Raw genomic sequence first — 115343 nt, 5'->3', positions numbered from 1 at the left:
CCTCACAAAGGGACCAAGCCGTGTGAATCCTCTGATGGTTCCGCTGATGATCTCCAACATGGCGGCAGGTAATATTTCCATTCAGCTCGGACTGAAAGGAAAATGTACCAATGTTGTTACTGCATGCGCATCCGGTACAAACTGTATCGGTGATGCACTGCGCGCCATCCAGTATGGTGACGCGGATGTGATGGTGGCAGGAGGAACAGAGGCTTCTGTATGTGCTACGGGAATCGCAGGATTTACCGGACTTACGGCACTGTCCACCACAAACGATCCGCTGCATGCATCCCGTCCGTTTGACAAAGACAGAGACGGATTCGTCCTGGGCGAGGGCGCGGGAGTTGTAGTCCTGGAGGAACTGGAGCACGCCAGAGCGCGCGGCGCAGAAATCTATGCCGAGCTTGTGGGATACGGTGCGACAGGCGATGCTTACCACATCACTTCTCCGGAAGAGAGCGGAGAGGGTGCAGGTATGGCGATGAAGCTTGCTATGGAGGAAGCCGGGGTTACACCGGACCAGATCGACTATATCAATGCCCACGGAACGAGCACACACCACAACGACCTCTTTGAGACAAGGGCGATCAAATTTGCTCTCGGGGATGCGGCGAAAGACGTGGTGGTTAACTCCACAAAGTCCATGATCGGACATCTGCTCGGGGCAGCAGGCGGCGTTGAATTCGTTGTCTGTGTCAAGAGTATTCTGGATGGATTCATCCACCAGACGGTGGGAACTGAGAATGTGGACCCGGAGTGTGACCTGAATTATGCGGTGGGCGCGCCGGTTGAGAAGGAAGTAAACTACGTGCTGACCAACTCTCTCGGATTCGGGGGACACAATGCGACACTGCTGTTGAAGAAATACGAAGGGTAGGGTGCATTTGAGATGAAGGTAGAACAGGTATTACAGCTGATCGAAGCTGTGTCGGCGTCAGAGCTGACTGAATTCAAATATGAGGAGGACGGCGTAAAGCTGTCCCTGAAAAAGACATGCGACAGGATCGTTCCGGTTCAGGCGGCTGTTGCTCCGGCGGTTATGGCTGCCCCGGCAGCTGTTGCTGCCCAGGCGGTTCCGGTCAATGCGGGAATCCCGGCAAATGCGGCAGGCGCGGCAGTTCCGGCAGGCAACGGAAATGGCACGGTTCCGGGCACAACTGCAGGGGAGGCGGAAAACGCTTCGGACGCAGGTGAGATTGCCGGAAACGTGGTAAAATCTCCGCTCGTGGGAACTTTCTATGCGGCTCCGTCCGAGGATGCAGAGCCTTTTGTGAAGGTGGGAGACAGCGTGAAGGAAGGACAGGTTCTGGCAATCGTTGAGGCCATGAAGCTGATGAATGAGATTGAGAGTGATTTTACCGGAACGGTAAAAGAGATCCTTGTGGAAAACGGCGAGGCAGTAGAGTACGGACAGCCGCTTTTCGTGATCGGCTGATTAAGAAAGGTGCATGATTATGAACAGTTTAAACGTAGAGCAGATTCAGGAAATTATACCCCACAGACATCCGTTTCTCCTGATCGATAAGATCGAGGATTATGAGCCGGGACAGTATGCCGTGGGATATAAGGCAGTGACATACAGAGAGGACTTTTTCCGCGGACATTTTCCCCAGAAGGCAGTGATGCCGGGGGTTCTTATCCTTGAGGCTCTGGCGCAGACCGGAGCGGTGGCGATCTTAAGCGTGCCGGAAAACAAAGGGAAGATCGCGTTTTTCGGCGGCGTACAGAAATGCCGTTTCAAGGGAATGGTATTCCCGGGAGACACCCTGAAGCTTGAGACAAAGATCATCAAGAGCAAAGGTCCGGTGGGCGTCGGACAGGCGACAGCTTATGTGGACGGAAAGGTAGTAGTTACAGCAGAACTGACATTTATGGTAGGGGAGTAAGGACAGAGATGATTGAAAAGGTATTAATCGCAAACCGGGGAGAGATCGCGGTCCGCATTATTCGGGCATGCCGTGAGATGGGCATCGAGACGGTGGCGGTCTACTCGGAGGCGGACCGGGAGGCACTGCATACGCAGCTTGCCGACGAGGCCATCTGTATCGGGCCGGCGCCTTCTTCCGAGAGCTATCTGAATATGCAGAACATTATCAGCGCGACTCTGGTATCCGGGGCGGACGCCATCCATCCGGGATTCGGTTTCCTCTCGGAAAACAGCCGTTTCGCCGAGCTTTGTGAGCAGTGCAATATTACATTTATCGGACCGGATTCCGAAGTGATCCGGAAGCTGGGCAACAAGTCCGAGGCAAGAAATACCATGATGGCGGCAGGCGTTCCGGTTATTCCGGGAAGTAAAGATCCCATCTACGATGCCGAGGAGGGCGCGAAGGTCGCTGCGGAGATCGGATATCCCGTTATTGTCAAGGCTGCTCTTGGCGGCGGCGGCAAGGGTATGAGAGTGGCGGAGACGCCGGAGGAGTTCGAGAACAGTTTCCAGACAGCCCAGAAGGAAGCCCAGATGGCATTCGGGGACAATACCATGTACATTGAGCATTTCGTACAGCATCCCCGCCACATCGAGTTCCAGATCCTTGCAGACAAACACGGCAACGTGATCCATCTGGGAGAGCGGGACTGCTCCATCCAGAGAAACCACCAGAAGATGATCGAGGAATCCCCGTCCATCGCACTGACTCCCGAACTTCGGGCAAAGATGGGAGAGGCGGCGGTAAAGGCGGCGAAGGCAGCCCATTATACAAATGCGGGAACCATCGAGTTCCTTCTGGAGAAAAACGGCAGCTTCTATTTTATGGAGATGAACACCAGGATCCAGGTGGAACATCCGGTCACCGAGTGGGTGACGGGCATCGATCTGGTCAAGGAGCAGATCCGGATTGCCGACGGGAGAAAACTCAGTTACCGCCAGGAGGACGTGCATATCACAGGGCATGCCATCGAGTGCAGGATCAATGCGGAGAATCCGGCGAAGAACTTCCGGCCATCACCGGGAACCATCACGGATATGTATCTTCCGGGAGGCAAGGGCGTGCGGATTGATTCCGCGATCTACAGCGGATATACGGTTCCGCCCTACTATGACTCCATGCTTGCCAAGCTGATCGTCCATGCAAAGAACCGGGACGAGGCGATCCGCAAGATGAGGAGTGCCCTGGGCGAGGTAATCATTGAGGGAATTGACACAAATGTGGATTATCAGTATGAGATCCTGAATCATCCGGATTTTGTGTCGGGAAATATCGACATTGAATTTATCAATTCTCTGTGAGAGTGACAGCGGTATTCTTTACATCGGGAGGTAATCTCAAATGAAACTACAGAACATGTTTAAAAAAACAAGCAAAAGGGCGCATTATATTTCGCTGACAGGCAGCCGTCCGGAAGTGCCGGAAGGACTCCTGAGAAAGTGTAATAAATGCGGCGCTGCGATCATCGCCGAGGATGTGAAGAACGGATACTATATCTGTCCCAAGTGCCACGGCTATTTCCGGGTCCATGCGTACCGCAGGATTGAGATGCTTGCAGATGAAGGTTCCTTCGAAGAGTGGGACAAAGAGATGGATTTCGTCAATCCTCTGGACTTCAAGGGGTACGAGGAGAAAGTGCGCGTCTTAAAGGAGCGGACGAACTTAAACGAGGCGGTAGTCACGGGAAAGATCATGATAGACGGAAATCCGGCTGTCATCGGCGTCTGCGACGGCAGATTCATGATGGCGAGCATGGGCTGGATCGTCGGCGAGAAGATTACCCGGGCGGTGGAGCGCGCCACGCAGGAGAAGCTTCCGGTGATTATCTTTACCTGTTCCGGAGGAGCAAGGATGCAGGAGGGAATTGTCTCCCTGATGCAGATGGCGAAGACTTCCGCAGCCTTAAAACGTCACAGTGACGCCGGCGGACTCTATATCTCCGTACTCACGGATCCCACGACAGGCGGGGTGACGGCAAGTTTTGCCATGCTGGGAGATATTATTCTGGCGGAGCCGAAAGCATTGATCGGTTTTGCGGGGCCCAGGGTGATCGAGCAGACCATCGGGCAGAAGCTGCCGAAAGGATTTCAGCGTTCCGAGTTCCTTCTTGACCACGGTTTCGTGGACCGCATTGTGGAGCGCGAGGAGATGAAAGATGTTTTGGCACAGATCCTCTCCATGCACCGGGAAAGCGGCCGGAAGGCTCAGGATGTATGGTCGGAGCACGGCGCTTCCAATACAGCAGAACAGGGGCAGGATGAAAACGTCGATAACAGCAGAAATACGGCAGAGAGACAGAGCAAAACCCTAAGCGCCTGGGAGAGAGTCCAGCTTTCCAGGAAGAAAGACCGCCCGGTGGGAACCGATTATATTGACGCTTTGTTTACGGATTTTATGGAGTTCCACGGGGACCGTTATTTCAAGGATGACCATGCGATTGTCGGAGGAATTGCCCGCTTCCATGGAATGCCTGTCACGGTGATCGCACAGGCCAAAGGAAAGACTACGAAAGAAAATCTGGACCGCAATTTCTCCATGCCTTCCCCGGACGGCTACAGGAAAGCCCTGCGGCTGATGAAACAGGCGGAAAAATTCAGCCGTCCGGTGATCTGTTTTGTAGACACACCGGGAGCATTCTGCGGGCTGGAAGCAGAAGAGAGAGGACAGGGCGAGGCGATAGCCAGAAATCTGTACGAGCTCTCCGGGCTGAAAGTTCCGGTTCTTTCCGTTGTGATCGGAGAGGGCGGAAGCGGCGGCGCCCTGGCGATGGCTGTGGCGGACGAAGTCTGGATGCTGGAGAACGCCATCTATTCCGTGCTTTCCCCGGAAGGATTCGCAAGTATCCTCTGGAAGGACAGCAAGCGGGCAGACGAGGCGGCAGAGGTGATGAAACTGACGGCAGCCGATCTGAAACATCTTGGAATTGTGGAACAGGTGATTCCGGAACCGGCAGAGTTCACGGGAGAGACCATGGCGCCGGTCTGTACGGAACTGGATGGGCGGATCGCGGACTTCCTGGACCGGTATACAAAGCTTGACCGGAAAGAACTGACAGACAGGAGATATGACAGATTCCGGCGGATGTAATTTGAAAAGAAATTTCCGCAGAGGCAGAGGATGAGTATGAAAAATCTGAAAATCGGTGATAAAATCACCAGAATCCCCCTGATTCAGGGAGGAATGGGCGTGGGAATCAGCCTGGGAAGACTGGCGGGAACGGTGGCGAAAGAAGGCGGCGTCGGGGTTATCTCCAGCGCACAGATCGGCTACCGGGAGCCGGACTTTGACAGAAACCCGGCAGAGGCGAACCTGAGGGCCATTGAGAGTGAGATGAAGAAAGCGAGGGAGATAGCTCCGGACGGTATCATCGGCTTTAATGTGATGACTGCACTTAAGGAACATGCGGCACATATCCGTGCGGCGGTGAAGGCGGGAGCGGACATTATCATTTCCGGGGCAGGACTTCCTACAGAGCTTCCCGCGCTTACAGAAGGAAGCAGCACCCGGATTGCGCCTATCGTCTCCACAGACAAGTCCGCCAATGTGATCCTGAAATACTGGGACAGAAAATATAAGCGGACGGCAGATCTGGTCGTGATCGAAGGACCGGAGGCCGGAGGGCATCTGGGGTTTAAAAAAGAGGAACTGGAACAGTATACGCCCCAGTCCTACGGGGAAGAGATCAGAAAGATCATTGCTACAGTGAAAAAATACGGAGAGAAGTACGGAGTGGAAATCCCCGTTGTGGTGGCGGGCGGCATCTATGACCACAGCGATGTAAAGCGCGTCATGGATCTGGGCGCAGACGGCGTCCAGGTGGCGACCCGCTTTGTGACCACAGAAGAGTGCGATGCAGATATCCGTTACAAGGAAGCCTATATCCGCGCTTCAAAAGAGGATATCCGGATTGTCAAAAGCCCGGTGGGAATGCCGGGAAGAGCGATCATGAATCCGTTTATGAAAAAGGTGATGGACGGCGGGAAAATCAGTCATTCACCCTGTCACGGATGTCTGACAAAATGTTCTCCCGCGGAGATCCCCTATTGTATTACGGACGGACTGATCAGCGCAGTAAAAGGAGACGTGGACAACGCCCTTTTGTTCTGCGGGGCGAAGGCGTACAAAGCGGATAAGATCGAGACGGTAAGTGCGGTAATTCAGGCGCTGTTTGCCTGAAAGATGCCCGTTTTCTCCGGGATTATTCCGCACAGGGCAGATGACGCGGAAACAAGAGCTTTACGGAAAGGAGGAAATGCCGGATGGATGCATATGATACGATCAACGATGTCCTGGTCAATCTTTTCAATGTGATCTGGAAACAGGAAGAAGAGGCGATTATAACAGAGGAATTTAAAGATATTACAAATAACGATATGCATATCATTGAGGCAATCGGACTTTCCGGAAAGAGTACCATGTCCATGGTGGCGAAGAAGCTCGGCATCACGGCGGGTTCCCTGACAACTGCGGTGAACAGCCTTGTGAACAAGAAATACGTGGTGAGAAAAAGAAGCGAGGAGGACAGAAGAGTAGTCTTTCTCGGACTTACGGAAAAAGGTGTGAGAGCATACGATCATCACAGAGAGTATCACAGACAGATGACAAATGCGGTGATTGAAAAACTGGACGAGGATGAGATACCGATTTTGCTGAAAACACTCGATAGTTTATCGGAATTTTTCAGAGGATATAAGAAAAATGAAACGAATTGAACAAAAAATTTGACGTTTTCGAAAAAATGCGGTACAATCTCGTTGGAACTTTGAGGAGTAAATTTTAATGCCAAAATACTTGGGTGTATTATTTTAGGAGGGAACAAGTATGGTAGCAAAGAAGACAGCAGCGGCGAAGACAGCAGCTGAAAAGAAAACAGCTGAGAAAGCAGTTGAAAAAGTGACAAAGGAAACAGCAGTGAAAGCCGCAGATGAAAAAGAGACAAAAGCAGCAAAGAAGACAGTAAAAGCAGAGCCTGAAAAAGCGAAGGCAATCGAGACAAAGAAAGACACAACGAAGGCAATCGAGACAAAAGCAGGCGTTTTAGTGGATACACCAGAGGAAAAGACAGCAGAGACAAAGGCGGCACCGGAGAAAAAGACAGCTGCAAAGAAAACAGCAGCGAAAAAAGCACCGGCGAAAAAGGCAGAGGTAAAGACAGAACTCTTCCTGCAGTTCTACGGAAAAGAGTATTCTGAGAAAGAGATCCTTCAGAAAGTGAAAGAGATCTGGACAAAAGTTCTCAAGAAAAAAGTCGGCGATATGAAAGATGTTAAGATCTATCTGAAACCGGAAGATTCCAAAGCATACTATGTTATCAACGGAGATACAACCGGGGAAGTTGATCTGTAAGACAGAGAAGTACATGCAGGCACTCCATGCATGCGGTTATACCGCGCGCAGGGGGTGCTTTTTCTTCAGTTACAGACACGGTTCTGTCCGGAATTGCGGGCGCGGAGGCGGAAATTATGCGGTATGAAGAAGACTATGTTATGCGCATGCTCAAAGAGGCAATAGAAGTTGTCATGCGTATTGCTCTGAATAAAAAGGGGCCTTTCTATGAACTGGAAGAAGAAAACAGGTACGGCAGTGAGGACGGACTGTATTCGCGTATCCTGAAAATGGCGGATGCGGGGCAGATCAACGAGGCGGAAAATCTGCTCTGGGAGGCTCTGGAAGAGAAAAGCGCGGATCATCTGGAGACCGGGCTTGCATTTTATTACCATATCAATGAATTTGAGGATGAGTTTCTTCTGGCTAATCATTATTCCCGGGATGAAATCAGAGACGGACTGAGAAACATGCTCCGTGAATATGAGATTGACGACAGCCTATTCATGAGTGAACTGGAGTAGAAATACAGATACAGGCCGTCGGCACGGGAAGCCCGGGAACAGGTGAAAGAACGTGGTGATGGCGGGATGGAGGAGAACAGATTGGAAGAAAATAAAATGGAACAGAAAGAACGTCTGGAACAGCAGATACGTTTTATCGTGGAAACAGACAAGGTGAAAAATATCTTCCGGCAGACCTATCTGGCAGACGGCAAACGGAAAGAAAACGATGCAGAGCATTCCTGGCACCTTGCTCTTATGGCGGTGCTTCTGAAAGAGCATATGGACGAGGAGGTGGATGTGGCGCGGGTGATGACCATGGTGCTCATCCATGATCTGGTGGAGATCGATGCCGGGGATACCTATGCTTACGACGAAGCAGGAGCCGCCACAAAACGGGAGAGGGAAGTGAAAGCAGCAGACCGGATCTTCGGCATGCTCCCGGAGGATCAGGGGAAATATTTCCGGATGCTCTGGGAGGAGTTTGAAGCCTATGAAAGCGCAGATGCAAAATATGCTCATCTTCTGGACAACTTCCAACCGATCCTGCTGAATGACGCCTCCGGCGGAAAAAGCTGGGCGGAGCACGGCGTATACCGGTCACAGCCCTGCAAGAGAAACGAGCGTATCCCGGATACGTCAAAGATTGTCTGGGAGAAGATGAATGAGATCTTTGACCGGAATGTTCAGGCAGGAAATCTGAAGGCAGATCAGGAAGCGTAATGACACAGCAGAAAACAGCTGTGGAAGATGGAAAGAAGCAGAATGTCAGACCGGATATAAAGGAATTGCGCAGAAAGGAGTAAGAGAAATGTACGAAAAGGAAACAGAGCAGTTACAGGAGATTATAGATGACAGCAGCAGAATTGTTTTTTTCGGAGGAGCAGGAGTCTCTACAGAGAGCGGCATCCCGGATTTCCGCAGTGCAGACGGAATCTATCATCAGAAGTACAGATATTCGCCGGAACAGGTGGTAAGCCACAGTTTTTTCATGCAGTATCCGGACGCGTTTTATGAATTCTACAAGGATAAAATGATGGTTCTCGATGCGAAGCCTAATCCGGCGCATCTGAAGCTGGCGGAGCTTGAGAAGGCAGGGAAGCTTTCCGCCATTGTGACCCAGAATATCGACGGGCTCCATCAGGCGGCAGGCAGCCGGAATGTCTATGAACTGCACGGAAGCATTCACAGAAATTACTGTATGCGCTGCGGAAAGTTCTATGACGCGGAATATGTGAAAAATTCAGAAGGGGTGCCAAAATGTTCCTGCGGCGGCACGATCAAGCCGGATGTTGTCCTGTATGAAGAAGGACTGGACCAGAAGACAATCCAGGGCGCCGTCCGCGCGATCTCCCGGGCAGATACACTGATTATCGGAGGCACGTCCCTTGTCGTCTATCCGGCGGCCGGGTTCATTGACTATTTCAGCGGAAAGCATCTGGTTGTCATCAATAAGTCCGAGACCGCGAAAACCGTCCGCGCAGAACTGACCATCGCGGCACCCATAGGAGAGATCCTGGAAAGAATAGAAGTCAGGTAAATTTATATCCGCAAATACACTAGTTTCCCCTTACGCCTGGTTCAGGATCTCTCCTTTGATGGATATCGTTACAACCTGATGGAAGATGGATTTTCCGCTCTCCCGGATGGCCTTGCCGACAGCGTATTCAAGGCCGCCGCAGCAGGGAACTTCCATGCGGACGGTAGTGATATCCCGGATGTCATTCTGGCGGATGATTTCGGCAAGTTTTTCCGAGTAGTCTACAGCGTCCAGTTTGGGACATCCGACCAGAGTAATCTTTCCCCGCATGAAATCTTCATGGAACCGGGCATAGGCATATGCGGTGCAGTCCGCTGCAATTAAGAGGGAGGCACCGGCAAAATATGGCGCTGCCAGAGGCGCAAGTTTGATCTGTACCGGCCACTGCCCGAGACGGGATGTGCAGTCCGTTTCGGCAGAGGCGTCAGAAGCGGACTGTGCGAATGATGCATGACCGGACGCGGCGGATTTTTTTGCCTCCATGTTCTTTTTGACAGCTTCGGCATCGTAAGCGGCGGCTTCACGTTCCACAAACGAGATCGCGTTTTCCGGACATGCGGGCAGGCAGTCGCCAAGTCCGTCGCAGTAGTCGTCCCGGAGGAGTTTTGCCTTTCCGTTTACCATGCCGATAGCGCCTTCGTGGCAAGCGGAAGCGCAGAGCCCGCATCCGCTGCATTTTTCTTCGTCAATTTGAATGATTTTTCTTATCATGGTGTATGTCATCCTTTCTTTTTGCAGGGTATCTTTTCCCACACTGTTCCCAGGTATTATACATTGAAAAAAGAAAGCAGGATGTTGTTATAACAACAAATAGAAAGAAAATTTTACAGGTCGATAAAACTGTTTCCGCCGGCACAGACAAAATATGCGCGCTGATCTTCCGGTTTTACATAAATCCTGAGATCGGAGGAATCCATTCCCTCTGCTGCACATTTTTCGCGTACCTGTGAAATAATATTTTCCGCAGTATACTCGTGATTCTGATACTGGATAAAGAGCGGGCAGTCTGCAGCGGCAGAAACGGCTTCTGCGCCAGTTCTTTCGACGGCAGCGGCAGTGTTTTCGCCGGCAGTATCTGCTGTGGTCTGCGAGGAAGTCTCCGCAGCTGCGGTTTCTGCCGTATTCTGTGCGGGCTGTGCCTGAAGCATTCTCTTGAATTTTTTCTTGTCTGTTCGTCTGCTCATGATGATAAAACCCCTTTTCTGTTTTTTGTATCTGACCGCATCAGAAAAATTGCGGACAATCTTTATTATATAATGTCCTGTTCCGGAAGTCAAAAAAAGAAGAGACAAAAGGTTTAAAAATAAATAAAAATAAATTCAAAAAAATGCTTGCTTTTTTTTCAGGCATATGATATTATACTGCTTGTGTCAGAGATGACGCGGGTGTAGTTCAATGGTAGAACACCAGCCTTCCAAGCTGGATACGTGAGTTCGATTCTCATCACCCGCTCTATTTTTTTACCTGAATTTCTCAGGTGTATATTCGCATTATAAAAGTGGAGGCAGAAGTGTCTTCCTTTTTTTATCTTCGCATTGTAACCCGCCCCGTACCTGTGTTATACTGTATAAAAATCAAAAGAAAAAGAGAGATGTGAACTATGAATTTTAACTGGACTGACAATGTTGTAACACGAGCGCTTTCGAAAATCTGCGATATGGTGTGTCTCAATGTTCTGTGGCTGATCTGCTCCATACCGATTTTTACCATCGGAGCATCAACAGCGGCACTTTACACTGTAATGCTCAAGCTTGTAAAAAATGAGGAGGGCTACATCTTCCGGGGATTTTTCAAAGCTTTTAAGGAGAATTTCAAGCAGAGTACAATCATGTGGCTTATTATTCTGGCCCTTGCCATTGTGTGGTGGGTGGACTTTAATTTTGCCGGTTCGCTGGGCGGCAATGCGGGATTTGTCCTGACGGTTATTTTTATTCTGCTCGGAATCCTGCTGCTGTCGGTAATGATTTACGTTTTCCCGCTGACAGCCCGCTATGAAAATACGATTCGAAGCACGTTCCGGAATGCCCTGATTCTTACGATTGCAAAGCTGCCGTACACGCTTTTGATGATCCTTATCCTTGTTGCGGCGGTGGTACTCTCTTTCTGGACCGTTCAGACCCTGATGATGGCCATACCGCTCTGGATGCTGATCGGCGTTTCGCTGCTTGCCTGGATCTATTCCTGGCTGCTGCGGAGAGTGTTTACCATATTTGAGGCAGCCGGAGAAGAAAGCGACAAACAATAACAGATACAAAGGAAGAGGTTGAGGGATGAATTTTTTAGAAGAACGGATTGTAAAAGACGGTATCGTAAAAGAAGGAAATGTTCTGAAAGTTGACAGTTTTCTGAATCATCAGATGGATATCAAACTGCTGGATCAGATGGGTGCGGAGTTCAAGAGAAGATTTGCCGGCAAACCGATCAACAAGATTCTCACAATTGAGGCTTCGGGGATCGGGATCGCCTGTATAGCAGCGCAGCATTTTGATGTCCCGGTCGTATTTGCAAAAAAATCCCAGAGCATTAACCTGGACGGAGAGATGTACGTGGCGGAGGTTGAATCATTTACCCATAAGTGTATCAATCATGTGATTGTATCGCAGAAATTTCTTTCACCGGCTGACCATGTTCTGATTATTGATGACTTTCTTGCCAACGGCTGTGCGCTGCAGGGACTGATCCAGATTGTGCAGTCGGCAGGCGCTACGGTGGAAGGAATCGGGATTGCCATTGAGAAGGGCTTCCAGTCCGGTGGCAGAATTATCCGGAATCTTGGCTTCCAGCTGGAATCGCTGGCTATAGTAGACGCTATGGATGCCGCAACCGGCCATATCGAGTTCCGCCCCCAGAAATCATGAGGGGAAAAACCAGTTTCTTTCCGGTATAGATAACGAAAGTCTGCGGGAGGACTGTCATGTAAGCAGGACTTCAAGTGAGAGCGTTCCGAAAAGCATTTGTTCTAACATCCATTCAAATCTTTGAGGTAAAGCGGAACGGTCCTGCGTCATGGCAGCCCTCCCGCAGACGGATGTGAGTCTATACACGAAAGACAGATTTTTTTCACATTTCTTAAGAAAATCTTTGGAATCTTCTATCAGCCTCCTTTAGAAATAGGCGCTATTCTATATACAGCTAAAGGAGGGGACATATCCATGAGTATCCAGGAATTAACATCTTATTTTATACAGTATGGAGCCTTTTTCATTTATCTGATTGTTCTGCTTGAGTATCTGAATCTGCCGGGATTCCCGGCGGGGGTGATTATGCCGCTTGCGGGGATCTGGGCGGCCAGAGGGGACATCAGTTTCCCGCTGGTCATGGTACTCACCGTGGCGGCAGGGCTTACGGGGAGCTGGGCGCTGTATCTTCTTGGCAGGCTGGGCGGTCCGAAAGTGATGGGCTTCTATTTCAAAAAATTTCCAAAACATCAGGCAGTAATTGAAGAAAAGATGGAATTTCTACGGGAAAAAGGCTGTATCGGCGTATTTGTGAGCAAGCTGCTTCCCATGGTCCGGACGATTATTTCGATTCCGGCAGGAATGGTAAAGATGAATTTTGCAAAATATACGATCAGCTCGCTTTGCGGAATTTTTCTGTGGAACCTGGCACTTGTCGGGGCAGGATACTTTTTCGGTGATGCGGCGATTGATTTTCTGTCGTAAGGGGGAGTTGTCATGAAGATTGCAATGCTTACCAATAATTACAGACCATTTCTTGGCGGAGTGCCGATCTCAGTGGAACGGCAGGCGCATGAGCTGATTGCGCTGGGACACGAGGTCACGGTGTTTGCCCCGGAATACGGAGATACCGGGGAGGATGACAGCAGGGCGCCGGAGCGGATCATCCGCTACCACTCCCAGAAGAGAAAGATGGAAAACGGTATGGTATATCCGGGGCTGTTCCCGGGAGAAATTCTGCGGGTGTTTGAGGAGGAAAGTTTCGACTGTATCCATGTGCATCATCCGATGTTTGTGGGACCGCTGGCACTGTATCTGGGAAGAAAATACGGGATTCCGGTGATCTATACCTACCACACGAGATATGAGGACTATGTGCATTACATCCCCTGCTTCCGGATCCGGGAAAACAGTTTTGCCGGAAAGAAGAAGATGGTGGGCTGGCTCCGGGAAACGGTGATACCGCGGTATATGAAGTGGTTTGCAAATCAGTGTGACCTGGTGCTCGCACCTTCCGCGGGAATGCAGCAGATCCTGAGAAAATACGGGGTGACTTCCCGGACAGCGGTATTTCCCACAGGTCTTGCAGATGAATTCTTTGACAGAAAAGCGGAACACGCCCGGGAAATCCGGGAAAAGTACGGGAAAGGAAAGAAATACCTCTTTGTCACGGTGTCCAGACTGGAGAAGGAGAAAAACTACGGCTTCCTGCTCAGGGGGATTGCAGATATTAAGCATAAAATCGGAAGTTGTTTCCATGTGATGATTCTGGGAGACGGAAGGCAGAAGTCTGAATTAAAGGTGCGTGCTTCCATTCTGGGAATTCAGGATGTGGTCACATTTGTGGGGAGCGTGCCCAATGAGGAGGTAAAAGATTATTTGAGCGCGTCGGACGTATTCCTCTTTGCCTCTAAATCAGAGACTCAGGGAATCGTTCTGGCAGAGGCGATGGCGGCAGGATGCCCGGTGGTTGCGGTCCATGCGGTGGGTGCGGACGATATCGTAAGAACCGGGGTAAACGGATATCTGACAGAGGAAAAGGAAGATCTCTGGGCTGAGGCGGTGATAAACGCCGCGGGAGCAGAAAGTCTGGCAAAGGCAGCACTTCGGACTGCCGAAAATTACCGCTCATCAGTACTTGCCAGATACGAAGAGATGCTCTACAATCAATGTATCTGCGAAAAACGGAGCAGCCGGCAGACACAGCAGATCCGGATCGGGGATGGAAAGGAAGAAGGCATATATGAAGATCAGGAAAATCGGGGAAAGGGCCCTGCAATGCTTATTCGTTAATTACCTGAAGCTGTTGGAGAACACGGTCAGGATAGAGTGGCATGAGGAGAACCGTTATGGCGACAGCCAGATCTTCGGATTCTGGCATGAGGACAGCTTCTTTATGAATCTGGTGCTTGAAAAACTGGCGCACAAGACAACGCCGGTGGACGTCGTGGTGACAGCGGACACGAGAGGAAACTATATCGAGCATATGATTAAACGCTGCGGAGGCAATGCCCTGAGAGTTCCGGACGGTTACCGGGCGTTTGCTGCGCTTAAAAATATTGCCCGGGATTCCTGTGAGAAAACCCATTCCATCGCTGTGGCGCTGGACGGTCCGCTGGGACCGAGACACGAACCGAAAAAGCTGGCATTTTATCTGTCCGAGCATGCACAGGAGGAGTTTGTGGGGATCAGCATTTCCTACACCTCCTGTATCAGGCTGAACCGCAGATGGGATAAGTACGCGATCCCTCTGCCGTTTTCAAAGGTGACAGTTGCCGTGCACAATTACGGCGTGACAGACAGGAAGCATATTCCGGAGCTCCCGGTGAACGCGGATGCTGTCTGCTGTGAATCGATACAATTAGCTGGAGGATGAGAAACATGGAGACAAATAATATACTGATTGTGGAGGATGACAAGGAGATCCGGGAGGGCGTTCAGATCTATCTGAAAAGCCAGGGATACAACGTATTCCAGGCGGCTGACGGGATTGAAGGCCTGGAAGTGATCGAAAAGGAAGATATCCATCTTGCCATTGTAGATATTATGATGCCGCGCATGGATGGAATCCGCATGACCATGAAGCTGCGGGAAAAACATGATTTCCCGGTGATTATGCTCTCCGCAAAATCCGAGGAAGTGGATAAAATTACGGGACTCAATATCGGTGCGGACGATTATGTGACCAAACCTTTTACGCCCATGGAACTGATGGCGCGGGTCAACTCCCAGCTCCGCAGGTACCGGAAATTCCTGGAAAAACTGACCCCCAGGGAGAATGTTCATGTGATCGGCGGTCTGGAGATCAATGAGGATACGGTGGAGGTGTCGGTGGACGGCGTCCCGGTGAAGATGACGCCCATCGAGTACAAGATCCTGCTGCTTCTGGCGAAGAACCCGGGAAGAGTGTTTTCTTCGGAGGAGATCTACGAGCGTGTATGGCAGGAAAAGGCAATCAATACAGATACGATCATGGTACATGTCAGGAACATAAGAGAAAAGATCGAGATTGATCCGAAGAATCCGAAATATCTGAAGGTGGTGTGGGGCGTTGGATACAAAATCGAAAAACAGCCGTAAGACGGCGGCCCTCGTCGCGGGGATTGTTCTGGTCATCGCCTCTGTGGGGATGATGATAACCTATCAGACCTATCCCGGGCAGATGAACCGTTTTACCGAGAGCGGAAGCGTGGAAGTTGAGACCGTATATGATATGGGATACGGGCTTGCTGTGGGCAATTATATTCTCTACAACGAAGTGACGGAAGAGACTCCGCCATCACAGGTCCGGGATGAGTTCGGGAAAACGTCCTTTGACCTGATGCGAAAGTTCATGGACTGCGGAGTGTTCCGCATAGAAGGCGCGGAAGAGGACAATGGTTTCGGCAGTTCCGGCAGCATGGAGAGCACGGAAAGCAGCGGTACAGATGAAGGCGCAGATACGGCCGTGGATACGGGGGCGGACAACGGCGCGGATGCGGGGGAAGCTTCCGGCGGGCTGACGCCGTTGGGATCACTTGACAGTGAAACGGCAGAACATCTTCTGGAAGAAGACGAGGAGGCGTCAGGGTATGCATTCCGGGCGGTATTTACTTTTGCCGCTAACGGAGATGTCTCGAATGCGGAGGTTTCCGGAGTGATGCTCACCCCGGAGGAGGAATACTATGCGGAGAGCAATTTTCTGAACAATGTGGACAGCATGGATGATCACGGGATCGCCGAACCGTCCGGCGTCTGCATTATATACGGGATGACGCCGGAAGATCTGAGCGAATACACATCTACTGTGGTATGGGACGAATACGCATCGTCAGTTTACACGCTGACGGATTACACCAATTATCCGGCAAATGTGCTGATGCTCTCCACAGCGGTAGCGGTTCTGGCACTGCTTCTGCCGTGCATCAGGCGGGTGGGAAAACTGGAGGGCAGGATCTTCCGGGTGTCCTGTGAGATCGTCCTGTTCGTTCTGTGCTGTATGCCGCTGTTCGGTTTCCTGGCGGGCAGTGTTGCCTATGCGACACTGGAAGGAAATCTCTGGAACGAGTATTTCGGCGGATTTCCGACGATGGTGATTAACTTCTGTGTTTGGGTTGCGTTTTTTGGCGTTGTTTACTGGGCGTTTACATGCCTGCGGGAGATGTTTACGATGAAGGGAGCTTATTTCAGGGAACGTACCCTCACTGCACGGGTACTGCGTGGTATCAGAAACGGAGGCGGTCATATCGGAAGCAAAATGAAGAGAAAAGCAGGCGGGATTTTCCGGGGAATCCGGGACTTTTGCGCAAGGCAGTATGACGCTCTGCTGCATCTGGATTTCCGGGATAAGACGAACCGGACGATTCTGAGGATTGTCCTGATCAATTTCGGCATCCTCTTTATTGTATGTATGTTCTGGTTCTATGGAATATTTGCCCTGATTGTATATTCGGTGATCCTGTTCCTGTTTCTGAAAAAATATACAGAGGATCTGCAGGAGAAATACAAGCTTCTTCTCAAGTCTACGAACCAGCTGGCAGAAGGGCATCTGGATGTTCCCATAGAGGGCGATATCGGATTGTTCAACCCGATTCAGGATGAGCTGAAAAAGATCCAGAAAGGATTCAAGAAAGCGGTGGAGGAAGAGGTCAAAAATGAGCGGATGAAGACAGAGCTTGTGACCAATGTATCCCATGACCTGAGGACGCCGCTGACAGCGATCATCACCTATACGGATCTGCTGAAAAATGAGACGGACGAGACCAGAAGAAAAGAGTACATCAATGTCCTTGAGAAAAAGTCGCTGCGGCTGAAGGTACTGATCGAAGATCTCTTTGAGATCAGCAAGGCAGCCAGCAAGAGTGTGGTCATGCACTATATGAAGGTGGATATCGTGGATCTGCTCAAACAGGTGGGACTGGAGAATGATGAAAAGATCCGCGCGGCAAATCTGGAATTCCGCTGGAAACTGCCGGAACATAAACTGGTTATGTGGCTGGACAGCCAGAAGACATACCGGATTTTTGAAAATCTGATTGTAAATATTACAAAGTACGCCATGCCCCATACACGGGTTTACATCGAGATGACAGAGAGTGAGGAAAACGTTCATATTTCCATGAAGAATGTTTCCGCCACAGAACTGGACTTTGATGCGGATGAAATCACCGACCGTTTCGTGCGGGGGGATTCTTCCAGAAACACGGAGGGATCCGGACTGGGACTGGCGATTGCAAAAAGTTTTGTGGAACTGCAGCACGGGACGCTGAAGATATCCACGGAGGCGGATCTGTTCAAGGCAGATATTGTGATGCCGAAACTGGAGATTCCGCCGGAGGAAGAACAGGCGCAGGAAGCGCAGAACTTATGAGGAGGATGAAGAATGAGATACGAGATTAAAGGCGAGACTCTTCCGGTAGTGATCTGCTACCTGGAAGGCGGAGAGACGATGATCACAGAGCGCGGCTCCATGAGCTGGATGTCACCCAACATGAAGATGGAGACCACCTCTAACGGCGGGATTGGCAAGGCACTCGGGAGAATGTTCGCGGGAGAGGCACTCTTCCAGAACCGGTATACTGCCATGGGCGGAAACGGGATGATTGCATTTGCATCCAGTTTTCCGGGACAGATCCGGGAATACCAGATCGCTCCGGGCAGGGAGCTGATCGTACAGAAATCCGGATTCCTGGCGGCAGAGTCCGGAGTGGAACTCTCCGTGTTTTTCCAGAAAAGACTGGGTGCGGGCTTCTTCGGGGGAGAGGGATTCATCATGCAGAGACTTTCCGGACAGGGGATGGCATTTCTTGAGTTTGACGGTCACGTAGTGGAGTATGAACTGCAGCCGGGACAGCAGATTGTGGTGGACACAGGTTATCTTGCTGCTATGGATGCCACCTGCACCATGGATGTCAAAGCGGTGCCGGGACTTAAGAATATGGTCTTCGGCGGCGAGGGAATCTTCAATACCATCGTGACAGGACCGGGACATGTATGGCTTCAGACAATGCCGATCTCGAATGTGGCGAATCTGCTTCTGCAGATGATGCCGGCGAAATAGTTAATTGGGGACGTAGTAAAATTGAATTTTACTACGTCCCCAATTAAGTTTTACTGTGTCCCAAAGCGGAAAAAGATCAACCTCTTAAAAACGGAAATCTCTCCTGTTATCTTCTTCAATCAGCCGCAGATTCTCGATTACGACGTTCCTTGCCTTCTCGTTTGGCACATTCAGCACCTCTTTTTCGATCAGGCGGTCGCCGATGGCTTTTGTCTCCGGGGACGCGTAGTCCATCAGGTACTCTTTGAGTGTCATCAGGGCGTTAGGATGGCAGCAGTTCTGGATCTGGCCGCTCTTGCACAGGGACATGAAGCGGTCACCGGTACGGCCTTCCCGGTAGCAGGCGGTACAGAAGCTGGGAATATAGCCCAGTTCCATAAGCCAGCGCACGACTTCGTCGAGGGTGCGGTTATCGCTGACGTCAAACTGTTCGGACTTGGCATCCTCCGGCTCCGGTTCGTAGTATCCGCCCACACTTGTGCGGGAGCCGCCGCTGATCTGGGAGATGCCCAGGTGGAGGACACGCTCCCGGGTCTTCTGGCTCTCACGGGTGGAGATGATCATGCCGGTATACGGGACGGCGATACGGATGCATGCCACGATCTTGGCAAAGGTGTCGTCGTCGATGCCGTTGTCAAATTTGCTGGGATCAATGTCGTCGGCGTGTTTCAGCCGGGGAACACTGATCGTATGCGGTCCGACTCCGAATGCTGCCTCGAGATGTTCTGCGTGCATCAGAAGCCCGGCAAATTCATAGCGGTACTTGTCCAGACCGAAGAGCACGCCAAGCCCTACGTCATCGATGCCGCCCTCCATGGCGCGGTCCATGGCCTCAGTGTGGTAGTTGTAGTCGTGTTTCGGTCCGGTCGGGTGAAGCTGCAGATAGCTTTCCTTATGATAGGTCTCCTGGAAGAGAATATATGTGCCGATCCCCGCCTCTTTGAGCAGCCGGTAGTTGTCCACGGTGGTTGCGGCGATATTGATGTTCACCCGGCGGATGGCGCCGTTTTTATGTTTGATGCTGTATATGGTCCGGATGGATTCCAGGTAGTATTCCATGGTGTTGCGCACCGGATCCTCTCCGGCTTCCAGCGCCAGGCGCTTGTGCCCCATATCCTGCAGGGCGATGACCTCCCGGCGGATATCCTCCTGGGAGAGCTGCTTTCTGGGAATGTGTTTGTTTACAGCGTGGTAGGGGCAGTAGGTGCAGCCGTTGATACAGTAGTTGGAGAGATACAGCGGCGCGAACATAACGATCCGGTTTCCGTAGAAATCTTTCTTGATCTGTTCTGCCAGTTTGTAAATCTCCTGATTTTTCTCCTCAATCGGACAGGCAAGGAGAACGGAAGCTTCCCGGTGGGACAGTCCTTTTCTCTTTTTGGCTTTCTCAATGATGGAGTCGATCAGTTCGATGTTTTCTTTGTTTTCGTCGGCATATGCCAGCGTCTCGAGAATTTCCTCATGATTAATGAAATCATCGGCGCATTTTGAATTTACATCATACATGGAATGTGTTCCTCCTTAAAATGAGTATTTTGCAAAGGATATTTTTGCAATGAATAGTTTGTAACAGGTTTTTCGCTGTGGAAGATTATCCGGAAAGAGAGCATCTTCACTCCACGTTTAGCGAATCTCCCCGGTTCACGGCGAGATGATACCCGATCTTCTGCATCCGTGCGTCCAGGTCTTTCAGGCTCTCCGCCGCCTCATCCCCGGTGCAGAGCTTGTTGTCATAGAGCAGATAATTCTGGCGCACCTGCGGGGGCGACAGGTTGGGCATTACTACATTTGCACCGGCGAGAATCCCCTTTTCCCGTCCATCCGGCGCGATCGTTCCGAGTGCGGTAGTAGCTGGCAGCAGGACCTTCGGCAGCATGAGACGGATGAGCCCCAGCATGAAAAGAGTCAGCTCCAGTGTGCCGGAAGGCATCTGTGCAAAGGGGGTATCGTGGTGGGAGATAAAAGGACCGATCCCCACCATCTGGGGATTGAGTCTTTTCAGGAAAATCATGTCATCCGCCAGATTCTCCGGCGTCTGGTACGGCGAGCCCACCATGAATCCGGTTCCAACCTGATAGCCCAGTTCTTTTAAGTTCCAGAGACATCTCTGCCGGTTGGCAGCAGTCAGACCGGCGGGGTGGAGCCTGGCGTAATGTTCCGGGTCGTATGTCTCATGGCGGAGCAGATAGCGGTCTGCACCGGCCTCTTTCCAGAGCCGGTAGGTATCACGGGAAAGCTCTCCCACGGAAAGGGTGATGGCGCAGTCTTTCCATGATGTACGGATCTCCGAGATGATCTCTGCCATCCGTTTCGGCGTATACCAGCCGTCCTCGCCTCCCTGCAGCACGAAAGTGCGGAACCCGAGGCGGTAGCCCGTCTCGCAGCAGGAGAGGATCTCCTCCCGGCTGAGGCGGTATCTCACTGCGTTTGCATTGCTTTTGCGGATACCGCAGTAATAGCAGTCGTTCCGGCAGTAGTTGGTAAATTCGATCAGCCCCCGGATATAAATGTCGTGTCCATAGTGCCGGATGCGGATTTCGCGGGCTCGTTCAAAGAGGCAGGCAGCACTCTCGTCATCCCGGTTACGGATGAGTTCTGCCCACTCTTCCCGGGTAAGCCCGCGGTTCTGTTCCAGGCGGCGGATCAGTGGAATTCCTTCCCCGTTCATATGGTTTTCCCGTAGATTGTCTTTGTGCTCACGCCGGGCAGCATCCCCAGTTTCCCGGAGAGTGCGCTGATCACATTGTTGGGCGCATCCATCGCCACGCTGATGACGTGGATTCCTTTCTCGCGGTAGGGAATTCCCATGCGTCCGATTACATACTCGCCGTATTCGCTCAGCAGATGGTTGAGCTCTTCCACAGATTCACGGGTCTCGAGTATAATTCCGATCAGTGCGATTCTTGTGTCCATGTCGGGCCTCCTTTCAGTGTAAAACAGATTCAGATATTCAGATCCTGACAGTCGGATGAGCGGGAATATACGGTCCTGAGGCGGACGGAGCCGAAAAGAAGAGCAGGAAATAAAGAGGCTGCACCGGAAGGCGCAGCCGTACCAAAAAGAAAGAGGAACTTCCCCTCTTTTTTATAAATCTTTTTTTACGGCGCCTTATACTCAGGAAATCCCTTCGTAGTCAGAACGTGTGCAGTCTTTGCAGACATACCCGGGAGATTGCCGGAAACTGTCTGTGCGGAACTGTTTCTTTAGTTTAACATATCAGGGGAAAATATACAAGAATTATTGCGTTTCCGGCGCAGGGGCATATTGCATTTCCCGTACCCGGGCTGTACAATAGTGATATGGTCTGTGCCGGGACTGTGCTGCAGGACCGACGCGCAGCCGGAAAATGTGAGAAACGGAGGTAGATGTGATGGCCGATGTGAGAAAGCATATTACGTTCTACGGGCGCGTGCAGGGCGTTGGTTTCCGTTACACGGCAAAATATCTCGCCCAGTCCATGGATCTGACCGGATGGGTGAGAAATGAGTGGGACGGCACCGTGACGATGGAGATACAGGGAAGTGAAATACTGATCAACAAGGTGCTTGTGGGACTGAACAACAACCGGTTTATCACAATCGACTGGGTTGATACGAAGGAAATTCCCCTGGAGGAAGAACGATCATTTGTTGTGAAATAGGAGGTTACGGAAATTATGAAACTTGGATTTATCGGAACAGGAAACATGGCGGGAGCCATCATGGGAGGTATTATTAAGAAAGGGCTGGTCCGCCCGGAGGAGATCATCGGCTCGGACATCCTGGAGGCAGGACGTGAGCGGGTGAAAAAGGAGTACGGGATTCATGTGACCGCCGACAACAGGGAAGCGGCGTCTGCATCCGATGTGCTGTTTCTGTCGGTGAAGCCCCAGTTCTATGCGCAGACGATTGAGGAGATCAAAGACTGCATCCGCGATGACCAGATGATCATCACGATCGCCCCGGGCAAGACACTTGCCTGGCTGGAAGAGCAGTTCGGCAGACCGGTGAAGATCGTCAGGACCATGCCAAATACCCCTGCCCTGGTGGGCGAAGGAATGACGGCAGCCTGCCCGAACCGGTATGTGACAGAGGAGGAAAAACAGTACGCCCTGGAGATCCTCGGCGCATTCGGCAAAGTGGAAGTGGTACCGGAGCATCTCATCGATGCGGTGGTAGCAGTAAGCGGAAGCTCTCCGGCCTATGTATTCCTCTTTATCGAGGCAATGGCGGACGCGGCAGTTGCGGAGGGAATGCCCAGAGCGCAGGCTTATCAGTTCGCCGCACAGGCGGTGTACGGCAGCGCGAAAATGGTTCTGGAGACCGGGAAACATCCGGGTGAGCTGAAAGATATGGTGTGCTCGCCGGCAGGCACCACCATTGAAGCTGTGCGTGTCCTGGAGAAGGAGGGATTCCGCAGCGCTGTGATCGAAGCCATGAAGGCCTGCGCGGACGTCTCCCGGAACCTGTAGGAGGGACAGCCGCCCGCCATACCGGATGTGCGGTCCGGGAAGGCTGGAGAAAACTGTGGAAAGACACCAATATCTAGTTTTGCAAAAGAAGAAATATACTAGATCTTGGTGTCTTTTCATTGACATGGCTGACAGGAAAATGATAGAATGGACTCAGTTATACCGAAAGGAGAGTATTTATATGTATGATATAGGGATTATCGGCGGAGGAACCGCCGGAATGACTGCTGCCATCTACGGTCAGCGGGCAGGAAAGAGGACAGTGATTATCGAGGGAGGAAACTTTGGAGGACAGATCACCTCCTCCCCGAATGTGGAGAATTATCCGGGAATCGCAAGCGTCAGCGGAAGCGAGTTCTCCATGAATCTGCTGGACCAGGCCATGAAGCTGGGGGCAGAGACCGAGGTGGAGAGAGTCACCGGCATCCGGGATGAAGGAGCCATAAAAGTAATTGAGACTACGGGAAAAGAGTATCCCTGCAGAAGTGTGATTATTGCCACCGGAGTTACACACCGGCATCTGGGTGTGCCGGGGGAGGAGAGGCTGACCGGGGCAGGAGTCTCCTACTGTGCAACCTGCGACGGCGCTTTCTTCCGCGGCAAGGATGTGGCAGTGATCGGAGGCGGCAGTACGGCTCTGCAGGATGCGGAGTTCCTCTCAAATTACTGCAGAAAAGTGTACCTGGTACACCGCAGGGATGAGTTCCGCGGGGAGGAGAGCATTGTAAAGAGGCTCCGCCAGAAAGAAAACATCGAGTTCGTCTTAAGCGCTACGGTGAAGGAAATCACAGGGGATTCGGTTGTGGAAGGCGTGGTGCTGAACAATAAAAAGACCGGGGAAGAGTTCCGCCTGGATGTGGCGGGAGTATTTATCGCCGTTGGACAGATTCCTCAGAACGAGATCTTTGCCGAAGTGGTGAAACTGGACGGAAACGGATTTATCCTGGCGGCAGAGGACTGCATTACTTCCCATCCCGGGATCTTCGCCGCCGGAGACTGCAGGACGAAAGAAGTGCGGCAGCTCACTACCGCAGCGGCGGACGGCGCGGTTGCAGCGCTGGCTGCATGCAAATATGTGGCGGCGCAGGAGTGATCTGTGAAGAAAAACCGGAACATCACGGCAGGTCCTCCCGTACAGGGCGTATCGCCCTGTGCGGGACTGCGGATGTTCCGGTTTGTTTTTTTCTGTACAGATTATAGGATTCTGATCCGGCTATATTGCCTCAATCCAGATACAGTTTCATTCCCATCCACTGTTTCATGTGGTCGAGCATTTTTTCGTCCGGCTCAAAGTAGATGCAGACATTCTTCTGTTCCAGAGAGATCATGATTCCGTATGCCTTTGCAGAAGGATCTTCTGACGTAAAATCATACACCTTTTCCGGCTTATAGGAATCAAGCCTGTGTGAAGATTTGGGCGCGATGATCTCCGCGTTCTGGATATCAAAGCTCAGTTTGTGTTTTCTCTTTTCCTTGCTGTAGATCACGTCGATCTGCATGTCGTGATTCAGGAGAATATACTCATATTCGATACTCAGTTTCGGAAAGATCAGGTAATATGCGAGCAGTCCGAGGATGATGGCAATAACAAAAGCAAAGAAACCGATAAACGGTGTTCCGAGTATAACCACTGCAACGATGAGGAGTATGATAAGAATCCTCACCGGGATGTCATAAGGCTTAGGCCTGCGGGCCACAAGCTGTTCATATAATGCGTCATTCATAGTCTACTGATTCCTTTCTGTGTGTAAATAATTCATCACCATAGTGGCGATCTTAAAGGTCATGGCATCCTCGAAAAGGCGAAGATCCAGACCGGTGCGCTTTTGAATCTGTTCGAGACGGTAGATCAGGGTATTCCGGTGCATGTGGAGCTGCCGGGAAGTCTCGGCAATGTTGAGGTTGTTCTGCAGGAAACGGTTGATCGTAGCCGTGGTCTCCTCGTCGAACCTGTCAGGAATACTGTCGCCGAAGATTTCCCTGAGAAAGTTTTCACACAAAGAGACCGGAAGCTGGTAGATCAGCCTGCCGATTCCCAGTTCATTATAGGGAAATATGGTCTGCTCGGAGTAAAAAAGTTTTCCGACTTTGAGCGCCAGGCTTGTCTCCCGGAAGGCTCCGGAGAGATCGGCAAGATTCTCGATCACAGAACTGTAGGAAACCTGCACATGGGCCAGCGCCTCCGTGTTCAGAGTGTCAACGATGGTGTTGGCAATCTTCCGCATGGATTCCGGCTTCTCATCCGCTTTCAGAGGACGGAGGATGGCGAGATTCGTCTCTCCCACAGGGACGAGATAAGTCTTTGTCTGGGCAGGAAACAGATTTTTCAGAATCTCTGTTACAGCCTCGTCCAGGCTTTTGGCATCGAGAAGAAAGAGTACCCTCCTTTCATCCGGTGCAATATGCAGGCGGGCAGCCCTCTCGTTGATATCGTAGGAGGGAATCCCGTTTACCATCAGGCTCTGCAGAAAATCAGCCTTGTTGTACTTCTCCTTGTAGGCTGTGCAAAGGCAGCGGATCTGCTGCAGAATCTGTCCTTCTTCCATCGGTGTGTCTGCCGAGATATCCATCGAAAGTCCTGTGATCCGCTTCAGTTCATTCAGTGCTTTTTCAAGCTCCGGTGTATGTCCCATAAATAATCCTCAAATAGCTCCAACTTTATTTTTGCTGACCGGAGACTGCGCGCATTACCCAAAGAAAAGGGCTGCACTCTCAAAAGTGCAGCCCCTCAGTTTTCCTCAAAGCGGTAAGCTGTCGGCAGTGCCGGATCAGCGGCGAATAGCATCTTCACAACCGCCAAGCTGCTATTCCAATTTTAAATCATTAGTTCGTAATCGTCAACTCTGTTTCTTTGTCGAATACGTGAATCTTCTCCATATCGAGAGCGAATACAGCTTTGTCGCCGGTTCTCAGCGTTGTACGCGGATTTACACGTGCTGTCATCTGTGTTCCCTCTACATCGAAGTACAGGAATACTTCTGCACCAAGCAGCTCGTAAACCTTGATCTGGGACTCGATGATGCTGTCAGGTGAGTTGCTGATGAATGCTTCAGAGTCATGTACATCCTCAGGACGGATACCGAGAACAACTGTCTTTCCGTTGTATCCTCCCTCGATGAGCGGTTTCTTCTTGGAAGCCGGTACTTTCAGTACGTGGGCTCCTACTGTCAGAGTAACGTCGTCACCCTTAACGGTACATTTTGCATCCATGAAGTTCATCTGCGGGGATCCGATGAATCCTGCAACGAACAGGTTGCACGGAGTTGTATAAAGATTCTGAGGTGTATCTACCTGCTGTACAACACCGTCTTTCATAACGACGATTCTTGTACCAAGTGTCATAGCCTCTGTCTGGTCATGTGTTACGTAGATGATTGTAGCGCCCAGTCTCTCATGAAGTTTGGAGATCTCGATACGCATCTGAACTCTCAGTTTTGCATCCAGGTTGGAGAGAGGCTCGTCCATCAGGAATACCTTCGGGTTACGAACGATAGCACGTCCCATAGCAACACGCTGTCTCTGTCCACCGGAAAGAGCCTTCGGCTTACGGTCAAGCAGTTTGTCAAGGTCAAGGATTCTTGCAGCCTCTTTTACTTTCTGATCGATCTCTGCCTTCGGAACTTTACGAAGTTTCAGACCGAATGCCATGTTATCATAAACTGTCATATGCGGATACAGAGCGTAGTTCTGGAATACCATTGCGATATCACGATCCTTCGGCTCAACATCGTTCATAACTTTTCCGTCGATCTTCAGTGTACCGCCGGAGATATCCTCCAGACCTGCGATCATACGAAGTGTTGTTGATTTTCCACATCCTGACGGTCCTACGAAGATGATGAACTCTTTGTCTTCGATTTCAAGGTTGAAATCCTTAACCGCGTGGAACCCGTTCGGGTAAATTTTCTGAATGCCTTCAAGAGATAAACTTGCCATTTTTATGTAGCCTCCTTAAAAATATGTTTCGTTTGTTTCTGGAGTTAGTATACCTCTGCGGGAAAAAATGAACAATGTCACGAGTAACCAAAAAAAGGAGAGAAAAATGTACATTTCGACCATAGGGGATTTAAAAGTGTACAATATGGCAGGTTGAGGATATAATAATACAGTCAGAGGATAACTGCAGAATACCGGAAAGTCCGGTTTTATCTGTATTTATATGGAAAAGAGATGTTGTATATGAAGAGAAACATACTGCCCTATTTCAGCATTGACGGGGCTGTGGGCGGAAATCAGGAATGGTTCAGAAATGTGGTAATGTATATCGGAGGCTGTGCGGCTGCCACCGCCTGCGACTGCTGTATCTTCCTGGCGCTGCACCGGGGAATCCCTGAGCTGTATCCCTTCGATGTACACCGACTGACGAAGGAGGATTATATCAGCTTCTCCATGAAAATGAAGCCTTACCTGAAGCCGAGAGTCAACGGCGTGAATAAGCTCTATATGTTCACCGATGGTTTCGGGGCATATCTGCGGGACCGGGGGCGGGAGGACATTTCCATGGAAGAGTTCCCCGGTACCGGTGAGTATGAGGCGGCAGCAGCGTTTATCCGGAGGCACATTGACGGCGGCTGTCCGGTTCCCTATCTGATGCTGAGACACAGGAAAGCATGCTACAAAGACTTTGTCTGGCACTGGTTTCTCTGTTATGGCTATGAGGAACGGGAGGACGGCATGTGGATTACCGTGGCCACCTACGGGGAGGCGTACACCTTTTCCCTGCGGGATCTGTGGGATACAGGCTATGAAGAAAAAGGAGGACTGATCGGTGTAAGTCTGCCGCGTGGGAATTGACGGGCAGACGGAAATCCGATACAATATCAGAGAAATCGGAAAATTTCAAAATTACAATAGGAAAGAAGAGGATTATGATTATGGCAAATCCAGTTGTTACATTTGAGATGGAAAACGGAGACATCATGAAGGCGGAACTCTATCCGGAGATCGCGCCGAATACAGTAAAGAATTTTATCTCCCTGGTCAGCAAAGGGTTTTATGACGGCCTGATCTTCCACCGCGTGATCCGCGGGTTCATGATCCAGGGCGGATGTCCGGACGGAACCGGCATGGGCGGTCCGGGATATTCGATCAAAGGCGAGTTTGCGCAGAACGGTTTCGCAAACGATCTGGCACACGATCCGGGCGTGCTTTCCATGGCGCGCGCCATGCATCCGGATTCCGCAGGAAGCCAGTTCTTTATCATGCATGAAAAGGCACCCCACCTGGACGGAGCCTATGCAGCATTCGGAAAGATCATCGAAGGTATGGATGTGGTAAATAAAATTGCAGAGACAGCTACAGATTACAGCGACCGCCCGCTTTCCCCGCAGGTGATGAGGAAGGTTACTGTGGAGACGTTCGGCGAGGACTACGGCGAGCCGGAGACCGTTTAGACATGGCCTTAAAGATACAGAAGCCGGCCATTGTATGCGCGCTTTCCCTGCTGTGCTGTGCACTCTGGGGGAGCGCTTTTCCGTGCATCAAGCTCGGGTATGCATGGCTGGATATCGAAGGGACGGGAAGCCAGATTTTGTTCGCAGGGTACCGGTTTTTCCTGTCCGGATTATTTACATTTGCCATTGGCTGTATTGTGGAACGGCGTTTCCTTACGATGAAGCGCTCCTCAGTATGGCACATTTTCCGTCAGGGGCTGCTGCAGACTACGATCCAGTATGTCTGTTTTTACATCGGGCTGGCGTATGCCACAGGGGCAAAGAGTTCGATTATCAACGCCTCCCAGGGATTTGTGGCGATCATCGCCGCACACTTTATGATCCGGTCCGAGAAAATGACGTGGCAGAAGGGGATCGGCTGTATTTTCGGCTTTGCCGGCGTGATTGCTGTCAACCTCTCGCCCGGAGCGTGGGGGGAAGGCTTTACGCTCCAGGGGGAGGGAATGATCCTTCTGTGTACCGTTGTATACGGAATCAGCATGGTGTTCTTAAAGCTGATTTCCGATGAAGAGAGTCCCATGACGATCACCGCCTATCAGACGCTGATGGGAGGGGCACTGCTTATCGTGATCGGCCTGGCGCTCGGCGGCCATGTGGAGGGATTTACGGTGAAGAGCATCCTTCTGCTGATCTACATGGCTCTCCTGTCCACGGCTGCGTTCAGTATATGGACGATTCTGATGAAATACAATCCTGTAGGAAATGTGGCGATCTATACGTTTACAATTCCTGTATTCGGCGTCGCGCTTTCCGGGCTGATCCTCGGGGAGGAAGTGCTGTCGCTTAAGAACCTTGCCGCGCTGCTCCTGGTGAGCATCGGTATTATTATCGTAAACCGTCCGGAGAAGCGGAAGGGACAGCCGGCGTGAGTGCCGTGAACTGCCTCTGGCACGGGTGACGGGGCTTACAGCTGGCGCATCACTTCAAAGGTGTTGTACAGGTTGAGCTGCCCGTATCCCCATTCCCGGTTGGGATATTCCATGATCCGGGGGCGCACGGCTCCCAGGATCAGAAGGCTTTTTAACTGAAAGGAATCAATGCCGGGAACATTTTCGTGGTAGATCAGCCATTCCAGCATCAGGGCGGCGGCCCCGGCTGTGATGGCGGCGGCGGCGCAGGAGCCAGAGCGGGCGGCAAACCGCCCTCCCGGAAGGGCTCCGGTGATCTGGATGCCCGGGGCGGCAATGTCCGGTTTGATCCGCTCTGTGCGGGTATATCCGCGTCCGGAACTCTGGGCGATACCGTCCGAACCGCCGTCATAGTAGGCCACCGTGATGGGAGTGGAAGCACTTGACGGATTGGTGAGAGTATAATACGGATTTGATTCCAGAAAATAGACTTCACCGGAGAGAAATGCGCTCTGAGGAAGCCACATGTGGAAACGTCCGTCGATGACAGTCAGGGGCTCGACCACAATTCTCCAGATACCGGGGGCAGGAGCGTCGAAGCGGAACAGAATCAGTTCCGAGGAGGTGCGCTCCACCAGTAGCCGGTAATCCACGGAAACCCTGGTGCGCTCGAAGAGAAAATCAATCTCTGCTTCCGCGCCGACCCGGAAGGGAATCCGCGAGGTGTTCTCCCCGGAGGGAGATATGATGGAGATGGAGAAGATATTGGGAATCTCGGTCCAAAGTTCAAGGGAGAAGCCGCTTACATTTTCGCCGACCCGCAGTTCCACAGTCTTTGTGTCATCTGTATTTTGAATTTCATTATAATAGTGATGACGCTGATCGGCTTCATTGCCTGCGCCGATAACGGTGATATGATTCGCTTTTGTACTGTATCCTTCCAGAAGCAGGGGAAAGGGGAGGGTGGCGATGTGTCCGCCCATGTTGGACCCGACTGAGACGCAGAGCACAAAGGGGAGTCCCAGACGGTCAGCCAGATCGTTTAAATAGCGGAGCCCCAGCATCAGATCTGTCTCCTGGTAGCACACAGCATTCTGGGGAATGAAGTAGAAATCCCTCAGGTATTTCTTCGCCGGTTTCAGCTTGACGACAGCCAGGGTGGCTTCCGGCGCGGCGCCGAGGAACTGTTCGGCAGGATTAGCGCTGCCTGCGGCCAGACTGGCTGTGTATGTGCCGTGCCCTGTTTCATCGATAGAGGGAACGGCGGTCAGAGGATCGTCCAGAGAAAGGGCGGCGTCGATTTCTTCCCGGGTAAACTCCGTGCCGTATGCAAAGCCTTCCGGCGGCTGTCCGCTCTGCACCGTCTGGTCCCAGATCGCCGCGATCCGCGTGCTTCCATCAAGATTGCGGAAAATCTCACTGGTGTAATCTATCCCGCTGTCGAGAAAACCGATGAGCACTCCGCTGCCTTTGAGCTGAAGCGTGGGATAGTTCTGCATGGGAAGAATTCCTGTCCGGTTCAGCGTCTCCATGCTGATGGGGGAATAGCACTTGGGTACAGAGTTGTAGGAGAATTTCGAGAGCGTGACAGGATCGGCGCTCTCTCTGGGAAGGTAGACGCAGCGGAAGTCAAAACCGGCCTCCTGGCGGCAGTAATCCCCGCGGGTGATGCTGTCAAAAAAAGGAGTGCGCACATGATTGGCGATAAAATCCCTGCAGTCCTCCGATAAAATATGTTCACGGCATGTTTCAAGATCCATTTTTACTTAATCCTTGGCGTTTTTTACAGAAAGTATATGAAGAAACAGAGGCGGGTATGCCGCGGGAAGGCGGGGACTCCTGCGGATGAGGAAAACCGGCATGATGTAAAAAAAGTATAAATTCCCGGGGATTTTGTTGAAGTTGCCGGAGATTAGGGTATAATGTACTTAAGTCAGAAATACGGGGAAATCCCGGGTTTGGCATCGTTGCCCGTGCGGAAAAAGCATGGGAAGAAGGGAGATTGAAAAGATGAAAGACTTTTTTGAAGACCTTGGAAAACGTCTGGGTGAGACGGCGGAAACAGTGACAAGCAAGGCAGGCGACGCGCTGGAGATTCAGAAACTCAGAAGTCAGATCCGCAGCATGGCAAGGGGAAATGCAGTAGATCTCATGGAACTCGGAAAGATGATTTATGACCGCTATAAAGCGGGCGAGCCGGTGGAGGACGCTGCCCTCGGACTCTGCGATGCGATCAAAGACCGCGAGGTGGGTATAGAAAGCTGCGAGAAGAAGATCGCCAGGATCAAAGGGGCTTCCGAGTGCGCCAACTGCGGCAGAATGGTGGCGAAGGAGATGACCTTCTGTCCGTACTGCGGAGAGAAGATCGATCATTCTGTCTATGAAGAGACAGAAGAGGCGGAAGCGGAGACGGACTACGCCGAAGTGGTGAAAGAGACGGCTGCCGATGTGGCGGAGACCGTAGCAGAGAAGGTTGGAGAAGCCGCGGAAAAGGCGGCGGACAAAGCCGGAGATGTGGCGGATAAAGTAGCGGAGAAAGCAAAAGACGCCGCGGAGAAAATGAAGTCGGAGTAATCCGCGAAGTTTTAGCAGACCGGCAGAAAGCAAAAACAGGCAGCAGGAGGCTTGCATGAAAAAAGGATGGTTCCTGGGCGGCAGCGCGGTTCTCTTTTCTGCCGACCAGGTATTAAAACGCTATGCAGAACAGAACATAGACAAAGGAAAAGAACGGAAGCTGACAGATCATATAGTAATGCGCCGGGTTCACAACAAAGGAATGTGCCTGAATCTTCTGGACAGCCATCCCGAGGTGGTAAGGGCTCTGTCCCTGGGAGCAGCTTCGGTACTGTCCCTGATCCAGATCTTTTACCGGTTCCGCGGGGGAAGTTTCCTGAAGAACAAGGCGATTTCCCTGGCGGCAGCCGGCGCCTGGAGCAATACATTCGACCGCTGTGCCAGAGGTTACGTGGTGGATTACATCGGTATAAAGTGCGGGAACGAGAAAGTTTCGGCAGTCACATACAATCTGGGCGATTTCTTTATAGCGGGCGGGGGACTCCTTTTTTTACTGGCATCTTTGTTCCCGGGCAGAAAAAAGCAGAGGACAGCCGGAAAGGTGCACCAGACAGAAAAATAAGCACAGCATATAAAATATACAGAAGACAGGAGCAGACACAATGATTCAGGATATTTGGCCGCACCGGTATAATAATCAGTACAGAAATTCGGCGCCGGATGCAGAGTGTTACGCGCTTTATTACGAAGAACATACGGCGCTTCTCAGAAGGACTTCGGAGGGAATTGAATTTCCGAGATTCCGCGATCTGGAGAGACTGAATGAAGAGATCTATGAAGACAGCATCTATCTTTTCTCGATTGATGACAGCAGATATTATCTTGTTCGGGAGATCAGCCGGGAACCTCACTCCGGTTTCACGATGGAGAACACAGAAATTTTCCGGGAGGCGAAGCCGCAGTACCGGTCCTTTGCGGGAATTACCGGATACCAGCTCTGGAACTGGTACAGGAGTCACAAGTTCTGCGGGCGGTGCGGGCATATGATGCAGAGAGATGAGAAGGAGAGAATGCTCTTCTGTCCGGAATGCCGCAATATGGAGTTCCCGAAGATCTGTCCTGCCGTTATTATCGGAGTGACAGACGGAAACCGGATCCTGATGTCAAAATATGCAGGAAGGGCATACAAGAAATATGCACTTCTCGCCGGATTCACAGAGATCGGGGAGACTGTGGAAGAGACAGTAGCCCGGGAAGTGATGGAAGAAGTAGGACTCAAAGTGAAGAATATCCGGTACTACAAGAGCCAGCCATGGTCTTTCAGCGATACACTGCTGATGGGCTTTTACTGCGATCTGGACGGAGAGGACAAAATCACTCTGGACAGAGAAGAACTGGCGCTTGCCGAATGGTTTGAAAGAGAGGAGATCCCGGATCAGATGTCCGGGGAAAGCCTGACAAATGAAATGATACAGCATTTTAAGCATGGTGAAGTATAGGAGGTTACACATATGAGAGCAGAATTTGATGACAGCCTGGTAACAGGCAATGAGATGATTGACGGACAGCACAGGGAGCTGATTGACAAGATCAATAAACTTCTTGACAGCTGCGAGACAAGCAAGGATAAACTGGTGGCAGTAAAGACGCTGGATTATCTTGCCGATTATACAGAATTCCACTTCGGCGAGGAGGAAAAACTCCAGGAATCCATAAACTATCCCGGAATCAATGAACATAAAAAAGAACATGACAAACTGCGCCAGGTGGTAAAAGATCTCTATAATATGCTGGAAGAGGAAGAAGGACCCTCAGACGCATTCGTAGAGCAGGTAAACAAAAACGTGATCGAGTGGCTCTACCGCCATATCAAGGGATTCGACCGCTCCGTGGCAGAATACAAATTCATGAACGAAAGCAGCGAAAGACTGTAGAAAGACGGAAAAAATCTGTCTTTCGGGTATAGACTAACGTTGCCTATACACCGGAAAGAGACTGGTTTTTTCCGGGGGAAAAGGTGTATTTGCTGATATTAGAACAGTTGGCTGGAAAAAGAAAAGTGCCGTTCGGAAACCTGAGCTGTGATGACAGGTGTTGCGAACAGCGAATGCAAGCGGAGCGCAGCCCTGAGCAGTGAGCAATATCCTGTCGTCACAGCTCAGGACCTCCCTTCGTCGATTTATTCTTTTTCCAGCCAGCTGTTTATCGGGCAAAGCCAGTCTTTTTACCTGATTTTATATTCCATGATGTAGTCGTCCATGATGAAGCCGCCGCCGATGTCGGCTTCCTGGGTGTCGATGGTACGGAAACCGAGATGGTTGTAGACTGCCAGGCTGCCGTCGTTATACTTGTTGCAGGTGAGCCAGATTGCGGAATATCCGCGCTCCAGACAGATGTTTTTCAGAAATTCAAAAGCTCTGGTCGCCAGATGGCGTCCCCGGGCTTCTTTTTTTATGTAGAGCTTGCTTAAGAAGAGGCGGCCGTCCTCACCGGGATGGATGCCGGTATAACCGCAGAATTCTTCTCCGTCAAAGATTTTATAATACTCATAGCCTTCTGATATCTGCTCTTTCAGGGCGTGGAAGGACTGAAATTTGTCTACCATGTAATCGACCTGTTTTTTCCCGATAATCGGGGTAAAGTGTTCATTCCAGATGATTTCCGCCAGAGCGGCAATGTCCCGGAGTTTTTCGTCAGTGTCTGCCATTTCGGCTCTGAAGCCGGTGGTCTCTGCTGTATTTGTCTTGTTTGCTGTGTTTTCTGTCATAGCCATTATGTCGCATCCTTTCCTGTTTGTTTTCCTGTTTATTATATCACCGCGCTAAACCGATGAAAAGAGGGATACATTGCTGCGGATTTTATAAAAAATTTATTGTTTTAACAAAGTTATTAGCACTCGCTTTGAAAGAGTGCTAAAAATCTATTGACTTTTAAAATTTCATGTACTAGAATATTCACTGGATGAAAAAAGCTGTCGGCGAAAGCTGGCACAGGCACCTGAATCCTGCGGAAAATGTGCGGACAGCAGAAGGAGCAGGAAAGAAGATGAATATTTATATGAGGAGTGTTGAAAAATGGAAGTAAAGAAAGGTAACTTATCCATTGACAGTGAGAATATATTTCCGATTATAAAGAAATGGGTATATTCTGATCATGATATTTTTGTACGTGAGATGATATCGAACGGCTGTGACGCCATCACAAAGCTGAAGAAACTGGATATGATGGGAGAGTACGAGCTTCCGGAAGGATATAAGCCGAAGATCGAGGTTATCGTCAACCCCGAGGAGAAGACGATGAAGTTTATCGATAACGGTCTTGGAATGACGGCGGATGAGGTGGAAGAGTACATTACTCAGATCGCTTTTTCCGGTGCGACACAGTTCCTTGAGAAATATAAAGACAAGACGACGGAAGATGATATGATCGGACATTTCGGTCTGGGATTCTATTCTGCGTTCATGGTGGCAGACGAGGTGCAGATCGATACGCTTTCCTATAAGGAAGGGGCAACGCCGGTACACTGGGCAAGCCAGGGCGGCACAGAGTACGAGATGCAGGATGGAAACAAGACGACCGTGGGTTCTGAGATCACCCTGTATCTGAATGAGGACAGCCTTGAGTTCGCCAATGAATACCGTGCAAGAGAGGTTATCGAGAAGTACTGCTCCTTCATGCCGGTGGAGATCTTCCTGTCAAAGGCGAATGCAGAGCCGGAGTACGAGACGATTGACGAGGATGAACTGCTTGATACGGATCAGGTGGTAGAGCATATTGAGGAAGAGAAAAAAGAAGGCGAAGAGGGCGAGCCGAAGAAACGTGTGAAGATCGTAAAACGTCCGGTTTCACTGAGCGATACACATCCGCTTTGGACGAAGAATCCGAGCGAGTGTACGAAGGACGATTATATTGCCTTCTACCGTAAGGTGTTTATGGATTACAAGGAGCCGCTGTTCTGGATCCATCTGAACATGGATTATCCGTTTAACCTGAAAGGCATCCTGTACTTCCCGAAGATCAATATGGAGTATGATTCTATCGAAGGTAAGATCAAGCTGTACAACAATCAGGTATTTATCGCGGATAATATCAAGGAGGTTATTCCGGAGTTCCTGATGGTGCTCAAGGGAGTGATCGACTGTCCGGACCTGCCGCTGAACGTTTCCAGAAGTGCTCTGCAGAATGACGGATTTGTAAATAAGGTGGCAGACTACATTTCAAAGAAGGTCGCGGACAAGCTGACCGGAATGTTCAAGACAGACCGTGAGAACTATGAGAAATACTGGGATGACATCAGCCCGTTTATCAAGTTCGGCTGCCTGAAGGATGAGAAATTCGGCGAGAAGATGAAAGATTCCATGATCTACAAGAATCTGGATCACAAGTATCTGACACTCGAGGAGGTCATCAACGAGAGCAAGCCGGCAAAAGAGGAAGAAAAGGCAGAAGCAGGCAGCGAGAATGCTGAGCAGAATGCTTCTGAGCCGGAGGCTTCCGAGTCAGAGGAAAAGACAGAGGACGCTGCAGAGAATGCGGAAAAATCTGAAGAAGAGAACAAAGAGCCGGAGAAGACGAGAATTTACTATGTGACAGATGAGGTTCAGCAGAGCCAGTACATCAATATGTTCAAGGCTCAGGGACAGGATGCCATCATCCTTACCCACAACATTGACTCCGCATTTGTTACCTATCTGGAGCAGAAACACCAGGATATCGAGTTCCTGAGAATCGATGCCGATGTCCATGATTCTCTGAAAGATGAAGTGGCAGAAAGCGAAAAAGAAGACTTCCAGAAGATGTCTGACAGTCTGGTGGAGATCTTCCGCAAAGAGCTGAACAACGACAAACTGGATGTCAAAGTAGAGAAACTCAAAGACGATAAAGTGGCTTCCATGGCTGTCCTGTCCGAACAGAGCAGACGTATGGAAGAGATGATGAAGATGTACGGCATGTCAGGCATGGATCCGTCCATGTTCGGAAGCCAGGCGACGCTTGTCCTGAATGCAAACCATCCGCTCGTGAAGTTCCTTGTGGAACACAAGCGCAGCAAGAATGTTTCCATCATCTGTAAACAGCTCTATGATCTGGCCATGCTTGCACATAAACCGTTAAGCCCGGAAGAGATGACGGCATTCGTGCAGAGAAGCAATGAGATCATGATGCTCCTTACAAAATAAACATGGAAGAAAATCCATCTTTGACGGATAGATAAACATCTGTCCGTCAAATACACTATTTTCCCCTGAGACGGTCTTTTCGGGAAAATTCAGTTTCTTTCCGGTATTGATAACATGAGTCTGCGGGAGGGGTGTCATGTAAGCAGGACTTCAAGTGAGAGCGTTCCGAAAAGCATTTGTTCTGGATGTTAGAAAAAAGCAAATGAAGTGCCATTGCACGTACATTTGCTTTTTTCGTTACATCCATTCAAATCTTTGAGGTAGAGCGGAACGGTCCTGCGTCATGACACCCCTCCCGCAGACGGACGTTAGTCTATACGCGAAAGATGGATTTTTCCCGCTACTCTTCTTCGAATTCAATCTTTTTCTGTTTCAGGAATTTCTTCACCATATCATCCCATGCGTGTTCCAGGGATTTATCCAGGCTGAATGTTTTAAATGATGTGCCTGTCACACAGGCAAGGTGGCTCCCGTCATAGCGGATGTTGAGATAGAGACCCTGCACGTCATCCGGGTTGAGGGAGGGGGTGGACTTTCTGACAGTGCGCTCCATGTTCTCCCGGGAGAGACTGAACACGAGGCGGAAGCTTAAGGGGGTGCGCTTTCCCCGGATCAGGGAAAAGCAGTATTCCCGCAGGTTTTTCCAGTAAGAATACTCGGTCAGTTCCGCGTCTGAATCAAAAAAATCTTTCTGTATGTACCCGTCGATTGTGAAGGTATTGAACGTTACAATTTCGCCCTCGATAAAGTAAAAATTGTCGAACGTCTCCGAGAGCAGAAGATGGGACATAAAATCTTTGACATTGGTTAAATTAAGTGAAATCATCCGGAAGCAACCTCCAAAGTAGACTGATAACAGTATCATAACACACATTGACTTTTACGTGCAAAAAAAGTATTATTAAATAGTATATAAATAAGTACGGCTCCCTTGGGCTTACAGCCGTATTTCTGAAGTCAGTCAATCTATTGTTTCAAAGAAAGTCAGTGGCGCAGTTGCAGGAAAGCTATCGCCGCATAAGTACGCAGGAATTTTTTTATGAAAAATAAACAGAAGAAAAAGATAAGAATATTGATGATCTGTGTCGGGGCAGCGGCAGTTATTTTCGTGCTCTTTCTGATCATACAGGGGGTGCGGCATCTGGCCTCCCCCCAGGTGGATACCGCTGAGGGACTGGCGTATATCCGGGCAGCGGAGGAGACGGACATCTCTTCTGTTGAGGCAAAAATCACCCAGCTCGAGAGCCAGTCGGGGGAGGCGGACGGGAACAGGAACATAAAGGAGATGTTCTCCACCTCCGTGGTGATGGGAGATTCGATTGCCGCGGGCCTGGAGGCCTACAATGTGCTCGGACAGGCAAGCGTGATTGCGGACAACAGTGTGATCCTGTCGGATACGGACGGGGAAGTGGAGCGGGTGGAGGCACTCAAGCCGCAGATGATCTTTCTGACATATGGCCTTAATGATGTGACCAGGAGCGGGGAGGATGCGGAGACGTTCGCATCGGAATATGAGACGCTGATCGGAAAGGTCAGGGAGGCTGTGCCCAATGCCCACATATTTGTAAATTCCATTTTCCCGGTGCAGGAGCAGGCACTTGCGGAGCAGCCGCAGTATGAGAATATCGCGGCGTTTAATGCAGCCCTGGAGGAACTCTGCGGCAGGCTGCAGGTCGGTTATATTGACAACACATCCATTGTCCAGGCGGAACATTATGAGGATGACGGGATTCATTTCCGGGCAGAGTTCTATCCGGTCTGGGTACAGAGAATGGCGGAGGTGGCTGCATTATGAGAGACGGCAGACCGGGAATCGCACAGATTCTGAAATATATACTGGCGCTGCTCGCGGCGGCCTATATCGTATTCCTTCTGATTTTTGCCGGAGGAAGCACCAGAGCCTTCGAGGATGTGAAGGCGGATATGAGTCCGGTGCTGGAGGCTTCGGACATGGTGGAGAGGGACGGGCAGGCGTTGAAGCGCAGTTTCGGGCTGAACAGCAGAGATTATTCCGGAGTGATGTACTATTCGGCATCCTCTGCCCTGTCGGCTGAAGAGGTGCTTGTCATACGGGTGAACAGCACAGATCAGATCGACCGGGTACTGGAGGCAGTAAAAGCCCGGATCCTGCAGAGAACCGGCGAGTACGGGGATTATCTGCCGGAACAGACAGAACTTCTTGAACATGCGGTGCAGAGTGTGCGGGGAAAGTATATTTTCTTTGCAGTCTCGGCGGACGCAGCCCGGTACAGGACGGCGTTCGATGAAAGCCTGTAAAAACAATACCTGGAGAGGAAGACGGGGATGTTATTTAACAGTATCAGCTTTTTATTTTTATTTCTGCCTGTTGCAGTGATTGTTTATTATATCGCGCCGGACAGGGCGAAGAACGGTGTCATGCTTGCCGCCAGCATCCTTTTTTACGCGTGGGGGGAGCCTGTTTATGTTGTCCTACTGGTGCTGTCGGTGCTTCTGAATTATTTCGCCGGGAGGGATATCGGCGCAAAGCTTGAGGATCCCCGGCGTGCGCGCCTTGCCGTGGCTTTCGGCGTGGCGGCGAACGTGGCGATCCTGGCGTTTTTCAAGTATTATGGTTTCCTGATTTCACAGATCAACCTGCTCCTTCCGGAGGAGATCCCTTACCGGGAACTGTCTGTCCCGTTGGGGCTCTCCATCTTTACGCTTCAGGAGATTTCCTATCTGGTTGATGTGTACCGGGGAAAAGCGCAGGTGCAGAAGAATCCTGTGAACTTCGCTCTTTATGCGGCGATGTTTCCGCAGATACTTGCCGGACCGGTGGTCCGGTATTCGGATATGGAACGCCAGCTGGAGAAGCGGAGCGTTACCGCGAGAAAAGCCGGACAGGGCGCCATGCTTTTTATTACGGGACTGGCAAAGAAGGCGATTCTTGCCAACTCCCTGGGAAAGGTTTTCGAGCAGGTGGCTGCCATGCCGACAGGCAGTATTTCCGCGCTGACGGCATGGATCGGATGTTTTTCCTTTGCCCTGCAGATTTATTTTGAATTCAGCGGATGGTCGGATATGGCCCGGGGACTGGCGAGAATGTTTGGCTTTGAGTTCCGGAAGAATTTCGAGCATCCCTATATCTCCCGGAGTATTACCGAATTCTGGCGCAGATGGAACATATCGCTGGTCACATGGTTTCGGGAGTATGTCTATCTCCCTATGGGAGGAAACCGGGGGACGGTTTCACGGAATATATTCAACATGATGGTTGTGTGGATACTGACCGGCATGTGGCACGGCGCATCCTGGAACTTTATCGTATGGGGCGTGTACTGCGGAATCATCCTGGTGATGGAAAAATATGTGTGGGGCGAGTCTCTGGACCATCTGCCGGGACCGGTCAGACGGATTTACTTTATCGTGCTGACGCTTGTGGGCTGGGTGTTCTTCTTCAGCCCGAGTCTGGGGTACTCTCTGCGGTATCTAACGGCGATGATCGGCGCGGGTGCAGGCTTCGTGGACGGGGAGGGAGGATTCCTTCTGCTCACCCACTGGCTTCTGTATCTGGCGGCGGCAGCTGCGGCCACCCCTCTTGCAAAGGCGTTTGCCGGACAGATTATGGGAATTTCAGGGAACCTCCGTGTCAGGACTGCTGTGACAGTGACGCTTTACATTGGGATTTTTCTTGTCTCGGCGGCGTTTCTTGTGACGGATACATATAACCCGTTTCTATTCAGGTTTTAGGTGGGAATATGGATAACAGAAAGAAAAAAAGAGGAAAAACAGAAGGTGTGACAGGTATTGTTTTCATACTCTGTCTGGTCGTGGTGCTGGTGATCAACCTGATTGTACCGGACCGGGAGAAGTCGGGAAAGGAGGACAGGAATCTCGCCTCATTCCCGGCGTTTAGTGTGGAGAGCCTGCTGACCGGAGATTTTGCGGAAGGTGTTGAAACCTATCTGAAAGATCAGTTCGCCGGGCGGGATCTGCTCAGGAGTCTCCGTGTGTCCCTCGGGAAAATCGGAGGAAACCGACTGGAAAACGGAGTCTATCTGGGAAAAAACGGTCAGCTTCTGGAGGATATCCAGGTGCCGGATTCCGCAAATCTTGCGGCAAATCTGGAGGCGATCCGGAGTTTTGCGCAGTCCGGTCAGGACATCCGGGTAACAATGATGCTTGTGCCTGACGCAGCCTGCATTTTGAGCGACAGCCTGCCGGCTTTCGCGTCGGTGGAGGATCAGACGCAGCTGTTCGGGATGGTGCAAAGACAGATGGGAGATTCTGTCACGTGGATTGATACGGTATCCATTCTGAATAAGTATAAAAACGAAAAGATATACTATAAGACGGATGACCGCTGGACGACGCTGGGAGCGTTCTATGCTTTTCAGGAATCAGCGCAGGCGCTGGGAATCACGGATTCGGTGGCTGAACAGTTCGCTTCCTATGCGGTTTCCGGCAGCTTCAACGGCGATCTCGCCGCGCAATGCGGAGCAGAGCTCGGGGACTCTGAAGAAATTGACATTTATGTTCCCACTTTGGTGGATGACGATGTGGTGGTGACTTACGTGGACGAGGCACAGAGAACCACGTCTCTGTATGATTCGGCAGCTCTGGGTACGAGAGACCAGTACGATGTGTTCCTTGGCGGGGACCGGGCGCTGACGGATATCAGAACCGTTTCCACAGGAACGGGAAGGCTTCTGGTGGTGAAAGATTCTTTCGCCAACTGCTTTATTCCCTTTTTAACTCCGTATTTCCGGGAGATCGTAGTGGTGGATCCGGTGTACTACAGCGGGACGATCCAGGATATTATGGATACTTACCGGATCACGGACGTGCTGTTTTTATACAGCGGCAATTCATTTTTTACAGACAATAATATCAGTGGAGTATTTACAGGTGGGCAATCGGATCAGTGAAGAATTTTTACAGAAAAAAGAGCCGGTAAGGCTGAATAAGTATTTGAGCGAGGCGGGGGTATGCTCCAGAAGAGAAGCTGACCGCCTTATTGAAAGCGGACGGGTAACAGTGGACGGGGTGCGCGCGCAGACAGGGATGAAAATTGAGCCCGGGCAGGTTGTCCGGGTCGGCAGCAAAGTAGTGTCCAGACAGGATGAGATGATCGTCCTGGCAGTCAATAAGCCGCGGGGAATCGTGTGTACAGAGGACCGCCGTGAGAGGGACAGTATTGTGCGTTTCCTGAATTATCCCGTGCGGGTGACCTATGCCGGCCGTCTGGATAAGGATTCCCGGGGGCTTCTTCTTATGACCAACAACGGGGATATCATCAATAAGATGATGCGGGCGGCAAACTGTCATGAAAAGGAATATAAAGTCCGGGTGGATAAAGAGATTACGCCGGAGTTTTTAAAGGCGATGGCAGAGGGAGTGCCGATTCTCGATACCGTGACACGGCCGTGCCGGGTGGAACAGTTGGGAAAATATACGTTTTCCATTATTCTGACCCAGGGACTCAACCGGCAGATCCGGAGAATGTGCGAGGCGCTGGAATATGAGGTGAGGGATCTGGTCCGGGTGAGGGTGATGAACATCTGCCTTGGAGATCTGAAAGAAGGACAGTACAGGAAGCTGACGGACCAGGAGCTTGACAGCCTTTACGAGATGCTGAGAGACTCGTCCAATAACCCGGAGAGCAGGAGGAGATTATGAAAGAAAAGATGAAGCGCATGAGGGAACTGGTGGAGCTCCTGAACCGGGCGCGCCGTTCCTATGAGCAGGAAAATAAAGAGATCATGAGCAATTATGAATACGACAGGCTGTACGATGAGCTCCAGTCTTTGGAGAGCGAGCTGGGTACGACCCTTGCCTCCAGCCCCACGGTCAACGTGGGATATGAGGTGGTCAGCGAGCTGCCTAAAGAGCGGCACGAGAGACCAATGCTCTCGCTGGACAAGACCAAGGATGTGGAGCGGCTCAAGGAATTCCTCGGGGACCAGAAGGCCATGATCTCATGGAAACTGGACGGCCTTACGATCGTGCTGACCTACCGGGGCGGAGAGTTGGAGAAAGCTGTCACCCGGGGCAACGGCGAGGTGGGGGAAGTGATCACCGGCAATGCCCGGGTGTTCCGGAATATCCCCCTGCACATTCCCTATGACGGAGAACTTGTGCTCCGCGGTGAGGCGGTCATCTCCTACAAAGATTTTGAAAAGATCAATGACGAGATCGAGGATGTAGATGCAAAATACAAGAACCCCAGAAATCTGTGCAGCGGGTCTGTGCGTCAGCTCAACAGCGAGATTACGGCCAGAAGAAATGTCCGTTTCTATGCATTTACCCTGGTGCGGGCGGACGGTGTGGATTTCCACAACTCCCGGATGTACCAGATGCAGTGGCTGAAGGAGCAGGGATTTGACGTGGTGGAGAACCATCCTGTGACCAGGGAGACGGTGGAGGACGAGGTGGCGTGGTTTGCCGCCCACATCGAGAAAAATGAGATCCCGTCCGACGGGCTTGTCCTTGTCTACGATGATATTGCATACGGTCAGTCTCTTGGCAGTACGGCAAAATTTCCCCGGGACTCCTTTGCTTTTAAGTGGGCGGATGAAATCCGGGAGACGACTCTTCTTGAAATCGAGTGGAGCCCGTCGCGGACAGGGCTGATCAACCCGGTTGCTATCTTTGAGCCGGTGGAACTGGAGGGGACCACGGTGAGCCGCGCCAGTGTTCATAACATCAGTATTATGGAAGAACTGGAACTCGGCGTGGGAGACAGAATCCAGGTATACAAGGCGAATATGATCATCCCGCAGATCGCGGAGAATCTGACGCGCAGCGGTGTGAAGGATATTCCCCGGGTCTGTCCGGTGTGCGGCGGCGCAACCAGGATCTCCATGGAGAATGAGACAAAGACGCTGTACTGCACGAACCCGAAATGCCAGGCAAAACATGTAAAAGCGTTCGCTCTCTTTGCAAGCAGGGACGCCATGAATATTGAGGGGCTCTCCGAGGCGACTCTCGAAAAATTTATTATGAACGGGTTTGTGAAGGATTTTACCGATATTTTCCACCTGGACCGCTATGCGGATGAGATCCGGGCAATGGAGGGATTCGGGGAAAAGTCCTACGAAAATCTGAAAAACAGCATAGAAAACGCCAGGGAGACGACGCTCCCACGGCTTGTGTACAGCCTTGGTATTCCGAATATCGGCAGCGCCAATGCAAGGATGATCTGCCGGGCTCTGGGAAATGACCCGCAGCGCGTCATGAATGCGACAGCGGAGGAGCTGAGTGCCATTTCCGGAGTCGGGGATGTGATTGCGGGAACGTTTGCAGAGTATTTTCAGGATAAAGAACACAGGGATATATTTGAGCGCCTTCTGAAAGAGGTTCACATCGAACAGGAGGAAGGCAGTGAAGATATACAGAAATTTGCGGGAATTAATTTTGTGATCACGGGAAGCGTGGAACATTTTGCGAACCGCGGGGAGGTGAAGGAAGAAATCGAAAAACGAGGGGGAAAAGTTACGGGAAGTGTGACGTCAAAGACGAATTATCTGATCAACAATGATGTCAATTCCACTTCTTCCAAAAACAGAAAGGCAAGGGAGCTGGGGGTCCCCATTATTTCGGAAGAAGAATTTATAGAGATGCTGGAAAATTGAAGTAGACGAAAGGCAGGGAAAGTGTGAATTTTAAACGAACAAAATTGTTGGAAAAACTGCAGGAGAAACTCAATGAAACTTTAAAAGCCGTACTCCCGATCATTGCGATCGTGCTGGTTCTGTGCTTTACCATCGCTCCGGTCGAGCCGGGAATCCTTCTGGCTTTTCTGCTCGGGGCTGTGCTGCTGGTGGTGGGGATGATGTTCTTCACTCTGGGCGTGGACCTTTCGATGACGCCCATCGGTGAGAATGTGGGAACCTGTATGACACAGACGAGAAAGCTGTGGCTGATGATCTTCCTGAGCTTTATTCTCGGGTTCATCGTGACCATATCCGAACCGGATCTGCAGGTGCTGGCGGAACAGGTTCCGTCTGTGCCGAATATGGTTCTCGTTCTGTCGGTGGCGTTTGGAGTAGGGCTTTTTCTCGTAGCTGCGCTTTTGCGAATGCTTTTTAATATTACACTGGCGCATATGCTGATCGGGCTGTATATTATTGTGTTTGCACTGGCGTTCTTTGTGCCGGGGGATTTCCTGGCAGTGGCATTCGACTCGGGCGGAGTGACGACGGGACCCATGACCGTGCCCTTTATCATGGCGTTCGGTATCGGTATTTCCGCGATCCGAAGCGATGAGCGTGCGGAGGATGACAGCTTCGGTCTTGTGGCGCTCTGTTCCATCGGGCCGATCCTCTCGGTTCTTGTGCTAGGGCTCATCTATCATCCGGAGAATACGGAGTACGTTCCCGATGCGCTCCCGGAGATCACGGATTCCGTGGAACTGTGGAAATTGTTTGGAGAGGGGTTCCCGGAATATATGAAAGAGATGGCAGTTTCCCTTTTGCCGATTGTTGTTTTCTTTGTCGCTTTCCAGTGCGTTTTCCGGAGAGTGCAGAAAAGAACGCTGATCCGTATCGCGATCGGTATGGTTTATACTTATATAGGGCTGGTGCTGTTCCTCACAGGCGTGAATGTGGGATTCATGCCGGCAGGAAATTATCTGGGACAGGTGATCGCCGCAAATCCTTACAGATGGGTGATCATTCCGATCGGAATGGTAATCGGATATTTCATCGTGCTGGCAGAGCCGGCAGTGTTTGTACTTACAAAACAGGTGGAGGATATTACTTCCGGCGCCATTACGGCAAAGGCCATGAGCCTGAGCCTTTCCATCGGTGTGGCAGTGTCGCTTGGACTTGCCATGACCCGTGTCCTCACAGGAATTTCGATCTTCTGGTTTATCATTCCCGGATATGCTGTGGCTCTGATCCTTTCCTTCTTTGTGCCGAAGATTTTCACGGCGATTGCGTTTGACTCGGGCGGAGTGGCGTCGGGACCGATGACGGCGACTTTCCTCCTCCCCTTTGCGATGGGGGCGTGCGTGAGCGTAGGCGGGAATATTGTAACGGATGCGTTCGGAGTGGTGGCAATGGTAGCCATGACGCCGCTGATCACGATTCAGGTGCTGGGTCTGGTCTATCAGATCCGCACGAAAAAACTCGGAAAAATGGAGGCGGTTGGAGAGACATCTTCGTTTGCACAGCTTCCGGATGACGATATCATTGAACTTTGATGAGGTAAGAGTATGAGTGGTATATATTTGATGATGACAATAGCAAAGAGAACTCTCGGAAAGAGACTTCAGGGCCTCTATGAGGAGAACGGCCTGGAGGCTCTGCTCTGCACGCTCGGCAGAGGGACGGCAACCAGTGAGACACTGGACTATTTCGGGCTTGAGGCGACAGAGAAAATCGTGATGATGGCTGTCGCGTCAGAAGAGACGTGGAAGACAGCCAAAAGAGAGCTTGAGGACCAGATTCAGATCGATGTGCCGGGAACAGGTATCGCCTTTGTCATGCCCCTTTCCGGTGTGGGCGGAAAGAAGACCCTGCAGTTTATGATGGACGGCCAGAAGTATGAAAAAGAAGAGGAGAGTGTCATGAAAGAGACAAAATACGAGCTGATTATCGTAATCGCAAACCACGGATACAGTGAGGATGTAATGGAGGCGGCGAGGATGAGCGGCGCAGGCGGCGGAACTGTGATCCACGCGAAGGGGACGGGACTGGAAAAAGCAGAGCGGTTCCTGGGTGTGTCCATTGCAGATGAGAAGGAGATGATCTTTATCGTCTCCAGAAGCGAGGACAAGAGAGGCATTATGAAATCCATCATGGACCATGCCGGTATCCAAAGCCGTGCCCGGGCGGTCGTATTCTCCGTGCCGGTTTCCGATACCGCCGGACTCCGTCTCAGGGAAGTACAGTAGGGGAGCACATGCAGCCGCCGTACCTTTCGGGCGCGCGGCTGCAGAAAATGCGGTACAGGAAAACAGGGTTTAGAAAAAGTTCATTTGTATAACCTGCCCGGCTGTACTATAATGAGGTAAAATGCATTGTAAAGAAGGGAAATACTTATGTCAGAGAATGATTTTATAATACTGGATGAGAGCGACGCACAGGACGGCGGGAAGGATCAGGAAGGTTCGGAGAAAAAAGACGGCGGAAAAGAAGTTGTCTCCTCCGGTCAGAACAGATCCGGGGAAAAGGAAGACGGCTATGAGAAGATCTGTTTTATCTGCCACCGCCCGGAGAGCGTGACAGGCAGGATGATCGACCTGCCGAACAATATTACGGTGTGCCCGGACTGTATGCAGAGGAGCTTTGACGCCATGACAAACGGTTCGGTGGATCTGAACCGGCTGATGAACATACCGGGCGTGCAGTTCCTGAATATGTCCGACCTTGAGAATATGCAGCCCAGGCAGCAGAAGATCAAGAAAAAGAAGGAGAAGCCGAAGGAGTTCCATCAGCTTGACATCCGGAACATTCCGGCTCCCCACAAGATCAAGGCGAGGCTGGACGAGTATGTGGTAGGGCAGGAGTATGCCAAGAAAGCCATGTCTGTGGCGGTTTACAACCACTATAAACGGGTGGCGACAGATACCATGGACGACATTGAGATCGAGAAGTCAAACATGCTGATGATCGGACCTACGGGAAGCGGAAAGACCTACCTTGTGAAAACACTTGCCCGTCTGCTGGACGTGCCCCTTGCGATTACGGATGCAACCTCTCTTACCGAGGCCGGATACATAGGCGATGATATCGAGAGCGTGGTATCCAAGCTACTTGCCGCGGCGGACAACGATGTGGAGAAGGCGGAACAGGGCATTATCTTTATTGACGAGATCGACAAGATTGCCAAAAAGCGCAATTCCAACCAGAGAGATGTCAGCGGCGAGTCTGTGCAGCAGGGAATGCTCAAGCTTCTGGAGGGAAGCGAGGTGGAGGTGCCGGTGGGCGCCAACAGCAAGAATGCCATGGTGCCGCTGACAACGGTGAACACAAAAAATATTCTCTTTATCTGCGGCGGCGCATTTCCGGATCTGGAAGAGATTATCCGGGAGCGCCTGTCGAAGAAAACTTCCATGGGATTTAATGCGGAACTGAAGGACAAGTATGAGCATGACAAGGATATCCTCTCGAAAGTGACGGTGGAAGATCTGAGAAAATTCGGAATGATTCCGGAGTTCCTGGGACGTCTGCCCATCATCTTCACTCTGAAGGGACTGGACAAGGATATGCTTGTGAAGATCCTCAAGGAGCCGAAGAATGCGATTCTCAAACAGTACCAGAAGCTTCTGGCTCTGGATGAGGTGAAACTGGAATTTGACGACGGGGCACTGGAAGCCATCGCGGAGAAAGCCATGGAGAAAGATACCGGCGCCCGCGCGCTGCGCGCCATCATCGAGGAGTTCATGCTGGATATCATGTATGAGATCCCCAAGGATGACAGCATCGGCGCAGTGACTATTACCCGGGAGTATATCGAGGGTACCGGCGGCCCGATTATTGAGCTGCGGGGTCAGGAAGTTCCGCGGTTGGGCGCGGGCAGCCATTAGCATAGAGCTTTACCAGTTCCAGGAGTACGCTGCAGGCGGCCTCCATTCCTTCGGAAGTGATATGCTCATAGGGGCCGTGATATCCGTGACCGCCTGTCCCGAGATTCGGACAGGGGAGCCCTTTGAAACTTAACTGAGCCCCGTCCGTGCCACCGCGGATGGGGAGAATCAGAGGTGTGACGCCACAGCGGCGGCATGCCTCTTCTGCGTTATGGATCAGATGCATACAGCCGGAGATGATCTCGGACATATTGAGGTACTGGTCCGTGAGGGTCAGGGATACTGTTCCCCGGCCGTACTTTTTATTGAGTTCTTTTTCGATTCTGCGAAGCACTTCTTTTCTTTCTGCGAAATGTTCCGCACTGTGATCGCGGATGATATAGCGGATTACAGCTTCTGCCACGTCACCGTGCATATCTGTCAGGTGATAGAATCCCTCATAGCCCTCCGTATCCCGCGGCGTCTCGCCGGCAGGGAGCATGGAGTTGATCTCGGATGCGACAAGAGCGGCATTTACCATAATGTCTTTGGCTGAGCCGGGGTGTACGTTGACACCGCGGATGACAAATTCCGCCTTGCAGGCGTTGAAATTTTCATACTGGATCTCACCTTCTGTGTCTCCGTCCACCGTGTAGGCGAAATCTGCGCCGAATGCCTCCAGATTAAAATGGGACGCGCCCATGCCGATCTCCTCATCCGGAGTAAAGGCAATGGAGACAGGACCGTGGGGGATCTCTTCTTCGAGGATCCGTTCTGCCATGGTCATGATCTCCGCGACTCCGGCTTTGTCGTCCGCTCCGAGAATGGTTGTGCCGTCACCGGTAATCAGTGTCCTCCCTGCAAGGTCCTTCAGGTGTGGGAACATTTCCGGAGACAGAACCCGTCCGCTGTCCCCGAGGGGGAGTTCCCTGCCGTTGTAGTCCTCGTGGATTACAGGTGTAATGCGGTGGTCACAGAAGTCGGATACCGTATCCAGATGGGCGATGAATCCGATCTTCGGGCACTGCTCATATCCGGGAGTGGGCGGTATGTGTGCGTACAGATAACAGTCGGTGTCTACTTTGACATCCGTGATTCCCATGGTGAACAGTTCCCTGTGGAGCTGCCATGCCAGTTCAAACTGGCAGGCGCTGGAGGGGACGGAAGTGCTTTCTTCATCGCTGGGAGTGCGGATGACAACATATTTCAGCAGTCTTTGAGTACAATCCATTGTGAAGGCTCCTTTCTTATATCTGTGAGAATGAATGGTCTGTATATGCCGTTTTTCCGCCGCAGATGGTCATCTTCACTTTCCCGTACAGCTCCCATCCGGTAAAGGGGGAGTTGGAGGAGAGGGAGAGATATTCCGTGGGCGTCCATTTCTCTTCCGGGTCAAAGATTACAAGGTCTGCACTCCTGCCTTCTGCGATCTCGCCAAAGGGAAGACCGTAGAGCCGGGCAGGATTGACCGTCATTTTTTTCAGAAGTTCCTGCATGGTCAGGTGGCCGGGGCGCACCAGGAAGGTGATGCCCAGAGCCAGGGAAGTCTCCAGTCCGATGATGCCGCTAGGGGCGGCGGTGATGGAACGCCCTTTCTCCTCCGCGCTGTGGGGCGCGTGGTCTGTGGCGATGATGTCGATGGTTCCGTCTGCAAGCCCGCGGATAACAGCCTGCCGGTCGGCTTCTGTCCGAAGCGGCGGATTCATCTTCGCCAGGGTGCCGTATTCGAGCACGGCGTCCTCGGTGAGTGTAAAGTGGTGGGGCGTTGCCTCAGCGTGAAGTTTTGCCCCCATCTCTTTGAAGATCCGGACAAGTTCTACGGAGCGGGCGGAGCTGATATGCTGAATGACCACATCCGCCCCGGAGTGCAGGGCGAGCAGGCAGTCCCTTGCCACAAGGGATTCCTCGGCAATGGCCGGGGAACCGTATATGCCGAGCTTTTCCGATACGGGACCGTGATTGATTCCGTTATTTTTTATAAAGGAAGGATCCTCCTCGTGGAGGCTGATGGGGACGTGAAGCCGGGCAGCCTCCTCCATGGCGTGATAGAGAAATGCAGCGCTGCGCAGGGGAATTCCGTCGTCGGTAAAGCCGCAGGCTCCCGCCGCCTTCATGGCCTCCATGTCTGTCAGCTCTTCCCCTTTCAGCCCTTTTGACACGCTTCCCGCCTGGCAGATGCGGATCTTTTCACTTCCGGCGCGGGTGAGAATGTCCTGCAGAACCGGCACGGAATCCACGACAGGGGAGGTGTTCGCCATGCACACAACCGTGGTAAAACCGCCTCTTGCGGCTGCAAGCGCTCCGGTGTGCAGGGTCTCCTTGTAGGTGAAGCCCGGATCCCGGAAATGAACGTGGGTGTCGATCAGACCGGGAGCAATGGTAAGCCCTCCGGCCTCAATGACCGTTTCGTCCGGCGCGGCAGAGATGTTCTCCGCGATTTCCCGGATGATGCCGTCCCGAATGAGAATGTCGGCGCAGCGGGAGGTCCCGGACGCCGGATCTGTGATAAAACCATTCTTTATAATCATAGTGCAACCTCCTGTAAAATGTGTTCCCAGTATAACACGTTTCCTGCCTTTGCGTCTACGGGAAGAACACGCAGAAATGCCGGGAGGGCTGCCGCGTGGATGCAGCTGCCTTCCCGGCAGAAAAATCCGGATTCAGATCTGGCGGTACAGGTGGCGCGGAATACCGTCCACCATGACCGGAGACACGTCTCCCTGGATCAGCGGACGCACGTAGCTGACAAACTCGTCGGTTACATAGGAGCCGTCCTCGTTGACCCACTCGCGGGGAACCAGTTTCTCATCGTTGGCAATCTTGTGGACGTCTTTGACTTCCGTGCCGCTCTGATACGGGTCGTCGGAGAGGCGCTTCAGGACAACCATCTTTCCGGAGTCTCCTTCATCTGCTGCTTTTACAGCGGCGCCTCCCACCTGGTATGCCTCGAGAATATCCACACGGGAAGCACAGTGGGAAGCAGAGCGCTGCAGGGAACTGAGCTCGATGGCACGGGTCTTGCACCCGATCTCCCCTGCTATATAGCTTGCCAGATAATTGGCGGTTCCGGAGAGCTGCTTGTGCCCGAACGCATCCACAAAGTCGATGCTCTGTCCCAGTTCACACACGTAACGCCCGTCTTCCAGACGGATTCCCTCGGAGACTGCCACTACGACCGAGGGCTTTTTCTGCAGCAGTTCACGCACCTTTGCGCCGAAAGATTCGATGTCAAAAGGCAGTTCCGGCAGATAGATCAGATCCGGCCCGGCGCAGTCCTCGCCTTTGGCCAGAGCCGCCGCGCCGGTGAGCCATCCGGCATTTCTGCCCATGATCTCCACGATGGAGACAAGTCCTTTCTCATACTCCAGACAGAAGCTGTCCCGGATGATCTCTTTTACGGAAGTGCCGATATATTTTGCCGCGCTTCCGTATCCCGGAGTGTGGTCCGTGAGCGCCAGGTCGTTGTCGATGGTCTTCGGGCAGCCGATGAAGCGGGTGGGATGTCCGGTGACGATGGCATAGTCGGAAAGCTTCTTGATTGTATCCATGGAATCGTTGCCGCCGATGTAGATAAATGCCTCGATGTTCAGCTTGTCAAGGATTCCGAAGATCTTCTCGTATACTTCCCTGTCCTGGTGGATCTCCGGCAGCTTGAAACGGCAGGAGCCGAGGAAAGCGGCGGGGGTTCTCTTTAACAGTTCGGCGTCAAGTTCGTTCGTGATATACTCGGACAGATCGATGTAGCGCTCCTGCAGAAGGCCCTGAATACCGTGCAGCATACCGTATACTTTCACAGCTCCCCTGTCTTTTGCAGTGCGGTATACACCTGCGAGACTGGAATTGATTGCAGCGGTTGGGCCGCCTGACTGTCCGACGATTACATTTCCTTTCATGTCTGATACCTCCGTTTTGCAAAAATCCGGTCTTCGAAACACGTTCTCTCGAAAACCACTATACTACAAGTTTAGTGCATAATCACTAATTTGTAAATGATAAAATAAAAATAGTGTGCAAAATAACGAAAAATGAATGAAAAACAGAAACCGGAAGAAAAAAATGTTATGATAATACAGGAAAAACCAGGCAGATGGAAACATACTGCCGGAGAGAGAGGTATTCGATGAAAAAATATGATTATCTGATCGTTGGCGCAGGCCTGTACGGGGCTGTTATGGCGTATGAGCTTGGAAAGCAGGGAAAGAGCTGCCTGGTGATCGACAGAAGGGACCACATCGCAGGGAATATTTACTGTGAAGATATCGAGGGGATTCACGTCCATAAATATGGCGCCCATATCTTCCATACTTCGGATAAGAAAATCTGGGATTACATGAACCAGTTTGCGGAGTTCAACAATTATATCAATTCCCCGGTGGCGGTCTACAGGGATGAGCTGTATAATCTTCCTTTTAATATGAATACATTCAGCCGCATGTGGGGGATCAGAACCCCTCAGGAAGCGAAGGAGATCATTGAGCGCCAGCGAAAGGAGACCGGGATCACGGAGCCGAAAAACCTGGAGGAGCAGGCGCTTTACCTGGGAGGCCGTGACATATATGAAAAGCTGATCAAAGGCTATACGGAGAAACAGTGGGGCAGAAAGTGTACGGAGCTTCCGGCATTTATCATCCGCCGTCTGCCTTTCCGGTTTATCTACGACAATAATTACTTTAACGACAGGTATCAGGGAATCCCCATCGGAGGATATACGCCGATTGTTGAGAAGATGCTCGCCGGGGCGGATGTGCGCACGGGTGTGGACTTCTTTGAACTGAGAAAAGAAGAGCCGGATATCGCGGACAAGATCATCTTTACCGGAATGATCGACGAGTATTTCGGATACCGCCTGGGAGCCCTGGAATACCGCAGTGTCCGCTTTGAGACGGAAGTGCTGGACTGCAGCAACTATCAGGGAAATGCAGTTGTAAACTATACGGACAGGGAGGTGCCGTACACCCGCATCATCGAGCACAAGCACTTTGAGTTCGGTACCCAGGAGAAGACCGTGATCTCCAGGGAATACTCCTCCGAGTGGAGCGTTGGCATGGAACCCTACTATCCGGTCAATGACGAGAAGAACAATGCCCTCTATGAAGCATATCGGGAACTTGCCGGTAAGGAGGAAAATGTGATCTTCGGAGGAAGGCTTGGCAGCTACCGGTATTATGATATGGATAAAGTCGTGGCGGCAGCGCTGGAGCAGCTGGAAAAAATGTAAGAGTCGGACATCCGGCGGGGCGGTGGGAGCAGATCCCGAAGCCTGCCGGATGTTTTCACGTCTGCAAATTTATGGTAATTTTACATATGTTTATAAAAATATAATTGATTTTTTCTCTGTATTCGGGTAAGATACAGATACTCTGATCGACATATCAGACTTCGGGTTCTATATTTTATTCAGCATCAGGTTCTGATGATTTCAATATAACTGGTAACATTGCATCATCTGACGGCGGTACGGGGATACGCCGGAGAGAAATATCGCAGCCGGGAAACGACATATGGGAGAAATGTATGAAGTTTTAAGGTTTATCGAGCACGGGAGTCAGTGCAGGCAGAGCATGGACTATGTACAGGGAACGATACTGATCTATTACCTGAGAGACAGCCCGCAGGTGGAGAAGTCTGTCCTTTTCGGGTGGTTCATGCAGATCGGGACAAGCCTGGACCAGTACCGGAGATGCAGAAAGGGGCAGCCCTACCGCTATCTGAATCCTTACAGCATCCTTGTGTCCGAGGAGGGCCGACTGCTTCTGCTGGATCCGGATTCACCGGAGAATGACTTTATCCTGAAAAGGATGCAGCAGAGGGCAGTCCGCGCCCATTTTGTGAAACCAGCCCTGGATGCAGGGCGAAGGGGAACAGGAGGTGATCTGTTCGGATTCGGACGGACGGTGCAGTTTATGCTTGCCTGTACGCATGTGTCTCCGCCTCTGACCAGACGGGAGGAAATGTGTCTGATGCGGTTTATAGACCGCTGTACGGTAAATGAAAAAAAGAGGTATGAAGATGTCAGACAGGCCCTGGATGAACTGCCCGTATTCTCGGAGAGAAGAGCTGCGGTGAAAGGAAAGGGGCGGGTGATCGCGCTTGGAACAGCGGCAGTTCTTCTTCTTTGTGCGGTGTCCTGCGGCATATTTATGGAGGAATACCGCAACGGACAGGCGGAACGGGCAGAGGCGGCGGAAGAGACAGCAGAAGCGAGATCAGAAGAGAGAGCAGAAGCGACAGCGGAAGAACCGGAAATGGCACAGGAAATGCCGGACTTCGTTTCCGGGGAACAGGGGGAGGAAAGGGATCCGGACGGGACAGATCCGGCGGCGCTCCCGGAGCTGGTTCAGGAGACGGCCGCAGCTCTGGATGCTGCCCTTCTGGAAAATACGTCTCAGGGCAATCAGGAGGTTCTTCTGGCGGGAAAAGAACTGGAGCAGAAGACGCTGCGCGCCCTTGCAGCTGCCTATGAGCGGGAAGAGATGGCGGAAAATGCCATCCGGGCGTACCGGAGGCTGATTGAGGTTGAGGACCGGAGCGGGATGATCGAGCAGGCCGGCATCCGCAAGATGGAACTGGAGGCCGCAGCGGGAATGTATGCCCAGGCTGTGCTGACCGGAGAGGAAGTCCTGGAAAGAGTCGGAGAATCACAGACGGTGACGGAACGGATCCAACAGTACCGGGCTTTGGAAAGCGGGGAGGTGCAGACGGATGCGGCGGAGTAGAGAGAGACAGAGTAGAGAGAGACAGAGCAGGGAGCGGAAGAACCGGGAGAGACCAGGCGGCAAAAAATACTTTTTAGTTCCGGCGGTACTGCTGTGTGCGGCTGTTGCCATACTGTACGGGAAGTCTGTGCTGGCGGAGGAAAAGACCGGGGAGCACGGGATGGAACAGACAGATCCGGCAGAACCTGCAGAGACGCAGGTTGAGATTGTCTGCCCGGCGCCGGACGGAAATAACGGCTGGTACCGGAGCAGCCCGGAAGTGACCATCCGGCAGACGGGCAAGGATATTTTTACCGAGTATATGCTGGAGACGCCTTCCGGAAAGAAAATACATGGAGAACTGGGGCGGGAGCCGGCGGAATCCGGGGAGGCGGAAACGCCGGAAGAAACGGATCTGGTATATACTGTGACACTGGACGGCGGGGTCTGGGAGGACGGGGAAAATATTCTTTCCGTCCGCACGGTAAGCAGCGGGGACGGGCAGGTGCTTTCCGGAGAAACAAGAACGATTCTTCTGGACAGGACTCCTCCGTCGGAGGTCTCTTTCTCTTATCCGCCCTCTGCTTCGGAAGCCGGAAAATATTATTCGTCAGAGATTCGGGTCAGAGCAGTGTCCGGGGATGAGGTGTCTGGCGTGGAGAAGATTATCTATGCCCTGGAGAACGGAGAGGGCGGAGAGATCCCGGGGGCATCCGGGGAGATTCCCGTTCGTCCGGGATATAAGGGGAAGATCCGGGCCTGTGCGGTAAACGGAGCAGGAGCAGCAGGAAATGTTACGATATCCGGGCAGATCTGTTGTGAGGATAAAGCGCCTGAGATCAGGATAGAGACATCGGGCGGTTTTGACATATGGCATCAGGAGACGCCGAAGATCAAAGTATTTGTAAAGGATTCGGAGGAAGATTACGGATTCGCCTCCGGGCTTCGTTCCCTGACCTGTTATGCAGGAGAAGAGAGCGCAGGAAGAAAGAGCTGGGATGACGGTGACAGGTGCGTGCTTTCGGGAAGTATGGAATTTCAGATCGACCGGAGTTCAGTGCAGGGCAGCCCCGTAATGATTACCGTGCATGCGGCAGACCGGGCAGGAAATACTGCAGTGAAGACAGAGAAGATTTATATTGACCGGGCAGCTCCGGTGCTTGAAGTCTCTGGAATCCATGACAGGATGATTACGGCCAGTCAGGCCGCAGCACTGATTGCGGCGGAAGATGAAAATCTTCTGGAACTCTGCACGGTAACAGTGATGCACACGAATGTAAATGGAGAAACGTCAGAGTATATCCAAAACGGTGAAGTGGTCTGGAAAAAGAGCGGAGAGGGACAGCTGGCGGAAGTAAAATTTACGGAGGACGGGATTTATGAATGTGTCTTTGCGGCGGCGGATGCGGCCGGACACCGCACGGAAAAGAAAATAACCTTTACAATCGACAGCCGGAGCCCGGTGATCCGCTATGTCGGGCAGCAGAACGGCGCGTATATCCCGTTCTTTCAGTGGAATTACAGCATTGAGGAGATGATCGGGGACTTTACGGAATATACCTGCCGGATGACTATGGACGGGAGAATCTATCTTTCGGGGACGAGGATCACGGAAGAAGGAAAGCACCTGCTGGAAGTTCAGGCAGAGGATGCGGCAGGAAATACATCGTCCTCCATGGCCATCTTTACGATTGACAATACCCCTCCGAAGATACAGTACAGCGGCGCCGCAGAAGGAGAGACGTATGAAGAAAAAGTGGAGCTGAATGTATGGGTGGACGGGGAACGGGAACGTCTGACTGGACTTGTCATTGACGGGAGCGCACAGAGGCTGAGTCCTGACAGCAGAATCTTTCAGACGGAGATCCGCGGATACGGTTCCCATCTGGTGGAAGTACAGGCAGAGGATGATGCCGGAAACCGGACAGAGGAACAGATCCGGTTTGAAATTACAAAAAAGCAGAGCTTTATCTCAGGCATCATACATACGGAAAACGGATCAGGCTCAGACGCATCCGGAAAGAATGCGGAAGAGAAAACAGGGAACGACAGGGCGGATGAGAGTACGGTTCCGGTTGGAAAAACGGCCTTGATACTGTGCTGCGCGGCGGCAGCGGCTGCGGGAGGAGCTGCGGTTTGGAGGAGAAAAAAGAAGAAAACCCCATAAAAAGGGAGGATGCCGGGTGACCGATCGGCTCGGTCCCCGGCATGTATTATGAAAAAGTTTATTCAAAATAACTTCTTAGCGTCTTATTTATTTGCTTTTTTTGTTTGTTTTTATTTGTTTTCCTTTGATGGTTATAGTATATGTTAGAGAAATGAAGAAAGAATGATAAGAAAATGAAAGATTTTTAAATGATAAATGAACAAAATATGAACGGGACTTTCCTTTACAAGATGCGGCGGATGCTTTATAATACTTGGCAGGCAGAATAATGTAAAAAGGGGAGCTTGCGGTAAAGCAGGCTGAGAGTAAGCTGTATGCTTAGACCCGGAACCTGATTTGGATAATGCCAACGTAGGGACATATTTGCGGAAAATATCCGTGGGAAGATGGCGGTTTTCTATCGTCTGTCTGTTCCCGGATCCGGTCAGGGTTCCCGATGGCGGGAACCTTTTTTTATTTCGCAGGATGTGCTCCCGCACAGAAGGGAGAAATGAAAAATGAGAAACTATGCAACACAGATGGAAGCAGCAAGAAAAGGAATTGTGACGCCGGAACTGGAAAAGGTGGCGGCTAAGGAGCAGATGACAGTGGAAGAACTGATGCCTCTGGTGGCAGCGGGAAAGGTGGTGATCTGTGCGAACAGGAACCACACCTGTCTTGATCCGGAGGGCGTGGGGAGTATGCTGCGCACGAAGATTAATGTGAACCTGGGGGTCTCCAGAGACTGCAAGGACTATGATGTGGAGATGGCGAAGGTGATGGAGGCGGTCAACATGGGCGCGCACGCGATCATGGATCTTTCCTCCCACGGGGATACGATTCCGTTCCGGAGAAAACTGACCCATGAATGTCCGGCGATGATCGGTACGGTCCCGGTGTATGACTCTGTGATTCACTATCAGAGAGACCTGGACACGCTTTCCGCGAAAGATTTTATCGATGTGATCCGGCTCCATGCGGAGGACGGAGTGGATTTCGTGACACTGCACTGCGGAATTACGCGAAAGACCATTGATCAGATCCGCAATCACAAGAGGAAGATGAATATTGTATCCAGAGGCGGCTCCCTTGTGTTTGCCTGGATGTGCATGACCGGGGAGGAGAATCCGTTCTATGAATATTATGACGAGATTCTGGATATCTGCCGAGAGTATGACGTGACCATATCTCTTGGCGATGCGTGCCGTCCGGGATGTCTGGCGGATGCCACGGATGTGTGTCAGATCGAGGAGCTGGTGCGCCTCGGAGAGCTGACAAAGCGTGCCTGGGAGAAGGATGTGCAGGTGATGGTGGAAGGACCGGGACATATGCCTATGGATCAGATCGCGGCAAATATGAAAGTACAGCAGAGTATCTGCGGGGGAGCACCCTTCTATGTGCTAGGGCCTCTGGTGACGGATATTGCACCGGGCTACGACCATATCACATCTGCAATCGGCGGCGCCATTGCGGCGGCTTCCGGAGCGGCGTTCCTCTGCTATGTGACCCCGGCGGAGCACCTGGCGCTTCCGAATCTGGAGGATGTAAAGCAGGGGATCATCGCATCCAAGATTGCCGCCCATGCGGCTGATATTGCCAAAGGCGTAAAAGGCGCCCGGGAGATCGACGACAGGATGGCGGAGGCAAGAAGAAATCTGGACTGGGAGGCGCAGTGGGCGTGCGCGATTGATCCGGAGACAGCGAAGAGAATCCGTGATGAGCGCAAGCCGGAACACGACGATACCTGTTCCATGTGCGGAAAATTCTGTGCGGTCCGGAGCATGAACAAGGCCCTGGCAGGGGAACATATCGATATTCTGTAACACAGGAAGCGCCATATCTAACATTTTTGCAACATACGGAAAAAGAGATGGAAACCTTTGGGCAAAACGGGGTATAATAGCCGTATAAATGCTGTATATCACATTGCAGCCGTCCATGCCTGCAGGGGCGTACTGCAGGCACGGACGCGAAGCAGCGGGAAAGGAAAAAACAGGTGCTCCGTATGAAGATACTGATTGTGGAAGATGATCTGGCGCTTGCCCGGGAACTGGAGTTCCTCTGCAGGAAGTGGGGCTTTGAGGCCCGGAGTGTGGAGAATTTCCGGAACGTGCAGAAGGAGTTCTCCGACTCCCGGGCAGATCTGGTCCTGATGGATATCAACCTGCCTTTTTATGACGGGTTCTACTGGTGCGGGAAGATCCGGGAGCTGTCCAACGTCCCGGTGCTGTTCCTTTCGAGCAGGGATCAGAATGCGGACAAGATTATGGGGATGGCAGCGGGAGGGGACGACTATGTGGAGAAACCTTTTGACACAGAGCTCCTTCTTGTAAAAATCCGCTCCATGCTCAGACGGGCGTATGAGTATACGGAAAATGAGAAGACGTATCTTGCAGACAACCTGTATTATGAAAACGGAACGGTATACGGGGCGGACAGCCAGGGAGCGGACTGCGAGAGGGAACTGACCCGTTCGGAGAATAAGATCATGTCGGTGCTGATTGCCTCAAAGGGCTGTGTGGTGACAAGGGAACAGCTTATGCAGGCGCTTTGGAATACGGATGAGTTTGTCACGGACGCCTCCCTGACCGTACTGGTTTCAAGACTGAGGAACAAACTGCACGAGATCTCGGGCGGACGGGAAGTGATCTTTACAAAAAAAGGAATGGGGTATTATCTGAAATGAAAGAATATTTGCGGGAAAAGTGGAGGATGCTTCTGGCAGGGCTGCTTTTTCCGCTTTTCTTTACGGTGTATTTTCTCTATCTGTGCAGCTCGGCTGTCTATTATCAGGACGTCCTCTATATGGATGCCCTTTACCTGGCGGCATATGCCATGCTGGTCAGAGGCGATCGGATCCGGTTTAGAGAAGAGTCGGAAAAGAGACAGGAGATGCAGGCGGCTCTGGAATCCGGAAAAGAAGAGATCCGCATGCTGCGGGAGGAGATGCAGGAGCAGAATGATTATGTCTCCAAATGGGTCCACGAGGCGAAGGTGCCGCTTGCAGCCCTGGAGCTGATGAACGGGCGGAACCCGGACGGGGATCTGCAGAAGGGAATGAGACAGGAGACAGAGCGGATCCGCGGACTTCTCCGGACCATGCTCATGTACGGAAAGATGGGAAGCATGGAAAATGATGTGCAGTACGGTGCGGTCAGGCTGGAGGATGCGGTGAGGGAAGTGGTGAAGGGACAGTCCTATTTTCTGATCCGGGAGAATTTCAACGTGAGGATGGAACTGGGGGACTGCACCGTATACACGGACCGGAGATGGCTTGTCTATATTCTGGACCAGATTGCGGCAAATGCGGTGAAATACAGAAAGTCCCGGGAAGAGTACGGGGAGCAGGACGGCCCGGAAATCTGTTTTCGTGCAGAGCGGATTTCTCCGGATGAGACTCTGCTTGTGGTGGAGGACAACGGCAGGGGAGTGGCTGAGGCGGAGCTGCCCTGGCTCTTTGACAGAGGATACACCGGAGGAAATCTGAGAAACGGAGATTACCGGTCCACGGGAATGGGACTGTATTTTGCCGGAAAGGCGGCGAAGAGCCTGGGTATCCGGATTGAGGCTGACTCGGAAGAAGGAAAATGGACAAGATTCACTCTGAGTTTTTGGAACAACAGCTCCTTTTCCTCACAAAAATGTTAGAATCCGTCCCGGATTGTCAGGAGAGCGTAAGGATTTATGAGATTCCTTCTGATACGATGAAGAGGTAAAGGAGGAGTTCTATATGGAAAGAAATATTACAGACAGAAAGATACTGGAGATCAGAAATCTGACGAAAGGATTCGGGAGCCGGGGCGGATATGAGACCCGTGTGATCAAGGGAATCAGCATGGATATTTTCCCGGGCGACTTCATTGCCGTGATGGGTCCCAGCGGGGCGGGGAAGACAACCCTTCTGAATCTGCTCTCCACTCTGGACAAACCGGATGGAGGGCAGATCCTTCTGGACGGTGAGAATCTGGAAAAAGTGGGGAACAAAAGACTCTCGGAGATCCGCAGGGATAAGATCGGCTTCATTTTTCAGGAGTATAATCTTCTGGACAACATGTCTCTGGAGGACAATATCGCCCTGCCCCTGTCCCTGAACGGCGTGAAAAGTACAGAAGTGAGGCGCAGGGTGCAGAAGATGGCAGCTGTGTTCGGGCTTACAGAACATCTGAAAAAATATCCCTACCAGCTCTCCGGCGGCCAGAAGCAGCGCGGGGCAGGCGCCCGGGCCCTTGTTACGGAGCCGGAGATTCTCTTCGCAGACGAGCCCACCGGAGCCCTCGATTCCCGCTCGAGCCGGGATCTTCTCGTCAGCCTGGAGTCAGCCAACCGGTCCGGAAATGCGACAATCCTTATGGTTACCCATGACGCATATGCGGCGAGCTATGCGAAACAGGTCTATTTTCTGGCAGACGGCCAGATCCGCTGCCGGCTTGTGAAGAAAGAGGAGAGAAAGGCATTTTACGAGCGGATACTGGACCTTCAGATTTCCATGGGAGGTGAGCAGGAATGAGCCTTTTAAAGCTTTCCTTTTCCAACTTCCGCAGAAGCGTGAGGGAGTACGGGGTGCTTGTGCTTTCTCTGGCATTTTCCGTATTTATCTTTTTTAACTTTCAGAATGTGATCTACTCGGACGCTCTGGATGTCCTGCGCAGTATGCGCAAAGAAATGATCGATGCAGTTGTGCAGGCGGCTTCGGTTGTGTTTGGCGTATTTCTGCTGTTCTTCACCTGGTATGCCACCAATGTCTTTCTGGGACAGCGCAAAAAGGAGATCGGCATCTATATCTTTATGGGGCTTGACAATGCCCGGATCGGGAAAATGTATGCCATTGAGACGTTCCTGACCGGGGCCGCGGCCTGGATTGCGGGGCTGGCGGCCGGAGTCGGTTTTTCCAAGCTGTTTCAGATGATTCTGCTGAAAATGTCAGAGATCAGTGTGGATATCCGGTTTTCCTTCAGTCTCACGCCGGTGCTGGTCACAACGGCAGTGTTCTGGCTGATCTACGGTTTCATGATTATAAAGGGGTATGTTTCTATTGTCAGGAGCAGCGTGCTCGCTCTTCTGACCGGCGCCCGGAAAAAGGAAAAAGAGACGAAGTCCGGAGCGGTTTCCGCGGTGAAGACGGTTCTTGGCGTTATTGCCCTGGCCGCCGGATACTGGTGTGCCCTTGAGACGGGGGAGATCTCGTCTTTCCTGTATGCCGTGGCGGCAGTCGTCCTGGTGATTGCGGGAATCTACCTGGCTTATGACGGGGTAATTCCTTTTGCTGTGCGGAAAATGTGCGAAAATAAGAAATTTCTGTATAAGAAGGAACGGACTCTGTGGGTGAACAGCCTCTCCTTCCGCATCCGGAAAAACTACCGCATGTATGCTATGGTCACGGTGCTGATGACGGCGTCCGTTACCGTGCTCGGAGCCGCGATCGCCCTGAACCAGCGCTACGACAGGATCGTCCGTTTCCAGGAAACCTATTCCTATCAGGTGGTGAGCTACGGACCGGAGCTTGACCGGGAGGAGATCGTCCGGGGAATCGAGGAAAACGGTGCAAATGAAGTGGAATATTCTTCCGAGGCCCGTGTGCTTATCCTTCCCAACGAAGTATTCCATGCGGAAAAGTATGCAAATGCGGCGTATGGGGTTGTGTCAGAGTCTCAGATTAAGGCGGTTGCAGAAGAGACAGGACTGGAGTGGAACCATCCGGATCTGGAGAAAGGGCAGGTCATTGATCTGGATCATGTGATTCTCATGAGTATGGCGACGGATAATACAGAAGTGACGATTGGAGATGCGGCATATGAGATTGCAGGAAAGGATGAGACCGCTTATCTGGGAGATGTTCAGTGGTCAATGTCATTCTATGTCCTCCGGGATGAGGATTATGAGAAGTATCGGCCGGACGGGGCGGAGATGCTGCTCTATAATTTCAAGGTGAAGGATATCGACGCCTCCGCAGATTATATCCGGTCTCTTGCACAGCAGACGGAGGACGGCGCATATATCGTGGGAACTAATATCATTTATCCCGAAAAAGGTGAGGATGCCTATATCCGTGTGACCTATTCCCTGTGCGTATTCCTGTTTGTGACACTGATCCTGGCGGCGGGAAGCATCATTTTCCTGAAAGTGGGCAATGACGCCGCCGAGGACCGGCAGCGTTATGTGATCCTGAAAAAAATCGGTATACCGGAGAAGACCCTGCAGAAATCGGCAAAACAGGAGATCCGGTTCACCTACTACTGTCCCTTTGTCTTTATGACGGTAAGTTCTGTCTTTGCGATCCGGGCGCTGGGTAATGTGATGCGGGAAGATCTCTGGAAGGTAAATGTGGTCAGCACGCTGTTTATTCTGGCAGTATTCACCGTGATCTACCTTATTTCTCTGACGGGATACAGGAATAAGGCGATCGGGAAAGAAAAATAGGGGACAAAACGGAAAAAAGATCAGAAATGTTTTGAAAAGTCTGTCCCGGTATGCTATCCTAAGGGCGTGACGGCAGGGAAAGAGGGCGGGCTGCCCGGACAGAATTCCGGCAGTGCCCGTCCGTGATGCCGGAAGGAGGGAAATATGACCAGGGAAGAATTTTTGCGGCGCCTGGAAGAAGCGCTAAGAGGAACTTTAAGCCCCGGGGCGGTTCAGGAGAATCTTAACTATTATAATCAGTATATTCTGGATGAGATACACAGGGGAAAGACGGAAGAGGAAGTTCTTGAGGCTCTGGGGGATCCCTGGGCCATCGCCCGGACGATTATCGATGCCAGCGACGGAACCGACTCGTCGGTGGTATACGACGGCGTTTATGAAGATGCATATACACAGCGTTCAGGCGGAACACAGGGAACCGGCGGGCAAGGGCAGGAGCGGCAGGGAAATAATGCGTTCCATGTATTCGGATTCGATACCTGGTGGAAGAAATTCCTTCTCGTTCTGTGTATTCTTCTGTTCTTTGTGGTGGTGATTGCCGTGGCGATGGGAATTTTCCGGCTTCTGGCGCCTCTTGTGATACCTGTAGTGGTGATTCTTATTGTGATCCGGCTCATCAGCGGGAACAGACGGGGCGGTCCGCGGTAGACGGACTGCCCTTCTGTGCATCTTCTGCGCATTTGCGAGGGAAAATAAAGAGCAAAAGCTGTTAAAAGAAAAAAGTAAAAGACCGATGGGGGAGCCATCGGTCTTTTGAGGGGAGTATAAATAATTAATAAGGGGTTGTAGAAAGTAACCTCTCTACACAAGATAGTATAATATATCAAATTGGAAAAAGCAAGCAAAAAATAAAAAATAGTAAAGAAAAGTTTGTGTAAATGTGTGAATAAAAAAGCCGGGAGTAAGACACAATAACACTGTACCAAAAAAACAGGAGGGAAATTACTCATGGCAAAGAATTACAGCAACACAAACAATTCAAACAGAAACGCAAACAAGAATATGAACAACAGCTCCTACTCATCCCGTGCAGACGAGCAGGGCAAAAACAAAAACTCCAGTAAGAACAGTACTTCAAACAGCAAAAACTGCGGAAAAAATATGGACGCTTACGACGAGTCTGACCGCTATTAGTCTGCCGGAACACATTTCTCCCGGGAAAAAGTTCCGCGCATGACAAAGAGGAGAACTGTAAATGGGTGCAGAGTGAAGTTTGAACTTTACTCTGCACTTTTTTTAGTGTAATATGGATACAGACAGAAATTAAGGGGACGAATGGTATTTATGGAAAAGACAGAGTGGATTGCACCCTGCCATTTCGGTCTGGAATCTGTGCTGAAAAGAGAGATCCAGGACCTGGGGTATGAGATTGTGCAGGTAGAAGACGGAAGAGTGACGTTTCGCGGAGGCATGGAAGCCGGCTGCAGAGCCAATGTCTTTCTGCGTACTGCGGAGAGAATACTCCTGAAAGTGGGAAGTTTTCGTGCAGTGACGTTTGAGGAACTCTTCGAGCGGACGAAGGCGATTCCGTGGGAAGATTATATTCCGAAAGACGGAAAGTTCTGGGTGGCGAAGGCAGCGTCGGTGAAAAGCCGTCTGTTCAGCCCTTCGGACATTCAGTCTATCATGAAGAAGGCCATGGTGGAGCGCCTTAAGGGCGTTTATCACATGCAGTGGTTTGAAGAGAGCGGAGCCTCCTATCCGCTCCGGGTATTTCTGAAGAAAGATACCGTTACGGTGGGGCTCGATACCACCGGTGTCTCCCTTCACAAGAGGGGATACCGTCCGGCGGCGGGAAAGGCTCCGATTGCCGAGAATCTGGCGGCTGCGCTGATTATGCTGACTCCATGGAAGAAGGACCGGATACTGGTGGATCCTTTCTGCGGGAGCGGTACATTTCCCATAGAGGCGGCAATGATGGCGGCAAATATTGCGCCGGGGATGAACCGGAACTTTACGGCGGAGAACTGGACGAATCTGATGGACAGGAAGCTGTGGTACAGCGCTGTTGACGAAGCGCAGGATCTGATTGACGACCGGGTTGAGACGGATATCCAGGGATATGACATCGACGGGGATGTCATCAGGACGGCGCGCAGGAATGCACAGGAGGCAGGGGTGGATCATCTGATTCATTTTCAGCAGAGAGCGGTGAAGGATCTGAGCCATCCGAAGAAATACGGCTTTATCATCACTAACCCTCCCTATGGGGAGAGACTGGAGGAGAAGGAGGCGCTTCCCCGGCTCTACAGGGAGTTCGGAGAGAGTTTCCGGAGGCTTGACTCCTGGTCTGCCTATATGATTACCAGTTACGAAGAAGCGGAGCGGTATTTCGGGCGGAAGGCCGACAAAAACAGAAAGATATACAATGGGATGCTGAAGACGTATTTCTACCAGTTTTCAGGCCCCAGACCGCCGAGACAGAAGAAGACAGAAGGTACAGAGAAATGAAAAGAAGAATTATATTTGCTACAGGAAATGAAAATAAAATGAAAGAGATCCGCATGATCCTGGCTGATCTGGGGATGGAGATCCTTTCCATGAAAGAAGCGGGAGTGGATGTGGAGATCGTGGAAGACGGAATGAGCTTTGAGGAGAACGCGGAGATCAAGGCAAGAGCCGTGTCCAGAGTCCTGACAAGCGATATCGTGCTTGCCGATGATTCCGGGCTTGAGATTGATTATCTGGACAAGGCGCCGGGAATCTATTCCGCCAGGTTTGCAGGGGAGGATACCTCCTATGATGTGAAAAACCGCATATTCCTCGACCGTCTGGAGGGCGTGCCGGATGAGGAACGGACTGCCAGATTCGTCTGTGCGGTGGCGGCAGTGTTCCCGGATGGAACCGCGTCTACCGTCAGGGAGACTATTGAGGGCAGGATCGCCCATGAGATTGCAGGGGAGAACGGGTTCGGTTACGATCCGATTTTCTACGTGCCGGAATACGGATGCACGACTGCGGAGATGAGCCCGGAGCAGAAGAATCTGCTGAGTCACAGGGGAAAGGCGCTCCGCGCAATGAAGAAGATACTGGAGGAGAAACTCAGAGAGGAAGAGTTATGAGAGTATTGATTGTCAGCGATACCCACGGACGGCATACGGCTCTTGACCGGGCCCTGGAAGCTGCGGGGGAGATCGACATGTTCGTTCATCTCGGCGATGTTGAGGGCGGCGAAGGCTATCTGAATGCAGTGGTTGACTGTGAGAAGCATATTGTGAGGGGCAACAATGATTTTTTCTCCGACCTGCCGAGGGAGGAAGAGTTCTATATTGGAAAATACCGGGTGTTTATTACCCACGGTCATGCCTATTATGTCTCTCTTGATCCGGAATATGTCAGGGAGGAAGGAAAGGCGAGAAAGGCGGACATCGTCATGTTCGGCCATACCCATCGGCCCTTTTTCGAAGAAAAAGACGGGATTACCGTGCTCAATCCGGGCAGCCTGTCGTTCCCGCGCCAGGAAGGCAGAAAAGGCAGTTATATGATCATGGAGATCGACGGGGAAGGTATGGCAAAATTCGAACAGAAGTATCTGTAAAATAAGGAAAATCGGGGAAAAAATAAAAATATAAAAAAGTTGTTGACAAGTGGAGAATGCTGTAATATAATATACCTTGCGCTACGGGTTAGACAGGAAAACGTAGGAGCGATATTCCGGGGTGTGGCTCAGCTTGGCTAGAGCGCCTGGTTTGGGACCAGGAGGTCGCAGGTTCGAATCCTGTCACCCCGATAATGTGCGGGTGTAGTTCAATGGTAGAACACCAGCCTTCCAAGCTGGATACGTGAGTTCGATTCTCATCACCCGCTTTCCTGCAGGATATTGCAGGGATGCCTTGGAAGCAGGGCTTTTTGATACGAGTCTGTAGCTCAGCTGGATAGAGCAACGGCCTTCTAAGCCGTAGGTCGTGGGTTCGAATCCCCCCAGGCTCGTTTTGTGGTGGATATGGTGCAGTTGGTTAGCGCGCCAGATTGTGGTTCTGGATGTCGTGGGTTCGAGTCCCACTATCCACCCTTTTTCTTTTATATTCATACTGGCATGCAGTGTCAGACATAAGTCTCTATTGGGCTATCGCCAAGCGGTAAGGCACAGGACTTTGACTCCTGCATTCGCTGGTTCGAATCCAGCTAGCCCAGTTTTACCGGGTGAGCCGGAAAGAAAAATAAGGGCGTGTAGCTCAGGTGGTAGAGCACTTGACTTTTAATCAAGTTGTCCGGGGTTCGAATCCCCGCACGCTCACTGGAAAAGCGAATCTTCTGGGTACAGAAGATCCGCTTTTTTCATAATATGCGGATATGGCGGAATTGGCAGACGCGCCAGATTTAGGTTCTGGTGTCCTTGACGTGCAGGTTCAAGTCCTGTTATCCGCATTGTGTTGTGACGTCGTCTATGGATATCACTAACGCCACTTCCTAAAGTATATCATATTATGACATATTTGCGCCAAATTTCATTGTAGATAATACGGACAAAAAGTTTTGCACCATTTTATAATTATGATCATCCTACTCAATCACTACCTTCTGCGCGGCGGCGACCTCTACAATAGTTCACTGAACAATGCGGGGTCCTACGGCTACTATCGGTCGTCTGCTCCCAATGGTTCTAGTTACGCTTGCAGCTTGTACTTCTACTCGGACAATGTTAACGATAGCTACGTCGGCTATCGCTATGACGGCTTCTCTGTCCGTTGCGTGGCTGCTGGGTAGTTGTTGGTGGCTTTGATGGTAGCAACAAAGGAATACACTGTCACGCTGGCACACCTACGGGTGTGTTTTTTTCTTTTTTTTCAGGAAGTTGGAGAAAATATCCAATAAAATCATACTCAAAGTATTCCATTCTGTCTTATATCAAATAGAAAGGCAAAAGTAAGGACAGTCGATATTTAAACATCGGCGTCAGATTTTTCAACTTTTGTTAAGAGCCACTCGCCTGCAAAATGTCAAATTTTCTACCCCTGTTATTCTTTTCGCCCAGGCGTCCGATCGCTCATTTTAAGGCTAAAAAAAGCCCTTGTTACATCTGTAAAATGTGCTTTAATCAGGGCAGGTTAATCACAGAAAGGAGTGTGTACATATGGCACAAAATGGCAATATCAGCATAAGCAGCGTAGCTGCCAGGTTTATAAAGCACCCATCGGCAGAAAGAAAAGAGCGGTAAGCAGCAGGAAGCCTATGACCGACCGCCTGACGCATCGGGAAGAGAACATAAGCAGAAAGCATCAGGAAATTGCGCCGACCGCCAGATTTCTGGGAAACGACTTTCTCCCTGTTTACAGGGAGTCTACCCCTGACCAGCGCGCCGGAGCGGCTTTAAGAAGCGGTCTTTTCCGGACACCTTAACAAAGGAAAGGAGCACTATAAGTATGAGGAGAACCATGACAGAACAACAGTTAGAACAGATTGCCGCACTGCGGCGGGAGAACTACCCCTACAGCTTTATTGGCCGGGAGTTAGGACTATCCCCCAATACGGTAAAGTCCATCTGTCAGCGCAAAGGGTTTGCGGCCAGTGGGGCGCGGAAGACTAAGGCGGAAAAGCAGAACGCCCCGCTCTGTCGCTATTGCCATAAACCATTGCCGGAAACGAAGCGGCGAGGAGCGCTCTTTTGCTCAGACTATTGTCGCACCAAATGGTATCGGGAAAACCGGAAAGTTACGGCAATCAGGACTTGACTTCTCCGGGCAAGAGAGTGATGAATGGTGGCAGGAGGTAAAAAGATATGCGTATTGAAGAAATACCGGCTAGTCCGAAGAAGCCTAAGCTCACCCGCGTGGCAGCCTATGCCAGGGTTTCTTCCGATAAGGATGCCGCTTTCCACTCACTGGAAGCCCAGACGGAATACTACCAGAATTATATTGCGGCGCGCCCGGACTGGGAGCTGGTGGCCATCTACTCAGATAACGGGATTTCCGGTACGACAATCCACCGCCCGGAGTTCCAGCATATGCTGCAGGACTGCCGGGAGGGTAAGATCGATCTTGTGATCACCAAATCGGTGACCCGTTTTGCCCGGAATACAGTCATCCTGCTGGAGACAATCCGGGAACTTAAGAAACTGGGCATAGACTGCTACTTTGAGAAGGAGGACATGCACAGCATCAGCTCAGACGGAGAACTGCTTCTGACGCTTCTTGCAATGTACGCCGAGGAAGAAGCCCGGTCAGCCAGTGAGAATCAGAAGTGGCGTATCCAGAAACTATACAATCAGGGCAAACCTGCCGGAGGCCACACTTTTGGCTATCGTTTAATGGGTGAGAAGTTCGAGGTCGTGCCGGAAGAAGCGGAGATTGTCAAAGAGATTTTTCGGCTCTACCTTTCCGGTATGGGCTACAGCAAAATCGCCAGATCACTAATTGAACAGCACATCCCAGCCTACTTTGGTGGCACCTGGTCTGTCGCATCTGTCAGAAACATTTTGCTTAATGAAAAATATGCCGGTGACCTGCTGCTGCAAAAGACCTTCTGTGAGGATTTCCGCACCAAGAAGAAGCGAAAAAATACGGGAGAGCTCCGCAAGGTATATATCAGGAACAGCCATGAAGCAATCATCGACAGGCAGACATTTGAGACTGTCCAGCAAGAAATTGCCCGCCGCAGCGCTCGCCAAAGAGAGATTATGGCGCACAGAAATCCCAACCACGACAATAGCCAGAAACTATTCTCTGGCCTGATTGTGTGCGGCTGCTGCGGAAGTGCTTACATCAGAAAATACACCAACGCCAAAAGCGGCGACCGGCCAGTCTGGATCTGTTGCCAATATGACAGATGCGGGAAGGCTGTCTGCCATTCCCAACGGATACCGGAGACCATACTGATCGAGAAAACCAAAGAAGTCTTAGGACTACCGGAAATAAACCAAACCATAGTGCAGGAACATATCTCCCGCATCATGGTTCCAGAACATAATCACCTGATTTTTGAGCTAAGGAATAGCTCCTCAGTGAACGTATTCTGGAAACATCAGTCCCGCAGGCTGAGCTGGACAGATGAGATGCGCGAGGCAGCACGACAAAAAGCATTAATGCGATACAGGAAGGAGGGAAAATCATAAGTATGCCAGAAATAGAGATTATAGCGGCAACCAAAACACTGCAGCAACAGCCGCTATCCGTGGCAACCCGTAAAAAGCGGGTCGCCGCCTATGCCCGGGTTTCTACGGAACAGGACGAGCAGCAATCCAGTTATGAGGCGCAGGTGGATTTCTACACCCGTCACATTAAAAGCAATCCTGATTGGGAGTTTGTAGAAGTGTTTGCGGATCGCGGTATTACCGGCACCAATACCAAGAACCGGGAAAACTTCAACCGGATGATCGATCTTGCTTTGAAGGGCGGCATCGATATTATCCTGACCAAGTCCATCTCCCGTTTCGCCCGGAATACAGTAGATACACTTCAAACCGTCCGGGAGCTCAAGGCAGTAGGCGTAGAGATGAGGTTCGAGAAAGAGAACTTACATACCTTTGACCCGAAGTGTGAGATGATGCTCACGATCATGAGCTCTCTTGCCCAGGAAGAAAGCCGTTCCATCAGCGAGAACGTCCGCTGGGGCAAGCAGAAAAGCATGCGGGATGGGAAAGTGTCCCTGGCCTACTCACGTTTCCTCGGCTATAAAAAGGGCGCGGACGGCAGGCCGGAGATTGTGGAAGAAGAAGCCGCCATTATCCGCAAAATCTATGACTTATTTCTATCCGGCAAGACCATCAATGAGATTGCCGCCATCCTGACGAGTATGGGTGTCCTGACGCCAGCAGGCAGAACCAAATGGAGCGTCAGTACTGTCCGCAGTATTCTCAGTAACGAGAAATACAAAGGTGAGGCACTTCTCCAGAAAACCTTTACTGTAGACTATCTCACTAAAGAAGTCCGGAAAAACAATGGTGAGGTGCCATCCGTCCGGGTGCACAACTCTCATGAGCCGATTATAGAACCAGAGGTTTTTGACCGGGTGCAGGCGATGTTGGCAAAGTCCGCCAAGCGCCGGGCAAAAGTGCGCACGAAGCATCCGTTTGCCGGGAAGCTCGTCTGTGGCGACTGCGGCGCTTTCTATGGGCATAAAGTCTGGCGGCTGCGCAGCACAGGCGAACGCTATAATGTCTGGTACTGTAACCATAAATACGATGGCGATAAGGCCTGCGATTCTCCAAGACTTCGGGATGAGGAAATCAAAGCGGCCTTCGAGAAGATGCTGCAAAAGTGCGGCGATCCAAACCCCGTCTATACCGACGAAAAATGGAACGAGCTGGTAGAGTCCGTCAAGGTCTGCCGGGGTGGCCACCTGATCTTCGCCTTAACGGATGGCAGGATTGTGAAGGTTGCGCTCTAAAGCCACTAACACTCTACAAGTAGCAATGCCGCGGGGCAACCTGCGGTATTATTCTTACCTGAATATTAAGTTGACAAACATATATCGCACTGCTATAATAAAATTGATATGTAGCAGTGCGATATAGCGCAGTGCAAGATATGCATAGAAAGGGTCGTGAACAAAGTGAACGCACATATTCGTAAAGTGTATATACCGATGACAGAAACGAGTTTTTATATCTTGCTTTGTCTCCGGGAAGAATCCCATGGCTATAATATCATCCGAAAAGTAGAGAAGCTGACAGATGGCGAAGTTCGAATTAGTCCCGGAACGATGTACGGCAGCCTATCCAAGATGGAGAAGGATGGCCTGATCCATTTTGTCCGAGAAGAGGAAAAACGAAAGATTTACTGCATCACAGATTTGGGTAGAGATGTGCTGACATTGGAAATGAAGCGAATCGAAAGATTGTGTCGAAACATGATGGAGGTGCGCTAATATGAAGGACAAGAGAACCGAGCTGCGTATTTTCACGATAGCGGAATGGGAAAAAGAAGAACAGTATCTTCGGAAGCGGCATCAGGAAGGATGGAAATTTACGAAAGTAAGCCTGCCGGGACTTTACCGCTTTGAAAAATGTCCCCCTGAGGATGTGGTTTACCAGCTCGATTATAACGAAGAAGGACTGAAACATAGGGACGAGTATGTGCAGATGTTTCAGGATTGCGGCTGGGAGTACCTTCAGGAGTTTGCCGGATACACCTATTTCCGTAAACCAGTTGCCGAAATGCAGGGAGAAGAGGAAATTTTCTGTGACGATGAGTCCAGGCTCGACATGATGCGGCGGGTATTTGCAGGCCGATATGTGCCAATCCTCATTATTTTGATGTTGTTGATTTTGCCAAACATCTTTGATCAATTCCATAGCTCAGATGCAGATGCTCCTATACTACTGGTGCTGTTTTTGATCCTGCTCTCAGTTTACGTATGGGCAGTTGCGTCTTTTGCCTATCGTTATTGGAAGTTAAAAAGACGGCTGAAAAAGTGATATCGTGATGAATAGGCTATAGTTGATAAAGCGAACAAGTAAAATCAGTATGGAAACGTTGTTCTATTAATTCAGGGGGCAATGATTATGAGAATGGGGACGAATGGGGTTATACAAGGTAATTTTCATGAACACCCACATGAGTTTTATCAAATGGCCATCCCCAAATATTCATGGAAATGGCCATTTTGTTAAGGCTTTATTCGGCTGACTCGTCTGCCGCTATTCTTTTGAAAATCAGAATGCCCTTGGAAGATGGCATGATGGAGCAAGAAACGAGCTCAAAACCTTCCTGTTCCATTTTATTGGCTGCATCTTCTATTTTGACAGCCATTTCTTTAGCCTTGGGAGAATATTTGACTACCATCGTTTTATACATTGAGTTCACCTCCTATCCACAAGAAAGTTCCTGAAGCATTTCAAAAACATGTGGAATACTGTTAAAACTTACACTTTGAATTATACCAGAAAGGAAAGCGCTTGACAATTTACAGTCTCAAAGCATTTTTCGGGCATTCTTCTTTATCATGCAAAAATCGTAGCAGAGCCTGTTCCTGTTCCAGCGGGAAGGTGCGGGGAAGCCACAGTGTCTTGGTGAAAGGCCCTTTTTGGCTGGCTCCATAGGAACCCTTCACCTTTTTGGTAAACTGCCCGCGGATGCAGGTAGCCCTTTTCCCGACACGGTAGCGCTCCAACTGAAGCAGCGTAAAGGTAAATTCCACCCGTTCCTCCATGCTTCCGCTGTAACCGGAATAGCGTAGCTGGTTTTGCGCGAGATAAACCCGCTGCACCAGGGAGGTGCCGGAGCAGTTCATCCAATACATCAGGAGAGGGATGAAGGAAAAAGCCGCGATAGCCATCAATGCCAAAAACGGCGCTCTTAGCAGCTGGACAGTTAGAAGATCCTGAGCATCCTTTGTGAGAGCAAGTACGGATCCCGAAATTAGGCAGACGCCGGGACAAACCAGTAAAGCGAGTATTTTCGGCAGCCGAAGATACCGCTTCCGGCGGACCGGGTCAGTTTCCAGCACCAGCATGTCTGACTGGACGGCCTTCTGCTTTTCCTGTGCACGCCTTTCCTTGTGCTCTGCTTTATCTCCCTGATAGCCGGAGATAAAAGAAAGAATGAGGGGAATCAGGAGAAGGAGTAAGGCGGTCAGGGAAATCGTAAAAATGAATGCGTTGCTTGCGTCCCGTGACAATGGGGCAAAGGTGACGATACAGACCAGCAGGGTCAGCATTTCCAAAACCAGCAGGCAGAAGCCCACCGGCAGAAAGACATTTAAAAAGCGCCTGCCTTTCATGGAATACCGTTTACTTTTCTCTAAGCTTTGCAGCCCTTTGCCCTGAATATAACCGGCGGTAAGATCTGAGATTGTCTCAGCGTTGGACAGATTGGCAAACAGCAGCAAAGCGGTGACAGTGAACAGTATGCCCCGGTTTTTCTCGGTGATATCTTTTGTCCGTCCTTTTATGGCGGCAAGAAAGGTCAAAATGATCTTGACGATCAGGGTAAGGCAGATTGGCCCAAACAGAATGAAAAACATCCGCAGATTCAAAAACATTTCCTCGGATAATCCAAGCCAGCTAGCCGGCACCAGGGCAAGCAGCAGACCGACAGCGATAAACACCGCATAGGATGCCATAACTTTCAGCAGCCATTTCCCCAATCGAAAACTTCGTTCTTTCCGCATCGTTCTTACCTTCAGTCTGCCGGATCTACATTTCGTTGATTTGGAAATGCCAGACATCCGACCGTTACCGCCAGGATATCGATGAAGGTGCGGAGGATCAGATCGGGGATATTGGCGTCAAAAACCAGCGGCATGAAGAAGTTAAAGAGGAATAAATCCACCCCAAACAGCAGGCCGCCAAGAATAAGCGCCCGCTTGATCCGATTTTCGCTGTGGATATAAAGATTCAGCCATGCCGTCACACAAGAGATTGCGATGCCTGTTAAAAGACACCACAGTACCGTTTCCAACGGTTTTTCATCAAAGGAAGAGTAAATGCCAAAGACGAGATATTGTATCATCCGCCCGACAAAGAAGCCCCCTGTGACAGCCAACACCGGAAGAATGAGGAAAGGCGACTTCTCTTTATCTGCCCGTCGTGCAGGGTTACCAAACAGCCATCCCAGCAGCAAGCCCATAACAATTAAAGCAATACTATCAGCTATTGGGTAAGTAATCCGATCAAAACCTGCTACATGCGGCAAAGGCTCTAAAAGATAAACGATCCACACCGCACAACAGGAAAGACCATATTTTAGCCCCTGCAAAACCCGATTTCCACTCAACCGATTCCGGATAAGCAGAAACAGCGAGGCAATCAGGGAATAAGCGAAAATTCCATAGACAGTAAAAGCCAGCGGCATGGTGCCGTTTTGTGCAAAAACGCTGGGTGCCAGGACTGTCTGCTCACCGGCCGGAATGGAAAGTTGACCAATGATGCGGACGATGGTGGTGGCAAGGCCGATTAGAAGGATTTTCAAGATGTTTTTAACAGTTCTGTTCATATTGTCTCCCTCTGTATTGCCTGAATAATCGGTACCAACGCACCGAAGTCTGTGAAACCTACCTGCTTGCCATAGGTTTCCAGAAACGCCCGGTTCTCCGCTGTCTGTTTTTCAAACGGCGTCCTTTGCAGGGATTGGTATAACAGTTTCATCATTGTCCGGTGTCCGAAAGAGAGCTTTTGATAATCGATCCCGCCACGAAGATGAAAGATCTTCGCCCGATCAAGCAGTTCTGCGGGAAGCTGCCTTTGCAGAGAAGTACGGATATTGTGCTGGTTTTCCGGCTCTCTGGGGTCGGCCAGCCCTACGGTAGCAAGAATTAGTTTTTGTCCGTCCTGAAGGGAAAAGCTCCTCAGGGTTTTCGCCAAGCCCAGAACACCACCGGCATACAGCCCGCCCAGATAAACGATTATATCTTTGTCCGAAAGAGTTGGTGCGTCTTTGTAACTGACCGCAGGAATGCCGGTTTGCTCGGACAGTTTTTCCGCATACCGGCGGGTGCTTCCATACTGACTACCGTAGACAATGATGTGTTCCATAAGTACTCTCCTAACCCGGATAAACCGGAAAAGTTTATTTTATATATTTCCCCTTTGTGTTACTCTAAAGAAAAAGGGGGTTTTCCATTATGTTACTTACGGATAAATACGCTGATAAAATTTACGGTATCATTACCTGTTATGACCGCATGATCATCCAGGGATATATCCCGAACTGGAGCCATGCTGATGCAATGACCACATATATGAAGCTCAACGGTATCCGTATTTTTGATTATCCCGGTTTCTCTCAGCCCCTTACGGAGCAGGTTCGTCAGAATGCAGAAAAGATTGCTCAGGAGAATGGAATTGAAATTGAGTTTATCCGAAAACTCCATGCATTCCGCAAAGATGACCGCATCCAGAAGATCATCGCTGAAACCGGCAAAACAGAAGGCCTGGTTCACATTTTCTCTGCCATGGAGTGCTGTAATACTTACAAGCCTTGGCATGATAAAACAACCGGAAAGACTTTCCTGAAGTTTGACCAGAGCAAGTGCCTTCATTACTATTTCTATTTTATCGACAGGGAACTCGGTCTCTGTTATCTACGCGTTCCTACATGGCCGCCTTTCCGGCTTCAGTTTTACATGAACGGCCATAACCTGCTTGCCTATAAGCTGGATAAAAAGCAGATTGCTTACCAGATGCAGGATAATGCGTTCCTTGAAATTTCCGATATAGAGGCGGCCCAGAAACTTTCTGACCGTATCAACCCGGAAGGACTCCACAAAGTTCTTGATGCTTTCGCCAGACGCTACAGTCCTGTTCCAGAATCTCTTGGGCTCGGTTATACATGGACAGTCCAGCAGATTGAATGTGCAACTGACATTATGTTCCGCAAGCAGGAATATCTCGAACCGATTTATGATGAGATCATCCGGACAGCGGTATTCACCGTCAAACCGGATAACATCGCCACTTTCCTTGGGCAGCGTATTACTTATAACTGCACCAAAGAGATTGGTACGAATTATAACCAGCGTATCCTCGGTACGAGGATCAAACACCATATGGGTGATGTATCGATCAAAATGTATGACAAGTTCGGCTGCGTCTTACGGATTGAAAGCACCTGTAATGACATTAGCACGTTCCGTGTGAAACGGGAAGTCCAACATAGGGATGGGACATCTGATATCCGGAAAGCTCCTTTAAAAAAGAGCATTTACAGTCTCTACCAACTGTTCACAATCCTGAAATCGGCGAACTATCGTTACCTTGAGTTCATTTCATCCTTTGATGACCACAGCAGCGGCAGAAAGAAACTGGATGACGTCAGCCGTTCCCTGAAAGAAAAGGAACGGTCTTATCGCGGGTTCAACTTTTTCGATTCCCGTGACCTGTCCGTGCTGGAAGCCATCAGCAGAGGAGAATATATGACTTTCGGGATGCAGGGAAAAAATATCCGTGAGCATCTTCCGGGGGTCACTCCGTCCGCAATGACAAGGATCTTTAAACGGCTGAAAGTTCACGGTCTGATCGAAAAGATTCCTGGCACCTATAAATATTTGATTACTTCTCTTGGTAAGGAAATCATAGCTGCCGGTTTAACCATAAAAAATCTTATCCTTGTTCCTGCACTTACATCCTGATTTACTGATACCGAAATTTTGCCATTTTGCGTAGAAAATCATTTATAAGTGGCTTAATGTACCTTCCTTCCCACCTGCCGTCTTTCCGCAGATAAATGTTTTCTCCCTTTCTTGACATACCGGTTTCCTCCTTCTTAATTTCTGACGGCTTATCTGACGGCTTATGATAAAGCTCCGTTTTTCCCCGCAAAACCGCCTGTTTTTTGTTAATACAGATTGTACAAACTGCCCGGCGGCTGTTGACAAACATTTTTTTGAACATTAAAATTGTAAACGTATCATGAAAAGGAAGCTGATGCTTCGCAATCTGGGATATATTGCGAAACACACCCCCGGAAAACCGCCGTATGCATGGATTGGAATCTGCACTGCATATCAGTATCTGCATTTATCAGAAAATTATGTATTTCCGTCAGTAAATATGTCTGCTTTTTCGGGGAAGGGAAAAGAGGAAGAATATGCCGCGGAAAAATGACCTGACCGGGAAAAGATTTGGAAAACTTACGGTACTTGGAAAGACAGAAGAAAGAAAAAGCAGATATGTAGTATGGCTCTGCCGGTGTGACTGTGGAAATGTGATAAAGGCCAGCACAAAAGACCTGGCGAGAGGTATGGCAAGTGACTGCGGATGTGGGAAAATACAGAACGACAGGGCAGGAGATGACCGGAAAAATGATCACGGGGAAAGGAGCAGAGAGGAACGAGGCGGAAAGGAAAGCAATAGAGAGGCAGGAAATAGAGAAGGAAGAAGCGCCAAAAGAAAAAAAGGGCGCCGTGCTGTAGATATCACAGGCAGAAAATTCGGTAAACTTACGGCACTCTATCCTACAGAACGCCGGGATGGAAAAGGTTCTGTATACTGGCGCTGCCGCTGCGAATGCGGCAGGGAAATCGATGCGACGGAATCCGGGCTGATGCATGGAAACTACCGGAGCTGCGGATGCCTGAAAAAGGAACATCAGAGAAATATTTACCGGCAGCTTCATCTGGTGGATGGTACCTGTCTTGAAATCCTGGAAAAAAGAAAGCACCGCAGCGACAATTCAAGCGGTTCCCAGGGAATCAGCGTGATGAAAAACGGTCGTTTCCGGGTAGATATCGGATTCAAAGGAAAGCGGTTCTATCTTGGAACTTTTCAGAACTATGACAGCGCTGTCGCGGCGAGAAAAGAGGCGGAAGAACTGATCCATGAAGGTTTTATCCGGGCTTACCGCGAATGGACGGAACGGGCCCGGAGCGATTCTGACTGGGCCAGGGAAAATCCTTTTATCTTTGAGGTAGAACGCCGAAATGGAAAGTTTACTGTATATTCCGGAGAAAAGTGAAAAACAGGAGGATGTACCGCAGGAAACGGATCCGCGGTACACCCTGCAGATTTCTGTTACGCTTTTTCCGGTAAATTATGAAGTCTGAACACTCATTTTATCCATCAGATTTCTTGCATTTTGAAGCTCCTCATCTGTGGCGTCGGTACATTTTTTGATTGTTGAGGCTGAAAAATTTTCCTGAAGCATTTTGGAAATAATTTCTAATATTTCCTGAGTCCGTCCGGTCTTTTCACCGGCCTTTACTCCATCTGCATAAAGCTCCTCCAGAGCCTGGCACATATCGATCCGCTCCTTTCCCTGTGAAATTTCCACTTCTTTCAGTATCTTCTCTGAGTGTAGAAATGACTGCAGCGCATAGTAGGTTTCCGCATCCACCTGCCCGAAGTAATCCCGGTTTTCCAACATATAACTGCGCAGTTCATCTTTCTTTCCCCTGTATTGTAGCACGCCGAAAATCTGTTGAAAATCCGTGTGGAAACGATTTATGTTTTCCATATTTCCGGCATCGATGAGATTAACCCGATAATTTGGCAGATAGGTGCGCAGAAGATCAAAGGTTTCCGCTTCCGTATCTGTCTGACCGTCGAAATGAAACATATCGTAAAGCTCTACGGCTCCGTCCCATTTCTTCAGATCATAATAGAATAATATTTATCTTCTTTTCAGACTGTCCGGATCTGCTCTGTGTATGACAGCCCGTCATACAGCATGTTCCGCACCGGCATGGCATAGTGAATCCTGTCCTGCGATTCGCACGCAAGTACTGCAAAAAAGGGTCCCTTCTTCCATTGTTTCACGATATCCCGGTAGCGCTGCAGATCTCTGGAAGTGTTGCCTTACCGGTAACGATAATGTCCGTTTCCCGGTCGAGACCTTCAAGATCCTCCGGCAGTATAACCTGTTTTCCGCCGAAAACGGTTCCGTTGAACAGGTCTGCGAAGCGTTTGTTGTCGCTCAGCCAGGTATTTACCGCTGTGTTTGCTTTGCCCATAGGCATGTCCTCCTTCAGGGCAGTAGGTGATCGGAGAATGCCCGGAAACAGGAAGGCCTGTGATTTTGATGTTTTGTTACAGAAAAACGGGTGTCAGATTGCTGACATCAGAATTTCTGTAAAACGAATAATAGAACGCTTTGCGTTTCTTGTCAAGAATTAAAGAGGAGAAAGTATATTTTTGTAAATATGTCCTTTGTAAATATGTGCCAAAAATCTTCGTTGGATTTTGTACAGAAAACGAATATAATAATCTGTATAGCAGTACCTGAAATTTATATTACTACGCAAAAAAGAAAGGGCAGAAGCTTCTGATCGGAACGGAGCCGGGATCTGCTGGAAGGAATGAAAGAAGCAGAAAAATACCGGGGCAAAGCGAATACAACGGTGCGGGAGAAGTGACAGAGAACGCCACCCGGTTTTCGTAAGAAAAATTTAAGAATTACATTGAGATTTTTTTAACCCCGCAATATTATGTTATAGATGTACCGGGGAACGGAAGAACAGGCTGAGCTTTGGGACAGGCTGGCGAAAGGATTATGAGGAGGAGTTTACAATGGACAGCGAGACAATACTTGTGGTAGATGACAACCGGGAGATCGTCTACTCGATCAGCGAACTGCTGAAATATGAAGGCTATCAGGTGCTTCAGGCGTATGACGGTATGGAGGCGCTCGAAGTGATGGAGAAAAACAAGGTGGACCTGATTCTTCTGGATGTGATGATGCCAAGGCTCAACGGCCTGTCTGCGCTGATGAAGCTGCGGGAGAAGTCCAGAATTCCTGTGATCATTCTGTCGGCAAAGACAGAGGAGAGCGATAAGGTATCCGGTCTGGTTCTGGGGGCGGATGATTACGTGGAAAAGCCATATAATCCTGCCGAGCTGATCGCCCGGGTGAAGGCACATCTGCGGCGGTACCATGCCTGGGGAGGCGTTGCGCCGAAGACGGACGAGGACCGGATCGTCAACGGCGGTCTGATACTGGATAAGAAGCAGCGGATTGTGATCGTCGAAGGAGAGGAAGTGCGTCTGACGGCGACAGAGTATAAGATCCTGCTGCTGTTCATGGAACATCCGGGACAGGTATTCTCCGCGGAACAGATTTATGAAAATGTCTGGGAGGAAGAGGCGAATTTCACAGTGGAGAACACAGTGATGGTGCATATCCGGCATATCCGGGAGAAGATCGAAATCGATACGAAAAAGCCGAGATATATAAAGGTGGTGTGGGGAATTGGCTACAAAATTGAACGATATGCTGAATAAGTTTGATGATTTTATGGAAACGCTTCTGAAGAAAAGGACTCTTGTGGCGGGGTGTGCTCTGGGAATATCCGGTATATTCATTTTCTATAATATGATCGAATACAGAGCAGAATATCCAACGGAACAATCCGTATTTTTCGGAGTGCTCGGCAACCTGTTTCTGGCGGGGACAGTGATCTTTCTGATCCGGTATTTCCTGCGGGAACGGCTGAAATATCAGGAGTGGGAGGCGGAAGGGTTCTATGAGAAATGGCAGGAATCCTTTGGCAAAGTGGAAAAACGCATGAAGCGTGTGGGAATCCTGGCGCTGATTGCCGCGGTCTGCTATTACTGGTATCTTGTGAGCGGAGGCGCCTGGCTGGGAGCCGGGAACGGATGGTATTCCAATCTTGCATCCGGATATATCCTTGTTGTGACGGTCCTGATTCAGTTCATCCTGTGCAGGGAACTTTTCCTGCGCTATAAAAACAAGAGTCTGGATCTGATGATGGAGAAGATTGAGGAGGTCAACCGGAAGCGGCTTGACGAGGCGCTGGAGATCGAACGCGCGAGCAGGGAAAAGGTGAGCCGCAGCGACCAGCTCCGGGTGGATCTGATCACCAATGTATCCCACGATCTGAAAACTCCGCTGACTTCCATGGTGGGCTATATCGAACTGATCAAGAAGGAAGAATTAAGCGATGTCGTCCGCGACTATATCGATGTGATCTCCGCCCGTGCCGAGAAGTTAAAAGAGATGATCAACAGCCTTTTCTCTCTGGCAAAAGCAAGCAGCGGAAATGTGGAGCTCCATAAGGAGAAGATCGAGCTGAACCGCCTGGTGGAGCAGACTCTTGCGGATATGGATGATCAGATTCGTGGCAGCGGCCTGCAGTTTGTGAAGCAGTTTACGGAGGAGAATACGGAACTGATTTCGGATAATGCGTATTTTTACCGTATCTGCCAGAATCTGGTGGAGAATGCCCTGAAATATTCCGCGAAGGGGACCAGGGTGTTTGTGAAGACCTCTGTGAGATGCGGCGGAGCGGAAAACATGGGAAGTGCGGGAACCGGGAAAAACGGCGGAGCAGCAGATGGTGAAAATGAAAATGCCGGTGCAGAGGCGGACCGCAGACACCTTTGTCTGGAGATCACGAATACTGCCGGCTACTACATGGATTTCACGAAAGAAGATATTGTGGAGCGCTTCGCAAGGGGCGACAAGGCAAGAAGCAGCGAAGGAAACGGCCTTGGTCTTGCGATTGTAAGCACCTATGCAAAAGCGCTGGGCGGAGAGTTTGACATCCGTATCGACTGCGACCAGTTTAAGGCGTGCGTGGAGATGCCGGTCGGGACTTTTACTGCAGGACTTTGCTAATGTCCTGCAGTAAAACAGGAAGATCATTTTTTACAGTATCATAACAGAATCGAGAAGAACTTCATTTGCCTCCAATTGTGCCTGGGTAAGACCTTCGGTATGTGCAATGACAAATGTCAGATCGGTGATGATTTTTCTTACATAGTACTGATCGGTTTTTTTGTTATCCATAAATTTTGATACCATCCTTCAGTATTTCATTTATAAGATCCATATTATCTTTTAACTGGTCAAGGTTCAGGACATCCACATTTTTCTTTAATCCTTCCCGAACAGTTTCTACCAGCTCGTAAAAACGCATACCGGAGACAGGAGTTGAGATCAGAAGATCTACATCACTGTATTCTGTGGCGTTACCTTTTGCATAAGATCCAAAAAGATAGCAGTATTCCACATCAAAAGCAGGAAATGTATCGTTGCACACATCTTTAATCTTCTGAATACTCAGAATCCCGTGGGTTTCATCGATAAAGCCGTACTGTTCAAGTTTCTGAAGCATATACATGTATTTGATGGATGTATGCTTACTTTTATCATTTTCGTAATTTTGATAGGTGCGGAGCGGTACGCCGAGATAGGCGGCACATTCGGTCTGGGTCAGCTTCTTTTGTTTCCGCAGTTCTTTCAGAGACATTTTATCACCTCAGGGAGATTATATAATAATGAACTCAAATATGCAAGCAGTTTACGCAAAAATTGCATATTTGTAAACGCGAGAAACACGCAATTTTTGCGTGTTAACTTGCATGTCAGAATAAGAGTCTTAATATTATCTTCTCCTGTTCTTCACAATGTAATACACGATAAACGCCAGTGCGGTCAGGACCCATGTCACAGGATAGCTGTATATAATTGCCGGGATCGTGGGCGAAAAGTGCATCACTCCGATGATCCAGACGATACGGAGCAGGCACACGCCGAACAGGGTGATGATCACCGGCACGATCACGTCGCCCACACCGCGGAGGGATCCTGCGAGAACCTCGATAAATACATAGACCACATACCAGGGCATGATCAGACGCAGCATTTCCGCACCAATTTCGATTACGGATGCGTCCGAGATAAACAGACGGAACAGCAGTTCCCTGCCGGCTACGAGCAGGACGACCAGAACGGCGGAAACAACCAGGTCAATGGCAAGGCAGATGAGCGTGCTTTTCCTCACCCGGTCCATTTTTCCGGCTCCGTAGTTCTGTCCTACAAATGTGGTGATGGAGATGCCGAATGCGGTGCTGATCATCCAGAAGATCGCGTCCAGCTTACCGAATGCGGACCAGGCTGCCACGGTGTCCGTGCCGAAGGTGTTGATGGCTGAGAGAATCGCGATGTTTGTAATAGAGAACAGGATTGACTCAAACCCGGTGGGAAGCCCCATTTTCAGCTGGCTTCCCAGCATTTTTTTATGAAAGCGGATCTCTCCCGGCGTCAGCTCCAGAAGTCCTTCTGACAGCATCAGCCGGCGGGTTACAAGGCAGGCGCTGACTGCCTGGGCGATGAGTGTGGCGATGGCAACACCCATGACGCCAAGATGGAATACTACAACAAAGAGCAGATCCAGAACGATGTTGATCAGACAGCAGACGATCAGGTAGTAGAGCGGCCGCCTGGAGTCCCCGGTTGCCCTCAGGATACTGGCCCCCATGTTGTAAATGAGGACGAACAGGATACCGCCGAAATAAATGCGCAGATAAACCGCAGAATCCTGCATGGTGTCTGCCGGTGTGTTCATCAGGTTTAAAAGGAACGGCGTGAGAAGAATTCCGGCAATCGTCAGGATAATTCCCCCTGCAACGGCGATCGCATAGGCATTGTGCAGTCCTTCATTTGCTTTCTGCCGGTCTTTGGCGCCGACAAACTGGGCGATCGTGATGGAAGCGCCGGAGGAAAGCCCGGTAAAAAAGCCTACCACAAGGTTGACAATCTGCGCGGCGGAGCCGCCCACGCTGGCGAGAGCCTCCTTGCCCACGAACTGCCCAACCACTACGGTATCGACGGTATTGTATAACTGCTGAAAAAAAGTTCCCAGGAGGATCGGGAAAAAGAAGAACAGAAGCTGTTTCCAGATAACCCCCTCTGTAATCGGATTCTTCGCTGTCTGTGATTCCATATGTAAATGCTCCTTTTATGAAAATTCCATGCAGCACATGTAATATAAGCGCTGATTTCTATAGTATCATTTTATAGAATTTTTACAATATAAATCTGCATATTTTTCTGTAAAATTTTCCGAGGGAAATTTTACGGAAAAATACCATAAAAAACAAAGAATTTTCTGTGAAATTGTGATAAGATTATCCCTGTTATGATCTATGAAATTTGAGAAGGAGGCAGATGCGATGGATGCAGAATTAAAATGGCTGGATATGCCTGACATTTTCTCTGTGGGACGGGTTCCGGCACACAGCGACCATACGGTGTATGCTGATCCGGAAGAGTACAGAAAGGGCAGAAGTTCCCTGACCTGGTCCCTTAATGGAGTGTGGAAGTTCTGTTACAGCCCGAATGCGCAGACGCGCCCGGCGGATTTTTATCAGCCGGGATACGACCTGAGCGGATTCGACGAGATCACTGTGCCGGGACATATTGAGATGGCGGGGTATGACGGAATTCACTATATCAATACCATGTATCCCTGGGAGGGCAAAGAGTTCCGCAGACCTCCTGTCAATGGGAATCCGGGCAAGCCGGAGGGAATGTTCAGCAGGGCGGAGTATAATCCGGTGGGCTCATACATCCGGGAATTTGATCTTCCGGAAGCAATGCGGGGCAAGAGAGTTACCGTGTATTTTGAAGGGATCGAGCAGGCATTTTACGTCTGGCTGAACGGGGAATTTCTCGGCTATGCGGAGGACAGCTTTACCCCGTCGGAATTCGACCTTACTCCATACATAAAAGATCAGGGAAATCTGCTTGCAGTGGAAGTGCATAAGCGGAGTACAGCGGCTTTTCTGGAGGATCAGGATTTCTTCCGTTTCTTTGGAATCTTCCGGAATGTAAGCCTCCATGCGCAGCCGCAGATTCATCTGGAAGATATGTGGCTCCGGGCGGTGCCTCAGCTGCATGAACCGCGGGGAACGGTTTCTCTTGCTATGAAATTTTCAACGGCTTCGGATCCGGCAGGAGCCAAGTCGAAAGAAAATCAGGAAACAGGTTATGTAAAGCTGCGCGTCGTGGACGGGGAAAAGATACTGGCAGAGGGAAAGCAGGAGATTGTATTCCGGGAAAGCGGGAACAGGAGAGACATTTCCTCTCCGGATGGCGGAAACATGCAGGAGCAGCAGTGGACATGCGGAATAGAGGATATCCGGCTCTGGGATAACCATGATCCGTATCTGTATGAGCTGCAGATTGAAGTTTACGGAAGTGACGGAACTCTTCTGGAATACATCCCGTGGAGATTCGGTTTCCGGAAAATCGAGCTCACAGCCGGGAGTGGAGCAGATACGAAAGTTATGTATCTGAACGGAAAGCGCCTTGTTATCAACGGTGTGAACCGTCACGAATGGAGCGCGGTTTCCGGGCGCTGCATCACGGAGAAAGAAGAAGCCTGGGATATGGGGTGCCTGAAGCAGAACAATATCAATGCAGTGCGCACCTGCCATTATCCGGACCGGCTGAGCTGGTACTCCCTCTGCGATGAGAACGGAATCTATGTTATGGCGGAGACTAATCTGGAGACACACGGTTCCTGGCAGAAGCTGGGGCGGGTGGAGCCTTCCTGGAATGTGCCGGGAAGTGACGAAAAGTGGACGGCTGCCGTGATGGACCGGGCGAGAAGTAATTTCGAGACTCTGAAGAACCATACGTCCATCCTTTTCTGGTCTCTCGGAAATGAGTCCTACGCAGGGGAGGCTTTCTGTCAGATGAATGAGTATTTCAGGAAAGATCCGGACCGGCTGACTCATTATGAAGGGGTGTTCCATACACCGGCGTACCGCAGTTTGGTGTCAGATGTAGAGAGCCGTATGTATGCTTCACCGCAGGATGTGAGAGCATATCTGGACAATGCGCCGGACAAGCCGTTCATCTTGTGCGAATACATGCATGATATGGGAAATTCTCTCGGCGGACTGAAAGATTATATGGAGCTCATCGATGAGTATGAGATGTATCAGGGCGGATTTATCTGGGATTTTATCGATCAGGCGGTTCAGGTGGAGGATGACGTGACCGGTCGGAAAGTGCTGCGCTACGGCGGAGATTTTGATGACCGCCCCTCGGATTATGAATTTTCCGGAAATGGAATTGTGTTTGCCGACAGACAGGAAAAACCGGCTATGCAGGAGGTGAGATACTACTATGGAAAATATAAATAAAAAAGAGCAGCTTCAGCTGGTTTACGGAGACTACACGTTCGGCGTAAAAGGCGGGGATTCCCGGGAGGGAACAGATTTCCGGTATATTTTCTCTTATGCGGCAGGAGGTCCGGTTTCGTTTCGTGTAAGCGGAAAAGAATGGCTGTACCGGGCTCCTCGCCCGACGTTCTGGCGGGCGACAACAGATAATGACCGGGGAAACGGCTTTCATCTGAAGTCGGGAATGTGGCTTGCGGCGGATATGTTCCAGAGGTGTACGGATATCCGCGTGACTGTTGATGGAGCAGAGGTATGTGATCTGTTTGCCCCGGATAACAACCGTCATACGCCGGATGAATACGCGCAGGAAGTGGCACTGACATTCTGCTATGAGACGATTACGGTGCCGAAAACGAATGTGCGGGTAACTTATGCCGTACAGGCTGACGGTTCCATGAAAGTATCGGTTGCCTATGAAGGAAAAGAAGGGCTGCCCCAGCTCCCAGCATTCGGCCTGCGCTTTGTCATGCCTACGGCGGCAAAGGGATACCGCTATGAAGGACTCTCCGGGGAGACCTACCCGGATCGGAAAGATGGAGGCGTCCATGGGATTTACGAGGTTGACGGGCTGCCGGTAACTCCTTATCTGGTGCCCCAGGAGTGCGGGATGCATATGGATACAGACTGGCTTGCTGTCTGCCGCGATACAGCGCTGGATAATTCGGTAAAGAACTGCCCGGAGACTGTGCTCTGTATTGAGTCCTCAGGGGAGAAATTCGCCTTCTCCTGTCTGCCCTACACGGCAGAGGAACTGGAAAATGCCACCCATCAGGAGGAGCTTCCGCCGGTGCGGAGAACCGTGCTCTGTGTGTATGGAGCTGTGCGGGGCGTGGGCGGAATCAACAGCTGGGGTGCAGATGTGGGAGAGAAGTACCAGATTGACGCCGGGAAAGATATTACGTTTTCCTTCCGGATGAGATTCTGCTGAGAAAAGCAGGAAGAACCATTATACTGCACGGCCCGCAAAGGGCTGTTGTGGATTGCTGCCGCTTATCTCTCAAGCGGCAGCAGTTCGTCCAGAGCATATTTAATATACTTATCCCAGAGAACAAAATCATGGGTATATCCTTCCGGGCAGATATAGTTCGCCGGATACCCGATCTCCTTTAATTTCTCTACATCTTTTTCCACACGGCTGCGGATGAATTCATCGCTTCCGCAGATGACGTGGAAATCGCACACAGGTTTTCCTGATCTCTGACTTTCCTGCAGTTTTTCACGGGCGATTACTGCCAGGTCGTAAGGTGATCCATCTATTTCCGAAGAGGGACCGAAAGAAGCGTTGTACAGCGGAAAATTGTTCCGGAAGTGATCGCCGTCCAGTTCTTCTTTCAATGTTTCCGTGGAGAGCGTCATACCAATGCCGCCGGAAATATCCACACAGGTCTGATAGAGCTCCGGATGCATCAGCGCAGTACCCAGAGCCACATTCCCGCCCATGGCATATCCCACGATAAAGTTGTCCTCCCGCTTTGGAGAGGAGGCGAAGAGAGACTGTATCACCACAGGGAGTTCTTCGGCGAGAAATTTCTGGTAGGCTACGCCGTAACGGGTGTCGATCCCGAAGGAATTGGTGATATTGGGCGTCACAAGCATTACATTGTTCTTCTGGGCATAGCGTTCCGCGTTGCTGTAGCGGTAGGTCAGGGAGTCATCATCGCCGCCTCCGTGGATCAGGTATACGGTCTGGAACTTCATGCCCGGCTCATATACCCGGGCATGGCTGCCGCCCATGGAGAGCGCAGAACCGCCCGGATTCTGCGGGTAATAGCTGTAATTATCCGTCGGATAGACAATGGATACATCGACATAATGTCCGAGACACTGGCTTCTGAAATTAAAACGCATATAACTCATGACTGGATATCTCCTTTCAAAAACTGTTTTCTGTATTCGCTAGGCGTCATGTTTTCATGTTTCCGGAACATCTGAGTGAAGTGGGAAAAATTGCTGTATCCCAGTTCGGAAGCCACCATGCTGATGGGAATGTTCGGATTTTTCAGGAGGTCCTTGGCGGCGTCCACCTTGATGCGCAGAATATAGTTCTTTACATTCTCCCCGGTTTCCTTTTTGAAAAGCTTGGAAAAATACTCCGGGCTGAAATTCACGTACTCCGCCACATCCTTTACTGAAAGATCCCGGGAGAGGTTCGCCAGAATGTAGTCGATGGAGCGTTGAATCACATCCTTTGACACATCCTCGGAGGAGGCGTGGGAGATGGCGTTTTTCAGAAACGAGATCCCCTTTTTCAGAGACTCCACATCTTTAAAGCAGCCCATGTAATCGTTATAGGTATAATCATCCGAGAACAGGCTCATAATGTCGATCTTCCGGTTGTAGGAGTAGACGAAGAAGATCTTGGTCAGCTCCTGGTGGAACTCGGAGAGATTTTCCAGATTCAGCCGGTTCAGGGAGGCGTTGTAGTCCAGGAAGGAGAAAATGTTGTCCTCCAGCACATCGAATTGTCCGTTTTCCAGAAGGCGGTTCCACCGGGCGGCATTTTCCGGCAGACCGACTGCTTCCCGGAGGGGAACCGCAGCATCAGAGAAGTAAAGCCCGGGTTTCCTTGCCACATTGTTCAGAGCACACAGATGACCGCTCCAGATGACTTCATGCAGATGGTTAAAATGATCTGCAGGACACACGTAGCAGGAAAGCCTGTCAGTCAGGCTGCGGCATATTTTCTGGTAAAACATCTGAAAATTATCTGACGTCAGTGTGCAAAGCGAGTTCCCGTTGCAGTAGAGAAGGATAACGAACTGCCTGTACCGGTTCAGACACGCAAGGGTATAGATGTCAGAAGCGGAGAAGCTTTCCTGCGCGCTCCGGAAAAGTTCGGTAAAAATGGTAAGATCGGAAAGTCCGGGGGAAGGAATCTCCGTGTAAGGGTAGATTTCGACGATTACAGTCTGGACGGCAGAATCGCTTTTAATCACGTAACCCATTTCATTGAGCAGGGCAAGCGACTGCCGGCTGTTTGCCGGGTTCTTGGAAAACAGATTCAGAACAATACTGCTCATCCTTTCCAGATTGTAATAGTCTACATTCTGCCGGTCCGTCAGTATTTTTGCCACAGCCCGCCGGATAGCATCCTCGATCTCGTGGTATGGCGCCGGCTGCACGATATAGTCGAAACAGCCGAACTTCATGCTCTCCCGGGCGTAGTCAAAAGAGGCGTGGGAAGTCAGAAGGATTCTTATAATGGAAGAATAATTTTCCGATACCCATTTATTCAGGGAGAGACCGTTCTCCCCGGGCATCTCGATGTCAGAGAGCAGGATGTTGATATCCTTCTCTTTTATGATTTCCCTTGCCTGCGCCGCGTCAATGGCAGTGTATACGTTGTCAATGTCAAGTGCGGAGAAATTCACTCCGCTCAGGATTCCGTTCAATACGGAGATCTGGTCGTCTACAAGTAAAAGATTCATTGTTATCCCCTTTGTTTATAGCATTTATTCCTGCGAGTTTTCAACAGAGTTACCTGTTATCGGCAGATAGATCAGTCCACATGCTCCACCGGAAGGCTTGTTGTAAAAAGCAAACTGGTAATCTGTCTTATATATCAGAGCAATTCTGTGCTTCAGATTCGAGATACCCACATGCTTTGTGGCGAAAAGATCATTTTCGGAACTGTTGAGCCGCTCAAGGACTTCTTCACTGTAGCCGGTGCCGTTATCGGAAAGCATGATCTGAATGACTCTTTTTCCGTTCAGCTCAGCCGGTTCGATCCGGACGTCGAAGATGAGCAGATTGTCTGACTGCCGGTTATATTTCGCGGTATTTTCCAGAAATGTCTGGATGATCAGTGAGGGCACCCGGCACTGCATCAGTGAGGAATCAACCTGCGTGTTCAGGATAAACGGGCTGGTCCGGTCCAGAAGGACAATGTTGTAATAGTCGTTTACCTCGGCAAGCTCGGACTGAAGCGTTACCAGCTTTAAGTTGTCATGGAAGACATAGCGCAGATGGTTGGAAAATGCGATGATCATCATCTGCATCTTTTCATACTCCCGATTCTCAAGCATGTTGTAGAGGCTTTTCAGGCAGTTTACGAAAAAGTGGGATCCGGTCTGGAGCTGGTAATACTGGAGCTTTGCGTGATCTTTCTCGAATGCCTCATTCTGTTTCTCCTGATACAGGGCGACTTTCTGGTCCATAAGAGAGGCAAGTGCCTCATTGATGTCCTGGTATTCGACGATATCACTGTGGCTCTCTTCCAGAAACTGTTCCGATCCGCTCTGTTCCAGATGCTTCATGGCGACACTGGTCTGTACCAGCGGGTACAGGAGGATCTTGTTGAAGGAATAAAAGGTAAACACAATAACAAAGCAGGTAACCAGGGCAATCAGAATAAAAATCGTGATCAGCCCCCGGGTAAATGACCAGATATAATCTGTACTGAACAGGCAGAACATGCTGATCTGCGTGTTCCCTACCGGGGCGGTCACCAGGTAGTGGGAGGATAAAATCTGATTTTTCGGCGGGGTGATCAGATCGTCGAGCGTGAGTTCGTTTTCTATGAGCACTTCCGGATCAGAGAGCACATTACGGCTGTCGAAGAAACCGAGCTGAATCGCCTGTTCCTCCTCAGCACTCTGGCTGATGAAATCAATCTGGTTCAGATTTACGGCGGTGCAGACGTAGACATCCCGGATTCTGACAGCGCGTATCAGAAGCGAGAAATTTTCGTCCTGGAAGGTGATCCATTGATTGTAATCCGTGCTTTTTCCGCTGAGCCAGTAGTCGCGCAGGTTCTCCTTCAGCAGATAGACATAGTGTGTCCCGGTGGCAGAAAAAGATGTTCCGGTTGCCAGCGCGGATACACTCATATCTTCATTAAAGACCATGATACATTCGTATGGGGAAACCTGACGTTTCAACATCTCAGAGACATTGTACAGATAGGTAACCTTGTCTGAATCTCTCAGATTATGCAGGGTCAGCAGCTGAAAGGAGGAGTCGGAATAGCACAGCTTCTGTTCGAACAGCGCACATTCTTCCAGTTCGGTTTCCAGGGTATTTATGTAGTAGTTCAACGTTGTATTCGTCGTGTGGGCAGTCTGGTCAAAGTGGGATTTTACCAACAGGACACAGTACAGGATCAGTGCGCCGGATGTGAACAAAAACAGGATCAGAAAATACCGGAGAAATACTTTCTTTATGGAATAAGGAGCCTTTTTATGAAAAACGGTCATGGAATACTCACCTCTGTCTAACGTTTACAAGAAATTCCGTCTTCACCCATAGTTATATTAGCAAACTGACCAGTGCAAGTCAAGAAAACAACAAAAAAAGACGGAAAAACGAAAATGTAAACGTTTGACATTTGTCTATTGCGATGAGAAAATATCAGTAAAGGAAATAAATGAAGAGGAGATGAAAGACAATGGCTTATCTGGAATTTAATGCACTATCCACGATTCTCTGCGGATCATTCAGCGCAAAAATCTATCTTCCGGAGATGAATCTGCTGGCACTGGATGATGAAAAGCATGAGAAGAGATATCCGGTGCTGTGGCTTCTTCACAGTGAGGGCGGGACAGCTCTCGACTGGAACCGGACTATGGCGGAAAAGTGCGCTGCAGAACAGGGGATATTTATTATTGCACCGGACTCCCAGCATTCGATCTGTACAAACATGGATTACGGTCCGAAATATGAGGACTTCCTCGCTACTGAGTTCCCGGGCATCTGCAGAAACAATCTTCCCATATCGGAAGAACGTACGCTGAACTGGATCGGAGGAGTCGGAACAGGGGCTTACGGGGCGGTGAAAGCTGCGCTGAAACATCCGGATGTTTTTTCGAAGTGTATTGCAATGGACGGGATTTTCGATATGGACAGGATATGTAAAAAAGCCATGGCCGGAGAGCCCACAGGTATCTTCCACAACGAGGAATCTCTCAAAGCTGTATTCGGTGACATCACAGCGGTAGCAGGAAGCCGGAATGACGTCTATGCGTTGGCGGAGTACTGTCTGACAGGGGAATATTATATCACAGGCACGGCGGATTCACCATATGCAGATGAACGCAAAAGGCTCGCAGAGGCATTGGGCGGAAGAGCCCGGTATGTAGAGACTTCCGGTGAGATTATGAATTTCACTGCGCCGATGGTACTGAAACATGCGGTGGAATGGCTGACAGATCCGGACGGAGAAGGAACACCGGAGAAGGAAAAAGAAAATACGCGGGAGAAGGAAGGGGGAAGATAGAGATGGCAAATTTCAGACTGTATTATTTTTCGGAAGCACTGAGAATGACCGTAGGGGTTAATGTGATTATTCCGGAAAACACATGGGGGCATTCACTGGCTGACAGACCTAAAGGATACCGATATCCAACGTTGTGGCTTCAGTCCGGCGGAGGGTTCGACTACACGGACTGGCAGAGGTATACCGCTCTTGAACTTTATGCTGCGGAAGCGGGCGTGGCGGTTGTGTGCAGCGGCACATACTGCTCGGGATATATGGATACAAAGCACGGGGATTTCAAGTATTTCACACAGCTTTCCGTGGAGACGCCGAAAGTGGTAAGGCATCTCTTTCCCCTCTCGGAAGATCCAAAAGAGAACTATATCGCGGGATTCTCCATGGGTGGATACGGGACGCTCAAGTGGATGCTTCGGGACCCTGAGAAATTCGCGGCGTTCGGGCTGTTCTCGGGAATCAAGAATGTCCCGGATGTCCTGCCGGAAAAGGAAGACCGGGAGGATGATTTCTACATGTTTGCGTCTGCATTCGGTGACAGAGCAAATACCATTAACACCGAGGATGACGTGGTGTATATGATCAAGAAACAGAAGGCTGCGGGGAAGAAATTCCCGAGAGGATACATGGCTACCGGCGTCGAGGATACCCATTATGAGGACAATGTGGAGTTTATGGACAAGTATGAGGCACTGGGGGTTGAGTTCGAGAGAGTGATCGACCACGGAGCACATAACTGGGAATATTGTAACCGGCATGTGAAAGAGTTTCTGGACTGGTTGAATATCAAGGATACATTCCAGAGAGATGCAGAGTAAAAATATAAAAGAAGACAGGAGGACAGTTATGGGAGAGATGTTTTTAAGACCGGGAACCCCGGACGATGACAACCGGGATTATCTGCCGGAGAAAATCAAAGGTTCTGATATTGTTGTAAATGAAAACGGGAATAATTCCCAGCCTTATCCGGAGCGGCTGAACGAGTACCACGGTGTGATTGCGGACGGACTGGAAGACGAGTGGTATGTGTATGTGCCGGAAAGCTATGATCCGTCTGTGAAGACGCCGCTTGTTGTGTCCCTGCACGGCGGTATGATGACCGGCTGGGGGCAGGCAATCTATACATCCTGGACACTGGCGTCAGACAGGGACGGATTCATCGTCCTGTTCCCAAATGCCAGTTACCAGAGGTTCTGGCAGGTGCAGTGGGGAACATGGGAGATCAATCCGGAGAAGCTGACCCCGGGAGCGATGGAAGGAGAACCGGAGGGCGTGAAGTCCTGCCCGGAAAATGTGGAGGATAACCACGACATTAAGCTGATCATGGGACTGATCGAAAAGATGAAAGCGGAGTACAATATCGACGAGGGAAGGATCTTCATGCAGGGGATGTCCATGGGAAATATGATGACAGCGCTCTTTGCACGGAATTTCGGTAATATCCTTGCCGGTGCTGCAGGATCAGGCGCAGCAGCGTTTATGTCCCTGATTTTTGACAAAGATGAGAGGATTATCAACCGGGGCGGTCCCCTTGCCATCTGGCAGTCACGCCCGGAACTCAATGATATTCCGCCGGGACGGGAGATCGAGAAGCGGGTGCATAAGTATAACCGTCTGTACTGGATGCGCATCAATGAATGCGACCTGATCCCGCAGATTACTATTCAGGGTGAGAACAATCTGGCTTTCTATAAAGGGAAAAAGGCGGATCTGGTCTACTATGATATCAAGAACCGGGACCACGGGCAGACCTTTGACGATGCGGTTCTTGTGTGGGATTATCTGTTCTCCGGAATCCGCCGGGAGAAGGATGGTACTGTTGTGTGTACAAAACCTGCAAGAGAGAGAAAGGGCGATGATTTCGCATTTGCGGTTACTTCCGGCAGCAACAGGGTGTGGTTCCGAAACCGGATTCAGGAGATGAGCGGTCCGGCGCTGAACTGGAAGAAGATGAAATACCACGGTCTGGAGGGCGGACAGAAGATTCGGGGCGAATACCATATGGTGCCCCTGACCTTCCTTGCGGAGGCGTTCGGCGCGCAGTTGGAATATTCGGATAATAATCTTGTGGCGCGGATGGCGATGGCGGACGGAAAGAAGCTTCAGTTTGCAAGAGGAAGCATCGGCTGCGTGATTGATCAGTCCCTGGTACAGATGTACTGCGAAGCGCTCCACAGGGAGAATGAGCTTTATGTGTCAGTGGAATGGTTTTCCGAGTATATCTGTGGTATGCACGTCTCCGTCTGCGAGGACGTTGTCTATGTGACGGACCATTCAAATAAACTGTCGGCAAATATGGCAGATCTGATTAAAGATCTGCTGATGGATACGATTGTACCGGACAATTATGAGGAGATGCTTCCGAATGATGAAAGTGAGGTTAAATGAAATGGAGAGACAGATCAAAATACTGCCGGGAACACCGGATGACGACAACAGGGAATATCTGCCGGAGGCGATCAAAGGCTCCGACATTGTGGTAAATGAAAACGGAAACAATTCTCAGCCATATCCGAAACGGCTTCAGGAGTTCCATGGGATCATGGGAAATGAAACGGAAGACGAGTGGTATGAGTATGTACCGGAGAGTTATGATCCGGAGAAGAAAACACCCCTTGTCCTGTCCATGCATGGCGGACTGATGACCGGTTGGGGACAGGCAATCTACACGTCCTGGACGATGATCGCGGAACGGGATAATATTATTGTGGTATTCCCGAACGCCCACAGCAGAAGGCTGTGGACCGTGGAGGCGACGGATGTTGAAAGAAAGGTGGATGCCGAACTTCCTGTGGATATCCGGCAGAACCTGGCGGATAAGATTGAGGATAATCCGGATGTCAAGATGGTTCTTGCGCTTCTGGACTATCTGAAAGGTAAGTATAATATCGACGAAGAGCGGATTTTTATGCAGGGCATGTCAAACGGAAATATGTTTACAAGCATGTTTGCAAGATATTATGGAAACCTTATTACTGCCGCATCCTGTGCAGGCGGCGGCACGCCGAATCCCCGGCTGTTCATGGAGGACGGACAACTCAAAAATGCAGGCGGCCCGGTGGGGATGTGGACGTCCATACCGGAGACGAACGGATGCCCGCCCTGGTGCGAGTTCGATGATCCGACGATCTATAAATATACCCGTGTGTACTGGAATGAGGTGAATAAATGCCATCAGGATCCGGAGATCAGTATTATCGGCGAGGATGCGTTCGCATTTTATAAAGGGGACAAGGTGGACAATGTCTTCTTTGAAATTAAGAACCGGGATCACGGGCAGACTCTGGACGAGGCTGCACTTGTGTGGGACTACTATTTCTCCGGACTGCGCAGGAAAGCGGACGGCACGATCGTGGACGAAGGCCCCAGATTTTCGAGAAATGGCGACCGCTTCGGCGTGGCCGTGACAGACGGATGTAAAACGGCATGGTTTGAGAACCACAAAGTGGAGATGAAAGCTCCGGCTGTTAAATGGCAGAAACTGAAATATCACGGTCTGAACGGCGGGCAGAAGGTGAAAGGGGAATATATCTGCGTTCCGGTTTCATTCATTGCCAAAGTATTTGATGCGTCATACCGTTATGAGGAAGACGGCACGGTGGCTTATATGTATCTGGAGGACGGGCGCACCCTGCAGTTCGCGAGAGGGAGCATCGGCTGTGTAATCGGTAATGACTTCCGGTGCATGTATTGTGAAGCCCTTCACAGAGAAGGCGAGCTGTGCATCTCCCTGGAGTGGTTCGCACGGTTTATCATGGGTGTGTGCGCCACAAAATATGACGACGTTCTTTATGTGACGGACCATCATGCGGAACTCGGCACCAACATGGCGGATCTGATCCGGAACCTTCTGCATAATGAAAAAGAAGAGATTGTTCTGTAAAAGGACGGGTTTATTGCGCAAAGACTGGACGGGGCTGGTGGGGCAGCCCCGGATGTGGAGGGAGTGGTTTATATGGCAAAGATAAGAATTCTTCCGGGCACACCGGATGATGACAACAGAGAATATCTTCCGGAAAAGATCAGAAATTCCGATATTGTGGTAAATGAAAACGGAAACAATTCCATCGTATATCCAAAGCGTCTCAGGGAGTACCGGGAGGTCCTTCTGGATGGTGTGGAGGATACCTGGTATGAATATGTGCCGGAGTCTTATGATCCGGCCAAAAAAGTGCCTCTTGTCATCGGACTGCATGGCGGTCTGATGACCGGCTGGGGACATGCCGTCTATACATCCTGGACGCTTGTGGCGGATCGGGAGGGATTCATCTGTCTGTTCCCTGATGCCAACGAGAAAAGAATGTGGCAGAACTATGGAGTATTCGATAATTTTGACCCTGCGGATGCGCCGGATCTTCCTGTTGTGAAACCGGCGGAAAAAATTGAGGATAACCATGATATGAACATGATTCTGGCGCTGATCGGGAAGATGAAAGAAAAATATAATATCGATGAGGGCAGGATCTTCATGCAGGGCATGTCCATGGGGAATATCATGACCGGACAGTTTGCAAGACAATACGGGAATATCCTGGCAGGTGCGGCGGGGTCCGGAGGTCCCTGCGAACTGCGGAACATTTTTGATGAGAATGGCAGAATTATCAACCATGCCGGACATCTCGCCATCTGGCAGTCCAGACCGGAGAAGAACGGCTTGCCACCGGGAAAGACGTACGATGAATATACCATCAATAAAATGAACCGGATCTACTGGATGCGGATTAACGAGTGCGACCTGATTCCCGAAATCAGTATTGTGGGGGAGGACAATTTCGCATTTTACAAAGGAAAGAAAGCAGATCTTGTCTATCTCGATATCAAGAACCGGGATCACGGGCAGACACTGGACGAAGCGTTTCTGTATTGGGACTATCTGTTCTCCGGAACCCGGCGGGAGGAGGATGGCACCATCACCCATGAGGCGAATATCATCCCGAGAAAGGGTGATTCTTTCGGCATCGCTGTGGCGCCGGGATACGACAAAGCCTGGTTTGACAACCGGGTGGTGGAACTGGGAACAAAGGCGGTACAGTGGGACAAGCTGAAATATCACGGGCTGAACGGTGGACAGATCGTAAGAGGCTCCTACCTCTGCGTGCCGCTTTCGTTCATCGCCCGGGCATTTGAGGCAGGCTATCAGGCGGATGCAGAGGCGACAGAAGTGGTGCTGACCCTGAAAGACGGCAGAAGGCTGCAGTTTGCCAGAGGGAGTATCGGCTGCGTGATTGATGATACGGTGAGATGTATGTACTGCGAGGCACTGCAGCGGGATGGTGAACTGCTGGTCTCCATCGAGTGGTTTGCAAAATATTTCTACGGGCTGCAGGTGTCAAAATGCGGAGACATGCTGTATATTACCGATCATTTTGCTGATCTGTCTGCATTTATGGTGGATCTGATCAGGGATATTTTCAAAGGGGAAATAGTACCGGACAATTATGAGGATATGCTCTGAAAACGAGAATGAAAAAAAGCGGTTTAGATGAGGAGAAGAATCATGAGGAAAATTATTGCTTACACACATGTCGGTGATTATGGAGAGGCAGTTGACAACATCCATTTTTTAACAGATAATGAAATAAATGCCGGAGAAATCAGCCTTTCCATAGAAGGGAACTACAGGGATTTAAGCGGTAGGGCACTTTCGGAAGGAATTCTTTCCGCTGATGTGTCCGGGGACGGAGTGAATGTTGTCCTGGATCCGTTCCTGTACCGGTACGATTTTAAAATTACGGGAAAAATCGGTGCGGAAGAGGTGGAAGTAACAAAGGACAATATTGATGAGGTTATTATAAAGGATGTGGATTCTTTCCGTGCTATAGAGGAAAACGGAGTTCACTACCGGCTGTATGAACCGGAAGCTTTCGGTCCCAGACCGTTGGTGCTCTTTCTTCATGGCGGAGGAGAGTGCGGCGAGGATAATCGGATCCAGCTGACGGGAACGCTGGGAGCTCTGCGACTGGCAGAAAAGTGGCCGGAGATGTATGTTATGGCGCCTCAGGCTCCTGCCGGCTCCCTGACTATGGAAGAGAACTTTGAGGTTATGAAAAAGAGAGGCAACCCCTTCCGTGTGGAGATGGGAATGACGCCGTTCGCCCTTAAAGGCGAACGGGGATGGAACCGGGATTATCTGGGTAAAGTAGCCGACATTATCCGGAAAATGATCGCAGACGGGAAAGTAGACCGGAGAAGAGTCTATGTCATCGGCATGAGCATGGGCGGAGGCGGAACCATTAATATGGTGTCTGTGGCGCCGGATCTGTTTGCGGCAGCAGCGCCCATCTGCCCGAGCATGAACGGGGAGAGCTATGCACAGCTTCTGCATTGGCCGGATGTGCCGGTATGGATTTCCACGGCGTATATGGACCATCAGCATGGAAGGCATGCCTATATCTATAATGCCTGCCGCAAGCTGTGGGACGAGGGCAGAAAAGATATAAAATATACGATTTATCTTCCGGAGGAACTGGAACAGTATGGCATAGGAGGCACGGAAGGGCTGAGTGATAAAGAACTCGATGCGGAGAATCATAACAGTTGGATTCTCACCCTTCACAATGAGAAGGGTATCCTGGACTGGATGATTTCCCATGTAAAGGAATAACGATATGTAAGCACTAACGGCAGATAAAGAGGCAGAGAACTGTCGGAAAAAGAAGGTAACAAAAATGGCAACGATCAAAGATGTGGCAAAGCACGCTGATGTGTCGATTGCGACAGTGTCCCGGATTATCAACAATCGGGGACCGATCAGCGAGAAAACTCGGAACAGGGTATATGAGTCAATGAAAGCGCTGAACTATCAGCCGAACGAGATGGCGAGAGCCCTACAGAAGCAGAAAAGCAATATCATCGGTCTGATCGTGCCGTCGATCGAGTATGACTTTTTCAGCAGACTGATCGAGGCGGTGGAGGAGACATGTCATGAGCATGGATACAAGCTGATGCTCGGCCGTTCCGGTGAGAACGAGGACCGGGAGATCGAGATGGTGTCCATGTTGGAAGGAAATAAGGTGGATGGAATTCTGCTGTGCAGCCGGCTTGGCGATGCAGGAATATACCGGGACAGGGCAACCATGCCCATTGTCAGTATTGACAGGGATATTGACGGCTTCTCCACAGTGACCTCCGATAATTACCAAGGCGGAGTCCTGGCGGCGGATGAACTGTATGCGGCGGGCAGCAGACGCCCGGTCCTTTTTGGGAACAGGACGCCGGAATACATGACCATGAATGCCAGAAACAGAGGGTTTTTTGACGAGTGCGGGAAACTGGGCATGGAACCCCGGCACATACCGGCGTCTATATCAAATGATGACGCCGCTCTGGCGGTTCGGAGTTTCCTGTGCGGACTTGAAAAATATCCGGATGCGGACGGTGTGTTCATCACAGGGGATGTACTGGCATCCCAGATCGTCTGCAGCCAGACAGTGAGGAAAATGGGAATCTTTAAGAAAATGCCGGTGATTTCCTATGACGGCCTGAATATCTCCGGGCTTCTGGGAATCAGTACGATTGCCCAGCCTATCCGGGAGATGGGAAAGACTGCGGCGGAACAGCTGATTCAGGAGATCGAGTGCCGATCAGAAGATAAGGAAAGTCATACCCGATTTGTGCTTCCGGTCTGTTTCATAGAAAGAGACAGTACCGCGAGATTTAAGAGGGTAGATGAAGAAATGGATTTTGAAAGATTAACAGCATATATTGATTCTCTGAAAGAAGAATATGGGATCCCGGCAGCGGACTGCAAGATTACGAAAGACCACAAAGTCGTATACCGCCATATGATGGGATGTTCGGACTATGAAAATAAAACACCGCTGAATGAGGAGACGATTTTCCGTTTCTTCTCGGCGACAAAAGTGGTGACCATGACGGCAGTGATGCAGCAGATTGAGCGGGGAAAACTGCGGCTGTACGATGAGGTGCGGCAGTACCTTCCGGAATACAATATGATGAAGGTGGCGGATACGTTCAACTTTACATTTCCGTTGAAATGGCCCACATCTTCCGATCCGTGCCACTACGCGCATAATGCGATCCGGATCATTGATCTGATGACGATGACTGCGGGACTGTCCTATGACACGGATTCGAAGGAGGAAAAGGAGATACGGGAGAAGAGCAATAACCAGGCTTCCACACGGGAAGTTGTGGCGGAGCTTGCAAAGATGCCTCTCGTGTATGAGCCGGGAACGCGATATTCCTATGGTTTGTGCCACGACGTCCTGGCAGCGGTGGTCGAGGTGGTATCCGGACAGAAATATTCCGAGTATCTGAAGGAGAATATTTTTGATCCGCTTGGGATAAAAGATCTGTATTTCCACTGGGACAGAGATCCAAAGCTCAACGAGAGAGTCTGCGCCCTGTATCAGGGCGTGTTCGGAACTGACGATATTATCCCGGATACCGGGGAAATGACGTCAGGCTTCAAGATTACGGCAAACTATGAGAGCGGCGGTGCAGGACTGGCCGGGACGGTAGATGCCTACAGCATTCTGATCGACGCACTCTGCAACGGCGGCGTGGGAGCAAACGGGGCGCGGATCCTATCGGAAGAATCCGTAAAGATGTTCAGTGTACCATACACGACAGGACAGATGAGTCGGGATTTTGCGGTGACAGGAAAGGTCGGATATGAGTACGGCCTGGGCGTAAGAGTGCTGGTGGATGACCGGGATTCCAGATCCCCGGTTGGCGAGTTTGGCTGGGACGGAGCTGCAGGGGCATATGTACTGGTCGATCCGGTCAATCATATCAGTATTTTCTATACACAGCACATCGCGGGGTATCCCAGGGTGTACAGCGAGATTCACCCGAGGATCCGGGATATCGCGTATGAGTGCATGGGATATTAGCATTAAAAAAGTATAAAGAAAGCATTAAAAATTAGTGGGCTGCAAATTCGACATTGAATTTTGCAGCTCGCTTTCGTATAATGTAAATGCATTTTAAATCGCAGTATAAAACCGGCGGGGTGTTTTTCGAAAAGCAGTTTGAAGAAGTGAAAAATTAGGAAAGGTAGGAGATCAGGATGCTTGAACAAAGAGACTTAGTATTGATTGCTGAAGTAGTTGAGAAGGCAATACTGCCGGTAAAGAACGATGTGAGCGAGCTGAAAGAGGATGTGTCGGCGCTCAAGAGTGATGTAAGCGAGCTGAAAGAGGACGTGTCGATGCTCAAGAGCGAAATGAGCGAAGTGAAGAGCGACGTGAGTGAACTGAAAGAAGACGTGTCGACGCTTAAGAGTGATGTGGGCGAGCTGAAAGAGGACGTGTCGACGCTCAAAAACGAAATGCGCGAAGTGAAGGGCGATGTGAGCGAACTGAAAGAGGATGTATCGACGCTCAAGAGCGAAATGCACGAAGTGAAGAGTGATGTGAGCGAGCTGAAAGAGGATGTTTCGGTGCTCAAGAGCGAAATGCACGAAGTGAAGGGCGACGTGAGCGAGCTGAAAGGGGATGTGTCGGTGCTTAAGGACGACATGACCGAAGTGAAGGGGAATATAGGAACTTTGCAGAGTTCTTTAAGGTCTCTTGAGGTTACCCTGGAAAATGAGACAAATAAGGGAATAAAGATTATAGCGGAAGGTCATCTGGATCTGAACAGGAAGCTTGATGAAGCTTTAAAGATTGAAAATGAAAAGGAAACAATGAAGCTGCACATCAACTATCTGGAAAGCGAAATGATAAAGGTGAAAGCCAGATTAGACAAAATAGAAAAGAAGAAAAAAGACGAATTAGATGAAATTGCATAAAAAATAGAAAGACAGCAGAAGGAGAGGCGTACGTCTCTCCTTCTGTATATGAGAAGTTCCTGTATAAAGCTTCAGAATGGATTCCCGCCTTCCGCGTCATCTAACCCGAAGAAAGTGAGTGCTTCCTGAATTGCGAGATCCCAGAATCTCCATTCGTGCTTATATTTCGGGAGATCGAACCAGTGGATATCCAGTCCGATCTCTTCGCAGTGCTTCTGGAAAACTTTGTACTGGTTATAAAGAAGCGCATCCTCGTGTCCGCAGGCGAACATCAGTCGTGGAAGCTTTCCGGTGGGGGCAAGTTTGTCGATCAGAGCCCACACATTTTCCTCGGAGTTCTTGTAAGCCTCGAATCCCCCGGCATTTTCGATAACCTGAACCATTCGTGTGTTGCTTGTATCCATGATCGGGTTGGGATGTCCCGGACGCAACTCATTAAAGTCGACCGGAACGGCAGAAAGAACGGCGGCAGCGCCGAAAAGCTCCGGGAAGTTTACTGCGAACTTGATTGTTCCCCTGCCGCCCATGGACAGTCCGGCGATGAAATTGTCTTCCCGCCTGTCGGAAACAGGGAACCATCCATAGATCAGGGGCATCAGTTCTTTTATAAAATAATCGTACATATTGTAGCCCATCATGGCGTTCGGCCAGTTGGAATAGTTGGAATTCAGAGCGGAGGGGCATACGACCACAAGGTCTTTCTCTGCTGCATACATCTCGATGTTGGTCTTCCTGATCCAGTCTGTGTTGTCTCCGTAGGTGCCGTGGAGCAGCCAGAGAACCTTGTATTTCTTTCCGCTGCGGTAAAATTCTGTGGGATCTACGCCACGTTTTTTATCCGGAAGCACAACGGAGATCTGATGGTTGATGTTGAGATATTCGCTTTCAAAATTGTAGGTTAAAAGTGACATGGTGAATTTCCTCCTTTTTTGTCGTTATTGATTTTCAGCTTTTATACTGGCTTACAAGCCAGTCCATAATGCCGTGCTCATTATTGTATGTGAGAACCCAGGCATTGTGGTTTTCCGAGAATTTCTCAAGTACCGGAAGGCACGGATCTGCAAATCCATATTTTTCGAATTCTTCCGGAGCATAGAGTGTGAGATGTGCATTTCTGTTGCCGGCGTCTTTGAGCTGCATAATGGCATCTACGATGTATTTGTGGCGGTAGAAGGTGTGGTCCACATAGGCGGTAGATACCCAGATCTTTGCATCTGTGAGTGAACGCAGCGTATCATAGGTATCCGGGATCATGGAGGGGCAGATCGGTGCGGCAGCAGCAAAGAGATCTCCGGCGACCCGCATGGCACGGATGGTACCGCATCCGCCCATGGACAGCCCGGTTACAAATACTTTGTGGGGATCGACTTTGCCATCAGAGATCATCTTACGGATGATATCACACACCTGGGCGATATATTCCGTATTCCATCCCATTCCCGGGAGAAACATGGATGTGTAAAATGTATTCTGAAACACTGTGGACGGGTCCGGCAGCATTTCGTCGATGTTTCCGGGGGCCTGGGGAGCCATCACATAGAGGTACGGATACAACTCCGCCAGTTTTAGGGCGCCCAGAGTGCCGGTCATCTGCAGAAGATTGTCATATCCACATTCTCCGCCTCCGTGCAGAAAGAGAATCAGCGGTCTGGGACCATCAGCCTGAGGACTGTAGAGGCGGTAAATGACATCGCCGTCCTGTTTCGCCTCAAATTTATCCAGATCCTTTACATGAATATTCTCCAGAGGAACATCCCCTTTTGTTAATGGATAAGATATTCCGTCCAGAGTGACTTCCAGGCGAAAATTGCCGTTATAATAGATCGGATCAATGGCAAGATGGTATCCATTTTTAATTTTTGTCAGTGCGCGGATCTTGCGGTCCGCGCTTTTGTCACCCATATAGGCAGTGAGGGTGAAAGATTCGGCAGTCAGCCCGTCGGAGACGTCAGTCAGATCAAAAGCAACTGCCTCCCAACCCCGGTTTTTTACTTCAGTATAGACAGATAATTTCATAAAATAAACACCTCCAGATCTGGCAGGAGCCTACAGAGTACATTCGCTGCCAGTTTCTTTGTCATAGTAGATAATGGTATAAGTAAGAGTTTTAAAGTCAGCGTGGAGAGTTGTATGATACTCATCTTTTGTCCAGGTGATTGTCACTGTGCCGTCTCCTTTGTCTTCACCGACTGTGATATCGCCGTTAAACGCCTCGTAAGTATTACGGAAACGCATCATTTCATACATGCGCGTGCACACAGGTTTCTGAACGGCCGCTTCCAGTTCCTCCCTTGTAAATGTGTGGCGGTTGATCGTCCGGGGGTCCGGGATCGTCTTCATGCTTTCAATATCATTTTCTCCTGCAAGGAGTCCTACATAGTAAACCTGCGGAATCCCCGGAGTATAGAACTGCACGGCTCTGGCGATGAGATATGCGTCGTCATTGCAGTGGAGGGCGGAGTAGTAGGTGGAACCGAGTTGGTAGCTTCTGAATTTTCCGCTCTTATCTTTGATCATGCTGGGAAGCTTTATGTATTTTCTTGCTTCTTTTGTGATCTCGTTTACATCATCACGGACAATGTCGATTTCGTCTTCGGTCAGCAGTCCGGCTACATCGACAACGCCGATTCCGTCGTGGGTGTCAAGTGTAGTAAACTGTTTTCTGGGACAGATATTCAGCCAGTGGATCAGACGATCCGTTCTGCCGGTTTTCAGACCGTGGAGCAGAAGCATGGGCAGGGCAAAATCGTAGACCCAGTATCCTTTTTCTGCCATCTTCAGTTGGATATGATAGTTTTCATGAATCTCCGGGAGCATCTCCGTTCCTCTTTTGCGGAGCGGTGCCATGCCGATTTCCAGGACATCCCATACATCCGGTTCTACAAAGAAGCAGTTGGTGCCGGGGCGTTTTGTGGCGTAGGCAAATGCATCGAAGCGGACGAGTGGCACATGGCTGCTGATGGTTCCGAGATTTCTCTCATAGTAGTCCTGAGTTGCTTTTGAGTAGGGATCGATGTCGATCTGTTCCTCGAAAAATGTGTTCCAGAGATGGACTTTTTTTCCGTCGTCCCGTGTAAATTCGATGTAGGGATAAGTCGGCTTTCTGCGGTAAAGCAGATCATACTGCTCTTCTGTGGGATTGCCGTCCGGCCAGAACTCTTCCCAGTGGATAAACATATCTCTGTACGGGGAATTGTCGCCGTTTTTCATGTAATCACGGAACTCCTCCGAGCGGATGGAAATGTGGTTGAGCATAAAATCTGCCATCATATAATACTGGTCAGCCAGTTTGTCGATGTCATCCCATGTTCCGAAAGCGGGATCTACAATGTCATAGTTGATAACGGCAAAGCCTCTGTCGCCGGAAGAGGGGTAGAAAGGGAGAACGTGAAGTCCTCCGATTACTCCCTGAAAATGCGTGGACAGGATTTCGTCCAGTTCCTTTAAGTCCTTGCTCATGCTGTCGGCATAGGTGATGAGCATAATTTTGTTCTCGATTTTTTTCATGATCTTGGTCTCCTTGTTATCTCATGTTGATACAAAAAAGGCAGTCCCGCATTTCTGTTGGAGAGGGCCGGCAGAAATACGGGAGACTGCCTGGGGAAAAGTCTAGCCTTTGACAGATCCGACTGTGATACCTTTCGCAAAAGACTTCTGGAAGAAAGGATATGCACAGAGGATTGGAAGCAGGGCGATTACAGCCAGTGCCATACGGATACTTACACTGGGAAGGTCACGGATATCAATATTTGGATTAGAATGGGACTGCAGGAATGAAACATTGCTTATTACGGAATTTAGATAGTTTTGAATACCGTACAGTTCTCTCCTTATCTGAATAAAATATACTCCATTTGTCCAGTTGTTCCAGTATGAAATCGCAGTCATAAGGGCGATTGTTCCTATAATTGGTTTGGACATGGGAACTACGACTTTGACCAGGGTGTTAAACTCCCCGGAACCGTCGATCGTTGCCGCCTCAATGACCTCGTCCGGTACATTTGAGGTAATGTAAGTTCTCACCATAATGACGAAGAATGCATTCATCAGCAGGTATGGCACAATCAGAGCCCAGACAGTATCTGAGATGTGGAAAATCTGGGAGTAAATCAGGTATGTCGGTACAAATCCGCCGTTAAACAACATGGTAAAGAAGATAAAGAATGATAGAAATCTTCTTCCCGGCAGATCTTTTCTCGACAGAGGATAAGCAAACAACATTGTCATGATAATACTGATGACGGTTCCGACGCCTGTCACGAGAAAACTCATTCCATAAGCACGCAGAATATTTTCTTTGATTCCCCAGATATACCGATATGCGGCAAGAGAAATCTCAGAAGGAATGAAAGAATAACCTTCCAGAGCCAGAGCCTGTTCGGATGTAAACGAACTGGAAATTAGCAGGATAAACGGAAGTACACATGCCAGAATAAGCAAAATCATGATGAATGACATGATAAAACGAAAAACTTTATTATGATAGACCATTATATTTTCCTCCTTTGATTGATTTAGAATAAACTGCTGTCCTTGTCAATTCTGGAAACTACTGTGTTAGCAGTAAATACACAGATGAATCCCAGAATGGACTGAAGGAATCCGGCTGCCGTGGAACGTCCAATATCGTTGAGTTCCAGAAGTCCGCGGTATACATAAGTGTCGATTGTCTGCGTTGTAGAATAGAGCAGACCACTATTCATAGTTACCTGATAGAACAATCCAAAATCGGAATAACAGATTCGCCCTACAGCAAGAAGAACCAATGTAATAATCGTAGGTCTTAGTGCGGGAAGCGTAATGTGGCGGATCTGCGCCCATACCCCAGCGCCGTCTACAGATGCAGCTTCATAGTAAGATTTGTCGATTCCGATCAGCGTGGAATAATAGAGGATCGAGTTATATCCAAACGTCATCCACAGATACACAAGTACAATAATGACGGGCCAATAGCCTGCTTCGTTATACCAGTTGATCGGATCCAACCCGAGCATTGGGAGAATTGTCATGTTCATAAATCCGTTGTTTCCGCTTAGGAAAGCATATACAATATAACTGATGATAACGGTTGAGAGCAGATACGGAATCAGAATGATAACCTGGCTGAAACGTTTGAAAAATTTATTGTGTATTGCGTCCAGGCATATAGCAACGAAGACTCCCATAGCATTTCCTAAAACGATAAATGCAATATTATACAAAATTGTATTTCGGAAAAAAATGAATGCATCGTTTGTGCTGAACAAATACTTAAAGTTGTCAAATCCGCACCAGGGGCTTTCAAAAAGGCCAACAGAATAATTCACCTTTTTGAAAGCCAGTGCAAGACCTGCCATTGGCATGTAATTATTGATGACCAGATAGATCAGTCCAGGCAGGATCATTAAGTAAAAAGGAACATACCGTTTCATTCTTCTTAAAGTCAATTTTCTTTTTTGGGGTTTTGTTTTTACTCTTTCCATATTAGCCTCCTTATTTGTGATACGATCTCTTTTTGAATAATTTATAGAAAAAATGCACAAAAATCTATCGCAAAACAGATATAAACTGTTGAATTTCTGATTTTCAAAAATATTAAACGCATATTATATGGAAAAAAGACGAAAAAAGTGAAAAAATAATGCAAAATATCAAAAAAACGATGAATCAGGACAGAAAAATGATAGAGCGAAAAGGGTAGAATCTGATATCATGACGATACATCGAAAAACAGTCAGCCTACGGGTGAAAAGAAAAGGAGGAATGATGTTATGAAGAAAAGACTGGTTGCAGCATTACTTGCAGCATCCATGACAATGGGGCTCCTGGTCGGATGCTCCTCGGGTGGAAACACGGATAGTGGGACAGATGAACAACAGACATCGGAGTCAGAGGATTATCCAGTGATTAAAGTCGCTTACACGATTATGTTTCCAACGACGGATGAAGAGGCGATTGAGGATGAACTGAACAAGATTATGAGGGAGAAAGCTCATGCGGAAGTTGATCTTGTGGGTATTGAGTTTGGAAACTGGTCGACACAGCTGAACCTGATGTTGACAGGCGGCGGAGATAATTCGATTGATCTGTTCAACTCCTTCTGGTACACATCCATAACGAACCTGGTTTCGAACGGACAGGTTATGGCACTGGATGATCTTCTGGAGTCAGATGGAAGCGGAATTGTGGAACAGTTTGAAAATGACGGTATTTCAGAGTATCTGAAATGTGGTGAAGTTGGTGGTACACAGTATGGTATTCCTTGCATTTATGCGTACTGTACGGAGAATCTTTTCTATTCTCTGGAAGCAGATGCGGAGAATGCCGGAATTGATTGGAGCCAGATGACAGATCTGGACAGCATGTCGGACACAATCCTCCAGCTCAAAGAAGCAAATCCGGACAAGTATTTTATCCCCGGTTCCACGGATCCGTACTGGATTCCAAAGAGCATCGACTACTTTGGAGATACAAATTTCCTTGGAGTTTTGACTAATCCGACAGAAAGCACAACAGTAGAAAATTATTATGAGTCAGATTATTTCCTGCAGTGGATGGAATATGTGAAAAAATGGAAAGAGGCAGGCGTATTCAGCCCGGATCCGCTCAGTAATAATCAGCCGGTTCTTATGAATCTTCTGATGGGGGTGGCTGACGGAACTACAGGTTATGGATGGGATGCAGCAGTTTCTATGGAGGCTACAGAGGCACAGAATAATCTGCAACTTCAGGGAGCAAAGGTAACGGATGCTCTTTCTACAACAAGTGATGCGACAACTTATATGTGGCATATCAGCGCATTCTGCAAGGAACCGGAAGCAGCAATGAGAGTTCTGGAAGTCCTCTATACAGATGCAGATGCAGCTCAGCTTGTGGCAAACGGTATTGAAGGGCTTGAGTATGAATTGGACGAGAACGGACAGATGGTTTATCCGGAAGGCAAGAGCGGACTGTCAGATCTGGGATGGTCGGCAGCGTCCATGGCTTACTGGCCGAATGTAATGCTGTGCAAGACATGGTACTATGAGCCGGAAGATGTTTACGATCAGATGCGTGAGAAAAACAAGAACTGTGACAAATCTCTGGCACTTGGCTTCACGTTCGATTCTACAAACGTAACCGATCAGATGACAGCATGTGCGAACGTTGTTGCGCAGTATTACACACCGCTTATGTACGGTGAAGTTGATATTGATTCTACGCTTCCGGAGTTCCAACAGGCTCTGAAAAATGCAGGAATTGACGACATTATTGCGGAGAAACAGGCACAGCTCGATGCATGGCTTGCTGGGCAGTAAATAGAACCATACAAAGGGGGAGGGGAGAGCCCTCTCCTTTTTTCACCGCCGGATCCGGCCGGGGAGGCAGAACATAACGGCGGTGCCGCAGAATTTTACAGACAGGAAGGAAGAAGAACATGAATCAAGAAAAACTGTGGAACAAGTATTATATTCTGACGCTTCTGGTCAATACCCTACATGCATTCTCCTTCTATATGATTGCGACGATTCTTTCCAAATATCTGGTCGGCATCGGGACAACGGTTACGATGGCAGGGTTTATCGTGGGACTTGTTTCCCTGACATCCCTGGTCTGCCGGCCCTTTAGCGGAGTGATGGCAGACCGCCTTAATAATGTAACGCTTCTGAAATGGAGCACTGTGCTTATGGGAATTGGTCTTCTTGGATTTACCATCACAACAGAAATCCCTCTTCTTATTTTCTTCCGCATCATCAACGGTGTGGGTTTTGCTTTGGCAGGCACCTGTCAGATCGCTCTGGCGTCTCATTATATTCCAAAAACAAGGATGGGAGAAGGAATCGGATATTTTGGTCTTGGCATGGTGATCGGCTCCGCGGTGGCGCCGGGAATTGGGCTTGCGATTGCAGAAAGTGTGGGAATGAGAGTTACGTTTCTAATCTCGGCAGTCATGGTGGCAGGAGAATTTGTGATACTGATGTTCCTGCATGAAGAAAAAAAGAAAACGGTGGAAAAGATCCGCATCCATCTTCGTGATATTGTGTGCGTAGAAGCGCTTCCTTTTACGTTGGTTGCAGGATCGTACTCCTTTATCAATGGTATTATCGCCTCGTATCTTGTCCTTTATGCAGATGAAGTGGGGGTAGGCGGTGTGAGTGTTTATTTTACGGTTTGTGCAGTCGTACTCTTTATTGTCCGTCCCTTCTCGGGAAAACTGATGGATAAAAAAGGAATACGGGTGGCGGTGGTGCCGGGGCTGATTCTGACGGCATGCTCCATGTTTATCCTGGGAGTGAGCCGGACTCTGCCTCTGATACTTCTGACCGGTGTGATACGTTCGTTAGGGCAGGGAGCGGCACAGCCTGCGCTTCAGGCAGGATGTATCAATGAAGTGGGAATAGACCGCAGCGGCGTGGCTACCAGTACATACTACCTCGGTGGGGATATCTTCCAGGGAATCGGTCCTATGATCGGCGGTTTTATAGTGGAAGCGATCGCGGGAGCAGCGGGATATACGGCCATATTTGCGATTTGCGGAATATTTCAGCTGTGTGCACTCGGATATTTTGTCTTTGTGACCGGAAGAAAAAAAGCGGAGAAAAAACAGGCTGCCGGGAGTGAAATGGCATGAAACTGTTTACCTCTGACAGGAACTTTTACAGGAAAACGATAAGGCTTGCTGTCCCGATTACACTGCAGTGCCTGATTACGACTGGTGTAAATATGACGGACAGCATTATGGTGGGATCTCTGGGGGAAGCATCACTCTCCGCTGTGTCGCTTGCCAACCAGTTCATCAATATTTTCGTGTTTGCCTGTATGGGACTCGGGCAGGGGGCATCTATTCTTTCTGCCCGGTTCTGGGGAATGGGAGATAAAGACGCCCTGAAAAGGACGATATCGATTTCGTTTAAATATGCGTTTGCCCTTTCCCTGGTCTTTACCGTGGTTACTCTGTTTATGCCGGAGCTGATCATGCGGATGTATATCAGTGATGCAGACGTGGTTTCGGAAGGAGTCCGGTATTTCGGGTTTTCGGCATACTGCTACATATTCTGGGGACTGTCCCTTGTGTGTTCCAATATCCTGAGAAGCGTAGGGCAGGTCAGAGTACCTCTGTACACGGCAATTCTGGCATTTGTTTCAAATGTGGGATTGAATTATATCTTTATCTTCGGAAAACTTGGCTCGCCGAAGATGGGAGTTGTGGGAGCTGCACTTGGCACATTGATCGCACGAATCCTTGAATTTGGCGTTTCTTTCGGATATCTGTTCTTTGCAGACCGCTCAATCCGCTATCGTTTCCAGGATATATTGCTCCGGAGCGGACATCTGAATAAAGAATTTTTCAAAGTGGCTTTCCCGGTGGTGGTCAGCGACAGCCTGCAGGGATTCGGCAATAACTTTATTGCCATGATCACAGGACAGATTGGTTCCCAGTTTGTGGCAGCTTATTCCATTACAACAGTAACACAGCAGATGAGTACTGTGCTGACACAGGGAGTCGCCCAGTCTAGCAGTGTGGTAATTGGTCATACGCTGGGAGGGGAGAGCGTGAAGAAAGCAAAAGAGGAAGCAGATGCATTTATCGGACTTGGGCTTGTGGTGGGGATCATCGCGGCAGGTCTGATCCTGATTTTGTCCGGACCGATCATATCTGTTTATAACATTACAGATTCTACGAAAGAAATTGCGCAGCAGCTCATGTATGCAATCGCGTTTATCGTACTGTTCCGGGCAATCAACAGTATTCTGACAAAGGGCGTGCTCCGGGGCGGCGGAGATACCCGCTTCCTGATGGTGGCGGATATCATTTTCCTCTGGGTGGCAAGCGTGCCCCTCGGATATCTGACAGGTGTTGTGCTCGCGGCTCCGGCATTTGTCGCTTACTGTGCTCTGCGTATCGATGAAATCCTGAAATGCATACTTTGCTTTACCCGGCTCAGAAGCGGGAAGTGGGTCAAGAAGATCAGCGCAGAGTAAGTGGAGAGATGTGTGACAGAATACAGACTGCAGAAACAGATGAAACGAAAAGTATGGAAATGTATCATAGCAGTAAAAAATTGAAAAAATTTCAGAGGTGATAATTATGGAACATAAAATTAAACTTATCCCGGGCATTCCGGATGACGATAACAGGGAGTATCTTCCCGAAAAGCTGAAAGAGAGTGAGATTGTAGTCAATGAAAACGGCAACAACTCCCAGGTTTATCCGAAAAACCTCAAAGAGATGAAGGCATGCCTGATCGATGAGAACGAGGATACATGGTATGAGTATGTGCCGGACAGCTACGATCCGTCGAAGAAAACACCCCTTGTATTTTCCATGCATGGCGGAATTATGACGGGGTGGGCGCAGTGCATCTATACATCCTGGTCGCTTGTGGCGGACCGGGAGGGATTTATCGTGGTGTATCCCAATGCACATTCCCGCAGATTCTGGCAGATCGAGTGTGAGAGAAGGCTGTTCAAACAGCTTTCGGAACCAAACGACGAAGGAATTTATATGCACGATTTCCCGGATGATATTACGCAGAACAATGATATCCGCATCGTTGTAAAGCTGATTGAGCTTATGAAGGGAAAATACAATATCGATGAGGAACGGATCTACATGCAGGGAATGTCTCTGGGCAATTCTATGACGGCCATGATCGCAAGACACTGCGGCATGCATTTCGCTGCCATGGCAGGCTCCGCGGGACCGAGCACCATCGGGCTCCTCTTTGATGAAAATGACCAACCGGTCAATGCGGGCGGTCCGGTTCCGGTATGGCAGGCGCGCATGGAGTTCGACCAGGCACCTCCGGGAAGCGAGGACAATGTGGAAGATGTTGTGGCGAAAAACCGGGAATACTGGCTGCGGATCAACGGATGCAATACTCTGCCGGAACTGAAGATTGACGGGGAGAACAACTTTGCCTTCTATAAAGGAGAAAAAGCAGATTTCGTTTTCCGGGATGTAAAGAACCGGGATCACGGGCAGACATTTGACGAGGCGGAGCTTGTGTGGGATTATCTCTTCTCGGGAACAAGAAGAAAAGCGGACCGCTCCATCGAATACATGGAGCCCAATGAGGCTAGAAAAGGCGATGAAGTTGTGATTGCCGCGGCGGATGACTGCGAGTATATCTGGATCAACCAGGAAAAGAAAAAGCTTCCTGCAAAGTCCATGCTCTGGCAGAAACTGAAATATCACGGGCTTCACGGCGGGGCAATTGTCCGGGGGGAATACTGTATGATTCCGGCATCATTTATCGCGGATATAGCAGGTGCAGCCTATACGGAGAAGGAAGGTTGGGCGGAGATAGTGATGAAAGACGGCAGGACGCTCCAGTTTGCGAGAGGATGTATGGGATGCACCATCGACAATAAAGTACATGCCATGCTCTGTGAGCCGATTGAGCGAAATGGGATGCTGTACATTTCTCTGGAATGGTTCTGCAAGGAGATCCTGAAGTTGCATGTGTCAACCTGCAATCATGTGATGTATGCGACAGATCATTACTCACTTCTGTCAGTTAATATGGCAAGGCTGATCCGGGATCTGCTGAGATAAGATCGGAGGGAAAATTATGAGTCTGCAGGTAAACGACAGGATGCTCTTCCCAGGCGGGAGGAGAAAGGCATTTACACTGAGTTACGATGACGGGATCACACAGGACCGGCGACTTGTGGAGCTGTTCAACCGGTACGGGGTAAAGGGAACTTTTAATTTAAACTCCGGGCTGTTCGGAAAAGTGGGCGTGGTTGCCGCAGGAAAAAAGGAAGTATCTCACATCAAGATTACGGCGGATGAGGCGGCAGAGCTCTACCGGGGGCATGAGGTGGCAGCGCACGGGCAGTATCATGCGTGCATGGCGGGAATGGACGCTGCCAGATGTGTGGAGGAGATCCTTCCTTCAAGAAGAGCACTGGAAGCGATGACGGGCAGACCTGTGACGGGTTATGCATATGCCTTCGGTGCCTATGATGAAACTGTTTTAAGCGCCCTCACAGCGTGCGGAATCACCTACGCCCGCACGATTACATCCACACATAAGTTTGATATCCCGCAGAATTTTCTGATCTGGGATCCTACCTGCCATCACGATGATGAGAAGATTTTTGATCTGGCGGAAGAGTTCCTTTCCGACCGGCTCTATTTCAATCTTCTGACTCCGGCAAAACTGTTCTATGTGTGGGGACACAGCTATGAGTTCGACCAGTGTGAAAACTGGGATCACATGGAGAAATTTATCGGTATGGTGGCAGGACACGAGGATGTGTGGTATGCCACAAACGGAGAGATCCGGGAGTACGTGGAAGCGTTCCGGAGACTTGTGTTCTCTGCGGACAGCAGAACGGTATACAACCCGTCGGCAGTTCCGGTGTGGATCGGAGGGACGTTTACACCGGAGTCGGTGGAAGTAAAGCCGGGGAAAAC

At 50.1% G+C, this 115343-nt stretch carries 106 protein-coding genes, 8 tRNA genes and 1 riboswitch (2 of these 115 cut by a window edge); of the genes, 83 read left to right on the top strand and 31 right to left on the bottom strand.

Going from position 1 to position 115343, the window contains the following annotated elements; all coding sequences use genetic code 11:
* The 11 genes from fabF to B5F07_RS05915 form a co-directional block, all read left to right on the top strand.
* Positions 1-877 carry the 3' portion of a beta-ketoacyl-ACP synthase II gene (gene fabF / locus B5F07_RS05965; RefSeq protein WP_087160347.1) on the top strand. It extends 362 nt beyond the left edge of the window, so only the last 877 of its 1239 coding nucleotides appear in the window; its start codon lies beyond the left edge, outside the window; its stop codon occupies positions 875-877.
* Between the two features lie 12 nt (positions 878-889).
* Entirely contained in the window at positions 890-1435 is a 546-nt protein-coding gene (gene accB, locus B5F07_RS05960) for an acetyl-CoA carboxylase biotin carboxyl carrier protein (protein ID WP_087160346.1), read from the top strand.
* A gap of 19 nt (positions 1436-1454) precedes the next feature.
* Positions 1455-1886: a 3-hydroxyacyl-ACP dehydratase FabZ gene (gene fabZ, locus B5F07_RS05955; protein WP_087160374.1), complete on the top strand. Its 432-nt coding sequence runs from the start codon at positions 1455-1457 to the stop codon at positions 1884-1886.
* Between the two features lie 8 nt (positions 1887-1894).
* The gene (locus B5F07_RS05950) at positions 1895-3229 is read left to right on the top strand and encodes an acetyl-CoA carboxylase biotin carboxylase subunit (RefSeq protein ID WP_087160345.1); all 1335 of its coding nucleotides are present in this window, start codon (positions 1895-1897) and stop codon (positions 3227-3229) included.
* A 40-nt stretch (positions 3230-3269) separates the two neighbouring features.
* Complete coding sequence (locus tag B5F07_RS05945) at positions 3270-5015, top strand: acetyl-CoA carboxylase carboxyltransferase subunit alpha (protein WP_087160344.1); 1746 nt, start codon at positions 3270-3272, stop codon at positions 5013-5015.
* Positions 5016-5051: 36 nt separating this feature from the next.
* A complete protein-coding gene (locus B5F07_RS05940; protein WP_087160373.1) occupies positions 5052-6104 on the top strand; it encodes an NAD(P)H-dependent flavin oxidoreductase in 1053 nt (350 codons plus the stop codon).
* A gap of 83 nt (positions 6105-6187) precedes the next feature.
* Complete coding sequence (locus tag B5F07_RS05935) at positions 6188-6640, top strand: MarR family winged helix-turn-helix transcriptional regulator (RefSeq protein WP_087160343.1); 453 nt, start codon at positions 6188-6190, stop codon at positions 6638-6640.
* A 109-nt stretch (positions 6641-6749) separates the two neighbouring features.
* On the top strand, positions 6750-7274 hold the full coding sequence (locus B5F07_RS05930; protein ID WP_087160342.1) for a DUF6465 family protein: 525 nt from the start codon (positions 6750-6752) through the stop codon (positions 7272-7274).
* A 116-nt stretch (positions 7275-7390) separates the two neighbouring features.
* Positions 7391-7777 (top strand): DUF6483 family protein, encoded by a 387-nt coding sequence (locus B5F07_RS05925; RefSeq protein ID WP_087160372.1) that lies wholly within the window; start codon positions 7391-7393, stop codon positions 7775-7777.
* A 96-nt stretch (positions 7778-7873) separates the two neighbouring features.
* Positions 7874-8479: an HD domain-containing protein gene (locus B5F07_RS05920; protein WP_087160371.1), complete on the top strand. Its 606-nt coding sequence runs from the start codon at positions 7874-7876 to the stop codon at positions 8477-8479.
* 88 nt (positions 8480-8567) lie between these two features.
* On the top strand, positions 8568-9296 hold the full coding sequence (locus B5F07_RS05915) for an NAD-dependent protein deacylase (protein ID WP_087160341.1): 729 nt from the start codon (positions 8568-8570) through the stop codon (positions 9294-9296).
* 30 nt (positions 9297-9326) lie between these two features.
* Here the strand turns inward: B5F07_RS05915 and B5F07_RS05910 are convergent, their stop codons facing one another.
* Positions 9327-10007, bottom strand: a complete 681-nt coding sequence (locus tag B5F07_RS05910) for an ATP-binding protein (RefSeq protein WP_087160340.1) — start codon at positions 10005-10007, stop codon at positions 9327-9329.
* Between the two features lie 113 nt (positions 10008-10120).
* Positions 10121-10480 (bottom strand): DUF6465 family protein, encoded by a 360-nt coding sequence (locus tag B5F07_RS05905; RefSeq protein WP_087160370.1) that lies wholly within the window; start codon positions 10478-10480, stop codon positions 10121-10123.
* A 197-nt stretch (positions 10481-10677) separates the two neighbouring features.
* On the opposite strand from B5F07_RS05905, the gene B5F07_RS05900 reads away from it, so the two are divergent.
* The 9 genes from B5F07_RS05900 (at position 10678) to B5F07_RS05860 (ending at position 18512) form a co-directional block, all read left to right on the top strand.
* Positions 10678-10748: transfer RNA gene (locus tag B5F07_RS05900), tRNA-Gly, on the top strand.
* A 148-nt stretch (positions 10749-10896) separates the two neighbouring features.
* Positions 10897-11541, top strand: coding sequence for a YesL family protein (locus B5F07_RS05895; protein WP_087160339.1), 645 nt, complete (start codon positions 10897-10899; stop codon positions 11539-11541).
* A 25-nt stretch (positions 11542-11566) separates the two neighbouring features.
* Positions 11567-12154 carry a xanthine phosphoribosyltransferase gene (locus tag B5F07_RS05890; protein WP_087160338.1) on the top strand — a complete coding sequence of 196 codons (588 nt, stop codon included), beginning with the start codon at positions 11567-11569 and terminating at the stop codon, positions 12152-12154.
* Positions 12155-12448: 294 nt separating this feature from the next.
* The gene (locus B5F07_RS05885; protein ID WP_087160337.1) at positions 12449-12958 is read left to right on the top strand and encodes a DedA family protein; all 510 of its coding nucleotides are present in this window, start codon (positions 12449-12451) and stop codon (positions 12956-12958) included.
* 12 nt (positions 12959-12970) lie between these two features.
* The gene (locus tag B5F07_RS05880; RefSeq protein WP_087160336.1) at positions 12971-14266 is read left to right on the top strand and encodes a glycosyltransferase; all 1296 of its coding nucleotides are present in this window, start codon (positions 12971-12973) and stop codon (positions 14264-14266) included.
* A complete protein-coding gene (locus B5F07_RS05875) occupies positions 14217-14849 on the top strand; it encodes a hypothetical protein (RefSeq protein WP_191404831.1) in 633 nt (210 codons plus the stop codon). The genes B5F07_RS05880 and B5F07_RS05875 overlap by 50 nt, the downstream gene beginning before the upstream one ends.
* A gap of 5 nt (positions 14850-14854) precedes the next feature.
* The gene (locus B5F07_RS05870) at positions 14855-15553 is read left to right on the top strand and encodes a response regulator transcription factor (protein WP_087160335.1); all 699 of its coding nucleotides are present in this window, start codon (positions 14855-14857) and stop codon (positions 15551-15553) included.
* A complete protein-coding gene (locus B5F07_RS05865; protein ID WP_242972443.1) occupies positions 15525-17822 on the top strand; it encodes a sensor histidine kinase in 2298 nt (765 codons plus the stop codon). Before B5F07_RS05870 ends, B5F07_RS05865 begins: the two co-directional genes overlap by 29 nt.
* 12 nt (positions 17823-17834) lie before the next feature.
* Complete coding sequence (locus B5F07_RS05860; protein WP_087160334.1) at positions 17835-18512, top strand: TIGR00266 family protein; 678 nt, start codon at positions 17835-17837, stop codon at positions 18510-18512.
* Positions 18513-18596: 84 nt separating this feature from the next.
* Here B5F07_RS05860 and hydG read toward each other — a convergent pair whose 3' ends face one another.
* From hydG to B5F07_RS05845, 3 genes are all read right to left on the bottom strand, one after another.
* Positions 18597-20018: a [FeFe] hydrogenase H-cluster radical SAM maturase HydG gene (gene hydG, locus B5F07_RS05855; protein WP_087160333.1), complete on the bottom strand. Its 1422-nt coding sequence runs from the start codon at positions 20016-20018 to the stop codon at positions 18597-18599.
* Positions 20019-20124: 106 nt separating this feature from the next.
* Positions 20125-21180: a [FeFe] hydrogenase H-cluster radical SAM maturase HydE gene (gene hydE / locus B5F07_RS05850; protein WP_087160332.1), complete on the bottom strand. Its 1056-nt coding sequence runs from the start codon at positions 21178-21180 to the stop codon at positions 20125-20127.
* A complete protein-coding gene (locus B5F07_RS05845; protein WP_087160331.1) occupies positions 21177-21425 on the bottom strand; it encodes a TM1266 family iron-only hydrogenase system putative regulator in 249 nt (82 codons plus the stop codon). The genes hydE and B5F07_RS05845 overlap by 4 nt, the downstream gene beginning before the upstream one ends.
* 457 nt (positions 21426-21882) lie before the next feature.
* On the opposite strand from B5F07_RS05845, the gene B5F07_RS05840 reads away from it, so the two are divergent.
* The 3 genes from B5F07_RS05840 to trxB all read left to right on the top strand — a co-directional run bounded on the left by B5F07_RS05840 (position 21883) and on the right by trxB (position 24055).
* Positions 21883-22152: an acylphosphatase gene (locus B5F07_RS05840; protein WP_087160330.1), complete on the top strand. Its 270-nt coding sequence runs from the start codon at positions 21883-21885 to the stop codon at positions 22150-22152.
* A 15-nt stretch (positions 22153-22167) separates the two neighbouring features.
* A complete protein-coding gene (gene proC, locus B5F07_RS05835) occupies positions 22168-22962 on the top strand; it encodes a pyrroline-5-carboxylate reductase (protein WP_087160329.1) in 795 nt (264 codons plus the stop codon).
* A 181-nt stretch (positions 22963-23143) separates the two neighbouring features.
* On the top strand, positions 23144-24055 hold the full coding sequence (gene trxB / locus B5F07_RS05830) for a thioredoxin-disulfide reductase (protein ID WP_087160328.1): 912 nt from the start codon (positions 23144-23146) through the stop codon (positions 24053-24055).
* Between the two features lie 130 nt (positions 24056-24185).
* Here the strand turns inward: trxB and B5F07_RS05825 are convergent, their stop codons facing one another.
* The 3 genes from B5F07_RS05825 to B5F07_RS05815 all read right to left on the bottom strand — a co-directional run bounded on the left by B5F07_RS05825 (position 24186) and on the right by B5F07_RS05815 (position 26898).
* Positions 24186-24686 carry a DUF6106 family protein gene (locus B5F07_RS05825; RefSeq protein ID WP_087160327.1) on the bottom strand — a complete coding sequence of 167 codons (501 nt, stop codon included), beginning with the start codon at positions 24684-24686 and terminating at the stop codon, positions 24186-24188.
* A 3-nt stretch (positions 24687-24689) separates the two neighbouring features.
* The gene (locus tag B5F07_RS05820) at positions 24690-25595 is read right to left on the bottom strand and encodes a PucR family transcriptional regulator (RefSeq protein WP_087160326.1); all 906 of its coding nucleotides are present in this window, start codon (positions 25593-25595) and stop codon (positions 24690-24692) included.
* 190 nt (positions 25596-25785) lie between these two features.
* A complete protein-coding gene (locus B5F07_RS05815; RefSeq protein ID WP_087160325.1) occupies positions 25786-26898 on the bottom strand; it encodes an ABC transporter ATP-binding protein in 1113 nt (370 codons plus the stop codon).
* A gap of 243 nt (positions 26899-27141) precedes the next feature.
* Between B5F07_RS05815 and B5F07_RS05810 the strand changes: the two genes are divergently transcribed.
* The 3 genes from B5F07_RS05810 (at position 27142) to B5F07_RS05800 (ending at position 29284) form a co-directional block, all read left to right on the top strand.
* Entirely contained in the window at positions 27142-27756 is a 615-nt protein-coding gene (locus B5F07_RS05810) for a hypothetical protein (RefSeq protein WP_087160324.1), read from the top strand.
* Positions 27757-27836: 80 nt separating this feature from the next.
* Positions 27837-28355: a peptidylprolyl isomerase gene (locus B5F07_RS05805; protein ID WP_087160367.1), complete on the top strand. Its 519-nt coding sequence runs from the start codon at positions 27837-27839 to the stop codon at positions 28353-28355.
* A gap of 2 nt (positions 28356-28357) precedes the next feature.
* Positions 28358-29284 carry a DMT family transporter gene (locus B5F07_RS05800; protein WP_087160323.1) on the top strand — a complete coding sequence of 309 codons (927 nt, stop codon included), beginning with the start codon at positions 28358-28360 and terminating at the stop codon, positions 29282-29284.
* A 35-nt stretch (positions 29285-29319) separates the two neighbouring features.
* Here B5F07_RS05800 and B5F07_RS05795 read toward each other — a convergent pair whose 3' ends face one another.
* A complete protein-coding gene (locus B5F07_RS05795; protein ID WP_087160322.1) occupies positions 29320-31023 on the bottom strand; it encodes a S8 family peptidase in 1704 nt (567 codons plus the stop codon).
* A gap of 250 nt (positions 31024-31273) precedes the next feature.
* Between B5F07_RS05795 and B5F07_RS05790 the strand changes: the two genes are divergently transcribed.
* Genes B5F07_RS05790 through B5F07_RS05775 form a run of 4 tightly spaced genes read left to right on the top strand, consistent with a single transcriptional unit; the run spans position 31274 to position 33711 of the window.
* Positions 31274-31837: a zinc ribbon domain-containing protein gene (locus B5F07_RS05790; RefSeq protein WP_087160366.1), complete on the top strand. Its 564-nt coding sequence runs from the start codon at positions 31274-31276 to the stop codon at positions 31835-31837.
* A gap of 55 nt (positions 31838-31892) precedes the next feature.
* The gene (locus B5F07_RS05785; RefSeq protein WP_087160321.1) at positions 31893-32399 is read left to right on the top strand and encodes a signal peptidase II; all 507 of its coding nucleotides are present in this window, start codon (positions 31893-31895) and stop codon (positions 32397-32399) included.
* A 40-nt stretch (positions 32400-32439) separates the two neighbouring features.
* Positions 32440-33276: an NAD(+) diphosphatase gene (gene nudC / locus B5F07_RS05780; RefSeq protein WP_087160320.1), complete on the top strand. Its 837-nt coding sequence runs from the start codon at positions 32440-32442 to the stop codon at positions 33274-33276.
* Between the two features lie 12 nt (positions 33277-33288).
* A complete protein-coding gene (locus B5F07_RS05775) occupies positions 33289-33711 on the top strand; it encodes a bacteriohemerythrin (protein ID WP_087160319.1) in 423 nt (140 codons plus the stop codon).
* Between the two features lie 290 nt (positions 33712-34001).
* On the opposite strand, the gene B5F07_RS05770 is transcribed toward B5F07_RS05775, so the two are convergent.
* Entirely contained in the window at positions 34002-34550 is a 549-nt protein-coding gene (locus tag B5F07_RS05770) for a GNAT family N-acetyltransferase (RefSeq protein ID WP_330397736.1), read from the bottom strand.
* 301 nt (positions 34551-34851) lie between these two features.
* On the opposite strand from B5F07_RS05770, the gene htpG reads away from it, so the two are divergent.
* Positions 34852-36954: a molecular chaperone HtpG gene (gene htpG, locus B5F07_RS05765; RefSeq protein WP_087160318.1), complete on the top strand. Its 2103-nt coding sequence runs from the start codon at positions 34852-34854 to the stop codon at positions 36952-36954.
* A gap of 340 nt (positions 36955-37294) precedes the next feature.
* Here the strand turns inward: htpG and B5F07_RS05760 are convergent, their stop codons facing one another.
* Positions 37295-37780, bottom strand: coding sequence for a DUF5721 family protein (locus B5F07_RS05760; protein WP_087160317.1), 486 nt, complete (start codon positions 37778-37780; stop codon positions 37295-37297).
* Positions 37781-37993: 213 nt separating this feature from the next.
* Between B5F07_RS05760 and B5F07_RS05755 the strand changes: the two genes are divergently transcribed.
* The 9 genes from B5F07_RS05755 (at position 37994) to clpX (ending at position 48448) form a co-directional block, all read left to right on the top strand.
* On the top strand, positions 37994-38749 hold the full coding sequence (locus tag B5F07_RS05755) for an SGNH/GDSL hydrolase family protein (RefSeq protein WP_087160316.1): 756 nt from the start codon (positions 37994-37996) through the stop codon (positions 38747-38749).
* Entirely contained in the window at positions 38746-39231 is a 486-nt protein-coding gene (locus B5F07_RS05750; protein ID WP_087160315.1) for a DUF4358 domain-containing protein, read from the top strand. Before B5F07_RS05755 ends, B5F07_RS05750 begins: the two co-directional genes overlap by 4 nt.
* Before the next feature lie 27 nt (positions 39232-39258).
* Complete coding sequence (locus B5F07_RS05745) at positions 39259-40665, top strand: MBOAT family O-acyltransferase (RefSeq protein ID WP_087160314.1); 1407 nt, start codon at positions 39259-39261, stop codon at positions 40663-40665.
* Between the two features lie 8 nt (positions 40666-40673).
* Positions 40674-41843 carry a DHHW family protein gene (locus B5F07_RS05740; RefSeq protein WP_087160313.1) on the top strand — a complete coding sequence of 390 codons (1170 nt, stop codon included), beginning with the start codon at positions 40674-40676 and terminating at the stop codon, positions 41841-41843.
* A complete protein-coding gene (locus B5F07_RS05735; RefSeq protein ID WP_087160312.1) occupies positions 41824-42594 on the top strand; it encodes a pseudouridine synthase in 771 nt (256 codons plus the stop codon). The genes B5F07_RS05740 and B5F07_RS05735 overlap by 20 nt, the downstream gene beginning before the upstream one ends.
* The gene (gene ligA / locus B5F07_RS05730) at positions 42591-44549 is read left to right on the top strand and encodes an NAD-dependent DNA ligase LigA (RefSeq protein ID WP_087160311.1); all 1959 of its coding nucleotides are present in this window, start codon (positions 42591-42593) and stop codon (positions 44547-44549) included. Before B5F07_RS05735 ends, ligA begins: the two co-directional genes overlap by 4 nt.
* 23 nt (positions 44550-44572) lie before the next feature.
* The gene (locus B5F07_RS05725) at positions 44573-46120 is read left to right on the top strand and encodes a DUF1538 domain-containing protein (RefSeq protein ID WP_087160310.1); all 1548 of its coding nucleotides are present in this window, start codon (positions 44573-44575) and stop codon (positions 46118-46120) included.
* A gap of 12 nt (positions 46121-46132) precedes the next feature.
* The gene (locus B5F07_RS05720) at positions 46133-46813 is read left to right on the top strand and encodes a P-II family nitrogen regulator (RefSeq protein ID WP_087160309.1); all 681 of its coding nucleotides are present in this window, start codon (positions 46133-46135) and stop codon (positions 46811-46813) included.
* Positions 46814-46960: 147 nt separating this feature from the next.
* A complete protein-coding gene (clpX, locus tag B5F07_RS05715) occupies positions 46961-48448 on the top strand; it encodes an ATP-dependent Clp protease ATP-binding subunit ClpX (RefSeq protein WP_087160308.1) in 1488 nt (495 codons plus the stop codon).
* On the opposite strand, the gene pepT is transcribed toward clpX, so the two are convergent.
* The 3 genes from pepT to B5F07_RS05700 form a co-directional block, all read right to left on the bottom strand.
* Entirely contained in the window at positions 48396-49658 is a 1263-nt protein-coding gene (gene pepT / locus B5F07_RS05710) for a peptidase T (protein ID WP_087160307.1), read from the bottom strand. The two genes, clpX and pepT, sit on opposite strands and share 53 nt — an antisense overlap.
* Before the next feature lie 16 nt (positions 49659-49674).
* On the bottom strand, positions 49675-50955 hold the full coding sequence (locus tag B5F07_RS05705) for a dihydroorotase (protein WP_087160306.1): 1281 nt from the start codon (positions 50953-50955) through the stop codon (positions 49675-49677).
* A gap of 132 nt (positions 50956-51087) precedes the next feature.
* A complete protein-coding gene (locus B5F07_RS05700) occupies positions 51088-52320 on the bottom strand; it encodes a 6-phosphofructokinase (protein ID WP_087160305.1) in 1233 nt (410 codons plus the stop codon).
* 227 nt (positions 52321-52547) lie between these two features.
* Here B5F07_RS05700 and glf point away from each other — a divergent pair, with 227 nt between their 5' ends.
* The 24 genes from glf to B5F07_RS05575 all read left to right on the top strand — a co-directional run bounded on the left by glf (position 52548) and on the right by B5F07_RS05575 (position 73040).
* The gene (gene glf / locus B5F07_RS05695; RefSeq protein ID WP_087160364.1) at positions 52548-53645 is read left to right on the top strand and encodes a UDP-galactopyranose mutase; all 1098 of its coding nucleotides are present in this window, start codon (positions 52548-52550) and stop codon (positions 53643-53645) included.
* Positions 53646-53928: 283 nt separating this feature from the next.
* A complete protein-coding gene (locus B5F07_RS05690; RefSeq protein ID WP_087160304.1) occupies positions 53929-55143 on the top strand; it encodes a hypothetical protein in 1215 nt (404 codons plus the stop codon).
* Positions 55130-57289, top strand: a complete 2160-nt coding sequence (locus B5F07_RS05685) for a hypothetical protein (RefSeq protein WP_087160303.1) — start codon at positions 55130-55132, stop codon at positions 57287-57289. Before B5F07_RS05690 ends, B5F07_RS05685 begins: the two co-directional genes overlap by 14 nt.
* Positions 57290-57555: 266 nt before the next feature.
* A riboswitch (TPP riboswitch) is annotated at positions 57556-57665 on the top strand.
* Between the two features lie 121 nt (positions 57666-57786).
* Complete coding sequence (thiC, locus tag B5F07_RS05680) at positions 57787-59091, top strand: phosphomethylpyrimidine synthase ThiC (RefSeq protein ID WP_087160302.1); 1305 nt, start codon at positions 57787-57789, stop codon at positions 59089-59091.
* A gap of 182 nt (positions 59092-59273) precedes the next feature.
* A complete protein-coding gene (locus B5F07_RS05675) occupies positions 59274-59954 on the top strand; it encodes a DNA-binding response regulator (protein WP_087160363.1) in 681 nt (226 codons plus the stop codon).
* Positions 59951-60916 carry a sensor histidine kinase gene (locus B5F07_RS05670; protein WP_087160301.1) on the top strand — a complete coding sequence of 322 codons (966 nt, stop codon included), beginning with the start codon at positions 59951-59953 and terminating at the stop codon, positions 60914-60916. The genes B5F07_RS05675 and B5F07_RS05670 overlap by 4 nt, the downstream gene beginning before the upstream one ends.
* An 82-nt stretch (positions 60917-60998) precedes the next feature.
* A complete protein-coding gene (locus B5F07_RS05665) occupies positions 60999-61775 on the top strand; it encodes an ABC transporter ATP-binding protein (protein WP_087160300.1) in 777 nt (258 codons plus the stop codon).
* Complete coding sequence (locus B5F07_RS05660) at positions 61772-63685, top strand: ABC transporter permease (RefSeq protein ID WP_087160299.1); 1914 nt, start codon at positions 61772-61774, stop codon at positions 63683-63685. The genes B5F07_RS05665 and B5F07_RS05660 overlap by 4 nt, the downstream gene beginning before the upstream one ends.
* 144 nt (positions 63686-63829) lie before the next feature.
* Positions 63830-64333: a DUF1700 domain-containing protein gene (locus B5F07_RS05655; RefSeq protein ID WP_087160298.1), complete on the top strand. Its 504-nt coding sequence runs from the start codon at positions 63830-63832 to the stop codon at positions 64331-64333.
* Positions 64334-64633: 300 nt separating this feature from the next.
* Entirely contained in the window at positions 64634-64819 is a 186-nt protein-coding gene (locus B5F07_RS05650; protein ID WP_087160297.1) for a hypothetical protein, read from the top strand.
* A 150-nt stretch (positions 64820-64969) separates the two neighbouring features.
* Positions 64970-66136, top strand: coding sequence for a THUMP domain-containing class I SAM-dependent RNA methyltransferase (locus tag B5F07_RS05645; protein WP_087160362.1), 1167 nt, complete (start codon positions 64970-64972; stop codon positions 66134-66136).
* Entirely contained in the window at positions 66133-66747 is a 615-nt protein-coding gene (locus B5F07_RS05640) for an XTP/dITP diphosphatase (protein ID WP_087160296.1), read from the top strand. Before B5F07_RS05645 ends, B5F07_RS05640 begins: the two co-directional genes overlap by 4 nt.
* Positions 66744-67223, top strand: a complete 480-nt coding sequence (locus B5F07_RS05635; protein ID WP_087160295.1) for a metallophosphoesterase family protein — start codon at positions 66744-66746, stop codon at positions 67221-67223. The genes B5F07_RS05640 and B5F07_RS05635 overlap by 4 nt, the downstream gene beginning before the upstream one ends.
* Positions 67224-67340: 117 nt before the next feature.
* A tRNA-Pro gene (locus B5F07_RS05630) sits at positions 67341-67415 on the top strand.
* 6 nt (positions 67416-67421) lie between these two features.
* A tRNA-Gly gene (locus tag B5F07_RS05625) sits at positions 67422-67492 on the top strand.
* A gap of 49 nt (positions 67493-67541) precedes the next feature.
* A tRNA-Arg gene (locus B5F07_RS05620) sits at positions 67542-67615 on the top strand.
* 7 nt (positions 67616-67622) lie between these two features.
* A tRNA-His gene (locus tag B5F07_RS05615) sits at positions 67623-67696 on the top strand.
* Positions 67697-67747: 51 nt separating this feature from the next.
* A tRNA-Gln gene (locus tag B5F07_RS05610) sits at positions 67748-67819 on the top strand.
* A gap of 30 nt (positions 67820-67849) precedes the next feature.
* Positions 67850-67922 (top strand) — tRNA-Lys (locus tag B5F07_RS05605).
* A 50-nt stretch (positions 67923-67972) separates the two neighbouring features.
* Positions 67973-68053: transfer RNA gene (locus B5F07_RS05600), tRNA-Leu, on the top strand.
* 1351 nt (positions 68054-69404) lie between these two features.
* Positions 69405-70736 carry a recombinase family protein gene (locus B5F07_RS05590; RefSeq protein ID WP_087160293.1) on the top strand — a complete coding sequence of 444 codons (1332 nt, stop codon included), beginning with the start codon at positions 69405-69407 and terminating at the stop codon, positions 70734-70736.
* A 2-nt stretch (positions 70737-70738) separates the two neighbouring features.
* Positions 70739-72010 (top strand): recombinase family protein, encoded by a 1272-nt coding sequence (locus tag B5F07_RS05585; RefSeq protein ID WP_087160292.1) that lies wholly within the window; start codon positions 70739-70741, stop codon positions 72008-72010.
* A gap of 198 nt (positions 72011-72208) precedes the next feature.
* On the top strand, positions 72209-72490 hold the full coding sequence (locus B5F07_RS05580; RefSeq protein WP_087160361.1) for a PadR family transcriptional regulator: 282 nt from the start codon (positions 72209-72211) through the stop codon (positions 72488-72490).
* A 1-nt stretch (position 72491) separates the two neighbouring features.
* A complete protein-coding gene (locus tag B5F07_RS05575; protein ID WP_087160291.1) occupies positions 72492-73040 on the top strand; it encodes a DUF2812 domain-containing protein in 549 nt (182 codons plus the stop codon).
* A 199-nt stretch (positions 73041-73239) separates the two neighbouring features.
* Here the strand turns inward: B5F07_RS05575 and B5F07_RS05570 are convergent, their stop codons facing one another.
* The 4 genes from B5F07_RS05570 to B5F07_RS05555 all read right to left on the bottom strand — a co-directional run bounded on the left by B5F07_RS05570 (position 73240) and on the right by B5F07_RS05555 (position 76097).
* Positions 73240-73419 (bottom strand): hypothetical protein, encoded by a 180-nt coding sequence (locus B5F07_RS05570; RefSeq protein WP_087160290.1) that lies wholly within the window; start codon positions 73417-73419, stop codon positions 73240-73242.
* 109 nt (positions 73420-73528) lie between these two features.
* Entirely contained in the window at positions 73529-74734 is a 1206-nt protein-coding gene (locus tag B5F07_RS05565) for a hypothetical protein (RefSeq protein ID WP_140397985.1), read from the bottom strand.
* An 11-nt stretch (positions 74735-74745) separates the two neighbouring features.
* Positions 74746-75558 (bottom strand): hypothetical protein, encoded by an 813-nt coding sequence (locus tag B5F07_RS05560; protein ID WP_087160288.1) that lies wholly within the window; start codon positions 75556-75558, stop codon positions 74746-74748.
* Complete coding sequence (locus tag B5F07_RS05555) at positions 75555-76097, bottom strand: flavodoxin domain-containing protein (protein ID WP_087160287.1); 543 nt, start codon at positions 76095-76097, stop codon at positions 75555-75557. The genes B5F07_RS05560 and B5F07_RS05555 overlap by 4 nt, the downstream gene beginning before the upstream one ends.
* 89 nt (positions 76098-76186) lie before the next feature.
* On the opposite strand from B5F07_RS05555, the gene B5F07_RS05550 reads away from it, so the two are divergent.
* The gene (locus B5F07_RS05550; protein WP_087160286.1) at positions 76187-77692 is read left to right on the top strand and encodes a MarR family transcriptional regulator; all 1506 of its coding nucleotides are present in this window, start codon (positions 76187-76189) and stop codon (positions 77690-77692) included.
* 458 nt (positions 77693-78150) lie between these two features.
* Positions 78151-79017, top strand: a complete 867-nt coding sequence (locus B5F07_RS22990) for a transcriptional regulator (protein WP_242972442.1) — start codon at positions 78151-78153, stop codon at positions 79015-79017.
* Positions 79018-79092: 75 nt separating this feature from the next.
* Here the strand turns inward: B5F07_RS22990 and B5F07_RS05535 are convergent, their stop codons facing one another.
* Positions 79093-79617, bottom strand: coding sequence for a hypothetical protein (locus tag B5F07_RS05535; protein WP_087160284.1), 525 nt, complete (start codon positions 79615-79617; stop codon positions 79093-79095).
* 196 nt (positions 79618-79813) lie between these two features.
* The gene (locus B5F07_RS05530; protein WP_087160283.1) at positions 79814-80011 is read right to left on the bottom strand and encodes a hypothetical protein; all 198 of its coding nucleotides are present in this window, start codon (positions 80009-80011) and stop codon (positions 79814-79816) included.
* Positions 80012-80567: 556 nt separating this feature from the next.
* Here B5F07_RS05530 and B5F07_RS05525 point away from each other — a divergent pair.
* Entirely contained in the window at positions 80568-81278 is a 711-nt protein-coding gene (locus B5F07_RS05525) for a response regulator transcription factor (RefSeq protein WP_087160282.1), read from the top strand.
* Positions 81247-82635 carry a sensor histidine kinase gene (locus B5F07_RS05520; protein WP_242972441.1) on the top strand — a complete coding sequence of 463 codons (1389 nt, stop codon included), beginning with the start codon at positions 81247-81249 and terminating at the stop codon, positions 82633-82635. The genes B5F07_RS05525 and B5F07_RS05520 overlap by 32 nt, the downstream gene beginning before the upstream one ends.
* 30 nt (positions 82636-82665) lie before the next feature.
* Here B5F07_RS05520 and B5F07_RS22590 read toward each other — a convergent pair whose 3' ends face one another.
* The 3 genes from B5F07_RS22590 to B5F07_RS05510 form a co-directional block, all read right to left on the bottom strand.
* A complete protein-coding gene (locus B5F07_RS22590; protein ID WP_162613057.1) occupies positions 82666-82806 on the bottom strand; it encodes a hypothetical protein in 141 nt (46 codons plus the stop codon).
* Positions 82799-83269 carry a nucleotidyltransferase domain-containing protein gene (locus tag B5F07_RS05515; RefSeq protein ID WP_087160280.1) on the bottom strand — a complete coding sequence of 157 codons (471 nt, stop codon included), beginning with the start codon at positions 83267-83269 and terminating at the stop codon, positions 82799-82801. Before B5F07_RS05515 ends, B5F07_RS22590 begins: the two co-directional genes overlap by 8 nt.
* A 135-nt stretch (positions 83270-83404) precedes the next feature.
* On the bottom strand, positions 83405-84745 hold the full coding sequence (locus tag B5F07_RS05510; RefSeq protein ID WP_087160279.1) for an MATE family efflux transporter: 1341 nt from the start codon (positions 84743-84745) through the stop codon (positions 83405-83407).
* 229 nt (positions 84746-84974) lie between these two features.
* Here B5F07_RS05510 and B5F07_RS05505 point away from each other — a divergent pair, with 229 nt between their 5' ends.
* The gene (locus B5F07_RS05505; RefSeq protein ID WP_087160278.1) at positions 84975-86954 is read left to right on the top strand and encodes a glycoside hydrolase family 2 TIM barrel-domain containing protein; all 1980 of its coding nucleotides are present in this window, start codon (positions 84975-84977) and stop codon (positions 86952-86954) included.
* Positions 86938-87921 (top strand): beta-galactosidase small subunit, encoded by a 984-nt coding sequence (locus B5F07_RS05500; RefSeq protein WP_191404498.1) that lies wholly within the window; start codon positions 86938-86940, stop codon positions 87919-87921. The genes B5F07_RS05505 and B5F07_RS05500 overlap by 17 nt, the downstream gene beginning before the upstream one ends.
* A gap of 62 nt (positions 87922-87983) precedes the next feature.
* On the opposite strand, the gene B5F07_RS05495 is transcribed toward B5F07_RS05500, so the two are convergent.
* From B5F07_RS05495 to B5F07_RS05485, 3 genes are read right to left on the bottom strand one after another with little or no spacing between them, the layout of a single operon-like run.
* On the bottom strand, positions 87984-88850 hold the full coding sequence (locus B5F07_RS05495) for an alpha/beta hydrolase (RefSeq protein ID WP_087160277.1): 867 nt from the start codon (positions 88848-88850) through the stop codon (positions 87984-87986).
* Positions 88847-90421, bottom strand: coding sequence for a response regulator transcription factor (locus B5F07_RS05490; protein WP_087160276.1), 1575 nt, complete (start codon positions 90419-90421; stop codon positions 88847-88849). Before B5F07_RS05490 ends, B5F07_RS05495 begins: the two co-directional genes overlap by 4 nt.
* A gap of 24 nt (positions 90422-90445) precedes the next feature.
* A complete protein-coding gene (locus B5F07_RS05485) occupies positions 90446-92188 on the bottom strand; it encodes a sensor histidine kinase (protein WP_087160275.1) in 1743 nt (580 codons plus the stop codon).
* Positions 92189-92379: 191 nt separating this feature from the next.
* Here B5F07_RS05485 and B5F07_RS05480 point away from each other — a divergent pair, with 191 nt between their 5' ends.
* From B5F07_RS05480 to B5F07_RS05445, 8 genes are all read left to right on the top strand, one after another.
* Entirely contained in the window at positions 92380-93207 is an 828-nt protein-coding gene (locus tag B5F07_RS05480; RefSeq protein WP_087160274.1) for an alpha/beta hydrolase, read from the top strand.
* 2 nt (positions 93208-93209) lie between these two features.
* A complete protein-coding gene (locus B5F07_RS05475) occupies positions 93210-94019 on the top strand; it encodes an alpha/beta hydrolase (protein ID WP_162613056.1) in 810 nt (269 codons plus the stop codon).
* A 28-nt stretch (positions 94020-94047) separates the two neighbouring features.
* Positions 94048-95589 carry a stalk domain-containing protein gene (locus B5F07_RS05470; RefSeq protein ID WP_087160272.1) on the top strand — a complete coding sequence of 514 codons (1542 nt, stop codon included), beginning with the start codon at positions 94048-94050 and terminating at the stop codon, positions 95587-95589.
* Entirely contained in the window at positions 95567-97084 is a 1518-nt protein-coding gene (locus B5F07_RS05465) for an alpha/beta hydrolase family esterase (protein WP_242972440.1), read from the top strand. The genes B5F07_RS05470 and B5F07_RS05465 overlap by 23 nt, the downstream gene beginning before the upstream one ends.
* Positions 97085-97156: 72 nt before the next feature.
* Complete coding sequence (locus B5F07_RS05460; protein WP_087160271.1) at positions 97157-98656, top strand: PHB depolymerase family esterase; 1500 nt, start codon at positions 97157-97159, stop codon at positions 98654-98656.
* A gap of 42 nt (positions 98657-98698) precedes the next feature.
* Positions 98699-99805: a prolyl oligopeptidase family serine peptidase gene (locus B5F07_RS05455; protein ID WP_087160270.1), complete on the top strand. Its 1107-nt coding sequence runs from the start codon at positions 98699-98701 to the stop codon at positions 99803-99805.
* A 64-nt stretch (positions 99806-99869) separates the two neighbouring features.
* Positions 99870-102059 (top strand): serine hydrolase, encoded by a 2190-nt coding sequence (locus B5F07_RS05450; RefSeq protein ID WP_087160269.1) that lies wholly within the window; start codon positions 99870-99872, stop codon positions 102057-102059.
* Positions 102060-102235: 176 nt separating this feature from the next.
* Entirely contained in the window at positions 102236-102958 is a 723-nt protein-coding gene (locus B5F07_RS05445; RefSeq protein WP_087160268.1) for a hypothetical protein, read from the top strand.
* A 71-nt stretch (positions 102959-103029) separates the two neighbouring features.
* On the opposite strand, the gene B5F07_RS05440 is transcribed toward B5F07_RS05445, so the two are convergent.
* From B5F07_RS05440 to B5F07_RS05420, 5 genes are all read right to left on the bottom strand, one after another.
* Entirely contained in the window at positions 103030-103869 is an 840-nt protein-coding gene (locus B5F07_RS05440) for an alpha/beta hydrolase (protein WP_087160267.1), read from the bottom strand.
* Between the two features lie 34 nt (positions 103870-103903).
* Positions 103904-104974 carry a prolyl oligopeptidase family serine peptidase gene (locus B5F07_RS05435; RefSeq protein WP_087160266.1) on the bottom strand — a complete coding sequence of 357 codons (1071 nt, stop codon included), beginning with the start codon at positions 104972-104974 and terminating at the stop codon, positions 103904-103906.
* A gap of 30 nt (positions 104975-105004) precedes the next feature.
* A complete protein-coding gene (gene gtfA, locus B5F07_RS05430) occupies positions 105005-106465 on the bottom strand; it encodes a sucrose phosphorylase (protein ID WP_087160265.1) in 1461 nt (486 codons plus the stop codon).
* Between the two features lie 102 nt (positions 106466-106567).
* Positions 106568-107449: a carbohydrate ABC transporter permease gene (locus tag B5F07_RS05425; RefSeq protein WP_087160264.1), complete on the bottom strand. Its 882-nt coding sequence runs from the start codon at positions 107447-107449 to the stop codon at positions 106568-106570.
* A 23-nt stretch (positions 107450-107472) separates the two neighbouring features.
* Entirely contained in the window at positions 107473-108420 is a 948-nt protein-coding gene (locus tag B5F07_RS05420) for an ABC transporter permease (RefSeq protein WP_087160263.1), read from the bottom strand.
* A 288-nt stretch (positions 108421-108708) separates the two neighbouring features.
* Here B5F07_RS05420 and B5F07_RS05415 point away from each other — a divergent pair, with 288 nt between their 5' ends.
* The 5 genes from B5F07_RS05415 to B5F07_RS05395 all read left to right on the top strand — a co-directional run.
* The gene (locus B5F07_RS05415) at positions 108709-110235 is read left to right on the top strand and encodes an ABC transporter substrate-binding protein (RefSeq protein WP_087160262.1); all 1527 of its coding nucleotides are present in this window, start codon (positions 108709-108711) and stop codon (positions 110233-110235) included.
* Positions 110236-110354: 119 nt separating this feature from the next.
* Entirely contained in the window at positions 110355-111548 is a 1194-nt protein-coding gene (locus B5F07_RS05410) for an MFS transporter (RefSeq protein ID WP_087160261.1), read from the top strand.
* Complete coding sequence (locus B5F07_RS05405; RefSeq protein ID WP_087160260.1) at positions 111545-112900, top strand: MATE family efflux transporter; 1356 nt, start codon at positions 111545-111547, stop codon at positions 112898-112900. The genes B5F07_RS05410 and B5F07_RS05405 overlap by 4 nt, the downstream gene beginning before the upstream one ends.
* A 106-nt stretch (positions 112901-113006) precedes the next feature.
* Positions 113007-114476: an alpha/beta hydrolase family esterase gene (locus tag B5F07_RS05400; RefSeq protein WP_087160259.1), complete on the top strand. Its 1470-nt coding sequence runs from the start codon at positions 113007-113009 to the stop codon at positions 114474-114476.
* A 16-nt stretch (positions 114477-114492) separates the two neighbouring features.
* On the top strand, positions 114493-115343 hold the 5' portion of the coding sequence (locus B5F07_RS05395; protein WP_087160258.1) for a polysaccharide deacetylase family protein. The gene runs 31 nt beyond the window's last position; only the first 851 of its 882 coding nucleotides appear in the window; its start codon is at positions 114493-114495; the stop codon falls past the right edge of the window.

Origin of the sequence: Lachnoclostridium sp. An169, assembly GCF_002160525.1 — a bacterium.
Taxonomy (GTDB): domain Bacteria; phylum Bacillota; class Clostridia; order Lachnospirales; family Lachnospiraceae; genus Mediterraneibacter; species Mediterraneibacter cottocaccae.
This window is presented reverse-complemented; position numbering and strand designations above follow the sequence as displayed.

Excerpts from the sequence above, each read along its gene's own strand:
- accB (WP_087160346.1), top strand. The coding sequence starts at position 890 with ATGAAGGTAGAACAGGTATTACAGCTGATCGAAGCTGTGTCGGCGTCA.
- fabZ (WP_087160374.1), top strand. The coding sequence starts at position 1,455 with ATGAACAGTTTAAACGTAGAGCAGATTCAGGAAATTATACCCCACAGA.
- B5F07_RS05950 (WP_087160345.1), top strand. The coding sequence starts at position 1,895 with ATGATTGAAAAGGTATTAATCGCAAACCGGGGAGAGATCGCGGTCCGC.
- B5F07_RS05945 (WP_087160344.1), top strand. The coding sequence starts at position 3,270 with ATGAAACTACAGAACATGTTTAAAAAAACAAGCAAAAGGGCGCATTAT.
- B5F07_RS05940 (WP_087160373.1), top strand. The coding sequence starts at position 5,052 with ATGAAAAATCTGAAAATCGGTGATAAAATCACCAGAATCCCCCTGATT.
- B5F07_RS05935 (WP_087160343.1), top strand. The coding sequence starts at position 6,188 with ATGGATGCATATGATACGATCAACGATGTCCTGGTCAATCTTTTCAAT.
- B5F07_RS05930 (WP_087160342.1), top strand. The coding sequence starts at position 6,750 with ATGGTAGCAAAGAAGACAGCAGCGGCGAAGACAGCAGCTGAAAAGAAA.
- B5F07_RS05925 (WP_087160372.1), top strand. The coding sequence starts at position 7,391 with ATGCGGTATGAAGAAGACTATGTTATGCGCATGCTCAAAGAGGCAATA.
- B5F07_RS05920 (WP_087160371.1), top strand. The coding sequence starts at position 7,874 with ATGGAACAGAAAGAACGTCTGGAACAGCAGATACGTTTTATCGTGGAA.
- B5F07_RS05915 (WP_087160341.1), top strand. The coding sequence starts at position 8,568 with ATGTACGAAAAGGAAACAGAGCAGTTACAGGAGATTATAGATGACAGC.
- B5F07_RS05910 (WP_087160340.1), bottom strand. The coding sequence starts at position 10,007 with ATGATAAGAAAAATCATTCAAATTGACGAAGAAAAATGCAGCGGATGC.
- B5F07_RS05905 (WP_087160370.1), bottom strand. The coding sequence starts at position 10,480 with ATGAGCAGACGAACAGACAAGAAAAAATTCAAGAGAATGCTTCAGGCA.
- B5F07_RS05895 (WP_087160339.1), top strand. The coding sequence starts at position 10,897 with ATGAATTTTAACTGGACTGACAATGTTGTAACACGAGCGCTTTCGAAA.
- B5F07_RS05890 (WP_087160338.1), top strand. The coding sequence starts at position 11,567 with ATGAATTTTTTAGAAGAACGGATTGTAAAAGACGGTATCGTAAAAGAA.
- B5F07_RS05885 (WP_087160337.1), top strand. The coding sequence starts at position 12,449 with ATGAGTATCCAGGAATTAACATCTTATTTTATACAGTATGGAGCCTTT.
- B5F07_RS05880 (WP_087160336.1), top strand. The coding sequence starts at position 12,971 with ATGAAGATTGCAATGCTTACCAATAATTACAGACCATTTCTTGGCGGA.
- B5F07_RS05875 (WP_191404831.1), top strand. The coding sequence starts at position 14,217 with ATGAAGATCAGGAAAATCGGGGAAAGGGCCCTGCAATGCTTATTCGTT.
- B5F07_RS05870 (WP_087160335.1), top strand. The coding sequence starts at position 14,855 with ATGGAGACAAATAATATACTGATTGTGGAGGATGACAAGGAGATCCGG.
- B5F07_RS05860 (WP_087160334.1), top strand. The coding sequence starts at position 17,835 with ATGAGATACGAGATTAAAGGCGAGACTCTTCCGGTAGTGATCTGCTAC.
- hydG (WP_087160333.1), bottom strand. The coding sequence starts at position 20,018 with ATGTATGATGTAAATTCAAAATGCGCCGATGATTTCATTAATCATGAG.
- hydE (WP_087160332.1), bottom strand. The coding sequence starts at position 21,180 with ATGAACGGGGAAGGAATTCCACTGATCCGCCGCCTGGAACAGAACCGC.
- B5F07_RS05845 (WP_087160331.1), bottom strand. The coding sequence starts at position 21,425 with ATGGACACAAGAATCGCACTGATCGGAATTATACTCGAGACCCGTGAA.
- B5F07_RS05840 (WP_087160330.1), top strand. The coding sequence starts at position 21,883 with ATGGCCGATGTGAGAAAGCATATTACGTTCTACGGGCGCGTGCAGGGC.
- proC (WP_087160329.1), top strand. The coding sequence starts at position 22,168 with ATGAAACTTGGATTTATCGGAACAGGAAACATGGCGGGAGCCATCATG.
- trxB (WP_087160328.1), top strand. The coding sequence starts at position 23,144 with ATGTATGATATAGGGATTATCGGCGGAGGAACCGCCGGAATGACTGCT.
- B5F07_RS05825 (WP_087160327.1), bottom strand. The coding sequence starts at position 24,686 with ATGAATGACGCATTATATGAACAGCTTGTGGCCCGCAGGCCTAAGCCT.
- B5F07_RS05820 (WP_087160326.1), bottom strand. The coding sequence starts at position 25,595 with ATGGGACATACACCGGAGCTTGAAAAAGCACTGAATGAACTGAAGCGG.
- B5F07_RS05815 (WP_087160325.1), bottom strand. The coding sequence starts at position 26,898 with ATGGCAAGTTTATCTCTTGAAGGCATTCAGAAAATTTACCCGAACGGG.
- B5F07_RS05810 (WP_087160324.1), top strand. The coding sequence starts at position 27,142 with ATGAAGAGAAACATACTGCCCTATTTCAGCATTGACGGGGCTGTGGGC.
- B5F07_RS05805 (WP_087160367.1), top strand. The coding sequence starts at position 27,837 with ATGGCAAATCCAGTTGTTACATTTGAGATGGAAAACGGAGACATCATG.
- B5F07_RS05800 (WP_087160323.1), top strand. The coding sequence starts at position 28,358 with ATGGCCTTAAAGATACAGAAGCCGGCCATTGTATGCGCGCTTTCCCTG.
- B5F07_RS05795 (WP_087160322.1), bottom strand. The coding sequence starts at position 31,023 with ATGGATCTTGAAACATGCCGTGAACATATTTTATCGGAGGACTGCAGG.
- B5F07_RS05790 (WP_087160366.1), top strand. The coding sequence starts at position 31,274 with ATGAAAGACTTTTTTGAAGACCTTGGAAAACGTCTGGGTGAGACGGCG.
- B5F07_RS05785 (WP_087160321.1), top strand. The coding sequence starts at position 31,893 with ATGAAAAAAGGATGGTTCCTGGGCGGCAGCGCGGTTCTCTTTTCTGCC.
- nudC (WP_087160320.1), top strand. The coding sequence starts at position 32,440 with ATGATTCAGGATATTTGGCCGCACCGGTATAATAATCAGTACAGAAAT.
- B5F07_RS05775 (WP_087160319.1), top strand. The coding sequence starts at position 33,289 with ATGAGAGCAGAATTTGATGACAGCCTGGTAACAGGCAATGAGATGATT.
- B5F07_RS05770 (WP_330397736.1), bottom strand. The coding sequence starts at position 34,550 with ATGGCTATGACAGAAAACACAGCAAACAAGACAAATACAGCAGAGACC.
- htpG (WP_087160318.1), top strand. The coding sequence starts at position 34,852 with ATGGAAGTAAAGAAAGGTAACTTATCCATTGACAGTGAGAATATATTT.
- B5F07_RS05760 (WP_087160317.1), bottom strand. The coding sequence starts at position 37,780 with ATGATTTCACTTAATTTAACCAATGTCAAAGATTTTATGTCCCATCTT.
- B5F07_RS05755 (WP_087160316.1), top strand. The coding sequence starts at position 37,994 with ATGAAAAATAAACAGAAGAAAAAGATAAGAATATTGATGATCTGTGTC.
- B5F07_RS05750 (WP_087160315.1), top strand. The coding sequence starts at position 38,746 with ATGAGAGACGGCAGACCGGGAATCGCACAGATTCTGAAATATATACTG.
- B5F07_RS05745 (WP_087160314.1), top strand. The coding sequence starts at position 39,259 with ATGTTATTTAACAGTATCAGCTTTTTATTTTTATTTCTGCCTGTTGCA.
- B5F07_RS05740 (WP_087160313.1), top strand. The coding sequence starts at position 40,674 with ATGGATAACAGAAAGAAAAAAAGAGGAAAAACAGAAGGTGTGACAGGT.
- ligA (WP_087160311.1), top strand. The coding sequence starts at position 42,591 with ATGAAAGAAAAGATGAAGCGCATGAGGGAACTGGTGGAGCTCCTGAAC.
- B5F07_RS05720 (WP_087160309.1), top strand. The coding sequence starts at position 46,133 with ATGAGTGGTATATATTTGATGATGACAATAGCAAAGAGAACTCTCGGA.
- clpX (WP_087160308.1), top strand. The coding sequence starts at position 46,961 with ATGTCAGAGAATGATTTTATAATACTGGATGAGAGCGACGCACAGGAC.
- pepT (WP_087160307.1), bottom strand. The coding sequence starts at position 49,658 with ATGGATTGTACTCAAAGACTGCTGAAATATGTTGTCATCCGCACTCCC.
- B5F07_RS05705 (WP_087160306.1), bottom strand. The coding sequence starts at position 50,955 with ATGATTATAAAGAATGGTTTTATCACAGATCCGGCGTCCGGGACCTCC.
- B5F07_RS05700 (WP_087160305.1), bottom strand. The coding sequence starts at position 52,320 with ATGAAAGGAAATGTAATCGTCGGACAGTCAGGCGGCCCAACCGCTGCA.
- glf (WP_087160364.1), top strand. The coding sequence starts at position 52,548 with ATGAAAAAATATGATTATCTGATCGTTGGCGCAGGCCTGTACGGGGCT.
- B5F07_RS05690 (WP_087160304.1), top strand. The coding sequence starts at position 53,929 with ATGGGAGAAATGTATGAAGTTTTAAGGTTTATCGAGCACGGGAGTCAG.
- B5F07_RS05685 (WP_087160303.1), top strand. The coding sequence starts at position 55,130 with ATGCGGCGGAGTAGAGAGAGACAGAGTAGAGAGAGACAGAGCAGGGAG.
- thiC (WP_087160302.1), top strand. The coding sequence starts at position 57,787 with ATGAGAAACTATGCAACACAGATGGAAGCAGCAAGAAAAGGAATTGTG.
- B5F07_RS05675 (WP_087160363.1), top strand. The coding sequence starts at position 59,274 with ATGAAGATACTGATTGTGGAAGATGATCTGGCGCTTGCCCGGGAACTG.
- B5F07_RS05670 (WP_087160301.1), top strand. The coding sequence starts at position 59,951 with ATGAAAGAATATTTGCGGGAAAAGTGGAGGATGCTTCTGGCAGGGCTG.
- B5F07_RS05665 (WP_087160300.1), top strand. The coding sequence starts at position 60,999 with ATGGAAAGAAATATTACAGACAGAAAGATACTGGAGATCAGAAATCTG.
- B5F07_RS05660 (WP_087160299.1), top strand. The coding sequence starts at position 61,772 with ATGAGCCTTTTAAAGCTTTCCTTTTCCAACTTCCGCAGAAGCGTGAGG.
- B5F07_RS05655 (WP_087160298.1), top strand. The coding sequence starts at position 63,830 with ATGACCAGGGAAGAATTTTTGCGGCGCCTGGAAGAAGCGCTAAGAGGA.
- B5F07_RS05650 (WP_087160297.1), top strand. The coding sequence starts at position 64,634 with ATGGCAAAGAATTACAGCAACACAAACAATTCAAACAGAAACGCAAAC.
- B5F07_RS05645 (WP_087160362.1), top strand. The coding sequence starts at position 64,970 with ATGGAAAAGACAGAGTGGATTGCACCCTGCCATTTCGGTCTGGAATCT.
- B5F07_RS05640 (WP_087160296.1), top strand. The coding sequence starts at position 66,133 with ATGAAAAGAAGAATTATATTTGCTACAGGAAATGAAAATAAAATGAAA.
- B5F07_RS05635 (WP_087160295.1), top strand. The coding sequence starts at position 66,744 with ATGAGAGTATTGATTGTCAGCGATACCCACGGACGGCATACGGCTCTT.
- B5F07_RS05590 (WP_087160293.1), top strand. The coding sequence starts at position 69,405 with ATGCGTATTGAAGAAATACCGGCTAGTCCGAAGAAGCCTAAGCTCACC.
- B5F07_RS05585 (WP_087160292.1), top strand. The coding sequence starts at position 70,739 with ATGCCAGAAATAGAGATTATAGCGGCAACCAAAACACTGCAGCAACAG.
- B5F07_RS05580 (WP_087160361.1), top strand. The coding sequence starts at position 72,209 with ATGACAGAAACGAGTTTTTATATCTTGCTTTGTCTCCGGGAAGAATCC.
- B5F07_RS05575 (WP_087160291.1), top strand. The coding sequence starts at position 72,492 with ATGAAGGACAAGAGAACCGAGCTGCGTATTTTCACGATAGCGGAATGG.
- B5F07_RS05570 (WP_087160290.1), bottom strand. The coding sequence starts at position 73,419 with ATGTATAAAACGATGGTAGTCAAATATTCTCCCAAGGCTAAAGAAATG.
- B5F07_RS05565 (WP_140397985.1), bottom strand. The coding sequence starts at position 74,734 with ATGCGGAAAGAACGAAGTTTTCGATTGGGGAAATGGCTGCTGAAAGTT.
- B5F07_RS05560 (WP_087160288.1), bottom strand. The coding sequence starts at position 75,558 with ATGAACAGAACTGTTAAAAACATCTTGAAAATCCTTCTAATCGGCCTT.
- B5F07_RS05555 (WP_087160287.1), bottom strand. The coding sequence starts at position 76,097 with ATGGAACACATCATTGTCTACGGTAGTCAGTATGGAAGCACCCGCCGG.
- B5F07_RS05550 (WP_087160286.1), top strand. The coding sequence starts at position 76,187 with ATGTTACTTACGGATAAATACGCTGATAAAATTTACGGTATCATTACC.
- B5F07_RS22990 (WP_242972442.1), top strand. The coding sequence starts at position 78,151 with ATGCCGCGGAAAAATGACCTGACCGGGAAAAGATTTGGAAAACTTACG.
- B5F07_RS05535 (WP_087160284.1), bottom strand. The coding sequence starts at position 79,617 with ATGTTTCATTTCGACGGTCAGACAGATACGGAAGCGGAAACCTTTGAT.
- B5F07_RS05530 (WP_087160283.1), bottom strand. The coding sequence starts at position 80,011 with ATGGGCAAAGCAAACACAGCGGTAAATACCTGGCTGAGCGACAACAAA.
- B5F07_RS05525 (WP_087160282.1), top strand. The coding sequence starts at position 80,568 with ATGGACAGCGAGACAATACTTGTGGTAGATGACAACCGGGAGATCGTC.
- B5F07_RS22590 (WP_162613057.1), bottom strand. The coding sequence starts at position 82,806 with ATGGATAACAAAAAAACCGATCAGTACTATGTAAGAAAAATCATCACC.
- B5F07_RS05515 (WP_087160280.1), bottom strand. The coding sequence starts at position 83,269 with ATGTCTCTGAAAGAACTGCGGAAACAAAAGAAGCTGACCCAGACCGAA.
- B5F07_RS05510 (WP_087160279.1), bottom strand. The coding sequence starts at position 84,745 with ATGGAATCACAGACAGCGAAGAATCCGATTACAGAGGGGGTTATCTGG.
- B5F07_RS05505 (WP_087160278.1), top strand. The coding sequence starts at position 84,975 with ATGGATGCAGAATTAAAATGGCTGGATATGCCTGACATTTTCTCTGTG.
- B5F07_RS05500 (WP_191404498.1), top strand. The coding sequence starts at position 86,938 with ATGGAAAATATAAATAAAAAAGAGCAGCTTCAGCTGGTTTACGGAGAC.
- B5F07_RS05495 (WP_087160277.1), bottom strand. The coding sequence starts at position 88,850 with ATGAGTTATATGCGTTTTAATTTCAGAAGCCAGTGTCTCGGACATTAT.
- B5F07_RS05490 (WP_087160276.1), bottom strand. The coding sequence starts at position 90,421 with ATGAATCTTTTACTTGTAGACGACCAGATCTCCGTATTGAACGGAATC.
- B5F07_RS05485 (WP_087160275.1), bottom strand. The coding sequence starts at position 92,188 with ATGACCGTTTTTCATAAAAAGGCTCCTTATTCCATAAAGAAAGTATTT.
- B5F07_RS05480 (WP_087160274.1), top strand. The coding sequence starts at position 92,380 with ATGGCTTATCTGGAATTTAATGCACTATCCACGATTCTCTGCGGATCA.
- B5F07_RS05475 (WP_162613056.1), top strand. The coding sequence starts at position 93,210 with ATGGCAAATTTCAGACTGTATTATTTTTCGGAAGCACTGAGAATGACC.
- B5F07_RS05470 (WP_087160272.1), top strand. The coding sequence starts at position 94,048 with ATGGGAGAGATGTTTTTAAGACCGGGAACCCCGGACGATGACAACCGG.
- B5F07_RS05465 (WP_242972440.1), top strand. The coding sequence starts at position 95,567 with ATGATGAAAGTGAGGTTAAATGAAATGGAGAGACAGATCAAAATACTG.
- B5F07_RS05460 (WP_087160271.1), top strand. The coding sequence starts at position 97,157 with ATGGCAAAGATAAGAATTCTTCCGGGCACACCGGATGATGACAACAGA.
- B5F07_RS05455 (WP_087160270.1), top strand. The coding sequence starts at position 98,699 with ATGAGGAAAATTATTGCTTACACACATGTCGGTGATTATGGAGAGGCA.
- B5F07_RS05450 (WP_087160269.1), top strand. The coding sequence starts at position 99,870 with ATGGCAACGATCAAAGATGTGGCAAAGCACGCTGATGTGTCGATTGCG.
- B5F07_RS05445 (WP_087160268.1), top strand. The coding sequence starts at position 102,236 with ATGCTTGAACAAAGAGACTTAGTATTGATTGCTGAAGTAGTTGAGAAG.
- B5F07_RS05440 (WP_087160267.1), bottom strand. The coding sequence starts at position 103,869 with ATGTCACTTTTAACCTACAATTTTGAAAGCGAATATCTCAACATCAAC.
- B5F07_RS05435 (WP_087160266.1), bottom strand. The coding sequence starts at position 104,974 with ATGAAATTATCTGTCTATACTGAAGTAAAAAACCGGGGTTGGGAGGCA.
- gtfA (WP_087160265.1), bottom strand. The coding sequence starts at position 106,465 with ATGAAAAAAATCGAGAACAAAATTATGCTCATCACCTATGCCGACAGC.
- B5F07_RS05425 (WP_087160264.1), bottom strand. The coding sequence starts at position 107,449 with ATGGTCTATCATAATAAAGTTTTTCGTTTTATCATGTCATTCATCATG.
- B5F07_RS05420 (WP_087160263.1), bottom strand. The coding sequence starts at position 108,420 with ATGGAAAGAGTAAAAACAAAACCCCAAAAAAGAAAATTGACTTTAAGA.
- B5F07_RS05415 (WP_087160262.1), top strand. The coding sequence starts at position 108,709 with ATGAAGAAAAGACTGGTTGCAGCATTACTTGCAGCATCCATGACAATG.
- B5F07_RS05410 (WP_087160261.1), top strand. The coding sequence starts at position 110,355 with ATGAATCAAGAAAAACTGTGGAACAAGTATTATATTCTGACGCTTCTG.
- B5F07_RS05405 (WP_087160260.1), top strand. The coding sequence starts at position 111,545 with ATGAAACTGTTTACCTCTGACAGGAACTTTTACAGGAAAACGATAAGG.
- B5F07_RS05400 (WP_087160259.1), top strand. The coding sequence starts at position 113,007 with ATGGAACATAAAATTAAACTTATCCCGGGCATTCCGGATGACGATAAC.